This is a genomic window from Corynebacterium sp. HMSC064E08, assembly GCF_001811805.1.
Classification (GTDB): domain Bacteria; phylum Actinomycetota; class Actinomycetes; order Mycobacteriales; family Mycobacteriaceae; genus Corynebacterium; species Corynebacterium jeikeium_D.
The window spans coordinates 462,842-555,435 of the sequence record NZ_KV806698.1 but is presented as its reverse complement, the minus strand read 5'-3'; the positions used below and the strand labels follow the sequence as shown (position 1 = coordinate 555,435).

Here is a 92,594-nt window from a genome sequence, read left to right as displayed (position 1 = left end):
ACACACCCCACCCAAAGACACAAAACCCCAGGTAGATGGATATGAACTAGCGTTTTGCCTGTGGAGTAGAACGATTCATTAGGACCGACAGTCCCCACACCGTGACGAAAGCCGGGAGCTTTCGCTCATCGCTACCACCTTTGCTTCGGCTTCTACGCTCCCTTTAAAACAACTAAGGCTCCAAGCTGACCAGGAGCAGATGATTCTGAAATCATCGAACCCTTCGCCTGCCCGGAGCCTTAGCCCAGCTACCTAAAAAGAATCAAGCTGCATAAACACCAATTGATTGAGAGATCAGCAGCGCGCCTACACAAAGACCAACCAGCACCTACACGAACTTCACACCAGCGAAGTTCTTCTTGCCGCGGCGCAGTACAATCCACTTGCCATGCAGCAGGTCCTCAGCAGAAGGCTCCCACGCTTCGTCCTCGATGCGCTGGTTATTGGCGTACGCGCCGCCTTCCTTAATGGTGCGGCGTGCTTCGCCCTTCGACTTGGCGAGCCCCGCAGCAACGAGAAGGTCGACAACAGTACGCGGCTCGCCCTCAGCGATCTCCGCAACCTCAGTCTCAGAGACGGCACCTGCCAGGGTGGCCTCGTCCAGCTCGGTCAGCTCAGCACGCCCAAACAGGGCCTGCGCTGCCAGCTCAACTGCCTTGGTGGCCTCTTCGCCGTGAACCAGGTTGGTCATCTCCTGCGCCAGACGACGCTGCGCCTCACGCTTGAACGGACGCTCCGCAACAGCAACCTCGTACTCCGCGATTTCCTCCTGAGACAGGAAGGTGAACCAACGCAGGTAGTCAATAACAACCGAGTCACCAGCGTTGAGGAAGTACTGGTACCAGGAGTACGGCGAGGTCTTTTCAGCATCCAGCCACAGCTTGCCGCCACCGGTGGACTTACCGAACTTCTGACCCTGCGCATCGGTCACCAGCGGCACGGTCAGGCCGTGCACCTTGGCGCCGTCGATACGCCTGTTCAAATCGACACCAGAGACGATGTTGCCCCACTGATCACCGCCGCCAATCTGCAGCACGCAATCGTAGTTGCGGCGCAGCTGCACGTAGTCGTTGGACTGCAGCAGCATGTAGGAAAACTCGGTGTAGGAGATGCCGTCGGACTCGAGGCGACGCTTCACAGTTTCGCGGTCAAGCATGGTGTTGAGGGAGAAGTTCTTGCCGACATCGCGAAGGAAGTCAATGACGGACATGTTCATAGTCCAGTCCGCATTATTGACCATCGTCGCTGGGGCCTCGCCCTCAAAGTCAATGAAACGACGCAGCTGGCCCTTGATGGCCTCCAGGTTGTGCTCGATGGCTTCCTGGCTGAGCATCGAACGCTCACCGACATCACGCGGATCGCCAATGAAGCCCGTGGCGCCACCGGCCAGCGCAATTGGGTGGTGACCGGCAAGCTGGAAACGACGCAACATGATCATTGGAACCAGGTGGCCCGCGTGCAGCGAATCGCCCGTTGGGTCAAAACCGCAATACAGAGTAATGGGGTTTTCGCACGCCTCGCGCAGCGCGTCAACATCGGTGGACTGATTAATCAGGCCACGCCACTGTAGTTCGTCGATAATGTTCTGTTCAGTCACGTCCCCTATCGTAACGTCTCGCTTGCCGACGTTCACCGCGAGGGTGACCTAGAACTCCTCAACGGCCTTCTTGTGGCGCCGATAGGCTGAAACGGAATCGTCCGGAAGCCACAGCCACCAAGGCCGATTCGCCGCTCGCCGAACGCCCACACGCGGACCCGCGTGGATGTCTTTATCCGGGTTGATGCTCTCTGGCTGCGCCACGAACACGCGCGACGACGGATCCAGCGCATCTGCTCCATAGTCATTTAAGTCAAGGCCAAGCGCCTGACCAACATTGCCCGGACCACGTCCGAGACCCGCAACTGCTGGCTTTTCACCGCGGCGACTGCGCACCGCATCCAAGCCCTGCTCAATGCGAACGGAACGGACCAATACTCCCCCGCCCGTGCCGTCCGTAGCGCTGGTGATGTTGGCGCAAAAGTGGATGCCATAGGAGCGGTAGATATACCAATGCCCCGCCGGGCCAAACATGGCACGATTGCGAGCGGTTGGCCCCATGAAGCAGTGCGCGGCCGGGTCGGGATAGCGCTGGTCAACTGGGCCACCATAGGCCTCGACCTCGGTGATGGTGGCGATAACATCCTCAGCGGGGATGACAATTACACACCCGAGCAGCGTCTTCGCAGCCTCAATGGGAGCTCCCGACAGCACAGTGCGGTCGAGGGCGCGGTAGCCGTCGGGAAGCGGGAAAGGCAATTACTTGTCCCAGGCGATAGCTTCGTCGGAAAGCATGACCGGAATGCCTTCGTCGATGCGGTAGGCGATCTTCAGGCGAGGATTGACCAGCACCTGCTCATCTTCGAGGTATTCAAGCGGCCCCTTGTCACGCGGGCATGCGAGGATTTCAAGGAGTTTCGGATCAAGGCTCATAGTCCACTACCTTACCGAACTGAATTGCCAGGGTGTCACGCTGACCTTCCAAAGCAATCAGGTTGTCCTGACCGATTGCATCCTGGATCTTCTGAACCGCGGAATGCAGCAGGTCGATGGATTCCCGAGCCGGATTCTCGGCTTTGTGACGCAATCGCTCCGGGACCGCGAGGTAGGAGTTGACTGTCTGCGGCAAGTACTCCTGGATAATGCCGCCGATGACTACCTTCTGCTCGGGATAATCTTTGAGATACTTCCACTCGCTCAGGACGGATTCCAGCGTCGCACCCAGGTCATTTGCGGCGTTGCCAAGAGCTTCGCCAGGCTGGGCATCGAAAAGCCTGCCCAATGTCCGGTGAAGATTCCTACGCAGCTCAGATGGATTGAGCGGGCGACGCTGTGGGACCTCAGGCTTCGGCGCCGAACTAACGGACTTCTGCGCCCCTTTGCTCTGCCTCGGCAACAAAGCAACCGACGCGCCCCAGGCGGCAATCGCAACAACCGGCCACAGGAAACCAAGCCCCACGGTCAGGTGCAGCAGCACGACGGCGATGGCAAGGATGAGCCCGACAATGTTGGCGGGACTGTTGAGAAAGCCACCGCCAGAAGAAGTGCCGGAGGATTTACTGGTAGCCACGAATCTCCTTGAACACATCAGCAAGCTCGGTCTCACGGGATTCAAAGACCTTACCACCAGTCAGGTTCGCAAGTTCCTGCATTTCTCCCGGATCCGCCTCTCCATAGCGGATGACGAATACCGGCGGCAGATTCCCGCCCTTGGACTGGTAGAAATCACGGAATTCCGCAAAGCTCTTGCCCGACGTCACCTGACCATCGGTCAACACCACGATAGACGGGATGGAGTTCTTATCCGAGCTGCCGAGAAGGTCGAAGGCCTGAATCAGTGCGTCGTAAAGCGCCGTCTCGCCCTCTGCGTACAGACCATCGACGGCGGCGGTGAGCTGCGCGCGCGATTCCGGGCCGTCAATTGTCGTGGTCGTGGGCTCGCCGACGGTCGTGCTGAACGGCAGAATCGTCGCGATTTCGCGGTTTCGCAACCCCACGCTTCCCGTTTCGGTGCGTGCACTGCCGTCGACGATTGCGCGCATTGTCGCCTGTAGATCAGCGATGCGCTCACCGAACATTGAACCGGAGGTGTCGAGAACAAAGACCGACTCTCCGGGCACGCGCAGGTCATTGTCGTAGGCCTCAATGAGGCGGTCCGTGACGGCGCGATCACCCGGGAACGGCAGCTCGATGATCACGCTGTTGGTCATGCTTTCCGGCAGGTTGGCGTCATCGGAGATCGGGCGCAGGAAGTGATCGGCGAGAACCTGCGAGTTTGCTTCCAGCCACTGTCCGAGTGCCTCCGTCTGCCGCGCGGCGAGATCATTAGCGGGCTGTGCTAGTGGCGTCAGCGGGTAATCCGCACTGATGACACCGTCGCTCGGAACAACAACTTCCAGGTCAGCGCCCTCTTTATTCATCTGCTGCAACACAGCTTCATAGTTGATGAGCGCGTCGACGGAGTCCGGCTCATCCAGGAACTTGTCACGCAGCCACCCCGACGACCCCGAGGTCATCTTCTGCCCCTCGAAGAACTTCTGCAGTTCAGGCGTGGTGCGGTTGATATCTCCCGTAGTTAGCGCCGATCCGGTGTCGGCGAACGCGGTCGCAACCGACACCACACCGGAAAAGCCCGAGTTCGATTCCGCGGGGTTGGTCATGCCGTAGGTCAATTTGCCTGACGACGCAGCCTCCGCGATCTCAGCCCACGTCGGCTGCTTGGTATCCCAACCGAGCTCCCGAGCCTTCGCCGAATGGATACCGAACGCTACGGGTGAGGTGGCGACTTTCTTGGCTTCGCCCAGCTTGTCAGCCCCACCGAGCAGATCAACGTACCGGTTGGTAGCAAACCAAGTGGCATCAAAGTCGTTGTCGAATTCGCCTGCGACAAGCGCGTGGCTGTTCTTCACGGTGCCGTCGAGAAGCTCAAGGTTAATAGTAAAACCGAGGTCGTCGGAGGCCTTTTGCATCAGTGGCTGGAGCTCTGCAAGCTCCGTGGCCCCGGCGATGCGCATAGTCGAGCCCTTGAGATCAGAATCGACGTTGATCTTGTTCGTCTTGTCATCGTCTGAGCCCAGCGGCAGGTTCAGGCCACCGTCGGAGCAGGCCGCGACAGCGAAGATGCCGAGCACGCCGACGAGGGCAAGAAGCATTTTGCCGAGGGCAGTTGGTGCCTTATCCATGTTCATTCGGCTTTACCCCTCTTCCGTTTCCGGCCTCGGAGGGCTCTGGTATCCACGGGAAACACCCTCAATAAGCTGCTCGAGGATGTCGAAACTCGGCGGATCAATGGAGTCCACAAAATCGGTGGAGACCTCCTGGCCCGTCTTCAACTGCGTCTGGAATTCCTCCATCGCCTCAGGCTGGCTGGATCGGTAACCGTGCTTGGCCGCCAGCGTCTGAAGCTCAGGGTCTTCGGCGAGGAGCCGTGCGACCGCAGCTCCATTGTCGTTAAAACCCAGCGCCACGTGAGTACTCAGAATCGTCGGCGATGGATACGCCAGGCGCATTTCCGGCTTCAACCGGCTGTTCGAGGCACTGTTCTCCCCCAGGAACTGCGACTCGTAAACCATCACCATTGGCTTCGAACCGACACCCTGCGAGAGGTAGTCCGAAAATGGCCCAGCTGATGAGGATTCCGTGTACCCCTGGCCGGTGAACAGCGGGGTGAGCTCTGGCAAGACCGCATTAACCTGCCCATTGTCGGACACAATCCGGCCTTCATTGGTAATCCAAGACATGAGCGACAAGTACATCGCGGCCGAGTTCGACGAACGAATGTCCGTCGTGGACATCTGCACCGTGCGTGGCGACGGATAATCGTTCTCCGCGAAGTCACGCCAGCGGACATTGTCGTGCTGCATCGTGGCCAGCGCCGCCATATCTACCTGCCACGTATTGCCCTGTTGGCGAGCAACATTTTCCCGCTCCAACGCCTGCAAGATGTTGTCGAAAGTAGCGATCGCCATCGGTGTGTAGAAGACGTCGTACCGCTCAGCGCCGCTCATCTTCTCGGCAATTTTCTCCGCTGCCGGTGCCGACGACGGGAATGCCAAGTCGAAGGAATCCAGATCCACATCCGTGGCCATCCGACGCGAACCCGCCGTCTTTACTTCCACCGTATAGCCGTGAGAGGCAAGAGCCTTCTGGACCTCTTCGTCTTCGAAGAAGGGCTTCTTCTCAGAGCCAACAATCGCCTTGACGACAGTCTTTTCACCACCGAAGAAATCACGGTTTCCTCCGGAGCTGCCACCAGAAAAACCTGGAATACTACCGCCGCGACCGACATAGACTGCAACAGTCGCGATGACAATCAAAATGACTGCAAGAATTGCCCCCGGGCCCATGCACCCTTTCTTGCTACCACTCTGATTTTTATTTTTATCTCGTGAGCTGCGATTTCCACCGCTCGACCGCGTACTTTCCACCATGAAATTATGGTAAGAGACCCGGCCAAACCTGGCAACAGATATAGAAATAATCAGTAATCTGCGTCACTTCGGGGGGGGGCACCCTGGTATTACGGGTTTACTGGCGGCGGCGGGTCAATCCGAGTTACTGACTACGTTTATGACAAAAATGGCCCGAAAAATGGCCTGAAAGTGTCATAAACTTACACAGTTTCACATTTGCAGCCCGTATTCGCACGTGGAGCCCGTAATTTTTCGGGTTGCCAGTTATCGGGTTGCTAGTTACCGGGTCATCAGTTGTCGAGTTGCTAGTTTTTCTACTTTCTCCCCGGGCTGTAAAAAATCGGCGTGCGGTCGATTGACCGCACACCGATTAATTAGCCGCTTTAGCTGAGCTAGCAGGTTTGCTAGCTCTAGCAGCTTTAGCCGCGAACCGGCTTTTCAGCCCACTGCTTCAGCTCGGTATTCTTCTCGTCAACGCGAGCGAGCTGCTCTGCAACACGGACACCCGCGGTGCCGCCGCGAGTATCGCGGGAAGCGACAGCGCCGTCAATAGTAAGCACTTCACGGACCTTCGGAGTCAGTGCCGGGTGGACACCGGCGAGGTCCTCGTCGGAAAGCTCGTCCAGACCGATACCGCCCTTGGACTCTGCGATGCGGACACACTGGCCGGATGCCTCGTGAGCGTCGCGGAACGGTACGCCCTCGCGGACCAGCCACTCAGCCAAGTCCGTGGCCAGGGTGTAGCCAGCCGGAGCGAGCTCGCGCAGACGGTCTTCGTGGAAGGTCAGCGTTGCCACTAGACCGGTCAAAGCCGGAAGCAGTAGGGTTAGCTGCTCGACCGAGTCCACCAGAGGCTCCTTGTCCTCCTGGAGGTCGCGGTTGTAGGCCAGCGGCTGAGCCTTCAGCGTGGCCATGAGCCCTGCAAGATTACCGATCAGGCGACCGGTCTTACCGCGGGTCAGCTCTGCCACGTCCGGGTTCTTCTTCTGCGGCATGATGGAGGATCCAGTCGACCAGGCATCAGCCAGAGTGACGTAACCGTACTCCGGGGTGGCCCAGTAGATGATTTCCTCTGCCAGGCGAGACATGTCCACGGCAATCTGGGCGAAGACGAATGCCGCCTCAGAGGCGAAGTCACGCGAAGAAGTGCCGTCAATGGAGTTGTCCGTGGCAGAGTCGAAGCCGAGCTCCTCCGCGATGGCCTCCGGATCCAGGTGCAGCGAAGATCCCGCGAGCGCACCGGAACCGTACGGGGACACAGCCAGTCGACGGTCGAGATCGCGGATGCGGTCCAGATCGCGCAGCAGCGGATGCGCGTGAGCCAGCAACTGGTGGGCCAGCAATACCGGCTGCGCTGCCTGGGAGTGGGTCTTGCCCGGCATGATGGCATCCGGATGTGCCTTGGACTGAGCCACCAGGGCGGCAACCAGGTCAGTGACATCCAGTGCAACGCCGCGCACGGCATCGCGCAGCCACATGCGGAACAGAGTTGCCACCTGGTCATTGCGGGAACGACCAGCGCGCAGGCGACCGCCGACCTCCGGGCCGACGCGATCAATCAGACCGCGCTCCATGGCACCGTGGACGTCCTCATCTGTCGGCTCTGGACCAAATTCGCCGGAGGCAACGTCGCGACCGAGCTGATCAAGGCCTTCGATCATGGTGTCAAAGTCGGCATCGCTGAGCAGCCCACGGGCATGCAGCACTCGGGCGTGGGCCTTGGACGCAAGAACGTCGTAAGGCGCGAGCACCCAGTCAAAATGGGTGGACTTGCTCAATGCGGCCATCGCCTCGGACGGGCCACCGGCAAAGCGGCCGCCCCACAGGGAGCCTTCGTTGGTACCGTGCTTTTCGACCATTGTCTCTTCCAATAGGCCTTTCGCTCTAGTCGCTCTGGAGAATCTTTACAGTTTGAAGTCGCGCTTTGCGGCCATCTTCGAGGACAGGCCGTGCAGCTCGACAAAACCGCGAGCCAGGGTCTGGTCGAAGGTGTCGCCCTCGTCGTAGGTAGCCAGGTTGAAGTCGTACAGCGAGGTGTTCGAACGACGACCGTTGACGTTGCAGTGACCTGCGTGCATGACCATGCGGATGTCACCGGAAACGCCCTTCTGAGACTCCTCGATGAAGGCATCCAGCGCGCGCTTCAGCGGCGAGAACCACAGGCCGTCGTAGACCAGGTTGGCCCACTCGCCTTCGACCTGACGCTTGTAACGGGCCAGCTCACGCTCAACGGTGACGTCCTCGAGCGCTGCGTGTGCGGTCATGATGGCAATTGCGCCCGGAGCCTCGTAAATCTCGCGGGACTTAATGCCGACCAGGCGGTCTTCAACCATGTCCAGACGACCGATGCCCTGAGCACCAGCGCGGCGGTTCATCTCTTCGATGGCCTCAAGCACGGAAACCTTCTTGCCGTCGATGGCAGTCGGCTTACCGTCCTCGAAGGAGATGATGACCTCGTCCGGGGAGCTGAAGTTCAGGGTCGGATCCTCGGTGTACGCGTAGACATCCTTGGTTGGTGCGTTCCACAGGTCCTCCAGGTAGCCGGTCTCAATGGCACGACCGAAGAGGTTCTGGTCAATGGAGAACGGAGAGGACTTGGACTGCTCAATTGGCAGACCCTTTTCCTCAGCGAAGGCAATAGCCTTGTCGCGGGTCCAAGCGAAGTCACGAGCCGGTGCGATGATCTTCAGATCCGGGGCGGTGTTGGCAAAACCAACCTCGAAACGGACCTGGTCATTGCCCTTTCCGGTGCAGCCGTGTGCGACGTGAGTGCCACCGAAATCCTCTGCAGCCTTCGCCATGTGCTTAACAATCAGCGGGCGCGACAGTGCGGAAACCAGCGGGTACTGCTTCATGTAGAGACCATTGGCCTTAATGGTCGGCAGGCAGTACTCCTCGGCGAACTCGTCCTTAGCGTCGACAACGACAGCTTCGACAGCGCCGGCGTCCAGAGCGCGCTGACGCACGGACTCCATGTCCTCGCCGCCCTGTCCGACATCGATGGAAACTGCGACGACCTCGCCGTCAGTCATTTCCTTGAGGTACGGAATAGCAACGGTGGTGTCGAGGCCACCAGAGTAAGCAAGAATAACCCGGTTGGTCATAGGGTAAGCGCTCCTTTAATCGGTGCTTTAAAGCATTTCGTGGAATAGTTTACTGGTTCGTTCCGGCGGCTAGACGCTGGGCTAGGTCAGCGCCGGAAAGTGGTTCTCTAGCCAGGCACATTACGGTGTCATCTCCCGCGATTGTGCCAACGATTTCTTTGAGTCCCGCACGGTCAATCACACTGGCTAGATACTGTGCGGCTCCCGGTGGTGTACGCACAACCGCGATGGTGCCCGAATGATCAATAGAGACCAGCAGCTCGTCTAAAACGCGCCGCATCCTGGCCACTGCCCCGCTGGAGACAGCGAGTGCATCTTCGACGATGGAATAACGCGAACCGTTGGCTCCATCGCGAATTTTTCGGGCGCCCAGCTCATCGAGGTCTCTGGACAACGTCGCCTGCGCGATCTCAATGCCTTCGTCGGCAAGCAGCTCGACGAGCTGAACCTGACTGGACACGTGATGCTGCGCCAGCAGGTCAGCGATACGCGTCTGCCGAGCTGTGCGAGAACCTGGTTGTGCTGCGGTCATGACCTTACTGCCTCTCCACCAGCCAGGTCAGCAACGCCTTCTGAGCGTGCATGCGGTTTTCCGCCTCGTCGAAGACTACCGACTGCGGGCCATCGATGACCTCGGCAGTAACTTCGTTGCCGCGATATGCCGGCAGGCAGTGCAGGAAGATGGCATCCTCATTTGCCTTCGCCATCAGCTCAGAGTTGACCTGGTACGGCAGGAACGGAGTACGACGATCCAGGCCGTCGTTCTCCTGCCCCATGCTGACCCAGGTATCGGTGATGACAACGTCGGCACCAGCGATGGCCTCATCGACGTCCGCGGTCACGGACACGGCCGCACCGGTCTGTTCCGCAACCTTCTTGGCGCGGTCTACGTAGTCCTGTTCCGGCTGGAAGTCCTCCGGTGCGCAGATGGTGACGTCCAGGCCTGCGGTGGCGAAGCCCACGAGGTAGGAGTTGGCCATGTTGTTGGCCCCATCGCCGAAGTAGACAGCCTTCTTGTCACGCAGTCCCGCCTGGCCTTCTTCCGGGCACTTGCGCTCGATGATGGTCTGCAGGTCAGCGAGAATCTGGCACGGGTGGAACTCGTCGGAAAGCGCGTTGACAATCGGCACCGTCGCGGTCTCAGACATGGCCTCCAGCCCTGACTGTGCGTAGGTGCGCCAGACAATTGCCGAGACAAAGCGGCTGAGCACAGCAGCGGTGTCCTGGTAGGTTTCGCCCTTGCCCATCTGGGAGTTTCCGGTTTCGACCACAATCGCGTTGCCGCCCAGAGCCGCAATACCAGCGTCGAAGGAGAAACGGGTACGAGTCGATGTCTTGTCGAACAGCACCGCAACCGACTGTGGCCCTTCAAACGGACGGCGGGAGTACGGCGCTGCCTTCAGCTCTGCAGCCAACTGCAGCACCTCAGCCTGCTCCTGTGGAGTCAGGTCATCATCGGCGAGAAAATGACGGAGCATCAGTTCCTAATTCCTTCCTTTGTTAGCGACAGCCTCGGCGGCGTCGTTCAGGCAGGCATCAATCAACTCGACGGCGCGGTTGACTTCCTCATCACTGAGGTTCAACGGAGGCACAATACGCAGCACATTCGCCTGCGGAGCGTTCAGAATGACACCACGCTCATAACCGGCGTTAACCGCTTCCTTCGCCAGGTTCTCGCACAGCACCAGTCCAAGCATGAAACCGCGACCACGCACGTGATCGACATGGCTTAACGACGCAAGCTTGCGAGCCAGGACCTTGCCCTTCTCAGTGACTCGGTTGAGCAGCTTTTCCTCTTCCAGCGTCTCGATGACGGCCAGGCCGGCAGCGGCACAGACCGGATTGCCACCAAAGGTGGTGCCGTGTGCACCAGGAGTGAACAGTTCCGCTGCGCGGCCGTTGGCGATGACAGCACCGAGCGGCAGGCCGCCGCCGAGGCCCTTGGCCAGCGTCATGACATCCGGCACGATGCCATCGTGCTGGTGGGCAAACCACTGGCCGGTACGGCCAATGCCGGTCTGTACTTCGTCGACAATCATGAGGACGTCGAAGCGCTTGGTCAGTTCGCGGACGGCAGCGAGGTACCCCTCTGGCGGTGCGACCACGCCGGTCTCACCCTGAATTGGTTCCAGAATCACCGCAGCGACACCCAACGGATCGGATTCGATGGTCTTGGTGAGGAAGTCAATGTCACCGTAGGGCACGAACTCGACTCCACCCGGCATCGGTTCGAACGGGGTGCGCTTGTCCGGCTGACCGGTCATGGCAAGTGCGCCCATGGTACGGCCGTGGAACCCGTGGTGGGTAGCGATAATGCGATTGCGCCCCGTCAACCGCGCCAGCTTGAACGCGGCCTCATTGGCCTCGGTGCCGGAATTGCAGAACATAATCCGGGTGTCATCAGTGTCCCAGCCAGTGAGCTCAATGAGCTTCTCGCCCAGTGCCAACGGTGGCTCAGAGGCGAAGATGTTGGACACGTGCCCCATCGTGGAAATCTGCTTGGACACAGCTTCCACGATGGCCGGATGTGCGTGACCCAACGCGTTGACTGCAATACCGGCGAGCAGGTCTAGATATTCCTTGCCCTCGGAATCCGTGACAATAGCGCCTTTACCCTGCACAAGCTCAATGCGCGGCGTGCCGTAATTGTTCATCATCGTGTGTTGCCACTGCTGCTTGAAGTCGCTCATGTCGTCTTTCGACCTGCCTAACGTGTGTAGCTAAATTCTTGTCAGTCTTTTCTGCCTTATCCGGGCTCTACCATTGTGCCGATACCGCCGGAAGTCATCAGCTCCAGCAGCACCGAGTGCGGCTGGCGGCCGTCGATAACGTGGGCCGCAGGCACTCCCTGATCCACTGCGTTCAGGCAGGACTCCATCTTCGGAATCATTCCGGAATCCAGCGTCGGAAGGATTTCTCGCAGATGAGAAGTGGAAATCCTTGACACCAGCGAATCGCGGTTCGGCCAATCCGTGTAGAGACCCTCGACATTAGTCAGAATCACCAAACGGTTCGCGTTAATTGCCGATGCCAGTGCACCTGCTGCTGTGTCGGCGTTGATGTTGTAGACCTCTTTGCCATCAGCGGACGGCGCAATCGTGGAGACCACCGGAATACGTCCAGCATCAATCAGGTCCAATAGCGTTTCCGAGTGCACCTCAGTGATATTGCCGACCAGCCCGATATCTGTTTCCTTGCCGCCGACGTTTACCGTTCGTCGAGTACCAGTGAACAGGCCACCGTCCTCACCAGAGGTACCCACTGCATAGGGGCCGTAGGCGTTGATGAGGTTCACCAGTTCGCGGCCGACCTGCCCGAAGAGCACCATGCGGACAATTTCCATGACCTCCGGAGTCGTGACGCGGAAACCGCCTCGGAACTCTCCTTCCAGCCCCAGGCGCTTGAGCATCGACGAAATCTGGGGGCCTCCACCATGGACAACCACCGGCTTGACACCCACGGTGCGCAGGAAAACCATGTCCTGCGCGAAGGCTTTCTTCAGTTTCAGGTCGGTCATCGCGTTACCGCCGTACTTGACCACCACAATCTTGTCGCGGTGGTGCTGCAGCCACGGCAGTGCTTCCGCCAGCACATGTGCCCGCTGTTCGAAGGACAGCCCTTCGGTCAACTGGTGAACCATTGCAGAGTCTCCTCAAAACCTTTACGACGAATATGCCGAGTTGATGTGAACGTAGTCGTGGGAAAGGTCAGTCGTACGAATCGTGGCCTCTTCCGGATTACCAGTACCGAGGTCAACCTCAACGGCGATGTCCTTGCCGGAGAGATCCACTTCACGGGCATCTGGCGTGCCACCGGTATCGCGACAGACTACATGACCGTTGAAGGAAACAGTGATGTGCTCCGGATCCATATCCACCGGTGCAGTGCCGACAGCCGCCAGCACACGACCCCAGTTCGGGTCCGAACCGAACATCGCACACTTGAAGAGGTTGTCGCGGCCGATAATTCGAGCAGCTACCAGAGCATCTTCCGCGCCACCGGTGCCACGCACGGTCACGGACACACGCTTGGTCACGCCTTCGGCGTCCGACTGCATCTGGCGTGCGATGGAATCACACACACTGAGCACTGCCTGGTCGAGCTCCTCCTGCGAGGGCTTCACACCAGAGGCACCGTTGGCCAAAATGATGACGGTGTCATTGGTGGATGTGGAGCCATCAATATCTAGGCGGTTAAACGTAACCTCGCTCGCCTTGGCAATAGCCTCGTGCGCCATTTTTGCGCTTACCGACGCATCCGTCGTAATCACACCGAGCATCGTGGCCATCGACGGGCTAATCATGCCAACACCCTTGCCCATAGCGCCGACAGTGAATCCGTCACCATGCGCAACAGCCTGCTTTGCCACCAAGTCAGTGGTCAAGATGGCTTCTGCTGCAGCCGTACCTGCGGCGGCATCGCTGCCCAGATTCTCACAAAGCTTCGGCACACCTGCCAGAACAATGTCCATCGGCAACCGGTCACCAATCAAGCCGGTGGAGCAGGTACCAATCTCGGTTACATCGACGCCGAGCTCATCTGCGACCTTCTGGCAGACTTCGAGGGCGTCGGAAATACCCGGCTGACCATTGCAGGCGTTGGCATTGCCCGAGTTCAGCACCACAGCGGACAGCTTGCCGTCAGCGATGTGCTTCTTGGATACCGTCACCGGCGCAGCCTGGACACGGTTGGTAGTAAAGACAGCCGCGGCAGTCTTCTCCGGCCCCTGGTTTACGATGAGCGCCATGTCCGGGTTTCCGCTGACCTTGATGCCTGCAATGACACCACTGGCCACGAACCCCTGAGGTGCACATACGCCGCCTTCGTCACCAGCGACGTTGACGAGACCTTCTTTTTCTTCCTTCATCATGGGGCAACTCCTACCAATGGAAGTCCTGCAGTTTCATTCTGTCCAGTAACCAAATTCATGCACTGAACTGCGGCACCACCGGTGCCCTTTGTCAGATTGTCGATCGCCGAGGTCAGCACCAGACGCTTGGCGCGTTCATCTACCTCAACCTGAATCTGAACCAAGTTAGAGCCAATTACCGACTGCGTCTGCGGCTGCAGCCCTTCGGCCAACACCTGCACAAACGGCTCACCCTTGTAGAACTCGAGGTAGGCCTCCCGTGCGGCTGCCTCCGTCACCCCGTCGACAAGCGGAGCGGTGATGGTGGTGAGAATGCCGCGCGACGTCGGGGCGAGCACCGGCGTGAAGCTGACGGTGAGATCCTCTGCGTACGGCTTGAGGTTTTGTAGGAACTCTGCGGTGTGGCGGTGCTTGCCCGCAGTGTTGTAGGCGCGAAGATTGCCCATAACCTCGGCCCCGAGCAGGGGCACAGCTGCCTTCTTGCCCGCACCGGAGGTACCGGTGACGGAAACAACGGACAGATCCGGCTTGACCAGACCCTTTGCAACTGCCGGCAGTGCCGTAATGGTACCGCCAGTGGGGAAACAACCCGGCACAGCAATACGCTTGGAAGCAGCCACTACTTCCCTGTTGCCCGGCAGCTCCGGAATACCGTAAGTCCAGGTACCGGCGTGCTCCGAGCCGTAGTAGTGCTCCCACTCATCGGCATCCTGCAGGCGGAAATCCGCGCCGCAGTCAATAATCACCGTGTCATCGCCCAACTGCTCTGCAATCGCAGCCGAATGACCGTGGGGCAGGCCGAGGAACACCACGTCATGCCCGGCAAGTGTGTCACCATTAGTCGGCTCAATACGACGGTCAGCCAAAGGTGCCACATGAGGCATAATGTCGCCCACACGGGCACCCGCGTTGGATGCTCCCGTTAGTGCGCCGATGGTCAGTTCGCCGGAAAGATACGCCGGGTGCGACAACAGGAGGCGGAGGATCTCTCCTCCTGCGTAACCGGTCGCACCAGCAATGGCAACGGAAATACTCATGCCAAACATTCAACACTTTTATTCACTGCGTTGCAAGATATTCATAGAATTCGTTGTCAAAGTGCTGGAATTATACCTATGTGACGTGAGTGAATTATGAATATAACTCCGTCGTCGGTACATACATCTCGTTCGCCGAGCCGGTCATTCAATCAGCACGCCGGATTACTCAACGCCGGACTATTCAACTACGACGCTTGGCTCCTGCCTCATCACGCCATCTGCCCACTGCGCCACCGATGACGTCGTGGTGTAGAGATAGTAACCCGACTCCTCCGGTGCCACGCTGCCATCAAAAGCCACCGCGCCCGAGAACACCGCCGCTAGCTGGCCGTCGATAAAGAGCGGTCCGCCCGAATCGCCTACCTGCAACGCCGCGGGTCGCTCCATGCGCGCCAACACCGAGTCTTCCCGCACGCACTGTTGATACTTCACCGGACACATCGAAGCGGTGACGGTCGCCGACGGCAGCGAGCCATCCGCAACATCGCCGAGCAGCGATCGCCCATAGACCGTGCCTGTCGTTTCTTGCTCCGAAAACGCTTGACGACGTTCCATTGCGGGATACCCCGGAAGAGCTGCGTCGCCCGCAAGGTGAACAAGCGCTACGTCACCGGTATGTGCAATTTCCCAGCTATCGATAGGAACACGGTGGGAATCCTGACCGAAACCGACCTCTACTTCCCCAGCCTGCTGCGGGACATCACGCACGCAGTGGGCGGCGGTCATTACCCACTGCGGGGCGATTGCAGTTCCCGTGCAAAAGTTTCCGGTATGGGGACTGGTCTGGACCATGATTGACACCACGGAGTCCGCCGCCACACTAGGCGCAGCAGCCTCCCCGCCAACCAGCGCAGCCGCACTCGGCGCGCCGGTGAGCAACAGACCTGCCGTGACAGCAGCTGCAGCCACAGTCGCCGGAGGCTTCGCGCTGCTCACCGCGCGCGCTCCAACGCGCTGCTCTCGTGCCTCTGCGCTATTCAGCCTGTTGCCGCGGTGCCGCAAGATGCCAATCATGGGTATCTCTCCCTGTGGTCTCCCCTTTTAGCCACGCAGCTGAGCGCCGTGACGGGTAGTGGCCAGCTCAATGGCCGCCTCGCGAGCCGCGGAAGCTTCCTCTTCCTTCAGCGTACGGTCCGGTGCGCGGAAACGCAGGGAGTACGCCAGTGAGCGAACGCCTTCGCCCATCTGCTCGGAACGGTAAACATCGAAGATACGAATGGATTCGAGGAGCTCACCGGCACCTTCCACCAGAGTCTTCTCCACCTCTGCGGCGGAGACCTCATCGCTGACAACAAGCGCGACGTCCTGGTGGACAGCCGGGAACGGGCTGAGTACCGGCGCCGGCAGGTGCTCCGTCACTGGCAGTGCATCGAGATTAATCTCCATCGCGCAGGTGCGCTCCGGCAGACCAGCGTCCTTGCACACCTTCGGGTGCAGCTCACCGGCGTGGCCGACGACCTCGCCGTCGACAAGCAGCTCAGCGCAGCGGCCCGGGTGCCACGGCAGCACCTCAGCGTTACGGATCTCCAGCTCGACGTTGGCAGCGCGGGCAACAATGCGCGCGGCTTCGATGGCGTCGGCGACGGTGTACGCGGCCTCGTCACCCCACGGGCTATCCAGGCGGATACGACCGCAGGCGACAGTGGCGACGTGCAGCGGCTGCTCCGGCAGCGACTTCAGCAGCTCGGCGCGCTCGGCCTCGCTCGGCAGACCCGCGGTAGATGGCATCGGCGAGACACCGTTACCGCGCTCGATGGATACCTGTTCCACACCGTAGAGCGACAGGTCGACCTGGCCGCGAGCAACATTGCGCTTCAGCGATTCAAGCATGGACGGCAGCAGAGTCGTGCCCAGCTGAGCGTGGTCGGACTCCAACGGGTTGATGACCTTGACGGTGTTACGACGCGGGTCATCAGCGTCCAGGCCCCAGACGTCGAAGACATCGTTGGCAATGAACGGTGTCGGCAGAATCTCCAGGTAGCCATTGTGAGCCAGCGCGTGGCCGACGAAGCGACGACGCAGCTGACGCTCGGTCAGACCGCGACCGGCCGGGGCGATTGGGAGGATAACCGGAATGTCTTCCAGGCCCTCCAGTCGCAGGATTTCCTCAACCAGGTCAGCGGACATGGTCAGGTCGGAGCGCCAGGTCGGCGGAGTGACAGCCAGGCGGTCACCGTTGTCGACGACCTCGCAGCCGACCTCGCGCAGGCGTCCAATGACGGTCTCACGCGGGTAATCAACGCCCGCAACTTCGCTGGCGCGGTTGACGGCAAAGTCAATAGTCGGCATGGTGGCAACCTCACCGAGCAGGGTGCGACCAGTGTCGATAGTGCCGCCGGCGATGTCAGCGAGCAGCTGGCAGGCCAGATTCAGAGCCGGCTCGACCAGAGCGGTGTCCACGCCGCGCTCGAAACGTCGTGAAGCCTCGGAGCTCAGCTTGTGGCGGCGACCACTGCGGAAGACATGCAGCGGCGACCAGTTGGCGGCCTCGAAGACCACATCGGTGGTGTCGTCGGCGATCTCGGAGGTGAGACCACCCATGATGCCGGCCAGCGACTGAATACCATTGTCGTCGCAGATGACAACGTCTGCCGGGTCGAGCTTGCGGTCCACGTGGTCGAGGGTGGTCAGAGTCTCGCCGGCCTTAGCGTTGCGGATGTGCAGGCCACCAGCGATCTTGGAACCGTCGAAAGCGTGCATCGGCTGACCGAGCAGTAGCATCACATAGTTGGTGACGTCCGTGGCCACGTTGACCGGACGCTGACCAGCCAGCAGCAGGCGGCGACGCATCCACCACGGGGTCTCGGCGTTCGGGTCGATGCCGGTGACTCGGCGCAGACCAAAGCGGCGGGTGTCGGTGTCCTCGTCGATAGTGACGTTCAGGACCTCACCTTCGACCGGCAGCTCGTTGACCTTGGCTGGATCGGCGAAGTCGAGGTTGAAGGCGGAGCAGATCTCGCGGCCCAGACCGCGGGCCGACAGCGCGTAACCGCGGTCCGGGGTGATGTTGACCTCGAACTTCTCGTCATCGAGACCGATGAATTCCTTGGCGCACGAACCCAGCTCAGCTGGGGCCGACGGCAGCGTCAGAATACCGGCGGAGGAATCGGTCATACCCAGCTCAGCTTCGGAGCAGAGCATGCCGTTGGAAACCTTGCCGTAAGTCTTCCGTGCGGAAATCTCGAACCCACCCGGCAGCACGCAGCCCGGCAGCGCGACGATAACAATGGAGCCCTCTTCGAAGTTGCGGGCACCACAGATAATCTCCTGCAGCTCGCCGGTGCCATTGGCATCACCGACATTGACCTGACAGAAGCGAATTGGCTTCTTGAAGCCCTCGAGCTCCTCAATGTGGTCGACGCGGCCGAAAACCAGCGGCCCCTCGACCTTCTCCAGCGGCTCGTGCCCCTCGGTTTCAAAACCAACGCGGACAAAGCCCTCATCCAGCTCGTCCGGGGTGACGGACCAGTCCGGGTTGATGGTGTTCTCTGGGCCGCGAACGATTTCAGTGACCCACGACTGTGGAATGAACATGTAAGTAAAACTCCTAATCTGTAGGTCAGTGAATTAGCCGCGGATACCGAACGGCTGCGTGAAACGGACGTCGCCTTCGACCATGTCGCGCATGTCGGTCAGGCCATTGCGGAACTGCAGGGTGCGCTCCAGGCCCATGCCGAACGCGAAGCCCGAGTACACCTCCGGGTCAATGCCAGAGGCCCGCAGCACGTTCGGGTTGACCATGCCGCAGCCGCCCCACTCGATCCAGCCGGCACCGCCCTTCTTGTTCGGGAACCAGACGTCAACCTCAGCGGACGGCTCCGTGAACGGGAAGTAATTAGTGCGCATGCGGGTCTTGGTCTCCGGACCGAACAGCGCCTTTGCCATGTGATCCAGCGTGCCGCGCAGGTGTCCCATAGTCAGCCCCTTGTCCACAGCGAGTCCCTCCACCTGGTGGAAGACCGGGGTGTGGGTGGCGTCGAGCTCATCGGTGCGGAAGGTACGGCCCGGGCAGATAACGTAAATCGGCAGGTCACGCGACTGCAGAGTACGAACCTGAACCGGCGAGGTGTGCGTACGCAGCACCTGCTTGGATCCTTCCGGCGCAATGTGAAAAGTATCCTGCAGAGTACGAGCCGGGTGATCCGGCAGGAAGTTCAGTGCGTCAAAGTTGAAGTATTCGGCTTCCACCTCCGGACCCTCGGCAACTTCCCAGCCCATGCCCACGAAGATGTCACCGATCTGCTCGGACAGGATGGTAATTGGGTGCATACCGCCACGCTGGCCCCGCGTGGTGTCCACCGACACGTCGATACGCTCCGCGACCAGACGACGCGCGTTTTCCTCTTCCTCCAGCACCGCAAGGCGCTCTGCATAGTGCTTTTCGACGGCTCCGCGAACAACATTTACGCGACGACCAGCATCCTTGCGCTCAGCCTTCGGAATGGAGCCCAGCGCGCGGCGAGCCTGCGGAATGTAGCCTTCATCCCCCAAGTGCTCACGGCGGGCGGCAGAAAGCTCATCCAGGTTGCCGGCAGCATCAAAGGCATCCGTGGCCTTCTGCGCAGCCGCCTGGAGGGCGTCCTCGGAAAGATCGATAGGATTTGGCGAATCGCTCACGTGTCAACCACTTCTATATAGGACTATCAGTTCTTGTGATGGAACAATCATAGTCGAGGATAACTGCACACGTGCACGCACCTCACCATCGAGGTTTCCTACTTACCCCGGACCGTCTCCCACAGGCACATGGCCGCTGCGGTGGCGAGGTTCAACGACTCTGCCTCGCCCTTAATCGGGATGGACACACTTGCCCCCGCCGAGGCCGTAATCTCCTCCGACAGGCCATGGGCTTCGTTGCCGAAAAGCCAGGCGACGGGACCGTCGGGAAGCGCATCAACGCCGAGCGTGAGAGCGCCATCCATCGCCGTGGCGAGGGTGGTAAAGCCCGCTTCCCTAACTTTCTCCATAACGACGTCAATATCGCGCTCGCGTGCGACAGGGGTATGAAAAACAGAACCTGCCGAGGAACGCACGGCCTTAGAATTCAACGGGTCAACCGAATCGCCAGCAAGGATAACCGCACCAGCTCCGAGAGCATCAGTCATACGCACAATCGTGCCGACATTACCCGGGTCATTGCACTCCACCGGAATCACCAAACAGCCGGACCGCTTTCCAACCTCAATAGCCTCTTCCAACGAAGTGGACACCGCACCTGTGTCGCAGACGGCGAAGAGTCCGGTGGTGGTGACAGTTTCGCTCAAAGAGCGGGCAGCGGAGTCGTCGATAAGCGAAACAGACTTACGCTGCGTCCCAGATTCGAGATACCCCGTGAGCAGCTCTCGGAACTGCTCGGCGGCGGCAGCGGTGACGAAGATTTCCACGACAGCCTCTGCGCGGATAGCTGCATCGACGGAATTGAAGCCCTCAATGAGGAAGTGACCGGCCTTCTTCCGCTTGGCCGCACGGTGGAGCTGAATAGCCGCCGAGACTCGCGGAGTGCGAGGAGTAAACGGCTCGTCGTTGAAGTACAGCGCAGAGTTCATAGTGATTAATCCTAGTGATGCGGCTCGGGATTCATAACCGCCAGCAGGCCAGTGCGAATACGAAAAACCACCGCCGAGGGTATTCGTTAACCCAATCGACGGTGGTTTTTCAAAGATGTTGGCAGGCGCACTGCCAGTAAGCAGACGCTTGCCGACGCTACGTACGAGTTACCTCGTAGCTGCTTTACTTAGCAGCAGGAGCGTTGACGTCCTCCGGCAGAGCGTCCTTAGCGACCTTGACCAGAGCAGCGAATGCCTGCGGGTCGTTGACAGCCAGCTCAGCCAGGTTCTTACGGTCAACCTCAACGCCAGCCAGGTTCAGGCCCTGGACGAAGCGGTTGTAGGTGATGTCGTTAGCGCGGGCAGCAGCGTTGATGCGCTGAATCCACAGACGACGGAACTGACCCTTACGGTGGCGGCGATCGCGGAACTCGTAGGTCTTGGAGTGGAGCATCTGCTCCTTGGCCTTGCGGTACAGGCGGGAGCGCTGACCACGGTAGCCCTTTGCGGAATCGAGAACTTCGCGACGCTTCTTCTTAGCGTTAACAGACCGCTTCACACGTGCCACGGTGATACTTCCTTTTCGTTGTCTTTAAGAACTAGTGAAATTAAGAGGGCGATTGCCCTGGGACGAGGCTTGAAAAACTAAGCCTTGCCCAGCAGACGCTTGACGCGCTTGACGTCCGACTTAGCAACGTCCGTGGTGCCCTTCAGGCGACGGGTACGAGTGGACGGCTTGCCCTCCAGGAGGTGGCGGCGATTAGCCTGCTCGCGGCGCAGCTTGCCGGAACCGGTAACCTTGATGCGCTTTGCGGTGCCCTTGTGGGTCTTCTGCTTCATGTTAAAACTCTCCCCTACCGATCTTTGACGCTCGTGGCGCAAAAATCTCGTTTACAACCATTTCTGGTCAGGTCGGTTACTTCTTACCCTTATTCCGAACCGGCCCCAGGACCATAGTCATGTTGCGACCGTCCTGCTTCGGGCGAGACTCGACGGTGCCGTACTCTTCGACATCGGCGGCCAGACGCTCCAACAGGCGGAATCCCAGTTCTGGACGAGACTGTTCACGGCCACGGAACATAATCGTGACCTTGACCTTCGAACCCTTTTCCAAGAAACGAACAACGTTATTCTTCTTGGTTTCGTAGTCGTGGTCATCAATCTTCGGACGGAACTTCTGCTCCTTGACCACAGTCTGCTGCTGGTTCTTTCGAGCCTCGCGTGCCTTCTGGGCTTGTTCGTACTTGAACTTGCCGTAGTCCATAATCTTGGCGACCGGCGGCTTTGCTCGCGGAGCAACCTCAACCAGGTCAAGGTCTGCTTCGTAAGCGAGCTTGAGTGCGTCACCGGTGCGGACAACGCCCACCTGCTCACCATTCGGTCCTACAAGGCGGACTTCCGGTACTCGAATATCCTCGTTAATACGAGCTTCAGCGCTGATGTGGCCTCCTAGGTTGAACCTGAACAATCTTCGTTTCAAACCGCGATAGCAAGCGGGAAAGGAAGAAAAGCCACGCGTCTACAGCGGATTACTACACACTGTATAAGGACGCCTTCCAATCGTGCGATGTGACATCACCGATTAGGGTGGACCCCGGCGCTACCGTAATTCTTTGGCGCACCTAGGGTGGGACTTAAATCCTCTTCGCTGCCGAATGCAACTAAATGCTCCCCGAAGGCAGCAAACATCGCATTCTGGCGGTCGTAGACGAGATGTTAACACAGCTGTTCTCGCACACCAAAACCGACGCTTATGCCAGGTTATTTACCACCAGCTCCCCGGCGCACTACCGAGCGCTTAAAAGTGCAATCCGAATTGTAATCAGATTGGTAGATTCTCTCCATAGTTTTTAGGCCAAACACGATTAAAGTCGTCACCATGAATACTGGCTCCAACGGCTTTGGCCCTAAAGCCGAGAACACCGATCCTAATCAGCATTCCGCCCGATACGACAAGCCTCCGACCGGCGATTTTGTCCTGACCGGCGACTCCGTCTCAGAGCTTTCCCATGCTCTGGCAGATCTCGAAGCTAGCTCGCTTCGGCTGGCTCAGCTGACTCATACTTGGCAGGTGCGCCTTTCTCAGGAAAGCGGGCAAGCGCCGACTGGACCGCACGCGCCTCAAGGTGCGACTCAAGCGCCGCCCCATGCTGCACCTCAAGGGACACCTCAACACAATCCGCAACCGCCGCCAGCGCCCAGTCCGCCACTAGAGCAGGCACCTCGTCCCCGTTGGGAACCGCAGGCTGAGCAGACGCTGGCCACACCGCAGTATCCCCAGCAGTCTCAGCAGATGCAGGTGCCACCACCGCCAACGCAAGCTGACTGGCGGAACCAACCAGCACCCCTGCCACAGAGCGACGCAACTGCGCAGCCGATGTTCGGCTTCCCCTCTGCCCACCAATGGCGGCGGGATTCGAAGTCGCCACAGTCTTCTCCCTCGCCACAGTCTTCTCCCACAGACTCCACCCCGCCACCGAAGCTGCCAGAGGCACCGCGCGAACCTCGCGAGCCCTGGTGGCGCAACGAGAAGGCAATCATCAGAATCATCGCCATCTTCGGTGGTCTCATCACCGCTGCCGGTATCGCGTTTTTCGTCGCGGTCGCAATCCAATCCGGCCTGATTGGACCGGCCGGTCGTGTGGTCCTGGCTTACTTGTTGGCCGCCGTGCTCGCGGTCGCGGCTGTGCGAGCGCACCGTCGTCAAGCACCGCCTGCTGGTGTGACGGCGTTGATTGCGACATCACTAGCCGCTGCGCACCTGACAACGATGTCGATGTCCTACCTCCTCGACTGGATTCCGGTGGCCGCGACGCTGGTCATCATGCTGCCTTTCGCCGCAGTCGGTCTATACGGCGCGCGGTGGACGAAGTCGAGTGCAACCGCGGCGTGGACAATCACAATCAACACCGGATTAATGCTGTGGGCGACGATCGGCCTCAACTTCCACGCCCGCCCGCTGAGCTCCTCGCTCGCGCAAATCACCCTTCAACTGATGGTCATCGCCGCTATCGTCGGCCTCCTGAACGTCCCCTTCCGGAAGTACGTAGTCGCATTCCTGCTCGGCGCAAACGTTCTCATCGGCGTAATCACGACCAACAATGCACTGGTGATGCCCGCAATCGCCGCACTCACCATTGCCCTTTTCGCGTTTGCCCAGTTCGGCCCGCTGGCGTTGGCTCGCCAACTCACTCCCGAGCTTGACGACGAGCCTTCGGAAACCAGCACCTGGGAAGACGATCTGGTCACCATCACGTCAGTAGTTGCCTTCTCGACTCCGGTTGTAGCTGCAGTCCCCACGGTCAACGCCGCACAGTCCACCTCCAGCCTCTGGTTGCTGCTCTACGGCGGATTCGTGCTGTTCATCGCAATTGCTGCAGTATTCCTTTGGAACCGTGCCATCTTCCGCTATCTCGCCCCAATGGCCTTAGCCACGGCAATTCTGCCCTGGCTAGCGCTCGCGGTGGCAGGCCCGGAAAGGAGCTCAGGAGCCGATACTGGACCCCACTCTTGGGGTCTCATCCCAATCTCTATCGGTGCCGCGCTCTTTGTCTGGGCGCTGGCCACAGCACCGAAGCACGGCGCGATTGGCGCACGACTACAGGCTCCTGAACCAACCCGGGATGCCGTCGCACCATATACAAAGATTGCGGCACTGACCTGGCTGCTCGGCGCAACGGTAGTACACCTCTACATCCTGCCCGCAGCATTGAATGCCGGTGCTGCGGACGACTACTCGGCAACGTGGGCAGAAATGCTTTCGCTGTTGTTCCTGCTGTGCGCCGACGTCGGCCTGGCCGTGACGGCAGCGAGGTCGCAGCTACCGCCAGCTTTTGCACTGATTGGCCTGGCTGCACTGGGTATGCCATTTATCATGCTGCTCACGACTATTGGCGTGAGCTTCAACGCTGCACACATGTTGTTGAGTATTTTCTGGGCCACGATTGCCGGCATGCTGGTGCTATCGAAGAGGTTCCACCACATTCCGGCGCGACTGGCAGCGGGTTTAACGATTGCGGCGCTGTCTATCGTCAAGCTGATCTTCTACGACATGGCAACGCTCGATGGCGTTATCCGCGCCTTGGCGTTCCTCGGCTGTGGTCTGATTCTGCTGGCCATGGCGGTCTCCGGGGCAAAGCAGAAGAGTGCCGAGGAGCCGGCGGCACCGGAGCGTGACGGCACCGCCAGCGATACTGACGCTGCCGCCGCTGCCGATGCCGACCCCGTTGCTGACAGACTGGAAGGCTTCACCCGCACCGACGGTCCTGGAATTTCCGACGGAAACGAGCCGACTACCTAAGCTACTTAAGCAGCGGCTTCAGGTACTGCCCGGTGTGGGAGCCGGAACAGTTCGCGACATCCTCCGGCGTGCCCTCTACAACCACGGTGCCACCGCCGGAGCCGCCTTCCGGCCCCATGTCGATGATCCAATCCGCAGACTTGATGACATCCAAATTGTGCTCAATGACAATGACGGTGTTGCCCTTGTCCACCAGGCCCTGCAACACCAACATGAGCTTGCGGATGTCCTCAAAATGCAGCCCCGTGGTCGGCTCATCCAAGATGTAGACCGTCCGGCCATTGGAGCGCTTCTGCAGCTCACTGGCCAGCTTTACACGCTGAGCCTCACCGCCCGAGAGTGTGGTTGCCGCCTGCCCGAGACGGACATAGCCCAGGCCGACGTCGACAAGCGTATTGAGATAACGCGCAATCGACTGAATCGGCTCGAAGAACTCCGCTGCCTCGGAGATGGGCATGTCCAGAACCTCAGCGATGGTCTTGCCCTTGTAACGAACCTCCAGCGTTTCGCGGTTGTAGCGCGCGCCGTGGCAAACCTCGCAAGGCACATAGACATCCGGCAGGAAGTTCATCTCAATCTTGATGGTGCCGTCGCCCTTACACGCCTCACAGCGGCCGCCCTTGACGTTGAAGCTGAATCGACCGGGCTTATAGCCACGAACCTTGGCCTCTTGTGTCTCGGCGAAGAGATTGCGGATCTTGTCGAACACACCGGTGTACGTCGCTGGGTTGGAACGCGGGGTGCGACCAATCGGCGACTGATCAACTTGCACCAGCTTGTCCAGCTGATCCAACCCCTCCACGCGGCTGTGTCGACCCGGCACCTGACGAGCACCGTTGAGCTCGTTGCTCATCACCTTGGCCAGGATTTCGTTGACCAAGGTGGACTTGCCGGACCCGGAAACACCCGTAACGCAGGTCAACACGCCGAGGGGGAACTTCACGTCAATCTTCTTCAGGTTGTTTTCGCGAGCGCCCTTGACCGTCACCATGCGCGACTTATCAATCGCACGACGGTTCTCCGGCACCGCCAATACCCGACGACCCGAGAGATACGCACCTGTCAGTGATTCCTCGCAGTCAACGATGCCAGACGGTTCACCCTGGTAGACGATCTGCCCACCGTATTCACCGGCCTTTGGCCCAATGTCGACCAGCCAATCGGCCTCGCGAATCGTGTCCTCATCATGCTCGACCACAATCAGGGTATTGCCCAGGTCGCGCAGGTTTTTCAGAGTCTTGATTAGACGGTTGTTATCACGCTGGTGAAGACCAATCGAGGGCTCATCCAAGACGTAGAGCACGCCAGCGAGCCCCGAACCAATCTGTGTGGCCAGACGAATTCGCTGCGCTTCACCACCGGACAGCGTGCCTGCCGAACGAGACAGGGACAGATAATCCAGGCCAACGTCAAGCAGGAACTTCAGACGAGCCTGCACCTCACGCAGAACACGCCCGGCAATCATTTCCTCGCGCTTGCCCAGAGTCAGCGAATTCAGGAATGCCGAGCCATCGTGAACCGATAGCTCTGTCAGCTCGGCAATATTCTTCTGCCCGAACTCCGCCGAATCCAACGTCACCGAAAGAATTTCCGGACGCAAACGAGTACCGCTACATGCCGGGCACGGCACCTCACGCATGTACCCCTGGAAACGCTCCTTCTGAGAGTCGCTCTCCGCCTGTGACAGCTTGCGGTGCAGGTACGGCATCACGCCTTCGAAAGGTGCGGTGTACTGGCGAGTGCGGCCATACCGATTGCGGTAACGCACCGTGACCTTGTGGCTGGAACCATGCAGCAGAGCCTTGCGCTGCGGCGCTGTAAGTTCCTCAAAAGGCGTGGTCGGGTCGAAGCTCATCTCGGTGGCGAGCCCCTCGACCAGTTTTTCAAAGTACTTCTTGTTCAGCGTCTGCCGCCACGGCGCAATCGCCTCAATCGTCGGCAGCGACGGATCTGGAATCACCAGGTCCGTGTCCACCTCCAGCTTGGTACCGATACCGTCACACTCCGGGCACGCACCATACGGCGAGTTAAAGGAAAACGACCGTGGCTCCAACTCATCGATAGCAATACGGTGCCCATTCGGGCAGGCCATCTTCTCCGAGAACCGCTGGGTTCGACGCGGGTCGTCCGCCTCTAGCCCAACGGCGTCGATGACCACGACGCCGTCGGCAAGCAGAAGCGCCGTTTCGACGGAATCGGTGAGCCTGCGCTGCTGCGACTCCTTCACCTGGAGACGGTCAATGACCACGTCAATGTCATGCTTGACCTGCTTCTTCAGCTTCGGCGGATCCGTCAGACGGTGCATTTCACCATCGACGATGACACGCGCGTATCCCTCGGATGCGAGGCGTTCAAACAGGTCGACGAATTCACCCTTGCGCGTGCGCACGACGGGTGCGAGGACCTGGAATTTGGTGCCCTCCGGCATTTCCATGACCTGATCGACGATCTGCTGTGGAGTCTGTGAGGAGATTACTTCCCCACAGGTCGGACAGTGCGGTGTACCGGTGCGCGCGTAGAGAAGACGCAGGTAGTCATACACTTCAGTGATGGTTCCGACGGTCGAGCGCGGGTTGCGGTTCGTCGACTTCTGGTCGATCGACACCGCCGGCGAGAGCCCCTCAATCATCTCTACATCGGGCTTTTCCATCTGCCCCAGGAACATGCGCGCATAGGAGCTCAGCGACTCCACGTAACGGCGCTGGCCCTCGGCGAAAATTGTGTCAAATGCCAGTGACGATTTACCCGACCCCGACAGACCGGTGAAAACCACCATCTTGTCTCTGGGCAAATCGATGTCAACACCCTGCAGGTTATGCTCGCGGGCGCCTCTGACCACTAGACGTTCAGCCACAGTGGGAAACCTCAATTCGTCGACGATTCACTGCCGACTAGTCTACAGCCCATAACCAATTTTTCGCACATGTGTTCAGAGACTCGTGGTTACGTTGCGTTCCTAGCGCGCCGACAGACACCTCATTACCCTGGGGCGCATGAACGACGACATTACAATCAGCCCCTACTCCAACTCGCCAAGCACGCGCGGCGTTGAGCGCATTGACTACGGCAATGTCACTATTTACAAGACCTCCGTCGGACCGATGGAGAACAACGTCTACCTTTTGGTCGACTCCCGCGAGCCCGACAATTCTCTACTTATCGACGCCGCCACCGACGCCGACCACCTAATCCGCCTGGTTGAGCACGTCGGCGCGCAGGTCCGCACGATTGTCACCACGCACTCCCACGGCGATCACGTTCAGGCGCTCGGCGAGCTCCTGCAGTCATTCCCGGCCCGCCACATCACGTCCAGCCTCGACGCTGCCGACATTCCCGAGCCCGCCGACCAGCAGCTCGACGGAGGCGAGACCATCACGTTCGGCGAGGACATCACGATGCCCACGTTCATCCTGCGCGGACACACCAAGGGCGGCCTCTGCCTCGACCTGTCCGCCAAGGAGGCCGGCGCGCTTTCCGAGGGCACCCCGTCACACCACCTCTTCGTCGGTGACAGCATCTTCCCAGGCGGTGTCGGAAAGACGTACTCCCCCGAGGATTTCACGCAGCTTATCGACGATGTCGAGAGCCGCGTCTTCCACGTTTACCCCGCCGACTCGGTGATTCACCCCGGCCACGGCAAAGACACCACAGTTGGTGTCGAGAGCCCCGAGGTCGAGAGCTGGCGCCAGCGTGGTTGGTAGCGCTGGATGCAGTCGCAGCGTCTGAAAAACTGGTCATTCCCGCGACATAAATAGGCCAGGCTGCGTAGGATTAATAGTGAATTACAGCGACCAGATGGCCAAAAACACGGTTTCACCTGGACGACAAAGGAGATGGAATTTAGATGATTCGCAAGTTTGCCCGACCAATGCTGGCCTCGGTTTTCGTTGCCGACGGTGTCGACACGCTGATGAACCAGAAGGATCATGAAGAGGGCGCACGCGACCTGATTGCCCGCGTCCGCTCCGTAACCCCGAACCAGTACAACAAGTACGTGCCAAATAGCGAGAAGCTGGTTGTCCAGGTCGTCGCTGGCACCAAGGTTGCTGCGGGTTCCCTCTACGCTCTGGGTAAGGCCCCACGCCTGTCCGCCACCGCTCTGGTCGCTGCACAAGTTCCGACGATGCTGGCTCGCCACGCATTCTGGGAGACCCAGGATTCGAAGGAGAAGGCAGCTCGCCGCACTGGTTTCCTGACCGACATCGGTCTGCTGGGTGGCCTCTTCCTGGCTACTGCTGACACCGACGGTAAGCCGGGTGTCGCTTGGCGCGCTGAGAAGGCTGGCAAGCAGCTGAACAAGAAGGTTCAGGCTGCCCTGCCGACCAAGTCTGAAACCGAGCAGCGCACTGAGGAAATCAGCGCAGCCTTCGCTTCCGCCGGCGAGAACGTCCGCGAAAAGGCCGGGCTGCTCCGCGACCGCGCATCTGAGGCTACCGATGAGGCTCGTGAATACGTCGAGGACAACAAGGACGGCTGGCGCGAGCAGCTCACCGACGCCTTCGACACCGCTAAGAGCTACGTCGAGGACAACAAGGACGACTGGATTGCCAAGGCCACCGAGCTCGCTGAGGACGCGCGCGACTACGCCGAGGACCTGGGCAAGGACCTCAAGAAGGACACCCGCAAGCAGCGCAAGGAACTGCGCAAGCGCGCAGCCAAGGCTTCCAAGGAGGCCAAGAAGTCCGCAAAGAAGGCGCAGAAGCGCCTGCAGTAAGTTTGCTGCCGCAGTTAAGGCGGTATACTTAAACGCTCCCCACGCCACTACGCGTGCGGGGGCGTTTTCATATTTTTATATTCATTCAGCACATCAGTTAGCACTAATTTTGCGATTCGTTGAGGAGACCAGGTTGGCGTCGCGCGCATCCGAGCCCGGGCAGGACCAGACAGGCCGCATTGGCCACACTGGCCAGGCAGGTCTGCCGGACCAGGCAAGTTCAGCACCACAGCGAGAAGAAGAAAGCATCCTCGCTGCCGAACAGGCCTACGTCGACCGTGCGTTCAGCTTCCTCGACCGGGCACGCGAGCGCGACCAAGAGTACCTGCGCCAGGTCATGCTCATCGACGACCCAGACCCGCAAGCCCGCGTTGAACGCGAGGTGGAATACCACCGACTACAGGCTAATCTGGACCGCTACCGCTCAGCCGAGATTGGCCTGGTCTTTGGTCGAATCGATATCGATGACACAGACCCCGACAATCCTTTGTCAGAGGAAGGGCCGGGGGCGACCGTCGATAAGCGATACATCGGGCGAATCGGCCTGTCCGATGAAGACGACGACTACCGCACGGTCATCATGGATTGGCGTGCCGACGGCGCGCGCCCGTTTTACCTGGCCACGACCGCGCATCCCGAGGGAGTCAGTCTGCGTCGACACCTGCGCACTCACGGCCGGAAGGTCCGCAGCATTGACGACGAATGGCTCTCCGGCGAGGAAGCCGACAGCGCACACGAGACCGAAGTTGAAGCGGGCGTCGGTGGCGAATCGGTGCTGCGGGAGGTCATGAATCAAGCGCGCACCGGCCATATGCGCGGCATTGTGGAGACCATTCAGCGCGAGCAGGACCTCATCATCCGCGACTCCACCCGCGGCACCCTGGTCGTCCAGGGCGGTCCCGGCACAGGCAAGACGGCAGTGGCGCTGCATCGCGTCGCATGGCTTCTCTATACCTACCGCGATCAACTGGCGAAAACCGGTGTCCTCATCATCGGCCCGAACACAACCTTCCTCGACTACATCTCGCGCGTGCTGCCGAGCCTCGGCGAAACGGGCGTGGTACTGACCACCATTGCCGATCTCTACCCCGGCGTGCGCGGTTCCAACGCGCTTATCGACGGACACAACCCCGAACCCCTGGTTGCGCAGGAAGTTAAGGGCTCGATTGAGATGCTCACTATCCTGCGCGAAGCCGTGCGGGCCTACCAGGAGCTCCCCGCGGAACCTCTTGAAGTCCGGAACGACAACATCACCCTGACGATCACACCTGACATGGTGAAAGCTGCACGCACGCGTGCGCGGCGGACTCGGAAACCCCACAATCTGGCCCGGCCGATTTTCCGCGATCACGTGGTGGAGCTCCTGGCCGCGCAGATGGCCGAGGTCATCGGCGCCGACCCGCTGGGCGGCGAGAACCTGCTGTCCGTGACCGACGTTGCCGACCTGCGCGACGAAATCGACGAATCCGGAGCAGTCGCCGACATCCTCGACGAGCTGTGGCCCGCACTCACACCCGAGCGGGTGCTGTCGGAACTCCTGAGTTCCCGCGAGGCCATCGACTACGCCGCCAGCGATTACGACGAGCTGACGCGCGAGGCTCTCTACCGGCCGGAAGGCACCGACTGGATGCCTTCCGACGCCCCGCTTCTCGACGAGCTGGCGGAACTCCTCGGCCCGGTTGGTGAATCGGAGGCCGATGAAGAGGATTGGCAGGCCCGCGTCGAGGAGGCGCAGGGCGCGTTGGATACCCTGTCCAGTTCTGCATCCCAGGATCTTGACGACGGCTTCGAGGCCGAGATTTTGTCAGCGTATGACGTCATCGATGCCGAGGCACTGGCCGAACGCCACCGTGAGCGCGACCTGCGATCCACCGCCGAGCGGGCGGCGGCGGATCGCCTGTGGGCCTACGGCCATGTCATCGTCGACGAGGCTCAGGAACTCTCCGCGATGGCCTGGCGAATGCTGCGCCGCCGCAGCCCCAACGGCTGGATGACTCTCGTCGGTGACGTGGCCCAGACGGGCTCCCCCGCAGGTGCCGCGACCTGGGACGATGTGCTGGAACCCATCATCGGCGCGAGGTGGCATCTCCACGAGCTGACCGTCAACTACCGCACCCCAGCTGAGGTGATGGAGGTTGCCGCCAGCGTCCTGGCTCAGATTGATCCGGAGCTGGAGGCGCCGCAGTCGATCCGCGCGACCGGCCGCAAGCCTGTTCAGGCTCGCACCGTGACGGAGGCTCTGGCGCATGTGGAGCAGGTTGCGCAGCCAGACCGCCTGGTCGCTGTAATCGCGCCCGCCGAGTTGCTCGAAGCCACGCGCGCGGAGGTGCGGGAGTTCCTCGGTGGTGGAGCTGGTGGCAGCAAGCTCACCAACTGCGCGGTCTACGACATTACGACCTCAAAAGGCCTGGAATTCGACGAGGTCATCGTCGTTGCGCCCGACCAGATTGTGGCACAGTCTCCGCAGGGGCTACAGGACCTGTATGTTGCTCTGACTCGTGCGACCCAGGGGCTAATTGTTGTGGCGCCTCAGCAGTCAGGCGTTTTGCCGGAGCTGCAGTGGTTAGAATGACGAGGATAGTGCCGTACAGAATGAGTGAGACATAATGTCCCAAAACTATCTACCTCAGCTAGCTGAACTTCGCGCACGCCGTCTCATTGCCCAGGGGTTAGCTGCAAGTCAAGCACGCAGCGATTGGAATACAAACCTCAAGTCGCCTGCATTATCAGCAACGCATGGCATGGTTGCTCTGCAAGGACAGAATTATTCGAACGGTGTTGATGCCATCGCCTTGCGCAGTGGCAGCACCACCGACGATGTTTTAGCAGCCATTTCTTCTTACGACATCGTTCGCTGTTGGTCGCAACGAGGCACCCTGCACTTTGTTTCAGCGCAAGACGCGGGAGCAATTATGAGGTTGACGAATCCGCGCATCGAAAAGGCAGCAGCAAGACGTCGTACGACACTCGGTCTTTCTCAAGATGATGTGCAGACCGCACGGGCAGCATTTCATTCCGAATTGCACTCACGTGGTCTGTCCGACCCGCTTACTCGGACTGAAGCCTATGAGGTTTTCGCAGATCATGGAATAGACCCCACGGAGCAAAGAGGTCCTCACCTACTGCGCACATTCGGCGGCGAAGGTGCTGTCGTCCAAGGGCCACGAAAAGGATCCGAAGATACCTTCGTCCTGCTTGCCGACGTAACTTTCAAAGGCGGCCTCTCAGGAAATACCACAGACGGCTCCAGCACAGAACACTCAGCTGAATCCACGCTGGCCGACATTGCCTGGCGCTATGTTAATTCCCGCGGACCTATCTGTGTAGCTGACTTCGCGTGGTGGCTGGGGCTGACGAAAACTCAAGCGAAAAAGGCCCTTAAGCTTATCGACCACTTAATAGTTCCTTTCTCCCTCGATTCCTCTGCCTCTCCGCACGCGCCAACTGACACAGAATTCACCGGCGAAGAACTCGCACAAAATGAGTACTTCATCCCGACATGGCAGCAGAACGTAACTGAGGCCGAGCTTGAAGCCGCGCTTTCACTGACGCTTCGACTGCCCGCTTTTGACGAGTACCTCATGGGCTACGGCAGCCGCACCGAAGTTCTTCCTGAATCCCTTCGCAACCAGGTCTTAACCAGAAACGGAATTAGTTGGCCTTTTGTAGTTGAAGAAGGGATTATCACCGGCCGGCAATAGAAAAACCGGCACCTCAACTCAGGGATGCCGGTTTAAACGAAAGCTAGATTATTAGCTCACCGTTTTGTTAGCTCACAGTGTGAACGATCATGACGTCACAGTCCGACTGACGAGCAACATCAGCCGGCACAGAGCCCAGCAGACGACCAGTCAGCGAGTTAATGCCGCGGTTACCAACCACCAGCAGGTCAGCGCGACGGTCAGTGACCAGAGACATCAGAGCCTCAACCGGGGAGCCGGAACGAACCTCGGTCTCAACCTTGGTAGCGCCGACGGCCTCTGCGGCCTCCTTAGCAGCAGCCAGGTTCTTCTGAGCCGGATCATCACCGAGGACCTGAACCGAATCCTGGCGCAGGGTCTTGGACGCATCCTCTGCAGTCTCGTAGTAAGCGCAGCCGATAACCAGGGTGGCATCGAAAGCAGCAGCAATCGAGGCAGCGCGCTCTACTGCGAGCAGCGACGACTTAGAACCATCCGTGCCGACAACAATGGTCTTGTAATCACTCATGAAAACTATCCCTCACTGTGGAAGTTGCATTAAAACAGTTCATCGTGCGTAACGCCGTCGTTGCCCCGAACCCACTGGCCAGAGCCACTTTCGCGAATACACTGTTTTACTTCCCACAACAGTAGCAAAAAACTACTCGACACCGGCCTCAATCATCCCCTTAAGTTCCTTCTTGAGGTCGAAAATCTCATCGCGCAAGCGCCCCGCGAGCTCGAACTTCAACTCTCGCGCAGCCGCGGCCATCTGCTCCGACAGGTCCGCGATAAGCGCCTCGAGCTCAGCCCTCGGCATCTGCTTACCGCTGGCACCATCGGCCGCGCCCGAGCCGTCGGCACGCGAGAGCAGCGCATCAGCGGCCGCACCGGTCTTGCCTTCGTAATCGGTGTCAGCGTTGTCGTAGACCTGATCCAGAATGTCCGCGATCTTCTTGCGCAGCGGCTGCGGATCGATGCCATGCTCGGTGTTGTACGCAATCTGCTTTTCGCGGCGGCGCTCCGTCTCGTCGATGGCGAACCGCATGGAATCGGTGATCTTGTCGGCGTACATGTGCACCTCGCCGGAGACGTTTCGCGCGGCACGACCAATCGTCTGAATCAACGAGCGCTCCGAACGCAGGAACCCCTCCTTATCGGCGTCGAGGATTGCCACCAGCGAAACCTCGGGCAGGTCGAGGCCCTCGCGCAGCAGGTTAATGCCGACCAGCACGTCGTACTCGCCGAGCCGCAACTGTCGCAGCAGCTCAACGCGCTTGAGCGTATCCACATCCGAGTGCATGTACCGCACCTGCACACCATTTTCGAGCAGGTAGTCGGTCAGGTCCTCCGCCATCTTCTTCGTCAGGGTGGTCACGAGAACGCGCTCGTCACGCTCGGTGCGCTTTCGGATCTCGCCGATCAGATCATCAATCTGCCCCTCAGTAGGCTTAACGACGATCTTGGGGTCCACCAGCCCAGTCGGACGAATGACCTGCTCCACATACTCTCCACCGGTCTTTTCGAGCTCATAGTCACCCGGCGTTGCGGACATGAACACGACCTGGCCCACGCGGGCATCGAATTCGTCGAACGTCAGCGGGCGGTTATCCAGCGCCGATGGGAGGCGGAAACCGAAGTCGACGAGGTTGCGCTTACGGGAAGCGTCGCCCTCGAACATGCCGCCAATCTGTGGCACGGTGACGTGCGACTCATCGATGATGGTGAGGAAGTCCTCCGGGAAATAGTCAATGAGCGTCGCGGGGGCCGAGCCCGGCGCGCGACCATCGATGTGGCGCGAGTAGTTCTCAATGCCGGAGCAGAAGCCGACCTGTTCAATCATTTCGAGGTCGTACTCCGTGCGCATGCGCAGACGCTGTGCTTCCAGCAACTTGCCCCGGTTTTCCAGATCCGCCAGGCGTTCGGCGAGTTCGGCCTTGATGTCCGCGACGGCCCGTTCCATGCGCTCCGGGCCGGCGACGTAGTGCGTAGCAGGGAAAATGCGCAGCTCCGGGACTTGGTCGATGACGTCGCCCGTGACTGGATTGAGGTAGTACAGCGAATCAATCTCGTCGCCGAAGAACTCCACCCGCACGGCCTTTTCTTCGTAGGCCGGGATGATGTCGACCACGTCACCTTTTACTCGGAAGGTGCCGCGGGTAAAGGCAATGTCATTGCGGGCATACTGAATGTCCACCAAAAGGCGCAGGAACTGGTCGCGGTCGACTTCCTCTCCCTCCTTCAGCCACACCGAACGGTCGAGGTAGGACTGCGGGGTACCCAGGCCATAGATGCACGAAACAGAGCTGACGACGACTACGTCGCGACGCGACAGCAGCGCTGAAGTAGCCGAGTGGCGCAGTCGCTCCACGTCCTCGTTGATGGAGGAATCCTTTTCAATATAGGTATCGGTCTGCGCGATATAGGCCTCGGGTTGGTAGTAGTCGTAGTACGAAACGAAGTACTCGACCGCGTTGTTTGGCAGCAGGCTGCGGAGCTCATTGGCCAGCTGGGCCGCCAGCGTCTTGTTCGGTGCCATGACGAGGGTTGGCCGCTGCACCTTTTCGATCAACCACGCTGCGGTGGCTGACTTACCGGTACCCGTGGCACCCATCAGAACGACCTCGCGCTCGCCTCTATCTAGGCGCTCCGACAGTTCCGCGATTGCCTGCGGCTGGTCGCCCGACGGTTCGAATTCACTGATGACCTCGAAGTTTCCCTCAGCGCGCTCGACTTCACCGACGGGCCGGAACTCCGAGTGTGCGAGGACGGGTTGCTCTGCTGCAAATGCCATAGTTCCCAGCGTAGCGAAGGCTGTCTTGAAAGCGGCTGGTTACGTTACTTCCTGGGGCTTTGGGCTATCCAGGGCTGGGGCCCAGGGCTGGGGTCCAGAGCCTAGGAGCGGCTGTCGAGTTCCGGACCAACATTAAAATCGGCACAGATTTGGACAAGGCTGGCATAAAGTCGGTGCCAGGCCAGCAAAGGCGGGTTCCGCTTCACCAGCTGGCCCTTAGTGCGCAGCGGCTGGCTCGTGGTGAAGCGCAAGCCGTCTTATCGATGGTCCACGGCTGCGAGGCTGCGAGGCTGCAAGGCTGCGAGGCTGCGGGAGGCCTGGGTTATCCACACCCTGAAAGTTGTCCACAGATTGGACACGGAGCCTCTCTCACAGAAAATCCCCTGGGCCGCAAAAGCTTAGAGTCCCGACCATGGGAAGTTTCACCACGGCCGAGTTGCGTGCACTCGGCATCGGAGAGAAAAAGACCAGAGCCCTCCTACAACAAGGCAGGCTAACTAAATTGGTACGAGGCCTCTACATTGACGACCACTCTCCCGCCTCAGTCGCCCGAGCAATCACGGGGCATTACAAAAGCATTGCGCTAAGCGGTAAAAGCGCAGCTCAAATCCACTTGAGACTTCCCCTGACACTTCCTATCCAGGCAGAGGGCGCGGGATCAGTTCAGGCCGAGACCTTCTCCATTAGGCACAGTCGTCTGCCGGCCTACACCGACATCAATGGCCTCCCAGTTGTCGAAGCACTCTGGGCAGCACGAGCTTCAAAAGACTATGCACGCAGAATCCTGGAAACACACTACGCCGGCCGGGGCGGCGAGAAGCGACTCAACCACGACCTCAGCCGGATGCGGAAAGTCCCCGCATGGCTGCGTGAAACCATCACCACCACGCCGATTGGCTCATGCAGCGAACTCGAGCGCAAGCTGGCCCGTCCACTAATCAAGCGCGGGTACCGCATCCGAATGAACCAGTACATCGGCCCCTACTGCTTCGACATCCTGCTTGACCAGTGGAAAATAGCCATCGAAGTTGACTCAGAGAAGTACCACGCCAACGAGGACTCGTTCATCACAGATCGCTGGAAGACCAACTCCGGCACGCTGCACGGCTGGATAATCCTAAGGTTCACAGACTCATGCATCAATTGGAATCTCGACAGCGTCCTCGACGAAATCGAGCAGGCAATCCGATGGGTACAAAAGCGCCGTCCCCGCGTGGACTATAAACCAGGATGGCCTGCCTGCCAGAAAGTCTGGGAGTGGAATCCAACGGTTGGCTACGCCAACAAGCAATGACACCTGTCATGGGCAATTCGTGACACCACCTATACGTCCATACCTCTAATCCGCGCTGAACTTGGAACTATGAATCCGGACGTAATTCTCGAGTTCTCCAATATCACCAAGCAATTCAGCAAAGGCCAGGTAACCGCACTCGATGATGTCAGCGCCACCGTCCGCCGCGGTGAGGTCGTCGCCATCCTCGGTGAAAACGGCGCAGGCAAAACCACACTTATCGATCTCATCCTCGGCCTGACCACACCCACCGCCGGCCGCATCGAAGTCAACGGCCAATCATCCAGGAACGCGGTCAATGCTCAGCAGGTCGGCGCTATCTTGCAGACGGGCGGTTTGCTTCCCGACGTAACGGTCGAGGACACACTCAAGATGATTGCCAGTGGCTATTCGGAGCATGTGGCGTTGGCGGACGTCGTAAAGCAAGCGCGGCTGGAACCCTTGCTGAAGCGGAAAGTCGGTAAGTGCTCGGGCGGTGAGCAGCAGCGATTGAAGTTTGCGTTGGCCCTGCTCGGTGATCCGGAGTTGATTGTGTTGGATGAGCCGACAGCGGGGATGGATCCGAGTGCGCGGCGCAATTTTTGGGCGGATATTCATGCCCGGGCGGAGCGTGGCACGACGGTGTTGTTCACCACGCATTACATGGATGAGGCGGAGGATTGTTCGAAGCGAATCATCATGCTGCACAAAGGGCGTATCATGGCGGACTTGGATACGCCGAGCATGCTTGCGCTGAGTAAATCAGTGCTGGTTGAGGCTAATTTTCCGGGTGCGGCACCGGAGCTTTCAGAGCGCACTGAGGTCGATGAGGTCACCTGGTTGAGTAGCGCTGCTGGGGAACCGGCCGGGACCAGTAGGCGCGTGCGGCTGCGGACACGGGATTCGGACTCACTGCTTCGTCACTTGGTAACGGAGACGGATGCGACCGACTTCACGGTCCAGCGCGCGAAGCTTGATGACATTTTCATTTCTATGCAGCGTGACGCAGATGTTGCAGCTGATGCCACGCCCGATGTCGCCGTGGCTGCTGGGAACTAAAGGAAATAACTGGAAAGGATTGCCATGACGTACACCGCGACTGAAACTTCGTCCGACATACCCGGCGCGACTGCTGGTACCAGCGCAACAAAGCTAACCGAATCCCACGGCCTGTCGACATACATCGCCATTCAGATCAAACGCTATCTGTCCGACTGGTCGAACCTGTTCTTCTCCATCGGCCTGCCCATCTTGTTCTTTCTGGTGTTCGGTGCCTCGCTCGACCGCGGCGGCGATGCCTTCCCTCACGGCAATGTCACCGCCTACGTGATGATTGGCATGGCTATTTACGGCGGCGTCACAGCAGCGGTGGCCAGCGCCGGACAAACGATTATGGAGCAAACCACGGGATGGGGTCGCCAGCTTGCGCTGACACCAATGTCGACGTCGCGTATTGTACTAAGCCAGGCAATTCTGGTGCTCTTCGCCGCAGTGTTGCCGATTGCGGCAATGTATCTTCTCGGCCTCGTCATCGGCACCGAGATGGAGCCACGGGCCTGGATTGTCAGCTTCATTCTCTGTGTTGTAACCTGTCTGCCGTTTGGTTTCTACGGCTATGCCTGGGCACTGCTGCTGCCGAAGCCGTCAGCGCTCAGTATCGCGTCGGGCTCGATTGTCGTGCTGTCTTACCTCGGCAACCTCTTTATCCCGATGCAGGGCGCGTTGCTGGCAATCAGCCGCTTCACGCCGCTGTTCGGTTCTGTGACTCTGTCGAGGTATCCGCTGACCGCAGGTCTTACTCCCAGCACGGATACTGGTGCAGGACTCTACACCGAGCCACTGTGGGTGCCCATTGTCAATGTTGCAGTTTGGAGCATCCTGCTAATCGGCTTCTGCATATATCTGAACAAGCGCGAGAAGTCGCGGCTGTAAATAACGCGGCGAAACACGGCTAGATAGCAAACCCAAGCGATAGCCATCGCCTCCATCTAACCTGTGACTAACGAGACCAACTTCCCTCTGCCACCGACCGAGACCGCCTAGGCATCTATGACAACCACTTTGCGACGCAGCTTCAGCCATCCTTTCCAGGGATTCCATGTCTACTCCGCACTGTCGGCTGGCATCTGGATTGTGGTTTTACCCTTCGTCTTCTTCGGTTTCGGCGCCGAAAAGGTCGCTCAGATAACTGCGCTGATTGTCAGCTTTGCGCTGGTGTACATCTTCATCTGGGGCTCACTTCACTACTATCCTCGCGGCTGGTTGCAACGAGCTCGCAACATACTTGCCCTGTGCATAGTCGCAGCGTTCGGCCTGCTCTCCATCCCGCTTGTGGGAAACGGCGCCAGCGCATTCCTGCCATTTGTCGCAGCATTGCTCAGTTGGATGCTGCCCATCATCCCCGCCATCCTCAGCATTGGCGTGCTCGGCGCAACAATCGTTACCATTAGTCATTTCTTGGCTCCGGAAAGCGGTCTCATCTTACCCATCGATGCCCTGTTTTGGGCCGTCGTTGTCTGCTGCGTTGTTCAACTCAGCAGGTTCTCCCAGGAACGAGCCCAGCTCAACCAGGAAATTGAGCTCAGCCAGCAGCGCGACTCCATCGCCCGCGATGTCCACGACGTGCTGGGCCATTCGCTGACGGTCATCTCGCTCAAATCTGAAGTCGCGCGGCGTTTGGTCCACACCAACCCCGATGCCGCCGCTGCCGAACTCGAGGCCATCACCGCTCTGTCGCGCACATCGCTTGCCGAAGTCCGCTCAACAGTCACACGCATGCGCCAGCCGGATCTCGCAGGCGAGCTCGCCGCCGCGCGGGCATTCCACACCGCACACATTGAGGCTTCACTTCCCGACGATTCCAGCGGTGTAACCACCAATGCGAAACTCTTCTCCTGGGTGATTCGCGAGGCCACCACCAATATCATTCGGCATTCTGAGGCGAAGAATGTCTCAATCGAACTCACACCATCCAGCGTGGAAATCATCGACGATGGCATCGGCTTCGACATTTCCGACCTAGGCTGCGATTCCTCCGCGGCTACCACGGGCGAAGGCCAAACTGTCGCCGCTGGTGGATTGGCTGGGCTGAAGCAGCGTGTCCAGGATGCTGGCGGTGACCTCATTATCGAGTCCGCACCAGGTCGCGGCACTCGCCTTGTGGCCACGATGACGCAGTCACGCTTGCAGCGCTCGCACCGCTCCCACCACGCGGGCCGTTCATCCACCACAAGCTCCAAAAACCACCTCACTGACACAACCGTCACCGAATATGCGCGGGAGAATAGATGATTCGCGTTCTCATAGCTGATGATCAGCACCTAGTTCGAGGGGCTTTAAAGGCTCTACTGGAAACCGAACCGGACTTGGACATCGTGGCTGAAGCCGCCGACGGCATTGAAACAACGCAAAAAGTCACCGAGCAGGACGTCGATGTCGCGCTTATTGACATCGAAATGCCGCGCCTCAACGGCATTGACACCATCGCGAAAATTTCTGACCACTGCCGCTGCCTCGTCGTCACTACTTTTGCTCGCCCCGGCTACCTCAAACGCGCACTTCAGGCCGGTGCCAGCGGATTCCTGGCAAAGGACACGCCTCCTGAGCAGCTCGCAGAAGCTATTCGACGCGTCCACTCCGACCTCCGAGTCATCGATCCGGCCTTGGCCGAGGCCTCACTTTTCACGGCCGACTCTCCCCTGACCGACCGCGAAGTCGAGATCGCTCGACTGATTCTCCAAGGCGCTGATACGGGCACAATCGCCGGCCAGCTCTTCATTGCCAAGGGCACGGTGCGCAATCAGGTGTCGTCAATTATCACGAAGACGAATACCTCAAACCGCGTCGAGGCCGCGAAAACTGCTCGCGACAATGGTTGGCTCTAGAAAACAGGTCGAAATACCGCCCTGATTTTCATCGAATCGTTATTACTTTCATAGTGCGAAAACTCCCTACTGCCCACTGCGTGACGCCTACGAACACCCACCACACCTTTGCTTCACGACGTGCACTCATCGCCGGTATCCTCGCCACAACCGCATTGACCTTCACCGCCTGCTCTCAAAACGACGGCGCAGTAACTAGCCAATCGGCAGCTGACACCGCCACCATGACTCAGACTGACGGCAACGCATCAAACGCAAACTCAGAGAATAGGCCGAACCCAACCGGCTCAAACTCTGATGCTGGCGGCAGCAATAACGGTGGCGCTGCCGGAAACTCCGACGACACCTCCGACGATGCAAATTCTTCCGAGACGGCCCCATCACAAAATGGTGGACAAACCAATGGGGATACCGAAACCACGTCTTCGTCGTCAAGCGAAAATGCAGACATCGGCCAGGCGATGAGGGACATCATTTACAGCAACTCGTCGCCGGGGACCACGTTTACCGGGGGCGAGGAGATGACTGTTTACGTGTATGGCGATGGTTACCGCACGAATCTGGTCGTTGCCGGGCCGAATACCAGCTGTGAGTTTACCACCGAGGTCTTCCATCAGCAGACCGACGGTCTCAACGCCACCGCTGATAACATTCGCGATAATTTGAAGCCGAATATTCAGGCAACGAGCCCTGCGACCGGCCAGACCTACGATGTCAGCTGCGGCACGCAGGGCGATGGTGTCGTGGCGTGCAGCGGCGGAAACGACGCACGGATTTATATCAATTAGCGTTGATTGCCATTTCGGGAGCAGGCATTTCGTCTTCACTCGTTGACAGCGCAATTGCTGAATACTGCCCTGGCCGATTGATCAGTTTCGACAGACTTGCGGTAATGGCAGGCAACGATTTCACATCGGTGTAGGTCAAGTATCGAGACTTCCATACAGGCTTGAACTTTTCCTTGTAATTACGCAGCCCGCGGAAGTTATAAATCCGGCCTCCGTAGTTGTACACCAGATAGATGGTTTTTTCGCTGAGCCTGGAATGCGGCCGCGCACCGGTATTCGACATTGGTGCCATACCAAAGTTGAACTCGGTATATCCACGGTCTTTTGCCCATTCCATCAGATTCACGAAAATGCCATCCATCACTCCATCTGGAGCATCAGGTCGAATGCGCATCAAATCCACTGACGCAACCCTTTGCCCTTGCGGCATTATCGAAGCAAATCCTTCGACACGGTCTGAATCCGCCGATCGAACAACTGCAATCGGTGCACGTGACAGATAATTCTCATCAAAGAAACCGAGCGAGAAGCTCATTTCCGTGCGTTTTCCGAGCCACTCCTGCGATGCGTCTCGCAATTCCGTAATGAGGTCTGGGCTGTACGGTGCCTCGGCAATTTCAAAAGTACAACCAGAGCTTTCTAACTTGTTGTACATACGTCGGAACGTCTTGCCCTTATTACCGACTCGGGTGAAACCCGAAATATCAACCGTCGCATCTTCACCGAGTTTGACCAGGCTCATGCCCTCATTTACACATCGAGCCAAATGGTCTTCGCCCACTTCATAGAATGCGACCGAGCACTGAAAGGTATCCGCATAGTCAATAAAGTCCGCGAACAGTTGATTGAAGGCATCCGGGTCGCCGAATGGATCACCGAGTGCAATCAAGGTCGTGCCATGGGGGCGGTACAGCAACGCTGCACGGTCCGCACCATTTCGCTTATCGACGGTAAAGAAAACCTGCTTATCGCCTAGGTAATACAGATGCGAAAAAGCATTCCCGCCCCATTTTTCAATCAGGGCCTCGAATCGACGTGTCTGCTCTTCGTTTGGGGCTTCGAACTCCGGAGCGCGACAGCGAGAAAACAATACTGCAATTGCCACAGCACATGCGAGCATTACGTAGAAAAGAACCATTGGCCAGTGAGTATTGGCATGCGGGGATGGTGCGGGTACATTGACCACCTTATTTACCCGAAGCGCATGCCAACTCGAAAGAACGATTGGAATAGCAATCGCCAGAGCTGCCGTTGGTACGAAACTACTCCACTTTAATGGGAGTGGATCTCGATCAAACGCACTGCGAGACGCGAATAGTGCAAGTGCAAAGACCCCAAGATAAATAGCCTCTTCGTAGTCGATTCCGCGCACTAGACACGCAACCGCTGCCACCCCAAGCAGCACTAAAACCAGCTGGTAGCAGCGTCTGACTCGTTGGTTAATTCCGCGAGCCAAGATAAGCAACATGACGGCGATAAACAGCACTGTCAAATGCGATGCACGCCGGACAGTGCTCGGCAAAACTTCTTCGATAATCCGAATACGTGAAGCAATTTCAGGTGTCAGCGCCGAAACAAAGAGCAAAAGACTAGAGAAAACGGTGATAACTGCGAGTATCCGAGCCATGACACGGTGCGGAAAATCGGACTCGAGTTCTTTCACGCTGTCGGAGACCCAAAAGACCGCCGCCAGCAGCCACGGAACGATGTAATAGAAAACGCGGTACAGTACAAGGCCAAGCAGAATATGGTTAGTGTCGAGGCCAACTTTGGCGCACAGCGCAAACACTGTGAGGTCGAAGCTACCAGCTCCTGCAGGCAGGAAAGATAGCAATCCGGCCAGAGTGGCGGTTGCAAAAATAAAGATAGCAATCGGGAGTGAAAACTCCGGTGTGAACACCCGAACGCATACCCAGAAGAACAGCCCAGCTGCTGCCCAATCAACGACTGAGGTGCCGAGAAGATACCACTTTTCCCGCTTTCCTATCTGCGCAAAAGTCGTTTTTCTTAAATCAATTACGCCAAGTTTAAATCTATCCGCTAAGAAAAACAGCGGCAGATAAAAACATGAGATTATGGCGACGACAATTAACCAGCCATCGAAATGCACTGCGTACGGCAACGTTATTGCCAACATTACGAATAACCCGAGTAGGTTGGCAGCCCACACACTTGCCGAAACACCAATGGACTTACCTCGGTCCGCACCCGCCCAGGTATAGTATTTCGCACGGATTGTACCTCCGGTGAGCCCACCGAATCCGGCGAAATTATTAAAGGCCTGCGCAATCCAGCCAATCTTCAATGCTTCGCGTGGCGACACCTCCACACCGGCATATTTGGAGGCGACCAAGTCGTAGAGTCCCGTCGCACTGAACGCAATCAGACCTAACACCATGATGATTGCGTTTACGTGCATCGACGTATCAGCAAAAATTTCTCGAAGTTGGCTTCCTGAAATGGCGGCAAACTGGCCACGAGCCACAAGCACGATAATGGAGATTATCGCGATATAGAAAACAATCTTTAAGATTTTTCCGTGCGCCTTAAGCCACTGGTACAAGGATTGCATCGTCATACCTTTAACTCCGATCTTTAATTTCGCAGATGATCTAAACCAGACAGCCATACTTTTGATGGCCGCATCGAGAAAAATAGTGTTCTTGTGTTCTAGTGGCTTTGCGCCCGGATAAGATTCATTTTCTCCGCAAGCCAGGGGAGCTCGTCGTCAAGCGCGCGATCCCACACTTTCCATTCGTGCGTACCGGAATAGGTGCGCTCTTGGACGTCCATTCCCTGTTCCCGTCCGGCTCGGCAGACTTTCCACAGCCCTTCGATGACATCTTTAGATTCCTCATCGCCTATGGAACAGAATGCGGAATAACCTGTGAAGTCTTCGCCAGAAGCGAAAATCGATAACGGATTATTTGCCTCAAACGTGGCCTTGTCGCCACCAAAGCCCTTCTCGATTGTCGTCTCAAGGTTGTGCAGATTTGGGAACTCCTCGCCTGACATGTCCAGCACGGTACGATACGGGCCTCCCTTACGGCTGAGAACTTGCATCGCGCAGGTACCACCATTGGACAATCCACCTACTGCCCACGACTGCGGTCGAGTATCTACTTGGAAATGTTGCTCCAACCACGCCGGTACGTCATGTTCCAAATAGGTTGCGACCGCCCCATTTTCAGTGTCGGAGCAGAGCGGATTCTTGAAGCTCGAAGATAGCTGATCAACTATCGCCACAATCGGCGCCAAACCATTGTGTTGCTCAGCAAAGCGATCCATAGTATTTTTCAGGTCGCCGTTTACCAGCCAATCCTTCGACGTACCCGGCTGTCCTGGCATCAGTACAAGCACAGGCAGCAGAGGACGAGGTCGAGCGAAATAGGCAGCTGGAACATAGATAATGGAGGAGCGCGGAGAAAAGTCAGTAGCAGGGATATCTGCTTGCACGAGAACGCTGCTATCAGAGCTCAGTTTTTCGACTTGGCGTGGCCGCCACCGTTGTTCCAAGGATGTTTGTTTTGCCGACTCACTGTCACCGGGACGATAAACATCCGCGACCGGCGCGAGCCCATCTACCTCGCCAAAAGCCTGCACTTTGCCTGGTCCGCGTAGCACCTGGGCCAAGTTTGCATACGTGCCATAGTGAATATTGGGAACGGCATAGGCGCCGAGTACTGATAATGAGCAGACGAGAAGACCCGCAATGATGCGCCTAGGCTTCTTGGAAAACGCAATTACAACTAGAGCAACGATGCCGGACAAGCCAGATGCGAATGGTCCGAAAACTTCAATACCGATGTAGTCCGGGATCGGTCGCCACACCTTATTAAGCACATACCAGCCGATGGTGCTCACCACAGAGACAGCCACTACAATCGCGCAAACTTGAATTAGTCCCGATTTTCTAGAGCTGTTCCCCTTTGCAACCAGCCAAAGGAGAAACCCGAGAGTCAGCAGCATTAGTATAACTGCGATAATTTCTGGAACTCTGCCACGCAGCTGTACCAATTTGGCAGCCTCAAGGGCGTACCACGACCAATCTTGCATGCGGTAAAGACTATTTTTTAAAAGGAAGAGAATGCACAGAATATCTGAAGCTCTTATCTAGAATTGTCGCTTCGATTTGTAGCGCTCAGAGATGGCACGCCAAAGCTGGTGTACACAGCTTCGCGGACTGACGACCATCACATCCTGCAGCTTCATGCTTCGAACTCATGAGATTCCACCTACAGTAAATACCATGACTGTTTCCCGCTTGCGCCCCTTCGGCGAGACCATCTTCGCCACCATGTCCCGCCTCGCTACCGAGCACGAGGCAATCAATCTTGGGCAGGGCTTCCCCGATTGGGATGGGCCGGCGGAGGTGCTCGCGGAGGCGCGACATCAGATAGCTGGAGGAAACAACCAGTACGGCCCCGGCCGCGGCATGAAGGTGCTCCGCGAGGCTATCGTCGCCGATCGCGCCCGCCGCACGGGGCAGGTCTACGACGCCGACGCCGAATGCCTCGTCACGGTCGGCGCCACGGAGGCGATTGCCGCCACCGCCTTGGGGCATCTCGAACCCGGCAGCCACGTCATCGTCATCGAGCCGTACTACGACTCGTACAAAGCCGCCATCGCACTGGCTAACTGCACATATACCGCGGTGCCGCTCATCCCCGCAGCTTCCGGCACGGCACGCTCCTGGTCGCTCGACCGCAGCGCGCTTGCCGATGCCGTCACCGCCAAAACGGCCATGATCATCATCAATTCGCCGCACAACCCCACCGGCACCGTCCTCGCGGACGAGGACTTGCAGGCCATCGCCGATGTCGCCATCGCAAACCATCTACTCGTGCTTGCCGACGAAGTCTACGAACGCCTGTACTTCAACGGATTGTCACACTCTTCCATCAGCGCTCTGCCCGGCATGCGCGAGCGGACCATTGTCGTGTCCAGTGCCGCAAAAACCTTCAACGTCACCGGCTGGAAGATTGGCTGGACGCTCACCCCGACCGAGCTACTCGATGGCGTGGTTAAAGCCAAGCAGTTCTTGAGCTATGTCGGTGCCACTCCCCTTCAGCCAGCCGTCGCCCGTGGCCTGCAGGAATGCGCACCGTGGGTGGACGAACTGGCGGGGCAGCTCGAGGGCAACATGCGGCTCCTCGCCGATGGCTTGGAGGGCCTTGGCGCCGATGTCTTCACGCCGCAGGCGGGGTATTTTGTCGTCGCCGATGTCTCGAGCTGGGGGCTTGGCGACGCCCTGGAGACCTGCACCCGGCTGGTCAAAGAATGCCGCGTCGCAGCCATCCCCGTCACCGCTTTTGTGGATGACCCAGAGTCAGAAAAGTACCGCTACCTGGTACGGTTCGCTTTCTGCAAGCGCGCCGAGGTGATTGAGGAGGCTATTGCGCGGCTACGGGATTATCTTGCTGCCCGGCCTGCAGCTGGCGAATCTGATTCAGCGGCTGAATAATCCGCTCCCAAATCCGGTCGACCTGGCGCACGAGGTCCTCCTCGGTGCCTGAGTTTTCCAGAACCACGTCGGCGAACTGCAGGCGCTTATCATCGCTGATTTGCTTAGCGATGCGCTGCTTCGCATCCTCTCGGTCTACACCGCGGCTTTCCACCAGACGGTCGAGACGGACCTCCACCGGGGTATGCACAACCACGACGAGGTCTTGCGCTTCCGACTGCCCCATTTCAATCAACAGCGGAGAGTCAAAAACAATGATGGCGTCACCTGCCGCGTTGAACTGCTCTTCGGTGCGCTGCTCAATACGCGGGTGGGTAATGGAGTTCAGCAGCTCCGTCTTCTCCGCTGATACGAAGGCCCGCTTCGCAAGTTCGCCGCGATTGAGGGAGCCGTCGTCAAGCAAAATGCCCTCGCCGAAAGCTTCGGCGAGTTCGGCCAGCGCCGGTTCCCCGGGTTCGACGACATCGCGAGCGATCTGATCAGCGTCGATGATGACGGCACCGAGCTCGGCAAACCTACGGGCGACCGTAGATTTCCCACTGCCCATGCCACCGGTTAGTCCTACTTTGAGCATGTCTCTAAGGGTACGTGGACACGCCCCCGCACGTTAGTGCTTTACGACGAGATCCTCGATGCGGTGACCCTCTTCAACGGGATCTGGGTTGACTGGGGCCGGGGCGGTGCCGTTACCGAATGGGCTGCCACCAAGGGCCTCACGGCCGTGCGGCTGGAGCAGGTCAGAGAGCTCCGGCCCCTTCGGGACAATCCCTAAAGGATTGAGGTCGCGATGGACTTCGTAGTAGTGGCGCTTGATATCGACGAAGTCAGTGGTGTCGCCGAAGCCCGGAGTCTGAAAGAGATCACGCAGGTAGTTGTATAGAACCGGCATCTCGGAGATCTTGCTCCGGTTGCACTTGAAGTGGCCGTGGTAGACGGCATCGAAGCGGATGAGGGTTGTGTAAAGGCGAATGTCGGCCTCAGTGATGTGGTCGCCCATGAGGTAACGGCGGGTCTCCAAGCGCTCAGAAACCTTGTCTAGGGCATTGAACAGCCGGTCGTAAGCCTTGTCGTAGGAGTCCTGCGAGCCTGCGAAACCACAGCGGTAGACGCCGTTGTTGATCTCGGTGTAGATGAACTGCATAAGCTCATCCATTTCCTCGCGCATCTCCACCGGGTAAAGATCCGGGGCGCCTTCGCGGTGGAACTCGGTCCACTCGGTAATGAAGTCCAAGGTGATCCAGGGAAAGTCATTGGTCACGACCTCGCCCGACTCGATCTCGACGATGGCCGGAACAGTAATGCCGCGCTGGTAGTCCGGGAAACGCTTGAGGAATGCCTCCTGGAGGCGCTCGTAGCCTAGTACTTCGTCACGGCCACCTGGTCCCTTGTCGAATGCCCAGGAGCGGGCATCGTGCACTGGCCCTGGAATTCCGACTGAAATTGCATCTTCCAAGCCGAGCAACCTGCGAACAATAAGCGTGCGGTGTGCCCATGGGCACGCGCGAGCCGCGATGAGGCGGTAGCGACCGGCTTCAACGGGCCACGTCTTAATCCCCTCGCCTACTTCGCGACCATCCTTAACAATCCGGTCATTGATATAGCGGGTGTCGCGGTTAAAGTCTTTGCCCTCCTGGGAGTACACACCACCGGTGGAGTGGGAGGAATCCTCTACGTGATTGGCCTGATTCTTTGTTGTCATGTCACCAATCATATGGGCAGAAAGATAGGCTGTCAACGGCAGTAAAGACCGCCAGAGCCACCAAAATCGACAGGACCACCGGGGCATTAGAGTCATTAGGGCCATTAGGACGGCTTGCGCTTCGCCAGTAGCCGGTTACTGTGCAGCAAACTACTTCTGGTGAAGCGTAAGCCCGCCCTAGGCAACAGCGGTGCCCCCTTCATGGCCCAAAGCTCCATCACCCGGACCAAAGATGCAGCAAGCCCCCAAGCCGCCGCTATAAGAACAAGGCCGAGCAGGTGCCCGTCGTAAAGCAAAGAAGGCACGAAAAAGCCCCAGCGAGGAAAACCTCGCCGGGGCAATTTCTCAAAGGGACGTGTAAGCCCTTAGCGGTCTAGCTTAGTTGCCAGCCAGCTTCTCGCGCAGAGCAGCGAGCTGCTCGTCGGAAGCCAGGGTGCCGCCTGCATTGTCTGCAGCCGGTGCGGCCGGAGCAGCCGGAGCTGCCTCGCCGGACTCGGAGGAGTAGTTCGAAGCGGTCTCTGCAGCCTCGGCAGCTGCAGCGCGGTGACGCTCGATCTGGGCAGCGTGCAGCTGGTGGTGACGCTCTGCCTCTGCGTAGCGAGCCTCCCACTCTGCGCGCTGGGTCTCGAAGCCCTCCATCCACTCGTTGGTCTCCGGGTCGAAGCCCTCCGGGAAGATGTAGTTGCCCTGCTCGTCGTAGGAGTCGCCCATGCCGTACTTGGTCGGGTCGAACTCTTCGGTGAAGTCCTCGTCAGCCTGCTTGAGGGACAGGGAGATACGACGACGCTCGAGGTCGATGTCGATGACCTTGACCATGACCTGCTCGTCGACGGAGACAATCTGGTCCGGAACATCGATGTGGCGGGAAGCCAGCTCGGAGATGTGAACCAGGCCCTCGATGCCCTCCTCGACGCGGACGAACGCACCGAACGGAACCAGCTTGGTGACCTTGCCCGGAACAATCTGGCCGATTGCGTGAGTGCGGGCGAAGACGCGCCACGGATCTTCCTGAGTAGCCTTCAGGGACAGGGAAACGCGCTCGCGGTTCAGGTCGACCTCGAGAACCTCGACGGTGACCTCGTCGCCAACCTGGACAACCTCGGACGGGTGGTCGATGTGCTTCCAGGACAGCTCGGAAACGTGAACCAGGCCGTCAACACCGCCGAGATCGACGAATGCGCCGAAGTTGACGATGGAGGAAACGACACCCTTGCGGACCTGGCCCTTCTGCAGCTGATGCAGGAACTCAGAGCGGACCTCAGACTGGGTCTGCTCGAGCCATGCACGGCGGGACAGAACGACGTTGTTGCGGTTCTTATCGAGCTCGATGATCTTGGCCTCGATCTCCTGGCCGATGTACGGCTGGAGGTCGCGGACACGACGCATCTCGACGAGGGAAGCCGGCAGGAAGCCGCGCAGGCCGATGTCGAGGATCAGGCCGCCCTTGACGACCTCGATGACGGTACCGGTAACCGGCTCGTCGTTCTCCTTGAGCTGCTCGATGGTGCCCCAAGCACGCTCGTACTGAGCGCGCTTCTTGGACAGGATGAGGCGGCCTTCCTTGTCTTCCTTGGTCAGGACCAGCGCGTCGATCTCATCGCCAACTTCGACCACTTCGTCAGGGTCGACATCGTGCTTGATGGACAGTTCGCGGGAAGGAATGACACCTTCAGTCTTGTAGCCGATGTCGAGAAGAACCTCGTCGCGGTCAACCTTAACGACGGTGCCCTCAACGATGTCACCATCGTTGAAGTACTTCATCGTCGAGTCGACAGCGGCCAGGAAATCCTCAGCGGTGCCAATGTCGTTGATGGCAACCTGAGGGACGTTAGAAGTGGACATATAAGATGTGCTCCGAAGCGGATAGAAATCGAAAAACGGACAATTTCGGCCTTGCCCCTCAAAGAAACCCCTGGACAACCGGGCCAAATCCGCTTTCGGCGAATCTCACCATTGGCAATTAGTTAACCCGATGTCCATGAAGCTCGAGGCTGCAAAGTCGGCACGCTAATGCATACCTAGCGAACAATACCGATTTGAGCTGCGACATTCAAGTCCGCAACACATCCGCGGCAAGCCCGCATCAAGTCCGCCGACCAGCACTACGGCCCGACCTTCGCACCACTAATGCGCAGCAGTATCCCAGTTCACACCAGCACCGATGGAAGCATCCAACGGCACCAGCAATTCAGCCGCCGAGTCCATCTCGCGATGCAACAGCTCCTTGATGGCTCCCTCTTCCCCATCTGCAACTTCCACAACCAGTTCGTCATGAACCTGCAGGAGGACACGTGAGCGCAACCCGCCCCGTCGTAAAGCATCGTCGACCCGGAGCATCGCAATCTTAATAATGTCTGCCGCCGACCCCTGAATCGGCGAGTTCAATGCCGCACGTTCCGCGTTATCGCGAGCGATGCGGTTGTCGGCGTTGAGTTCCGGCAGGTAGCGACGACGATCGAACATCGTGGCCGTAAAGCCGTCCTTGCGCGCCCGCTCAACAACCTTGTGCAGGTAATCGCGCACGCCACCGAAGCGCTCGAAGTAGTCCTCCATGAGCTTCTTCGCCTCGCGCTGCGGAATGTCGAGCTGCTGCGCCAGACCAAAAGCACTCAGACCATAAGCCAGTCCGTAGCTCATCGCCTTCACACGACGACGCAGCTCGGGCGTAACCTCATCGATGCCGACACCGAAAACCTTCGAACCGACGTAGTTGTGCAGGTCCTCGCCCTGGCGGTAGGCCTCAATCAGCCCCGGATCCTGCGACAGGTGCGCCATCACGCGCATCTCAATCTGCGAGTAGTCCGCGGTGATCAGCTGCTCATAGCCATCGCCGACCACGAACGCCTCACGAATCCGTCGCCCGAACTCCGTGCGCACCGGGATGTTCTGCAGATTCGGCTCCGTCGACGACAGACGCCCCGTCGCCGCGACCGTCTGATTAAAAGTCGTATGAATACGGCCATCATCAGCGACAGCCTTGATCAGCCCCTCCACGGTCGACTTCATCTTCTGCGACTCGCGAAACTTCAGCAGGTAATCCAGGAACGGATGCGGGTTGACCTTCGCCAGCCCCTCAATTTCCTTCGCCGCCGTGGAATAGCCCGTCTTCGTCTTCTTTGTCTTGGGCATTCCCAGCTGGTCAAACAGAACCTCTTGCAACTGCTTCGGCGATCCGAGATTCAGCTCAGGCTTATCGACGAGGTTGCGGGCCTCACTCTCCGCCTCATCGGTAGCCGCCTGCGCCTGCTTGCGGAGCTCCTCGAGCGCATCAACATCGACAGCGATACCGGCACGTTCCATCCGACCCAGCACTGGGGCGAGCGGGACTTCCAGGTCGGCGTACACGCTGTAGAGCCCGGCCTCGTCGAGTTCGACAGCCAATCGCTCAGCCAGGTCGATGACGGCGGCGACATGGGAAGCGTCTTCGGCCGGGCCATCGAGCAGGGTCATCTGGCCATCGGCTTGCGAAAGAGTCTGGCCCAGGTGACGCTGGACGACATTGTCCAAGCTGTAGCTGCGCTGGCTTGGGCGCAGCAGATACGCGGCCAAGAAGGTGTCGTGGATGACCCCTGCCAGCTCGAAGTCGTAGTTCCAGAGTGCATGCATGGCCGATTTAGAGTCATGCACCAACTTCGGGTGGTCGCCAGCGAGCCACTCGCACAGTGCGTCGGCATCTTCGGCGGAAAGATCACCCAAGTCGAGAGAAACAGCCTGGCCGGAGGTCTTGCCCTTCTCATCTGCGGAGCCAATCATCAGGGTGTGCTCCCCGACCTGCAACGCGGCCGGCTCGTGCAGATTATCGAGCCAGGCAGCCAGGGCACCGTCGTCAAGCGAAACAGCCTCGAGCTTTGTCGCGCTGTCGCTGGTGGAAGCGGTGACGCCCGCGCCTTCGATGGAGAGGGTGCGGAACACGCGCTCGCGAAGGTTGTCGCCGAATTCGAGGCGGTCGAAGAAGTCGATGATGCCCTGGGCGTCGGCGGGACGGAGCTCGAGCTCGTTCGGACCGTACGGCAAGGGCAGATCCTTGACCATTTCGGTGATGTCGCGGTTCAGCTGGACGTTTGCGACGCGCTCGCGGAAGTTATCGCCAACTTTGCCGCGGATTTCGTCAGCGTGGTCGATGAGGTTTGCCAGCGTGCCGAACTGAACGATCCACTTCGTCGCGGTCTTCTCGCCGACCCCCGGAATGCCCGGGAGATTGTCGGAGGGGTCGCCGCGGAGAGCCGCGAAATCCGGGTACTGAGTCGGCGTCAGACCGTACTTCTTCTCGATAGCAGCAGGCGTGAAGCGATGCAGCGTGGTGACGCCGCGCATTGGATAAAGCACCGTCGTGGTGTCGTTGACCAACTGGAACGAGTCACGGTCACCAGTGACGATGAGCGTTTCGAAGCCCTCAGGCTTGGCTTGGGTAGCCAACGTCGCGATAATGTCGTCGGCCTCGTAGTTGTCCTTTTCCAGCGTGACGATGCCCATCTCTTTCAGCACCTGCTGAATAAGCGGCACCTGACCACGGAATTCCTCAGGAGTCTTCTCACGCTGAGCCTTATACTCCGGGAAAATCTCGTTGCGGAACGTCTCGCGGGCGACGTCGAAGGCGACCGCCACGTGCGTGGGCTTTTCCTCGCTGAGGATATTGGACAGCATAGAAAGGAAGCCGTACACCGCGTTCGTTGTCTGACCACCGGTGGTTGAGAAATTATCCACCGGAAGGGCAAAGAACGCGCGGAAGGCCATGGAATGACCGTCGATAAGCATGAGGGTCTTCTTCATGACATCCCAGTGTAGGAAAATATTGAACAGCGTAGGAAAACTGAGATGCGCGCTGAGGAATCGCGAGCTGCGGAGGATGAGCTGTTGGCCAGTCAGCTTCAGTGAACAATAATTACGGTAATCAGGCTGTATTTTGAAACGGGTTCAGTAGCCCCTTAGCCCACCTGAACAGTGATTCGCAAGAGTGAGCCTCTCGAGCGTCGCTTGGCACCTGGTTTCAGTTTCCGAAATGCTGTAATCCAACTTTAATATTCGCCTTATTTTCCTGGAGTTTTTCCATATTTTCCAGCGATTGTTCAACAGCATGCACGGAACCTGCCCCAAATGAGACACCTAGAAATTACCCCCTCTTTGAGGTGGCCGCGAAAACATATCACCACGTCCTGCGCATGCCTCTGAAATCAATTGGCGTAGTTACGCTTTCATGGCTTTAGACTCTTCAGCATGAGTGAGTTCGATTCGACCGATTTCCAACGGAGCGCCCAGTCCACCCGCGAGCGCATCATCGCGGCTGCAGCTCGGCACTTCGCGCGCAAGCCTTTGCGAAGCGTGCCGCTGAAGGAAATTGCCAGCGATGCGGGCGTTAGCGCGCCGCTCATCATCAAGTACTTCGGCTCCAAAGAAGGTCTCATGGCCGAACTGATTGACTTCAGCCAGTTCAAAGGCACACTCAGCCGAGCTCCCTTCAATGAACTTGGCCAGCGGATGGCCAGCGCTATTTTGACTGGTCAAGGAATGGCCGGACAGTCCATGATTCCGCTGATTGTCGGATCCCTCGACTCCGAGGAAACCGCAAAAGTCATTGCCGAGCGGTTCAATGAAGCTGTTGCAGATGACTTGATTCGCCGCGTCGAAGAGGACGGACCGGAAGACGTTAGCCACGATGCTGCTGTGCACCGCAGCCAGATGGCTATTTCCCTCTGCGTCGGGTACCTAGTTCTTTCTGATACTGGTCTGATTGATGAGGCCAACGCGCCGAGGATTTCGGTGGAGGCCCTGGGCAGCTGCCTGCAGCAAATCATCGAACACGGCTAAGAACTGAGCACGGCCAAGGAAGCAGCTCCACTGCCCACCGCCTACTGCCCCCACTGCCACCGACTACTCCTGCGTAACTCACTGAATCAGCAGCGCCATCCCAGGCGCTGCTTTTTTGTTTTGTGTCCTTAATCGCACCCCGAAGCCACTAATACACACACGGAAATACGCTTCTTCTCAGGTGGAAGACATACAATGGCCTGCGATGTCTACTGAAAATACGAGCGCTCCTGGCGCAGAGTCGACCACGCTGCCGACCACGAGCCCCTACTCTGAAATCCCGAAGCCGACCCCGCTGGGTGTCATCGCCAACGCAGTTCGCGGTGGCCTCATTGGTCTCGCCGAGACGATTCCGGGGGTCTCCGGCGGCACCCTTGCGCTGATCACGGGCATCTACGGACGCCTGATTGAATCGGCAAAGCGCATCACCGACCTGCCGCGGGCAATGTCGAAGGGCACCTTCAAGGAGGACCTTCGCAGAATCGACTGGTGGCTGCTCATCCCGGTGGCTATCGGCATGGTTGCCGTGGTCTTCTCCATGGCAGGCGTCATGGAGAACTTCGTCACCAACCAACCAGTCGCTTCCCGAGCACTGTTCATGGGCATGATCGCCGCCTCGATCACCATGCCGCTGAACGAGCTACAGCCGGGTGCTCTGCGTCAGCCGGGCATGCGCGGCAAGGCCATCGCCGTCTTCCTGTTCTTCAGCATCGCCCTGTTCGCGCTTACTTCCCTGCCACAGGCCGCGCCGACGCAGCCGCCTCTCTGGCTTGTACTCATCGCCGCCTCGATTGCCGTGTGCGCACTGGTTCTGCCGGGCGTTTCGGGCTCTTTCTTCCTGCTGGTCATCGGACTCTACGCACCGACCATGGGCGCAATTCACGACCGTGACTTCGCCTACATCGGCACGTTCTTCGTCGGCGCGCTGATCGGCATCGTCCTGTTCATCCGCCTCCTCGAATGGCTGCTGAGTACGCACCAGGCGCTCACGTTGGTCGCCATGTCCGGCCTCATGCTCGGTTCGCTGCGCGCTCTCTGGCCGTGGCAGACCGAAGACAACGAGCTCCAGGGCATCGGCTCCGACTGGGGACTCGCCCTCGGACTGTTCATTCTCGGCGCCGCAATCGTCAGCGTCGTCGCTTATGCGCAGCGCCGTTTTTCTAATTCGGGGTCGATGGACTAAACTAGTCAAAGTCGCTTCGATAGAGCATTTTCGCTTATCGACGGCTTTGCGCCCCTGTAGCCCAATTGGCAGAGGCAACGGATTCAAAACCCGTCCAGTGTGAGTTCGAGTCTCACCGGGGGCACGATTTTAAAACCCGCTTTCACCTGGCTTTTAGCCTGGTGGGTGCGGGTTTTTGGTTTCCTGGTTATTCCTTTCCATGGTATTCGCTGCGCAGGAATACCCGTCCGCTTCCTGTCGCATCAGCTCTTCTTACGCCTGGTATGATGCAAAGCTATGGCCACCAAAATGAAGGACTACTTCAATGCCGACACAGCAAAAAGGCTCGGAGCACAGCTTGGTATTGATGGCGAGGAATACGCCGCGTGGGTTGCGCCGCGAGTCGAGGGTTTAGAAATCCTGGATCGCGTTACCGTGTTTGCACAGGGGCTTCGGGAACGGCTTGCTGGGGATTATGTGGGGATGGTTGGCGGAGTCGTCGATAAGCTTGGGCCCGAGCTTGCAGAGGGAGAAGGTTACTTCAACCATGCATTCCATTTGTGGCCGGTGAGTCGGTTTATTGAGCTTTACGGGTTGGATGAGCCGAACGTTTCTTTAGACGGGATTGAGGCGCTCACGAGGGCGTTTACCGGTGAGTGGGCGGTGCGTCCCTTCCTAGAGCATTACCCTGAGCTGACCATGTCCCGGGTTCATGAGTGGGCTGACTCGGACAGCCACAACGTGCGCCGTCTCGCTTCCGAGGGCATCCGTCCGCGTCTGCCGTGGGCAAAGGTGCACAAGCCGTTTGTGGCGGATCCGTCTCCGATTCTTCCGGTCTTGGATCGGTTGTACGACGATGAAACGCTCTTCGTGCGCAAATCCGTCGCCAACAACCTCAATGACATCAGCCGCACGCACCCTGAGTTAGCTCTCGCCACCGCCGCGCGCTGGGCAAACAGTGGCGCGACGCACGCAGCTTGGGTGGTGGAGCAGGGATTGCGCGGGCTGATTAAGAGCGGCCACAGCGAGGCCTTGGAGCTCGTCGGATTCTCTCCGTATACCGCCGTCACCGCCAGCCGCCCCGAGTTCCCCAATACTGTGGCCATTGGGGAGAAGGCAACCCTTTCAGCGACACTTACCAACACGGGCAATGTCGCCGCTAATGTGCTTGCAGAGTACCGCGTGCACTTCTTAAGAAAGAACGGCATCCGGCAACCGAGTGTGTTCCGCCTCGGTAAATACACGCTGGCGCCGGGCGAAACCCGTGTGGTGACTAAGACGCACCCGTTTCGGGTCATCAGCACACGCACCTACTACCCGGGCACGCAAGCTGTAAGCCTGGTAATCAACGGGCGCGAGGGCGAGCTAGTGGATTTCGAGTTCACACAGCAGTAACCGTGGTGCTAGACGGCAGCACCAACAGCTGCGGGTTTACCGAAACCTTGCACGTTTATCCTTCCTTGGCGGCGCCCATATTCTTGGTCTTATCTGATACCGACACGTTATAATTGATACCTGCAGCAGGACAGGCTAACTTTCACTAGAACGCCACTCCAGCGAACCTTGTAATCGCAATGAAAACTGCTCCCCACTGATCGGTAACTGATTTCTCAGTCCAACTAGTGGGGAGCAGTTCACCGGGATGCAGGGTCCACGGGAAGCAGAGGAACAAACCTCGACGGGTGACTCCACGACCCGATTTTCGAAACCGGTCGCCCACCATGGGTGAAGACTTTCCATGACGAAGTCGGCGTTCCTGTGGGGCGTCGGACTGATTAGAGCGAGATTCTGGTCAGATCCAGTTCGGACCAAGGTCGATTACCGGATCCATCGCGGCGAACTCGACAACGAGATCGTGAGTAATGCCCTCTTCCTCTTCCCCCGGGATTGCATCGAAAATGATTGGTTCATCGGTCCAGGTCATAAGGAACTCACGCTTGAGAGATTCAGGCACATAAGCTCGGGCATCGACGAGATCATTGAGGAAGATCTCGAGGGCCAAGTCACCACCTGCTCCATGCAGCCGGTCGAACTGCACCCGCGGGCTAGACTCCTTCTCGATTCTCTGGCACAACGAAACGATACCCATCATTGAAAGTCACCTCCGGTATGTTTCCATTTTCGTTGATTTCGCGTATGCGTTCTCCTCGTGAGGGAAAGACACTCGTAATCTTGAGGTCATATCCGCTCGTCGACTTGGCCGGAGCTAGCTGGACAACCAGGTCGTGTCCGTTATCCCGAGGAACTATCACTTGCTTCGTGAGTATTACCCCGTACTTGCCCTTGCCGTCGACAACATCAGGGTCATCGATTACTGCATGAACTCCGCCAGCACTATCCAGCCACGAGGCCAACACATGCTCTGGCGGGAAGAATATCTTGCCTACTTGACAAAAGTGTTTCCTGTTCCGGCAAACATACTCCGTCATATCAGCAAGGTCACTTGATTTGGAGCTACCCCGGATCGACTTTCCACGTACTTTCCATTGGTGAATATGGTCGTACGGAATCGACCTATCCACCATTCCCCTGTCAAACTTCCATCTCAGGATTGCCTTAACGTTGGTATCCGATCTTCTTCCTCCGGCCGCCGTACGCCGGCTGTTAATCAACTCGTCGAACTTGGCCTTGTTGCCTGCCTCCTTCCAGAGCTTTTCGAGATTCCTGTTAATCTGCGCCAACTGAGAATCATCCTTGACTTCGATGCCCCAGCATCAGCAGTTGTCGTGGAACCTCGCCAGGCCGATGACCGTTTCGCGCAAGTCTCACCGAGGGCACAATTTTCAAACCCGCTTTCACTAGGCTTTTTGAACTTCTCCCCACTAGTTGGACTGAGAAATCAGCTACCGCCTAGCGGGGAGCAGTTCAAGTGGAACGGGGCTAAGAAACTGGTTTGCTAACTATTATGCGGACTCATCAATTCCGCAGCGCTCAACCGCGTTGTCAAGCGCTTCCTCAACGCGAAACCAGTCACCATTGAACTCATTTAACTTCGGGATGTATGACCGAATGATGTCAACAGCACTTCGGGGTATCGGTACTTGGATAGCACAAAGCGCTGAATTGAGAGCCCCAGCAGGATATCCACCGTCCTCATAGTCTTCCATCGTGTGCCGTCGTGCTGTATTGCCAAGCAACGGAAGGAGCTTGTCAGCTACCGCATCAAATGCCTCATATTCAATTTCATTGTCAACGGGGAGAACTCGGCTAGGGGCAATATACGTCACCTTCGCCGGCATAACATCATCTAGTGCCATACGATTGCCCCTCCCTTTCTTACCTCGGATGTGCCACTACCAGGAGATTCTAACAGGCAGCCAAACTCCGTACGACACATTTTATTAAAGGTATTACCCGGCCCGTACTGCAGTCTTTTCACGGCTATTTTCGTTTGCGACTACTCATTTAGTCACTTTGACTGCACGAGATATGAACTCATCAATCTCTGGTGAATCTTGGTGTGTCTTCTTAATGCATTTTCCTCCAGCAGTTAATAAATAAGCTGGACTACCTTCAGGCTCGCCTTCAGCAGCACCAATCATCCACGAGCCATTAGAGAAATATGCATAATCGGCAATCTGATCCACACTTTTCCCGGCATGAGCTGCAACAACTGCACGCAACTCTCCGATATCTCTAATCACGCTTCCGCCTCAGCAACCATTTTTGGGTGATTTCAGTAGTTAGCAAAGTTCCTATCTCACAATTACGTACCAAAACTCAGCCACACCCAGAAACTACAGGTTATCCACCGCGTACTGAGCTTCCTCCGGAGTAAACTGCTCGCCGTATTCCGACGTCAGCTGCTCGTAAACCGCATCCGGGGACATTGCCATCGAATCCTGATAGATTCTCGCCTTTTCCAGTGCGTTCTTATTCCAGTCCGCATCGAGATTGTCCATTGCATACTGGGCTGCCTCCGGTGAGAACTTCTCGCCATACTCCGAGGTCAGCTGATCATAAATACCGGCCTTCGACATGTGCATGCGATTCGCGTAAATCTCTGCCTTGCGGAGAGCATTCTTGTATTCGGTCGGGACCTTCTCATCCTGCTTTTGCTGCTCCCCCGTCTGACCTTGCTGCTCATCTACACCTGCCTCGGAAGACTCAGCGAAATCGGCATTCTCAACAGTCCCAGAATCAGCCGCAACGGCAGTCTCCGAGCCAAAGAGAGACGCAGCTTCAGAATCGGAACCCGAATCGGCATCGCCGCCACCGGTCAAGCTGGCCGCCACAGCGAGGACCACAACAGCACCGGCGGCGATACCGCCCCACTTGAAGCAGCCGCCCTTCTTCTTTTCTTTCGGAGCCGGAGGCACCTGCCCAGCTGCCGACAGACCCTGCGGGTAGGGCTGCTGACCGAGAGGATCCTGCGGGTTGTGCTGGTAGGACTGCTGCCCCAGCGAATCCTGCGGATTCTGGGAGCCGTACGCCCTCTCGGGGCCATACGGGTTCTGTGGACTCTGCGGGTTCTGGGGGAAAGTGGAATTGGACATCGTAAGACGCCTCCTGCGTAGAAGTTGCAATAAACGAACAGCTCTCTGTCGTCAGTTGGAACTATCCCAGGAACTCCGGATTCAACTTTCCTCACTACACAAATATTTTCGATTCTCGAACCATAAGGCACCACTGAAGGTAAGAAAAAACCAGGCCTCTACCCCATAGAACAGGGCTTGGAACTGGTTAATCTCTTTAAAAACTAACCTTCAACCCTGGCCAGCGCTTGCTCAATATCGGCAAATAATATCGCCAACATTTTCCAAACCAATAGAAGGCCAAAAGCGGCCAAGGGGTGGAGCCCCCCCTCCAACGACAGCCGCCCATATGGAACCCGACAGCACATAGACGCCCCACCGAAGGCACTTCCCAACAAAGATGCTTCCGAGCAAGCCCCGGTGCACACCTTCATCGCAAACAACACAGCAGCGTAGCTCTTGACATAGATGACGCCATGGCAGGACTCGTCGGGCTCGGCAAAAGCCGGGATTCCGGCATCACGCCCGCGGCCGCCAGCTCCACGACACTTCCCAAATCCCCGCTCCCCCCAACCACAAAGATTTTATTTTCCACCCCACCGTCCATATAATGAGATACCAATCCCGCATAGCAAGACTGGTTTAGTTTTTACGCACACCACTACGTATCACCTGCCAAGCTTCGCTCCCGGCTTTACGCACTGCCCACCAGCAGCTCACGCCGCGGTCGAGTTTTCTCAAAGTACAAAGTACTCAGTACTCAACACGTTTTGGACTGTCATCATGCCTGCTGCGAATTCCCCCTCTAGCTCCTCCGACCACACTGCGAACGCGAACTCCGCTAAGACGCCGCTTCACGCAGTACCGGAGGACACCACCCCCACAGATCCGTCGACCATCACCGATGCGGAAATCTTCGAGGCGCACCTAGGCGGCAAGCTCCGCTCCCACTCGACCATGAAGCTCGAGACAATTCGCGACCTCTCCATCGGCTACACCCCAGGTGTCGCTTGCGTCTGTGAGGCCATCCACGAAGATCCGGCTCTGGCCCGCACCTACACTTGGACCGGCCAGAACGTCGCAGTAATCTCCGACGGCACCGCGGTGCTTGGCCTCGGCGACATCGGCCCAAAGGCCGCACTGCCGGTGATGGAAGGAAAGGCCCAGCTCTTCGAGCAGTTCGCCGGCATCTCCGCTGTGCCAATCGTCTTGGATACCCTCGACACGGAGGAAATCATCCAGACGGTCAAGGCGCTGGCGCCGTCGTTTGGCGGAGTGAACCTCGAAGACATCTCCGCGCCTCGCTGCTTCGAGATCGAGCAGCGTCTCGACCAAGAGCTCGACATCCCCATCTTCCACGACGACCAGCACGGCACCGCCATCGTCATCGCCGCCGGATTGATCAACGCCTGCAAGCTGACCGGCCGCAGCTTCCAGGATCTCCGTGTGGTCATCTCCGGCGCCGGTGCCGCGGGCGTCGCTGCGACGAAGATGCTGCTGTCCGCTGGCGTGTCCGACATCGTCGTCGTCGATTCGCGCGGCATCATCCACCCGGACCGCGAGCCACTAAGCGACATCAAGCAGTGGGTCGCCGGCATGACTAACCCGCGCGGTATCACCGGCTCGATCAACGATGCGCTTGTCGACGCTAACGTGTTCATCGGCGTCTCTGCCGGCCGTATCGGCGAGGATGCGATTAGCCAGATGGCCGCTGACCCGATCCTGTTCTCGCTAGCCAACCCGATTCCGGAAATCCCGATGGAAATCGCTCGCAAGTACGGAGCCGTCGTGGCCACTGGCCGCTCGGATCATCCGAACCAGATTAATAATGTGCTGGCCTTCCCGGGTCTGTTCCGTGGCGCACTGGAGGCGGGTGCCAAACGGATCACCGAGGCCATGAAGCTGGCTGCTACTCAGGCCATCGCAAATGTTGGCGTAGAGGACCTGAGTGCCGACCGCATTATCCCGTCGGCGCTGGATTCGCGCGTCATGCCGGCCGTGGCGAAGGCTGTCCGCGATGCTGCGCTGAGCGACCCGGCCTCCGGCGCGGTCGGCCCGCTCGACGTCACTGGCAATGGCTTTGCTGCAGCTGAAGCGAACTAGAAAACCCGCGCTGACTATCCCTCGGGAAGTCTGAAAAGTGTGCGGTTTTCCTGCACCAGCCTAAGACGCAGCTGAATAGGGGTACCGAATTTAAGGTATTCCTGTGCCTAGGTAACATATTCAGATATGAAAAGACCCATCGCATTGGCGGCTGCCACGCTGACTGCGACCTTGTTCTTAGGGCTTACAGGCTGTGTCACCAATGACGAAAGCGGTAACCCGGAGGGCTGGTCAGAGATCAAACCGGCAGCGGTCCCCGAACTGGCGAAACAGGTCCCAGCAGATCTTCGTAAGCGCGAAGTATTGCGCATCGGCACCAACCCAACATTCGCCCCGGCAGAGTTTAAGGATTCCGCCGGTTCCATCATCGGCTTCGACATCGATCTCATCCGAGCCATGGCCAGTGTCTTGGACATGAAGATTGAAATCCAAGAACAGGATTTCGCACTGATTCTGCCGGCCCTGTCGGCCGGCGCAGTTGATGTTGGCGCTTCCGGCTTCACCTCAAATGAGGAGCGCCGCAAGACCTACGACTTCGTCGACTACCTGGATACCGGCCTGCAGTGGGCACGTCGCCCGGGCAGCGACGCCAGCTCCGACAACTACTGTGGCAAAACTGTCGCCGTTCAGCGCAATACCGTCGCTGACATGGAGGACCTGCCGGTAAAGAATCAGGATTGTCTGGATCGCGGTTTGCCACCAATTAACAAATTGGCCTACCAGGATGCTGGTACCGCCGCTACCACTGTGGTGCTGGGGCGTGCTGATGCGCTGGCAGCTGACTCACCAGTCAGTGCCTATGCGGTCAATCGCTCTGAGGGCAAACTCGAACTTGCCGGAGATATCTACGATGGTGCCCCGTTCGGCTTCGCTATTCCGAAGGATTCAGAACTCGGCCCAGTGCTGCAGCAGGCACTGCAGTACCTCATTGATAACGGCCAGTACAAGCAAATCCTGACCACATGGGGTTTGGAAGACGGTGCTTTGGAACGCGCCACTATTAACGGAGAGGAACTTTAAGTGAGCGACTCATCTGCGTCTGGCGCCCGCTACGAGGCCACACAGGCGGAACTCAACGAAGAAATTAAGGCTAAACCGCTGCCGCACCCGGGTCGCTGGATCACCGCAGCAGTGCTGCTGGCGCTCTTCCTATGGTTCATCATCGGTGCCGCCCGCAACGAGGCCTACCACTGGGATGTTTACTTCCAGTACCTGTTCGACACACGAATCGCCGCTGCCGCTGGCTGGACCATTGCACTGACTGTCCTAGCCATGCTCATCGGTATCGTCGGCGGTGCCATCGTCGCCGTACTCCGAATGTCGGACAACCCCGTGCTGTCCACTGTTGCTTGGTTCTACCTGTGGGTTTTCCGAGGAACTCCGGTCTACGTGCAGCTGGTCTTTTGGGGCCTCCTCGGCACTATCTACTCGACGATTGACCTGGGCGTTGCCGAGGTTGATCTCAGCACTGTCCTGTCCAATACCTTTGTGTTGGCGTTCGTCGGTCTCGGCTTGAATGAGTCCGCATACATGGCTGAAATTGTCCGTGCCGGCATTCAAGCTGTCCCAGAGGGCCAGACCGAAGCATCGAAGGCACTGGGTATGAGCTGGTGGCAGACTGTCCGCCGCACCATCCTGCCGCAGGCTATGCGCATCATCATCCCGCCGACGGGCAACGAGTTCATCTCCCTACTGAAGACCACTTCGCTGGTCATCGCAGTGCCGTTCTCGCTGGAACTCTACGGCCGCTCCACGGACATCGCCAATGCGCTGTTCCTGCCGGTGCCGATGCTCCTTGTCGCCGCCACCTGGTACTTGGTCATCACATCAATTCTGATGGTCGGACAGTTCTACCTTGAGCGCTACTTCGCCCGCGGCGCTACCCGTCAGCTCACCGCCCGCCAGCTGGCCGCGCTTGCCGACGCCGAAGGTGTGCCGCTTGCAAATGCTCGCGTTGTCGATAAGGACGAAGAGCACTTCTACCGAGAGGATCCGCAGTAAATGACTACCAAAGATTTGATGGTTGAGGCGCAAAAGGTTCGGAAGAACTTCGGCCGTCTCGAGGTCCTCAAGGGCATCGACCTGGAAGTTCCACGCGGTACGGTTACCTGCCTCATTGGTCCTTCGGGCTCCGGTAAGTCCACGCTGCTGCGCTGTATCAACCACCTGGAGAAGGTCAATGCCGGCCGTCTCTACGTCGACGGTTCCCTGATTGGCTACCGCGAAAAGAACGGCAGCCTCTACGAGATTTCCGCCGCAGAAGCTGCCCGTCAGCGTCGCGATATCGGTATGGTTTTCCAGAACTTCAACCTGTTCCCGCACCGCACGGTGCTGGGAAATATTACTGAGGCACCAGTGCTGGTAAAGGGTGTCTCTCAGGAGCAGGCTGAAAAGCGTGCCATGGAGCTGCTGGAGACTGTTGGTCTGGCGCACAAGGCCGATGCCTACCCTGTTCAGCTCTCGGGCGGTCAGCAACAGCGTGTTGCCATTGCTCGAGCCCTGGCCATGGAGCCGAAGCTAATGCTCTTCGATGAGCCGACTTCCGCTCTTGACCCCGAGCTCGTCGGTGAGGTTCTCAACGTCATGCGTGGTCTGGCCGATAAGGGCATGACCATGGTCGTCGTGACGCACGAGATGGGCTTTGCCCGCGAAGTCGCCGACCAGGTCGTGTTTATGGCTGACGGCGTGGTCGTGGAGAAAGGCACCCCGGATGAGGTGCTGGGTAATCCACAGCACGAGCGCACCCGCAACTTCCTATCTTCGCTGTTGAAGTAATAGCTACTGAAATAACAGCAAGGAGAGGCTGGCAAGCGGAACAGCAAGCCTAAGCGCCAAAAGTTGCGGAGATTCCGCGAAACATAGTGACTGCCGCGCCGGTAGTCGCCAGAATGACCGCGAGCTTTCGGGCTTGCACAATGGGCACTCGTCGGGAAACGCGAGTGCCCAAAAATATACCCACAATCATGGCAACCAAACACAGCGGCCAGAGGATAACCGGTGTGGTGGCGAAGACAGATACGTCACCGCTGATTTCCTTGAACAGCAAGGACAACGCGCCGGAAACAAAGAAGAGCGGTTGCAGGGTGGCTGCAAATGTCTGCGCTGGCCAACGGGAAGCCTGTGCGTAAACGGTAATGGCTGGGCCCGCAATGCCGGCCAGGGTATTCATAAAACCGCCGGCCACGCCTGAGGCAACGGCGTATTGTGGGCCGTCGACACGCATGCGCTGAGGCATAAAGGATGTCACTAGCAGCGCGAGTAGCACGAGCCCGCCGACCAACACCTGGAGCGGCCCGCTGGGCGTGTTGTGAACCACCCAAGCGCCGGGCAGTGCGCCGAGAGCCATCACCGGGCCAATCAGCCAGAATTTCTTCCAATCGACGTTTTCTCGCACCGAGATGGTCTGCATGATCGCATTGACCGATGCGAGCACGTTAATAATCAAAATTCCTGCTACGGGACCTGCAACCAGTGAGAGGACCGGCCCTCCCAACAGTCCGAGTCCCATACCGGCTATTCGCTGCATCAGGGCCCCGATGAAAATCGTTGCCACGATAAAGACAAAAGCCCACACTGATAACTCCATGGGAGGGAGTTTACAGCGTGGGCTTTTTGGCTATTCGACGGGCGGGGTCGCCGAGGATCCGTCGTAAAGCGGAAACGTTAGCAGACTAGATGACGCCCTGAGCCAGCATTGCGTTAGCGACCTTCTTGAAGCCTGCGATGTTGGCACCGAGCACGTAGTTACCCTCGTGATCGTACTCAGCGGCGGTGGTTTCGCAGTTCTTGAAGATGTTGGTCATGATGCGCTTCAGGCGCTCATCGGTGTAGGAGAAGGACCAGGAATCGCGGGTAGCGTTCTGCTGCATCTCCAGAGCGGAGGTTGCAACACCGCCAGCGTTGGCAGCCTTGCCCGGCGCAAAGTGGACACCGTTGGCCTTGAAGACCTCGATAGCCTCCGGAGTGGACGGCATGTTTGCGCCCTCAGCAACGAAGCGGCAGCCGTTGTCGACCAGCAGCTTGGCGGACTCGCCATTGAGCTCATTCTGAGTTGCACACGGCAGTGCGACATCAGCCTTGAGCTCCCAGATGTTGCCACCCTCGTGGAACTCAGCGCCCTCAGCCTCAGCGACGTACTCGGAGACGCGAGCACGACGAACTTCCTTGATTTCCTTCAGCAGCTCGACGTCGACACCGTTCGGAGTGGAGACATAACCGGAGGAGTCAGAGAAACCGACGACGGTAGCGCCGAGCTCCTGAGCCTTCTTAATGGCGTAGATGGCGACGTTACCGGAACCGGAAACGATGACCTTGGCACCGTTGATGTCGGCACCGTTGGCCTTCATCATCTCTTCAGTGAAGTAGACACAGCCGTAACCGGTGGCCTCGGTACGAACCAGGGAACCGCCCCAGGTCAGGCCCTTACCGGTGAGAACGCCGGACTCGTGTTGGTTAGCCATACGGCGGTACTGACCGAACAGGTAGCCAATCTCGCGGCCACCGACGCCGATGTCACCGGCCGGGACGTCACGGTACTCACCGATGTGGCGGTGCAGCTCAGTCATGAACGACTGGCAGAAGCGCATGATTTCCAGCTCGGACTTGCCCTTCGGATCAAAGTCGGAGCCACCCTTGCCGCCACCGATCGGCAGGCCGGTCAGGGAGTTCTTGAAGATCTGCTCGAAGCCCAGGAACTTAATGATGCCGAGGTTCACGCTCGGGTGGAAGCGCAGACCGCCCTTGTACGGGCCCAGCACAGAGTTGAACTGAACACGGAAGCCACGGTTGACCTGGACCTGCCCCTGGTCATCGACCCACGGCACGCGGAAAATAATCTGACGCTCCGGCTCACACAGACGCTGAACCAAGCCGTAGTCACCATAGTGCGGGTCCTTTTCCAGGACGACCTTCAGCGACTCCAGAACTTCTGCCACTGCCTGGTGGAACTCCGGCTCACCGGCGTTTCGGGTGAGAATCTGGTCATAGAGTCCCGAAACCTTCTGCTCGATATTCAAAATAAACCTCTCTGCGAAACCATTATGGCGCCCACGAAGAACAAACCGTCAGCGGTTGTAAACCACTTCCCGGTTGCCGTAACTCGGTGGCACAGGTTGTGTGCACAAGGACTGGGCAACTGTAGATATTGAAGCGGACATAATTATACAACGGCATATTGCTGGGAAAACTCGTAGCGATTCGCGCTACACCCGTTGGCCAAGCCAATCACTGACTCTGTGGAGGCTTACACTTTTCACGAATTAGGTAGGAAATTACCTAAATACGGCAACATTCCAGGGATACGTCGCAACAGATTCGAGCATTTCGTCGAACTCACGCAGCACTGGGTCCGGGGGCAATTCTGCACGCGGAGTCAGTAGCTCAGAGAGGTCCATAGCGAGTTCATTGAGAGAACCACCGTGCTGATCGAAGCTCAAGAGATAACGGAATACCTTCCTATCCCCCAACGGCTCCTTCGGGTTCTCACGCTCCCACTGCTCCACCAACTGCGCGTCCGTGTCCGCCGACGCCACCGAAACATCCACGTCACTAACTCGCCCGGCGCGGTCAAACTCACTCAACTTGGTACGAAATGCCTCGGCCAGCGCCTCCGATTCGGTCGGCTTCACCAGGCAGTGAAAAACAATCTTCGACATAACTTCACAGGCTAAGCCACGCGAGACGGCCAGACAATAGCTAACCGTCGTCAAGCCCTTGTCCCCCTACGTTGGCGCGCCGACCGCCAGCAAAGACGTAGTGTTGGACTTATGCAGGCTTTCAGCAATCCCCTCATCACGCTTGCCGACGGCACGGTGAAGCAAGTTAATCCTTTTTCCGGTACCCAGGTGTGGACAGTCCCAGGTCGTGGAAATCGGCCGTTGGGAATTAAGCACACGGATCCGCAGCCATTGAGCGAGGAGGATTTTGGATCCCGCGACTCCTTTGGCTGGAACAACCTGCTGCAAACCCCGCCGGAGAAGGCCCGTGTTGTCCTCGACGAATCGGTATTCGGCGGCTACAGCACGGTGACCGGAGTACTGCCCGACCAGCTCTTCGACACCACTGCGGAGTTCCGCCGCGTGCCCAACCTGTTCGAGATCGTCTCCTATGACTATTGGTCGGAAAACTACGGCTTCGAGCCCGACCGCGAAACTCAGCAACGCATGGAGGCCTACCTCGATGACCCGAAGGGCCGCGAGCACGTGCTCAACATCATTCGCACGCGCTACCGCGCCGCTGGACGCAGTGAAGAGGAAATCAGCGCGCTTTCCGACGAGGAATTGCTGCGCCGCGCCCCAAGCTATTTCGCCGGCGGCCACGATGTGATTGTTGCCCGTCGCCACTTTGTCGACGGCGCTACTCACGATAATCAGCTGGCTTCTTCTGGCACATTGAGCGTTGCCGAGCACCGCGCACTTATTGCGTTTACCGTCGAGTCGATTGCTGACCTGTACCGACGTAACCGCTACGTACGTTATGTGGCCGCTTTCCAAAACTGGCTAAAACCGGCAGGCGCCAGCTTCGATCACTTGCACAAGCAGCTTGTGGCCATCGATGAGCACGGCGAGCAGCTCAAGCGCGAAGTGCAGGCGGTGCGCAAGAACCCGAATATCTACAACGAATACGCGGTGGACTATGCGGCCCGCCACAACCTGGTTATTGCGGAAAACGAGCACGCGGTGGCTTTCGCAGGATTCGGACACCGCTACCCGACGCTGGAGATCTTCTCGAAGTCAGATGTCTGCGAACCGTGGCTGCAAACCCGGGCTGAGATCGACGCAATGTCGGACCTGATTCACGCATGTCATGCAGCTGCCGGCCCCACCATTCCGTGTAACGAGGAATGGCACCACCGCCCTGTCGATTTGGATGCCCGCATGCCGTGGCGCGTAATGATTAAGTGGCGCACCTCGAACCTGGCCGGCTTTGAAGGTGGCACCAAGATTTATCTGAACACCATCTCCCCATGGGATTTGCGCGACCGCGTTGTCCCGGAGATGTACCGTTTACGGGAGACCGGAAAAATCTCGGACAGCATTCACATTGCGACCGAGTGCCAGTGCCAGCCCAACTCGCTGAAATACAACCCGCTCGTTGAAGACGGGTCGCGGCTGTAGGTCTCTGGCACAGAGTAGAGAGAGAAGTTAGGAGTCTTAAACCAGGTGAGCAACAATGAAGCACGGCTGAGCCGCATTCGCGACCTCATCGCCACCCATCGAGTGCCATTGGACCGGCAGTGGGAAATCTACCGCTACCTGCACCAGCACCCGGAGCTCTCTCAGGCGGAGGAGAAAACTGCCGCGTATCTGGCCGGTGCTCTTCGCGACATGGGCACTTACACAGTGCATGAGGGAATCGGCGGTCACGGCCTCGTTGGTGTCATGGAAAATGGCCCCGGCCCTACCGTGCTGTTCCGCGCTGATATCGATGCGCTTCCCGTTTTCGAGGAAACAGGTGTGGACTTCGCTTCCTCTGCCACCGGTACCGCCCGCGATGGTTCTGCCACCGCCGTCATGCACGCCTGTGGCCATGACATGCACATGACGGCCGGTCTTGGTCTGGCTAGCCTGATGGCAGCAACTAAGTCTGAGTGGTCGGGTACTTTCATTGCCCTGTTCCAGCCCGCCGAGGAACTGGCCTGTGGTGCACAGGCCATGATTGACGACGGCCTGGCAGACCTCATCCCCACCCCAGATGTGTGCTTCGGCCAGCACATTGTTCCCGGCCCCGCAGGTCAGGTAATGACTATGCCCGGCCCGGCACTTGCTGGCTGTGACACCATTAGCATCACGCTGACAGGTCGCTCCGCACATGGATCTATGCCGCACAACGCCATTGACCCGACGTACTTGGCTGCCGCAATCGTTCTGCGCTTGCAAGGAATTGTGGGGCGCGAGATTCCTCCCCACGAGTTTGGTGTTTTGTCCGTCGGCACGCTGCAGTCCGGCAATTCGAATAACACAATCCCCGGTCAGGCCAAGATTGTGCTGAATATTCGCTACTACTCCAACGATGTGCGCGCGAAGCTCATTGCGGGCATTGAGCGCGTTGTTCGTGGCGAGTGCCTGGCTTCCGGCACTGAGGTTGAGCCTGTGATTGAGTACTCCGATCACGGCGAAGTCACTGACAATGATCCGGAGGCGTTTGCCACGATTCGCCCGGTCATGGACGCTGTGCTCGGCGACGATTCCACCGATGCTGTGCCGTGGACCGCATCGGAGGACTTCTCAGACCTGCCGCGTGGACTGAACTGCCCATATGTCTACTGGACCGTTGGCGCCACACCTCGGGATACGTGGGAAGCCGCCGTTGCTGCCGACCGCGTGGTCGAAGACGTATCGTCGAATCACATGCCGACATTCCTGCCGGACTTCGAGCCGACGGCTACCTCCGCGACTTCTGCCGCCGCTGCCGCCGTACTGTCCTACTTGGCAAAGTAAGAGCTGCGTGCCGGCCGCTTGCCACCGCGCACCGCGCCAAAAAAGACAGCTCAGTTTTCGGGTTGTCAGTTTTGCTACTTAACCCCCAGGTCGAAAGGCTCCAAGCAAAAAGCCGGTAAGCCCCAAAAGGGCTTACCGGCTTTTCCTAACGCGCCAGAGAGCTAGCGAGCGTCCTCGCCAATAACGTGGACGTGAATCATGTTGGTATTGCCCTCATTTCCTGGAGGGGTACCAGCAACAACGACCAGCGTGTCGCCAGCGTTGTAGTTTTCCATGGTCAAGAGCTGCTCATCGATGACCTGCATGATCTCATCCGTGCTGTTAACCTCGCGCACCAAGAAGGTCTCCGCACCCCACGTCAGCGCAAGCTGCGAACGAACCTGCTGATTCGGAGTGAATACCAGCAGCGGCAGGCGAGAGTGCAAGCGTGCCACACGGCGAGCGGTATCACCCGAGGTGGTGAAAGCAACCATAGCGCGGGCATTCAAGCGCTCACCGATATCGCGAGCTGCGTAGGAAATCACACCACGCTTCGTGCGAGGCATGTGGGTCAGCGCAGGAACTTCCCCCTCGCGCTCAGCGGCGGTGACGATGCGAGCCATGGTCTTAACCGTGGACTGCGGGTACTTACCAACCGAGGTCTCACCCGAGAGCATCACGGCATCTGCGCCATCGAGCACAGCGTTGGCCACGTCGGAGGCCTCCGCACGAGTCGGGCGCGAGTTCGAAATCATGGAGTCGAGCATCTGGGTGGCGACGATGACCGGCTTGGCGTTCTCGCGGGCAATCTGAATAGCGCGCTTCTGAACCAGCGGAACATCTTCCAACGGCACCTCAACACCAAGGTCACCACGGGCGACCATCACGGCATCGAAAGCCAGGATGATGGCCTCGAGAGACTCGACTGCCTCTGGCTTCTCCAGCTTGGCGATAATCGGGACACGACGGCCAACCTCATCCATGACCGCATGGACCAGTTCGACGTCGGAAGGCGAACGGACGAAGGACAGCGCGATGAAGTCGACTCCCAGCTTCAGAGCGAAGCGCAGGTCGGCGATATCCTTCTCTGACAGAGCCGGCACCGAGATGTTCATCCCCGGCAGGGAAACACCCTTGTTGTTCGAGACCGGACCGCCCTCGATGACACGGCACACCACATCGTTGCCATCTACCTCGATGCACTCCAGGCCCACCTTGCCGTCGTCGACAAGCAGGCGATCGCCCGGACGGGCATCGTCAGCGAGATTCTTGTACGTGGTGGAGACGCGGTCGTGCGTGCCTTCGACATCGTCGACGGTGATGCGGACAATCTCGCCGTCAGCCCAATACGTCGAGCCTTCCTTAAAACGACCGAGGCGAATCTTTGGTCCCTGCAAGTCGGCGAGAATACCGACGGCATGTCCCGTAGCGTCGGATGCTTCACGCACCCAGTGGTAGTTCTGAGCGTGGTCCTCATGCTCACCGTGAGAGAAATTCAGGCGGGCAACATCCATGCCGGCGTTGACCAGCCCGGTAATCCCCTCCAGCGAAGCAACTGCTGGACCGAGGGTACATACAATCTTCGTTCGTCTAAGCACGGCCTCCAGCCTAGTCCCTTAACGGGCTATGCGTCAGTTGGAAGCACTGTGAGCTTCAGCAGCCTCGCGCTCTCCCCTGACTTCAGCTGCGGTTTCGCGGCTCTTGGACCGCAGAATCCACAAAGCAATGACAGCGCAGAAAAAGACCACGAGCGACGTGATGTTATTAATACGCACACCGAATATCAGCGTTGCGTCATCGACGCGCATGAGTTCAATGAAGAAACGCCCCAAAGTGTAGGCCGCGACATAGAGCGCAAAGACGCGCCCGCCGCCCATCTTGAACTTTCGGTCCGCCCACACAATGACCAGACAGGCGAGGACGTTCCACACCATCTCGTAGAGAAACGTTGGATGCACCACGGCCAGCACTTCGCCTGTCGACGTTCCGGTGACAGGGGCAACCCGTCCAAGCTCATCAACTCGTTGGTAAATTTCCAGGCCCCACGGAAGTGACGTTGGGCCACCGTAGAGTTCCTGGTTGAACCAATTGCCCAGACGCCCAATGGCCTGTCCAAGGATGATTGCGGGTGCGGCCGCGTCAAGAACTGGCGCAAACGGCACCTTTCGCCACTTGGCGACCGCCCACGCAGCCAGCACTCCTAGCGCCACCGCTCCCCAGATGCCGAGGCCACCATTGGTGATTTTCAGTGCATCGGCGGGATTGGCGCCGGGGCCGAAGTACTTCTCCCAGTCGGTGGCGACGTGGTAGAGACGGCCGCCGATAATGCCCGCAGGAATAACCGCAATGGCAATGTCGAGGACTAACTCCGGGTCTCCACCCCTGGCCGCGTAGCGGCGCTGCATCCAGTAAATGCCGACGAGTACGCCAATCAAGATGGAAATCGCGTAACCACGCAGTGGTAGCGGCCCTAACTGCCACACCCCCTGCGGCGGAGAGGGAATGTTGGCCAGATACGTCGTTGCAGTTTCAGCGAGAACAAGGGTGGAACTCATAAATGCGCTAGCTCTCTCCTCGTACGCCCGCGGCGAGTTCGCGGGCGAGCGTTACCAGGTCATCGGTGCTCTTCATCGCGGCCTTGATCAGTGCTGAGCCAACGATCACGCCATCTGCAAACTCGGCAATCTCGGCGGCCTGTGCCCCATTGGAGACACCCAAACCGACGCACACCGGTGTATCGGTGACCTCGCGCGTGCGGGCAACCAACTTGCCGGCGGCCGAGTCGACGCTAGCCTGGGCACCTGTGACACCCATGTGGCTGGTGGCGTAGACGAAGCCGGTCGACGCGGTGGCAGTTAGCTGCAGACGCTCGTTGGTCGATGACGGGGCCACCAACATGATGTTGGACAGACCATTGGCCTCAGCTGCACGCTGCCATTGGCCGGCCTCCTCGGGGATAAGATCCGGGATAATGGTGCCACGACCACCAGCGGCGGCCAAGTCCTCGGCGAAACGCTCTGGACCATACTGGAGAATCGGATTCCAGTAGCTCATGACCACACAGGTACCGCCGTGCTCGGTGACTTCGCGGACCACACGCATAATCTCACGGGTGCGGAAACCCGCATCCAAAGCCACGTTGGCGGCATCCTGAATGGTTGGGCCATCCATCATCGGGTCGGAGAAAGGCAGACCAACCTCGATGATGTCGGCGCCAGCGTCGACAATCGCCTTGATGCTCTCAATCGACTTATCGGTGGTCGGGAAACCCGCTGGGTAGTAGCCGATAAATGCTGCGCGGTTTTCCTCACGGACCTTGTCAAAGACGTCACTCAGACTCATTTAGGACTCCTCCATCAGATCAAACCACTTAGCAGCGGTGTCGACATCCTTGTCACCGCGACCGGAAACATTGACGATAATCAGCGGCTTACGGCCCAGCTCTTCATTCAGATCATCGCTGATGAGTCGGGCGGCAGCTACCGCGTGTGCGGACTCGATAGCGGGCAGGATGCCCTCCATCCGAGTCAGATCCTGGAATGCCTGCATCGCCTGGGTATCGGTCACCGGCAGGTAGGACGCGCGATCAATATCAGCCAGGTAAGAGTGCTCCGGGCCCACGCCCGGGTAATCCAGACCCGCGGAAATCGAGTGCGACTCTGTAATCTGACCGTCCTCGTTCTGCATCAGGGCTGCGAAGGAGCCCTGGAACACACCCGGATTACCGGCGGCCGAAATCGGTGCTGCATGGCGACCGGTCTCAACACCGTCACCGCCAGCTTCAGCGCCAATCAGTCGAACCGATTCATCATCGATGAAGTGGTGGAACGCGCCGATCGCATTAGAACCGCCGCCGACACAGGCCACGACAGCGTCGGGAAGCGAGCCGGTCTCCGCGAGAATCTGCTGGCGTGCCTCGGCGCTGATGATGCGCTGGAAGTCGCGCACCATTGTTGGGAACGGGTGCGGGCCGGCTGCAGTGCCGAAGCAGTAGTAGGTGTCATCGGCGTGTGAAACCCAAAAACGCATGGCCTCATTGATCGCGTCCTTGAGAGTCTTCGAACCAATCTCGACCTCGATAACCTCGGCACCAAGCAGGCGCATGCGGGCGATATTGAGGCGCTGGCGGATTGCGTCGACCTTGCCCATGTAGATACGGCAGTTAAGGCCGAGCAGCGCACAGGCAGTCGCGGTTGCGACACCGTGCTGGCCGGCACCGGTCTCGGCAATGATGTTCTTCTTGCCCATGCGCTTAGCAAGCAGAACCTGCCCCAAGACGTTATTAATCTTGTGGCTACCGGTGTGATTCAAATCCTCGCGCTTGAGCCAGACGTCAGCGCCGATATCAGCGGAGAACTTCTCCGCGTAGTACAGCGGCGAGGGACGTCCGACATAAGTACGCTGAAGCCGGTCGAGCTCATCGAGAAAATCCTGATCAACGCGGGCCTTCGCGTAGCCATCGGTGACCTCACCGATAACGGCCATCAGCGCCTCCGGCACAAACTGGCCGCCCCACTTACCCCAGTGCCCAATGGCATCTGATTCGTGGTTCGTTGTCTCCGCGATAACCTCACCCATCGTGGGCAGGCGGTCACCGCGGGCATCATGATTCTTGAAATCTTGGTCACTCACAGTTATCTATTGTGGACTATCCCCACCGGTTGCGGGGACATAAGGCCTAAGAAACTGTGGTGTGCCAGCACAACAGGTGTGACACGCAACTAAACTAGGCGCAGTTCGCAGCGCGGTACAGCTGCTTATCGCAACTGCGGTCTATCACTACTCGCTGCGGAGTGTCGGGTGGACACCGGCGGCAACGAGACGTCGGCAAGCCTCACCCGGCTTGCCCGCGGTAACCAGGCCCTCGCCCACCAGTACCGCGTCGGCGCCGTGGGAGGCGTAGTAGCGCAGTTCCTCCGGCCCCTTGACACCGGACTCTGCCACCTTCACAACATGATCCGGCAACATCGGCGCAAGGCGTTCGTACACGGAGAGATCCACGTCGAGGGTCTTTAGATTGCGGGCGTTGATGCCGAGGATCTTGGCACCAGCGGCCTCGGCGCGCTCGACCTCTTCTTCGGTGTGCGCCTCAACCAGAGCGTTCATGCCAAGCGACTCGGTGCGATCCAGCAGGGATTCCAGCGTCGGCTGATCCAAAGCGGAGCACATCAGCAGCACCAGGTCGGCACCGTGTGCGCGGGCCTCATGGACCTGGTACGGAGTGACGATGAAATCCTTGCGCAGCACTGGAATGTTGACCGCGCGGCGCACGGCATCGAGGTCGGCGAGCGAACCGCGGAAGCGGCGCTCCTCAGTCAGACAGGAAATGACAGCCGCGCCACCCTGCTCGTACTCTGCCGCCAAGACCTCCGGCGAAGGGATGTCAGCCAGCTCTCCCTTCGACGGAGAGGCACGCTTGACCTCTGCAATCACCTGCACCCCGGGCTTAGCCAGTGCCGCCACGGCATCAATCGGCGACGGCACCTTCAGCGAGAGCTCCTTGATTTCACCGTAGGAAATCTTGGCTTCCCGAGCAGCGAGATCTTCCCGCACGCCCTCAATAATCTTGTCCAGAACGTTAGCCACGGCCTTACTCCTTATCCAGATCCGTAGGATCTACACCGGCATCCAAAGCATCCCACAGAACTCGACCCGACTGTGGGTCTTCCTCCAGGTCCTCGGCGATACGCTGACGGCGTACCTCCGGGGTCTCATACGCGCTGGACTTCTGCTTCTTCACAGTACCCGGTCGACGCACCAACAATACCGCCCCGACCAGCGCCAATGCGCAGCACAGCAAGGCCAGGGCTGGCCCCATCGCATGCACTTCAATCGCTGAGATCTGCGCCCAGTCTGCCACAGTCACCGCATCACTGGCGCGTTGTGAGGCGCTTCCCGACGTCAACAAATCCAGTGCCCGCTGGGAGTCCACACCGTCTTCTCCGCTGGCAAGCAGAGTCATCGGAGTCCACGACGCCGCAATTGCGAGCAGCGCCGCGAGGCCACCGACAATACGGCGCCCCAGTGAGCCCAAAATGGTGGTGGCAAACAGTGCAGCCACCATTGCCAGCGCAATCGACGTCAACTCTGGAGCCCAAACTGCGCCCACCAAATCTGTGGTCGCTGGACCGGACTTGTCATCAACAGTATCGACCGTCAGCCACGCGCTTCGGCTGCACAACCACATTCCCGCTGCGGCCACGCCAATGAGGCCACCGGAGAGCATCGTTGTCGACTTCATCGAAAACCTAGCTCCTTTCCGCTGGGACTAGTGTCTCAGCTGCCGCGACAGCTCGCAGCACGGCCGCGGCCTTGTTGCGGGTCTCCTCATCCTCTGCCACCGGGTCAGAGTCACTGACAATTCCGCCGCCAGCCTGAACATAGACCGTATCGCCCTTCTTCACACCTGTGCGGATGGCAATTGCCTGATCGGTATTGCCCCGGAAGTCAAAGTATCCAACAGTGCCGCCGTAAACACCCCGACGCGTGTCTTCGAACTTGTCGATAATGCTCAGCGCGGAAGGCTTCGGCGCACCCGACAGCGTTCCCGCTGGGAAGGTGGCCGCGAACGCGTCGACGGCAGTGGCGTCGCTGGAAAGCTCGCCGGTGACCGTAGAGACCAGATGCATAACGTGACTGTAGCGCTCAATATGACGGAAGTCGTGCACAACAACACTGCCTGGGCGGCAGACACGTCCGAGGTCATTGCGGCCAAGATCAACGAGCATCAGATGCTCACTATTTTCCTTCTCGTCTGCCAGCAAATCAGCTTCCAGCGCATTGTCCTGCTCCACCGTGGCACCGCGCGGACGTGTGCCCGCGATGGGATTGGTGATGACCTCACTGCCCTGAACTGCCACGAGTGATTCCGGGGAGGAACCGACAATTTGAAAAGCGGTAGCGGAGAAGTCCTTGGTTGGAACGTTGACCAGGAACATGTAGGGCGACGGATTGGAAACCCGCAGGATGCGGTAGATATCAAAAGCTGACGCCTGCGTGTCCATCTCGAACCGCTGCGAGAGCACAATCTGGAACGCATCACCAGCTCGGATGTGGTCCTTACAACGCTCAATACGATCCATGTGGTCGTCGGCGGCGCGCTGGCGACGAATCACCGGCTCTGGGAAGCTAATTTCCGCCGGACGCAGATCAGAGGCCCCCGACAGCCGCTCCACCATCGCATTGACCCGATCACAGGCGGTGTCATACGCCTGGTCAATCCGCTCATCCGAGCCGTCCCAGTTGACAGCATTGGAAATCAGCCACAGCACGCCCTCGTGGTGGTCAAAAGCAGCCAGGTCCTCCACCAGCAACTGCATAAGCTCAGGAATCTGCAAATCATTGTCAGTGGTATCCGGCAGCTGTGGCTCAATGTAGCGGACAATGTCATGCCCGAAGTAGCCAACGAGACCAGAGGTGAGCTTGGGCACCGAAGCGTCGTCGGCAAGCGGAAGCTCCGTGTGCAGCAGCTCCAGCGTGCGACGCAGAGCATCCAACGGATTTCCGCCCTCTGGCGCACCCGACGGCGCATTGCCAATCCAGGTTGCCTCCCCCGCATCATCCACCGTCAGCGCGGCGCGACTGCCGCAACCGATAAACGACCAGCGCGACCACGACTGCCCCACATCGGAGGACTCCAGCAAGAAAGTGCCGGGACGATCGGCCGCGAGCTTGCGGTAGGCCGACAGCGCCGTTTCGCCGTCCGCCAAAACCTTGCGAACCACGGGCACGACCCGATGGTGTGCAGCCAGTTCACGAAAGCGCTCACGCGTGGTCATGGTGATACGAGTCATAGCCGCTATTGTGCCACGCACCCCGGATTGCACATCACTTAACCCCGGACTTCACCGGAGGTGGGCGCGCTTGACGACGAAATCCCTACCTCGGCAACCCGGATCGACTGATTAGCCCTCGAACACGGGATGCACGTCAAAGCAGCTATGCGAGCCAGTGTGGCATGCCGCGCCGTCCTGCACTACCTGCATCAGCACGGTATCGCCATCACAGTCCAACGCCAGCGATGTCACGGTCTGGAAATGGCCACTAGTAAGCCCCTTAATCCAGTACTCGGACCGGGAGCGCGACCAGTAGGTGCCGCGCTTGGTAGCGATGGTATATGCCAGTGCGTGGGAATCCATCCACGCCATCATGAGCACGCGGCCAGTGGATTCCTCCTGCACAATAGCGGGAATCAAGCCGTCAGCGTTGAACTTGGCGATGTTCGCGATATCTGCTGGGAGCGTGTACTCACGCGGATCGTCGCCGGCGCCGTGAGCTGCAGCGCCCGGGGCTAGACCAGTCACTGGCGCACCTCGATTCCCTCGCGGGCCATCTCTTCCTTAACCTCAGCAATGCTGACCTCGCCGAAGTGGAAAATGGATGCGGCCAACACCGCGTTGGCGCCGGCGCGCACTGCTGGCGGGAAGTGCTCTGCCTTGCCCGCACCGCCAGAGGCAATCACCGGGACGTCGACGGCAGCGCGGACTTTCTCCAGAAGCTCCAGGTCGAAACCGTCCTTGGTGCCGTCGCCGTCCATGGAGTTCAGCAGAATCTCGCCGACCCCGAGCTCCTCGCCGCGGCGTGCCCACTCGACGGCGTCGATCCCCGCCGAGCGTGAACCACCGTGCGTCGTCACCTCGAAGCCCGACGGCTGCGGCGTGCCTCCCTCGGGAACGCGGCGGGCATCCACCGACAGGACGACACACTGCGCACCGAAGCGGCGCGACAGCTCGCTGAGCAGTTCTGGACGTGCGATCGCAGCGGTATTGACACTGACCTTGTCAGCTCCGGCGCGGAGCAGCTGATCGACATCCTCGACGCTGCGCACGCCACCGCCGACCGTCAGCGGAATGAAGACCTCACTTGCGGTGCGACGCACCACGTCGAGCATGGTGCCACGGCCATCCTTGGAAGCCGTGACATCCAGGAAGGTCAGCTCATCAGCGCCCTCCTCGCCATAGCGGCGAGCCAGCTCCACCGGATCGCCGGCATCACGGAGATTCTCAAAGTTAACCCCCTTGACGACCCGCCCATTGTTGACATCCAGGCAAGGAATCACGCGTACTGCCAGAGACATAGTTTTTAAGTTCTCCTCGTGTTAGCTCAAAGTTGTGGATCGACGGTTTGCGCAACCACCCAGCTCGGGACGTCGCCCACGGTTTAGCTCCGGAAAGTCTCCGGACGACCCAGTTGGTCAATAATCGACCGCAGCGTGGCATGAACATCGCGAGTTCCCGCCAGCACGCCTACGGAATCATGCCGCCAAGGATTGCCCGCCAAGTCTGTGACCACGCCACCGGCTTCGGAAATCTGAAGTACACCAGCTGCGTTATCCCACACATGCGGTGAGAAAGTCACGGTGCCGCCGAATGCCCCCATCGCGGTGGAACCCAAGTCCACTCCGACAGAGCCAGTAATTCGGATCGTCGGATAGCGTTCGCCCACCTTTGACAGCAGCAGTTGACGCCACTTGCGCGGGAGTGTGCCGTCGGTACTCGCGATGACGGACCCGAAGGCAATCGAAACCGGGCGGCCGGCCTCGGCGTCGATGTTGACGCGACGGCCGTTGACGAACGTGCCGCTACCTTTAGCTGCGGTAATACGCCGGCGTAGCAGAGGCATGGAGGTAATACCAACCACCGGCTCCCCCTCATGCATGAGTGTGAGCAGCATGGCACACAGCGGAAAACCGTTGGAATAGTTCGTGGTGCCGTCAATCGGATCGATGACCCAGGCGGTATGTTCCTCGGGGACTTTGCCACCGAATTCCTCGCCGTAGACGGGCAGCCCAGAATACTGCGTGAGGAGCTTGCGCAGACGACGCTCAATTTCCAGGTCAGTCTCCGTCGCGAAATCTCCGCGCGGCTTCATGACAACCGGGTCCGCGCCCACCTGCTGCGTGAACAGGCCTTCAACCTCATCGAGCGCCGCTTCAGCAATAGCGAGCATCGCCCGCGGTTCCAGGGCATCCATACTTTTCTAAGTCCTTCATCCGCCGTCTCAGCCGGGGTGCCGTTTGCTCGTTAACGCTTTCGCTTGACGACGTCTCCCCGGTCCGGCCACGAAAGTGTTCTTTTTAGCCGCGAGCTACTGCCAGGGCCTCTTCCAGGGTGAAACGCCCTGCGTAGAGCGCCTTACCCACAATTGCGGAGTCAACGCCCTCATCGACCAGTGTGGCAATAGCTGCAATGTCGTCCAGGCTGCTGACACCGCCGGAAGCGACGATTGGAGCATCGGTAGCAGCAGCGACCTCGCGCAGCAGTTCCACATTCGGCCCCTGCAGGGTGCCGTCCTTGGAGACGTCAGTCACCACGAAACGGGATGCACCCTGAGCATCCAGGCGCTCCAGCACCTCCCAGAGGTCACCGCCGTCGGAGACCCAGCCGCGGCCACGCAGGCGCCACTGCCCCTCTTCGTTAAGAACATCCAGACCAATGGCTACACGGTCGCCGTAGTTGGCGATAACCTCGCGGCACCACTCCGGATTCTCCAGTGCGGCGGTGCCAATATTGACGCGGGCACAGCCGGTGGCCAGCGCAGCCTCGAGCGAAGCGTTGTCACGGATACCGCCGGAGAGCTCCACCTTCACGTCGAGCTTGCCCACCACGTCGGCAAGCAGGTCGTAGTTCGAACCGCGACCGAACGCGGCATCGAGGTCGACCAGGTGGATCCACTCAGCGCCTGCGTTCTGCCAATTCATGGCAGCTTCCAGCGGTGCACCATAGGAAGTCTCGGTTCCAGCAGCACCCTGAACAAGGCGCACAGCCTGGCCATCGGCTACGTCTACAGCGGGCAGCAGGGTCAAACTCATGGGGGCTCTACTCTCTTCGACTTTTGGGCGTTGTGGCGATTGTCACCACGATGCTTGTTGCTAGTTATCTCAGTATAGGTGGTCTAGGTGGCGAAACTCCGTCACCTACCAGGTAGTGCGGTTAGGGCAGATACTACCGATTGGGCAACTACAGCGTGTCCACCCAGTTCTGCAGCAGCTTTAACCCTGCTTCACCAGACTTCTCAGGGTGGAACTGCGTGGCCCACAGCGGACCGTTTTCCACGGCTGCGATAAACCGATCGGATTCGTGGGCAGACCACGTCACCAGCGGCGGAGCGATGCGAGAATCCGTATCAAGGTCCCACTTGCGCACACCGTAGGAGTGGACGAAGTAAAAACGCTGATCTTCCAGCCCCTTAAACATCTTTGAGCCTTCCGGCACTTCAACCGTGTTCCAGCCCATGTGCGGCAGAATCGACGCCTCGAGACGCTCGACAGTACCGGGCCACTCACCACAACCCGGGGTGCCGGTGACAGCTGCGGATGCGTCGGTCTCCGCTGCGTGGATGCCGTCGGCGTACTCGACGCCGCGGTCAAAGAGCACCTGCATACCGACGCAGATTCCCATCACTGGTCGACCACCTGCGAGTCGAGAGCCGATCAGGCGCGGCCCTTGTACTCGATGCAAACCCTCCATGCATGCGGCATAGGCGCCGACGCCGGGAACGAGCAGACCATCGGCCTCCATCACGGTCTTCGGATCGGCGGTCACAATAACCTCGGCACCCGTGGTGGCCACAGCGCGCTCAGCTGAACGCAAATTACCGGAGCCGTAATCAAGGATGGCAACGGTCGGGGTCTTCGTCGAAGGTGAGACTTGTTCCATAGTTGGACATTTTAAGGCGCTGGGAATCGATGTTTGCCACTTACCCCAAGAAAACTGCCTGGATAGGCAAAAGCACTGGTATACAACTATCGAATACTTTGGTAAACTCAAGGTTAACAACAGGTTAACTAAGTTATTGATTTATCCCTAATACCCCTGATTACTTTTTCACAGAGAGGCTCCGACGCCATGACTACCGCATCCGTTCTTAGTAAATCATTTGCCATTGTCCGCGAGGATCTTCACCGGCTCTACGGTGCAGCCTGCGATGCTGCGACCATCGATTCCATCCTCGACGATGTCATTGCAGAGCTGTCCAACTCTGCGAAGGTGACTAACTTCCTCCCCGTCCTCGCCGAACGCGAGGCCACCGAACGCATCAAGGCCGCGAGCGGATGCAAGGACTTCGCCCCGCGCCAAGAGATTCTCTTTGCCGATAGCCGCGGTTCCGGCCGCAGTCAGATTGCCACTGCCCTGGCCTACCACCTGGTTGGCGACGAAGTCTTTATCCGCACTATCGGCCTCAATCCAGAGGATGGCCTGAACCCTCGCGTCGTCGCGGCTCTTCACGACCGTGGCGTGGACACCTCACGCCTCACCCAAAAGGCGATTACTCCCCGCGTTTCCCACCGCGCCGACGTTGTCGTACTCATGGGCATCGACGAGACACCAGCAGTCCCCGGCGACCGCTACGTGGAATGGGATGTCGCAGATCCGGACAGTCTCACAGACGATGAGCTCCAGTCGCTTATCGACGATATCGAAACCCGCCTGCGGGCTCTCTTCACCGAGATGGACGTCGCCGTCGCGTAAACAGGCACGGCTGACCCCACACCGGGGGTGCATTTATTAACCAAAAAGAGTGGCTGCGCAAGAACTTGCGCAGCCACTCTTTTTCAAACGTCTCTTTGTATGTAGTTACTTCTTCTTGCGGTCCCGAACCGTCAAACGCGTCACTGCATTCTTTGCCGGGCGGGCAACACGCACAGCGGCCTCCGGCGTACGACGCTTGACGGCATCTCCCAGACGACGCAGCGTAGCGCGGGTGTTCTGGTACTCCGCCACGCGGTGCTTTCCGATGATTCGGTCGAGCACCGCACCAATGAGACCAACTGCCAGCAGAGCCGCCGCAAAGGCAAAGACAGCCGGGTACGGACGGAGTGCGGCCGCAGCTACGGCTCCCAGAACGAACGAGCCGATACCTGTGCCCGAGTCAAAGGACATGTTCCAGAAGGCACTGGCCTCAGCAGTACGGTCACGCGGCAGGCGGGCAAACATCAGCAGCAGAGCCTCATTTTGCACAATGCCGAAGCCCGCGCCGTAGAAAACGGCCGCAACCAGCAGCAGCCAGGCAGACAGATCAAAGAGAACCACACCGGACATCATCAGCAGGCCAATAAAACCACTGACCAACGCCGGAATCAGCAGAATTCCAGCCTCAGACTTCCGGTCGGCGTAGATTCCTGCGAAGTAACGGAACACCATCTGCGCGCCACCGAGAACAGACAGCGACAGGCCAGCCACAACCGCACCGGAGACCAGATCGATTTCGCGAGCTGCCGGGGCAAGGAATGCGGAAATACCACCAAAGCCCATCGCAATCGTGCAAATTGCGAGCGCGGGAATGGCCACCAGCTTCCATGTGGCAACGTGCTCAACGGGGCTCGGCTGAGTTGCTGCAGATCCGGGCACAGGATCGCCGACGTCTTCCTTGCCGCCCTTGCCCTCCTTCGGCGCTGGCTTAATCTTCGGGATAAAGAGTGCCATCAACGAACCGACAAGCGAGATGACGGCGCCCAAGACATAAACAGGGGTGTAAGAACCCGTCTTGTCCGCAATGATTAGTCCTAGTGGCAAGAAAATGAGCTCAGATAAACCAACTGCCACACCGAGAACGCCAGAGGCCTTACCCAGAAATTTCATTGGCACTAGCTCGGCAATCAATGCGGACTCGGCGACAGTCAACGCACCGAAGCCCATACCGCGGAGAACCGCAATGATGAGCACCAAAGCAGCATCGGTGCCAAAGATGTGCAGAATCGTCGGCAAGCCCAGAAACAGACCTGAAATCAGCATGGTCATGCCGTAGCCAAGACGGCGACACATACGTGGAGTCTGCGTCTGTGTGAGAACGGTAGCGGCCATAAAAACACCGGTGTAGGCACCGGCGAGCGAGGTTCCACCGCCATCGTCAAGAATTGCCTGCGGAATGACAGGCATGAGGAGTGACCAGCCACCGAAGGCGGCCATCACGGCGACTAGCGTAGGTACTAGCCCGGGCGCTTTCCACATGCTGTCCAGTTCGTCTAACTGCCTGCGGTCCATCACCCGGGATGCCATTTACTCCATCACTCCTATCAACCACAAAATTGCGCCGGCGAGCGCGATCACAGATAAGAGACCAAGGATAATTGTTCCGACCCTCGATCCAGACTTATAGAGTGACCATGTTCCGCCCACCAGCAGGCCAGCGACAATGAACAAAAAATAAGTGCTCAGCGTCGAGGCGGTAGACACCTGCGCTAAAAGCACGTCTACAGACGTTGTTACCATCGATTCCCCTAAAATGCCAGCTAAGGCGGATTTTCCTGTTGCCTACGGCGGCTGTTTATACAGCTGCGCCCTACAGAGTGCCCTTAGTCGACGGCACACCGTGGACTCGGGGGTCATCCTCGACGGCAGCACGCAGGGCACGAGCCACAGCCTTGTACTCAGCCTCGGTGATGTGGTGCGGATCGCGCCCGTAGAGGCAGCGAACATGCAGCGCAATACGGGCATTTAGGGCGAAGGACTCAAAAAAGTGCTCGTTGATAACAGTCGCGTAGTGGCCGCCGATGACGGCCGTCAACATCTGCTCCGGCTCGCCAGTGCCAACGAAGTACGGGCGACCAGACACATCAACCACTGCGTGTGCCAGCGTTTCATCCATCGGGATATAGCAGTCACCAAAGCGACGAATACCAGACTTGTCCCCCAACGCCTGGGCGAAGGCCTGCCCCATCACAATGCCGGTATCCTCCACCGTGTGGTGCGCATCGACCTCGGTGTCGCCGTTGGCGTGCACAGTCAGGTCGAAGCTGCCGTGGGAGCCGAAAGCGGTCAACATGTGGTCGAAGAACGGCAGACCGGTCGAAATATCGGTCTTGCCGGTGCCATCGAGATTCACCGAGCAGACGATGCTCGATTCGCGGGTGGCGCGCTCGACACGGCCAACGCGCTCAGTGCGCTCTGCCTCCAGATGGTCCTTATCACTGAAGTGCATAAGTCAGATCTCTCCTTGTAGTGGGATGTACCGGCAGCATTTCGCTTAAGCCAGCGCGGTCGCTGCCAATTTCTTGGCCGCCGCCAGCAGCGCATCATTTTCGCTGGGCAGACCAATAGTGGCACGGAGACGACCGGGCACGCCAACATCGCGGATGAGTACTCCCTCATCCAAGAAGCTCTGCCATGCCGTCGCGGCATCGGCGAAACGACCGAAGAATACGAAGTTGGAGTACGAGTCAATCACGTCGTAGCCATAGCTGTTCAGGGCGGCTACGACGCGATCACGCTCGTCGGCAAGCTTTGCGACGGTCGACAGCGTCGCATCCGAGTGGCGAAGTGCAACCGTGGCAGCGGCCTGCGTCAACGTCGACAGGTGGTATGGCAGACGTACGAGCATCACAGCATCAATAAATGCCGGGTTAGCAACGAAGTAGCCGAGGCGGCCTCCGGCGAAGTCGAAAGCCTTGCTCATCGTACGGGAGACAACCAGCTTCGACGGGAACTCAGCCAGCAGCGTTGTCGCCGACGGCTCCTCAGTGAACTCGGCGTAGGCCTCATCGACAATGACGATGCCCGGCGCGGCTTCAATAATGCGGCGCAGGTCAGCGAGCGTGGTCAGATTGCCAGTCGGGTTGTTCGGAGTCGTGATGAAGATGACGTCAGGACGGTGCTCGGCAATGGCCGCGAGCGCACTATCCATGTCGATGTCGAAGGTCTCCGGGTCGCGGGCGATGCCGATGAACTCCGTCTGCGTGCCGGACGAGAGGATCGGGTGCATCGAGTAGCTGGGCACAAAGCCCATTGCGCTGCGCCCCGGCCCGCCAAATGCCTGCAGCAGCTGCTGGAGAATCTCATTGGAGCCGTTGGCGGCCCATACCTGGTCGACGGTGATGTCCACGCCGGTCTGGCGGGTGACATAATCGGCGAGTGCGCTGCGCAGTGCTACTGCGTCACGGTCCGGGTAGCGGTTGAGGTCAGAGGCGACCTTCTCCACTTGCGCCACCAGGTCGGCGATGAGGTCATCGGATGGCGGGTACGGGTTTTCGTTGGTGTTCAGGCGAACATCGACGTCGAGCTGCGGGGCACCGTAGGCTTCCTCGCCGCGCAGTTCGTCGCGCAGTGGCAAATCTGCCAGCGCCAACTTGGCTACCGACGGCTGTGGCTGATTCTCAGGCTGGTTGCTCATTAGTTGTTCCCCTTTTCTGCGCCATTGTCCTCAGAGCCGAGAAGCGTCTCAAAGCGGGCACGGATGGCCTCGCCGTGCGCTGGCAGTCGTTCTTCGTTGGCCAGGACTACTACGCTGTCGGCAACTTCCTTCAACGCGGCCTCGTTGTAGTCAATCATGTGGACCGACTTGAGGAAGGTGTGCGTTGACAGGCCCGAGGCGTGGCGGGCGGTGCCGGAGGTCGGCAACACGTGGTTAGAGCCGGCCGAGTAATCGCCCAGTGGCACCGGCGAGAAGCGACCGATGAAGATTGCGCCGGCATTGGTAATGCGTTCGGCATCGGCCTGCGCGTTTTCGGTGTGGATCTCCAGGTGCTCAGCGGCGTAGGCATCTGCAACCTGGATGCCGATATTCATGTCGTCGACAAGCACGATGCCAGACTGATCGCCGGTGAGCGCCTCGCGAACGCGGTCGGCGTTCATGGTGACCTCGTAGCGGTTTTCGACCTCGCGGTCGACGGTGGCGGCGAAATCGGCGTCGTCGGTGATAAGCACGCTGGCGGCCATGACGTCGTGCTCAGCCTGGGAAATCAGGTCGTAGGCGACGGAGACGGGATCAGCGGTGTTATCTGCGAGAATGGCAATTTCGGTCGGGCCAGCTTCGGCGTCGATACCGACGACCGAGCGGCACAGGCGTTTGGCGGCGGTAACGAAGATGTTGCCCGGACCGGTGACCATGTCGACCGGCTCGAGGCTCTCGTTTTCATCGCCGTATGCGAGCAGTGCGACGGCCTGTGCACCACCGACGGCCCACACCTCGGTCACGCCAAGCAGCTTGCAGGCAGCCAGGATGGTCGGGTGCGGCCAGCCGTCGTTGTCGGCCTGCGGCGGAGAGGCGACGACGAGGGACTCCACACCAGCTTCCTGAGCTGGGATGACGTTCATCAATACGGACGACGGGTAGACGGCGTTGCCCCCGGGGACGTAAAGACCGACGCGCGAAACCGGAATCCACTTCTCGCGGACAATGCCGCCGGGCAGAATTTCAACAGTCTTATCATTCGGCTTCTGAGCAGCGTGGAACGCGCGCACGCGCCCGATGGACTCCTGCAGAGCAGAGCGGACATCGTCTTCCAGCGCAGCTTCCGCGGCATCGATAACCTCAGCTGGAACGCGCATGGATACCGGACGAATACGGTCGAACTTCTCGGAGTACTCCATCGCCGCTTCCACACCACGGACTGCCACGTCATCGACGACGGGTTTGACCGTGGGAATCATCGAATCAACGTCTGCCGCACCACGCGGCAACACTCGACGCAGAGTGGCGGTGGTGGGAGTCTGACCGCGAAGATCAATAGTGGACAACATAATCAATTAGTAACCGCCTATTCGCACGATGGATTCATACGTGAGCACTTCAGAGTGACAAAGAAATGACAACAAAGTATTGAAAATCTGGGTCAAAGCCAAAGACTTTATCCACGGTTTTCGCTACTATTCGCCCTTAAAGGCACCCTTGAGTATGAACTAAGCATATCTTTCTCACGTTAGGTTCATACCGATTGCCCCATTTAACCCCTCATACTGTGGCGCAAGTTAGCTCCGCCACAGTGACCCATTACAGTGTTAAGGAAAGTAGTAACCAGTCGTAGAAAGGTCAGCTGTTGAACCAGGAAGGAAACAGCCCGGATTTGCCGGAGCTCGTCGCAGCCTATGCAGACGCGACCGCAGCCGACAATTCCCTGGCCACGCGCCAACTGGAATCAGTTTTCGCGCATCATTTCTACAACCCACAGCTCTTTTCTGACCCGGAAGCCCACGGCGTTACCGAACACGTCGGCGCGTTTTACCGCATAGTCCGCGAGGTCACCGAATCGCTCGGCATGATGACGGCTGCGCACGATGCCGCCCTGAACTGGATGGTATGGGCATCCGATAACGACAACGTCCCGGAGTACTGGCGCGCCCGGGCACGGCTAGCGGCGGATGAAGCCCGCCGCTACACCACCTTTATCGCCGATGGCCCCACCTCTGCTGCCGCAGAGACCGAAATCCCACTCATCGCACGCATGAGCAGGGAGATTACCTCGTACCGGGCACTCGTGCTTGCCGACGATCTGGATGCCCCAACCAGCAGTCACAGCGCGGTGACCACGGATGCGGATGGGCCGCGGCCGCAGGAATCGTCGGCAAGCGAAGAAGCGGAGGAGCCGTTTAGCCCACGCCAGTGGAAGAAGCGGGCGGCACTGACTGACGCGCTGATTCGGATTGCAAGCGCCCTGCGAAAGGTCAACCGCGAGGACTTGGCACGGGAGCTGCACGAGATGATTCGTGCACTGCCGAATGAGGATAAGTTTGAGTCGATTGCGCTGGCGAAGACTCTGACGGAGGCATCACTGCTGCACCGAGCCGGGAAAGTCGTCGACGCAGCGCGACTTTGCGCCTCACAGCTCAATGCAATCGGTAACCGCTCCGTAATCGCGGGCCTTGAGCTGAGGCAGAATTTGGCACGGTACTCGATAGAGACCGGTAATAGCGATACCGCGTTCCGAATGCTGTCAAACAACGTGGCAGTCGCGGACCAGCACAGACTGGACACTGACTATATTCTCGCGGTTCGTGAGATGGCAGACATCAACTTCGAGGTGGCACACAACAAGCCCGATGCCGGGGAGATGCTGAAGCTAACTCAGCGCGCCCAGGATGTGTCGGCAGACTACCCCAACTGTGAAGTCACCATGGAAATCGCGCTGCTGAAGGCAACGGCACTGTACGAACTCGGAGATTTCCGTCATGCCGGCCAGGAAGCGGAGTCGGTTGCAAAGTGGTCTGAGCCTACCCAGGATTCCGCACGTACTGATTTTTCCTGTGCCATTGCGGCGGAATCGGCAGTCCAAGAGGGAAATACTGAGCATGCTGCAGTGCTCTTCGACGCACTGGCCGATATTCGTGCCGGATACTCGTCCCCGATTTCGCCTGCGGAAACTCTGATGGATGCCGCACTATCACTCAGTAACGTGGGCGCCACAAGTGAGCTGACCGACCACCTGATGGAACGCTCACGTGGCTACGTGGTTGGGTCCTGGGAATCGGCCAAGTGGCACGAAGCACAGGCGCTGTTGTGCTGGTCTGTGTGGGACAACGACGGCGTGTACAAGTACGCCGACGAAGCTGCCGAGCTTTTCTTAGAAGCCCACGCCCCTGCCGACGCCGCCCGCACACTGACCATCGCGGTGCGTGCTGCTGCTAGTGATAACAATGAGGAACGCGCCCGTCGGTTCGCGATTCGCATAGGCGACCTAGTCGGCCCGGATCACCCGGTGCGCGATGAAGTTCGTGGACTAATGCGTAGCTTTTCAAACCCGGACTAACAGCGCATCCGACTGGACAGGTCTGAAAAACACAGCAGTTTTGCATCTTCCCGATGCCACGGGCGAAGATAGTCCAATGGTCTGGTGGGAAGAAGAAAACTCTGAGTCTGAAATTCAAGTTGGCGATTGGGATGCCGGCATCGCTGCCGACCACGTGTCAGTCAATTCGGAAAACGCATCAGCAACGCAGAACTCGTCCGCCCCCTTGGACTTTCCTCCCCTGCCCAATCCACTAAAGGCATTGCCGGACTCCCTCCCGGAGCTACTGGTTATTTCCCGCAGGGCCGGTGCCACGCTCGACCACGTCACCAGTTGGCGCGCTGTCACCAAGTTCGCCCACACGCACTGGTTAGCCGACGCGCCTACCAACTCCCCCGATGTCATTGGCGAATACCACGCACTTAGGCATGCAGTTGCCGACCAACTGGAATTAGTAGAAGAGGCCGCTGCTGCACGCGCCGAGTGGCTGCGCTGGGCAACTGAGGCCAACATCCGCCCCGCGATCTTGCACGCACGCTCCTACGGAGCATTCGCCGAGGCAGAGGCCTTCATCGACGCCAACCCAGGTGATGCCATCACCGGCCGGCGCCCCGAGGACTCCGAAATCCCCGAGCTGATCAGTCTTACTAAGGACATCGTCGCCACCACACCACAGCCCGGCGAGGCCTATTACTACCTGGTCAGCGCGGCTGTTGCCGGCGCCGCAGCATCGCTGGCGCGCCGGGCGGAAATCGCCGGCCAGCTCTCTGAATGGTCCGCACGCTGGGCACCAAAGCGAAGCAGTTTCGACGACCGCAAGCTGTTGGAGGCGCAGCTCGCACACAGCCGTGGTGAGCTGCGCAGGGCCGCCCGCATCGCAGCCAGCGTCGCGGCAGCCCCTCAGTCGGAACCCGTCACCACGACGATTGAAGCACGCCAATTCCTGGCTTTCCTCTCTCTGGAAGCCGGTGAGGAAGCGGAGGCAATCCGCCAGCTACGCCCAATCGTGCAGGCTGGTCTCGATGCAGGACTCACGGTCGCGGTGCTTCGCAGCGTGCGTCTGCTCTGTGCGCTTCTCAACGCCCACGGCGATTTCGCGGAATCCGCCGACATTGCCCGCCGCGCGCTCGCCAGCGCCGAAGGCATTCCGGTCAACCCCATCACCATGGATATCCAGCTCGTTCTGGCCCGCAGCCTCCTCGATGCCGATGAGGTTGACGAGGCGCTGCGCTTTGCCGAACCAGTTGCGCACTGGTCAGCATTTACCGCCGATGAAGAACGCACCGACGCGGCATTTTCTATTGCCTCCACAGCCGCGGGTCTCGGCAATAATCCCCGCCAGGCGGCAAAGCTGCTCATCGAACACGGCGAGCACCTTGAACGCAACGGCGATACCAAGGGCGCTGCCAAGGCCTACCGCCAGGCTGCACGTTCCATCATTCATGTCATTGACCTGGTCATTTCCGAAGAGGGCTCCGAATTCACCGCCGAGATCGTCTCCGAGGACGCTTCCGCCGTCATTGACCACACGCTCAACGAGGCTGAGGACCTTCTGCTGCGTTCTCAGAAGCTCATCTCCGACGACTGGTCACTCGCCGACTGGCACGACGATGCCGCCTACGTCTTCTACTCCGCTGGCCGCGACACTTTGGCCATCAACCATGTGGAAGCCGCCGCGAAGGGCTACCTGCAGTCCGGCGATGGCGAGGAAGCCGCCCGCGCGCTGCTGGCGGGGGTTCGATACCGTCTCGACGCGGGTGATTCCGACGGTGCCGCCGCCTACGCCCGGCGCGTCGAAGAGCTTCTGCCCCGCGACGTGTGGGAAGGCCATCCTGTTCTCGATGCCCTTGACGTCATCATCATTCAGTCGCTTGACGACGAATACTAGCGCCCCGCCCACTTCAGTGCTGGCGGTGGCACAAAGTAGAGTGTTAGGTCATGACTACTTCTGGTGATTCCGCGACTTCTAGCCCGCAGCAGCTTTTCGACGCCGCCACGGCATTGGCTGAGGAAAACAACCTCTGGGAAGCAGCCCTAACTCTGATGCAGGGGTTCGAGGAGCTCGGCGACGAGGCGGATGCTCCGCAGA

The 92,594-nt window shown here is 58.9% G+C and carries 79 protein-coding genes and 1 tRNA gene (1 of these 80 cut by a window edge); 26 read left to right on the top strand and 54 right to left on the bottom strand.

Going from position 1 to position 92,594, the window contains the following annotated elements; genetic code table 11:
- Positions 1-328 precede the first annotated feature (328 nt).
- From tyrS to infC, 21 genes are all read right to left on the bottom strand, one after another.
- Positions 329-1,597, bottom strand: a complete 1,269-nt coding sequence (tyrS, locus tag HMPREF2820_RS05600; RefSeq protein WP_210398703.1) for a tyrosine--tRNA ligase — start codon at positions 1,595-1,597, stop codon at positions 329-331.
- 48 nt (positions 1,598-1,645) lie between these two features.
- Positions 1,646-2,296, bottom strand: coding sequence for a DNA-3-methyladenine glycosylase (locus HMPREF2820_RS05595; RefSeq protein WP_070603192.1), 651 nt, complete (start codon positions 2,294-2,296; stop codon positions 1,646-1,648).
- Positions 2,297-2,470, bottom strand: a complete 174-nt coding sequence (locus HMPREF2820_RS05590) for a Trm112 family protein (RefSeq protein WP_016422889.1) — start codon at positions 2,468-2,470, stop codon at positions 2,297-2,299. It abuts the gene before it with no gap.
- A complete protein-coding gene (locus HMPREF2820_RS05585; protein ID WP_049189983.1) occupies positions 2,460-3,107 on the bottom strand; it encodes a hypothetical protein in 648 nt (215 codons plus the stop codon). The genes HMPREF2820_RS05590 and HMPREF2820_RS05585 overlap by 11 nt, the downstream gene beginning before the upstream one ends.
- Positions 3,094-4,725 (bottom strand): VWA domain-containing protein, encoded by a 1,632-nt coding sequence (locus HMPREF2820_RS05580; RefSeq protein ID WP_070603190.1) that lies wholly within the window; start codon positions 4,723-4,725, stop codon positions 3,094-3,096. Before HMPREF2820_RS05580 ends, HMPREF2820_RS05585 begins: the two co-directional genes overlap by 14 nt.
- Positions 4,726-4,731: 6 nt before the next feature.
- Entirely contained in the window at positions 4,732-5,883 is a 1,152-nt protein-coding gene (locus HMPREF2820_RS05575) for a hypothetical protein (RefSeq protein WP_070603188.1), read from the bottom strand.
- Between the two features lie 485 nt (positions 5,884-6,368).
- The gene (argH, locus tag HMPREF2820_RS05570; protein ID WP_016422893.1) at positions 6,369-7,808 is read right to left on the bottom strand and encodes an argininosuccinate lyase; all 1,440 of its coding nucleotides are present in this window, start codon (positions 7,806-7,808) and stop codon (positions 6,369-6,371) included.
- A 45-nt stretch (positions 7,809-7,853) separates the two neighbouring features.
- Positions 7,854-9,053 carry an argininosuccinate synthase gene (locus HMPREF2820_RS05565; protein ID WP_070603185.1) on the bottom strand — a complete coding sequence of 400 codons (1,200 nt, stop codon included), beginning with the start codon at positions 9,051-9,053 and terminating at the stop codon, positions 7,854-7,856.
- A gap of 49 nt (positions 9,054-9,102) precedes the next feature.
- Complete coding sequence (locus tag HMPREF2820_RS05560; protein WP_005511719.1) at positions 9,103-9,585, bottom strand: arginine repressor; 483 nt, start codon at positions 9,583-9,585, stop codon at positions 9,103-9,105.
- A gap of 4 nt (positions 9,586-9,589) precedes the next feature.
- A complete protein-coding gene (gene argF, locus HMPREF2820_RS05555; RefSeq protein ID WP_070603183.1) occupies positions 9,590-10,531 on the bottom strand; it encodes an ornithine carbamoyltransferase in 942 nt (313 codons plus the stop codon).
- Between the two features lie 6 nt (positions 10,532-10,537).
- Entirely contained in the window at positions 10,538-11,743 is a 1,206-nt protein-coding gene (locus HMPREF2820_RS05550; protein WP_070603181.1) for an acetylornithine transaminase, read from the bottom strand.
- A gap of 56 nt (positions 11,744-11,799) precedes the next feature.
- Positions 11,800-12,693: an acetylglutamate kinase gene (gene argB / locus HMPREF2820_RS05545; protein WP_016422897.1), complete on the bottom strand. Its 894-nt coding sequence runs from the start codon at positions 12,691-12,693 to the stop codon at positions 11,800-11,802.
- A gap of 21 nt (positions 12,694-12,714) precedes the next feature.
- Complete coding sequence (gene argJ, locus HMPREF2820_RS05540; protein WP_070603179.1) at positions 12,715-13,923, bottom strand: bifunctional glutamate N-acetyltransferase/amino-acid acetyltransferase ArgJ; 1,209 nt, start codon at positions 13,921-13,923, stop codon at positions 12,715-12,717.
- Complete coding sequence (argC, locus tag HMPREF2820_RS05535) at positions 13,920-14,960, bottom strand: N-acetyl-gamma-glutamyl-phosphate reductase (RefSeq protein ID WP_210398702.1); 1,041 nt, start codon at positions 14,958-14,960, stop codon at positions 13,920-13,922. The genes argJ and argC overlap by 4 nt, the downstream gene beginning before the upstream one ends.
- Before the next feature lie 180 nt (positions 14,961-15,140).
- Positions 15,141-15,977, bottom strand: a complete 837-nt coding sequence (locus HMPREF2820_RS05530) for a trypsin-like serine protease (protein WP_070603176.1) — start codon at positions 15,975-15,977, stop codon at positions 15,141-15,143.
- A gap of 27 nt (positions 15,978-16,004) precedes the next feature.
- Positions 16,005-18,497, bottom strand: coding sequence for a phenylalanine--tRNA ligase subunit beta (pheT, locus tag HMPREF2820_RS05525; RefSeq protein ID WP_070603173.1), 2,493 nt, complete (start codon positions 18,495-18,497; stop codon positions 16,005-16,007).
- A gap of 33 nt (positions 18,498-18,530) precedes the next feature.
- Entirely contained in the window at positions 18,531-19,580 is a 1,050-nt protein-coding gene (gene pheS / locus HMPREF2820_RS05520; RefSeq protein ID WP_070429629.1) for a phenylalanine--tRNA ligase subunit alpha, read from the bottom strand.
- Between the two features lie 98 nt (positions 19,581-19,678).
- Positions 19,679-20,509 (bottom strand): TrmH family RNA methyltransferase, encoded by an 831-nt coding sequence (locus tag HMPREF2820_RS05515; protein WP_070603171.1) that lies wholly within the window; start codon positions 20,507-20,509, stop codon positions 19,679-19,681.
- 184 nt (positions 20,510-20,693) lie between these two features.
- Positions 20,694-21,077: a 50S ribosomal protein L20 gene (rplT, locus tag HMPREF2820_RS05510; RefSeq protein ID WP_005511721.1), complete on the bottom strand. Its 384-nt coding sequence runs from the start codon at positions 21,075-21,077 to the stop codon at positions 20,694-20,696.
- A gap of 77 nt (positions 21,078-21,154) precedes the next feature.
- Positions 21,155-21,349 carry a 50S ribosomal protein L35 gene (gene rpmI / locus HMPREF2820_RS05505; protein ID WP_005511726.1) on the bottom strand — a complete coding sequence of 65 codons (195 nt, stop codon included), beginning with the start codon at positions 21,347-21,349 and terminating at the stop codon, positions 21,155-21,157.
- 76 nt (positions 21,350-21,425) lie between these two features.
- Entirely contained in the window at positions 21,426-21,977 is a 552-nt protein-coding gene (gene infC, locus HMPREF2820_RS05500) for a translation initiation factor IF-3 (protein ID WP_005511730.1), read from the bottom strand.
- A 411-nt stretch (positions 21,978-22,388) separates the two neighbouring features.
- On the opposite strand from infC, the gene HMPREF2820_RS05495 reads away from it, so the two are divergent.
- Positions 22,389-24,809, top strand: coding sequence for a DUF2339 domain-containing protein (locus tag HMPREF2820_RS05495; protein WP_070603170.1), 2,421 nt, complete (start codon positions 22,389-22,391; stop codon positions 24,807-24,809).
- A gap of 1 nt (position 24,810) precedes the next feature.
- Here the strand turns inward: HMPREF2820_RS05495 and uvrA are convergent, their stop codons facing one another.
- On the bottom strand, positions 24,811-27,663 hold the full coding sequence (gene uvrA / locus HMPREF2820_RS05490; protein ID WP_016422907.1) for an excinuclease ABC subunit UvrA: 2,853 nt from the start codon (positions 27,661-27,663) through the stop codon (positions 24,811-24,813).
- A gap of 139 nt (positions 27,664-27,802) precedes the next feature.
- Here uvrA and HMPREF2820_RS05485 point away from each other — a divergent pair, with 139 nt between their 5' ends.
- The 4 genes from HMPREF2820_RS05485 (at position 27,803) to HMPREF2820_RS05470 (ending at position 33,224) form a co-directional block, all read left to right on the top strand.
- Positions 27,803-28,510, top strand: coding sequence for an MBL fold metallo-hydrolase (locus HMPREF2820_RS05485; protein WP_070603168.1), 708 nt, complete (start codon positions 27,803-27,805; stop codon positions 28,508-28,510).
- Between the two features lie 143 nt (positions 28,511-28,653).
- The gene (locus HMPREF2820_RS05480; protein ID WP_070603166.1) at positions 28,654-29,523 is read left to right on the top strand and encodes a DoxX family protein; all 870 of its coding nucleotides are present in this window, start codon (positions 28,654-28,656) and stop codon (positions 29,521-29,523) included.
- A 133-nt stretch (positions 29,524-29,656) separates the two neighbouring features.
- Complete coding sequence (locus tag HMPREF2820_RS05475) at positions 29,657-32,095, top strand: HelD family protein (protein ID WP_070603164.1); 2,439 nt, start codon at positions 29,657-29,659, stop codon at positions 32,093-32,095.
- 34 nt (positions 32,096-32,129) lie between these two features.
- Positions 32,130-33,224 (top strand): DNA glycosylase AlkZ-like family protein, encoded by a 1,095-nt coding sequence (locus HMPREF2820_RS05470; protein WP_070603162.1) that lies wholly within the window; start codon positions 32,130-32,132, stop codon positions 33,222-33,224.
- Positions 33,225-33,291: 67 nt separating this feature from the next.
- On the opposite strand, the gene HMPREF2820_RS05465 is transcribed toward HMPREF2820_RS05470, so the two are convergent.
- A complete protein-coding gene (locus HMPREF2820_RS05465; RefSeq protein ID WP_005511992.1) occupies positions 33,292-33,732 on the bottom strand; it encodes a universal stress protein in 441 nt (146 codons plus the stop codon).
- Between the two features lie 132 nt (positions 33,733-33,864).
- Positions 33,865-35,997 carry an excinuclease ABC subunit UvrB gene (gene uvrB / locus HMPREF2820_RS05460; protein ID WP_016422912.1) on the bottom strand — a complete coding sequence of 711 codons (2,133 nt, stop codon included), beginning with the start codon at positions 35,995-35,997 and terminating at the stop codon, positions 33,865-33,867.
- Positions 35,998-36,409: 412 nt separating this feature from the next.
- Between uvrB and HMPREF2820_RS05455 the strand changes: the two genes are divergently transcribed.
- The 6 genes from HMPREF2820_RS05455 to HMPREF2820_RS05430 all read left to right on the top strand — a co-directional run bounded on the left by HMPREF2820_RS05455 (position 36,410) and on the right by HMPREF2820_RS05430 (position 41,942).
- The gene (locus tag HMPREF2820_RS05455; RefSeq protein ID WP_069359792.1) at positions 36,410-37,291 is read left to right on the top strand and encodes a type IV toxin-antitoxin system AbiEi family antitoxin domain-containing protein; all 882 of its coding nucleotides are present in this window, start codon (positions 36,410-36,412) and stop codon (positions 37,289-37,291) included.
- A 69-nt stretch (positions 37,292-37,360) separates the two neighbouring features.
- Positions 37,361-38,329 carry an ABC transporter ATP-binding protein gene (locus HMPREF2820_RS05450; RefSeq protein WP_070603160.1) on the top strand — a complete coding sequence of 323 codons (969 nt, stop codon included), beginning with the start codon at positions 37,361-37,363 and terminating at the stop codon, positions 38,327-38,329.
- Positions 38,330-38,353: 24 nt separating this feature from the next.
- Positions 38,354-39,202 (top strand): ABC transporter permease, encoded by an 849-nt coding sequence (locus HMPREF2820_RS05445; RefSeq protein WP_048732182.1) that lies wholly within the window; start codon positions 38,354-38,356, stop codon positions 39,200-39,202.
- A gap of 117 nt (positions 39,203-39,319) precedes the next feature.
- Positions 39,320-40,561 (top strand): sensor histidine kinase, encoded by a 1,242-nt coding sequence (locus HMPREF2820_RS05440; protein WP_070603158.1) that lies wholly within the window; start codon positions 39,320-39,322, stop codon positions 40,559-40,561.
- Positions 40,558-41,154 (top strand): response regulator transcription factor, encoded by a 597-nt coding sequence (locus HMPREF2820_RS05435; protein WP_048732178.1) that lies wholly within the window; start codon positions 40,558-40,560, stop codon positions 41,152-41,154. Before HMPREF2820_RS05440 ends, HMPREF2820_RS05435 begins: the two co-directional genes overlap by 4 nt.
- A gap of 80 nt (positions 41,155-41,234) precedes the next feature.
- Positions 41,235-41,942 carry a hypothetical protein gene (locus tag HMPREF2820_RS05430; protein WP_016422918.1) on the top strand — a complete coding sequence of 236 codons (708 nt, stop codon included), beginning with the start codon at positions 41,235-41,237 and terminating at the stop codon, positions 41,940-41,942.
- Here the strand turns inward: HMPREF2820_RS05430 and mprF are convergent.
- On the bottom strand, positions 41,935-44,520 hold the full coding sequence (gene mprF / locus HMPREF2820_RS05425; RefSeq protein WP_070603156.1) for a bifunctional lysylphosphatidylglycerol flippase/synthetase MprF: 2,586 nt from the start codon (positions 44,518-44,520) through the stop codon (positions 41,935-41,937). The two genes, HMPREF2820_RS05430 and mprF, sit on opposite strands and share 8 nt — an antisense overlap.
- Positions 44,521-44,612: 92 nt before the next feature.
- Positions 44,613-45,998 (bottom strand): alpha/beta hydrolase, encoded by a 1,386-nt coding sequence (locus tag HMPREF2820_RS05420; RefSeq protein WP_016422920.1) that lies wholly within the window; start codon positions 45,996-45,998, stop codon positions 44,613-44,615.
- Positions 45,999-46,191: 193 nt separating this feature from the next.
- On the opposite strand from HMPREF2820_RS05420, the gene HMPREF2820_RS05415 reads away from it, so the two are divergent.
- Positions 46,192-47,406, top strand: a complete 1,215-nt coding sequence (locus tag HMPREF2820_RS05415; RefSeq protein WP_070603154.1) for an aminotransferase class I/II-fold pyridoxal phosphate-dependent enzyme — start codon at positions 46,192-46,194, stop codon at positions 47,404-47,406.
- Here HMPREF2820_RS05415 and coaE read toward each other — a convergent pair.
- The 4 genes from coaE to polA form a co-directional block, all read right to left on the bottom strand.
- Entirely contained in the window at positions 47,336-47,980 is a 645-nt protein-coding gene (gene coaE, locus HMPREF2820_RS05410) for a dephospho-CoA kinase (protein WP_070603151.1), read from the bottom strand. The genes HMPREF2820_RS05415 and coaE overlap by 71 nt on opposite strands.
- A 33-nt stretch (positions 47,981-48,013) precedes the next feature.
- Positions 48,014-49,105, bottom strand: a complete 1,092-nt coding sequence (locus HMPREF2820_RS05405; RefSeq protein WP_231367199.1) for a glutathione S-transferase family protein — start codon at positions 49,103-49,105, stop codon at positions 48,014-48,016.
- A gap of 378 nt (positions 49,106-49,483) precedes the next feature.
- The gene (gene rpsA / locus HMPREF2820_RS05400; RefSeq protein ID WP_005510285.1) at positions 49,484-50,947 is read right to left on the bottom strand and encodes a 30S ribosomal protein S1; all 1,464 of its coding nucleotides are present in this window, start codon (positions 50,945-50,947) and stop codon (positions 49,484-49,486) included.
- Between the two features lie 282 nt (positions 50,948-51,229).
- Positions 51,230-53,860, bottom strand: a complete 2,631-nt coding sequence (gene polA / locus HMPREF2820_RS05395) for a DNA polymerase I (RefSeq protein ID WP_070603149.1) — start codon at positions 53,858-53,860, stop codon at positions 51,230-51,232.
- Between the two features lie 459 nt (positions 53,861-54,319).
- On the opposite strand from polA, the gene HMPREF2820_RS05390 reads away from it, so the two are divergent.
- The 4 genes from HMPREF2820_RS05390 (at position 54,320) to HMPREF2820_RS05375 (ending at position 57,467) form a co-directional block, all read left to right on the top strand.
- A complete protein-coding gene (locus HMPREF2820_RS05390) occupies positions 54,320-54,910 on the top strand; it encodes a TetR/AcrR family transcriptional regulator (RefSeq protein ID WP_049193961.1) in 591 nt (196 codons plus the stop codon).
- Positions 54,911-55,115: 205 nt separating this feature from the next.
- Positions 55,116-56,093 (top strand): DUF368 domain-containing protein, encoded by a 978-nt coding sequence (locus tag HMPREF2820_RS05385; RefSeq protein WP_070603147.1) that lies wholly within the window; start codon positions 55,116-55,118, stop codon positions 56,091-56,093.
- Between the two features lie 50 nt (positions 56,094-56,143).
- Positions 56,144-56,217, top strand: a tRNA-Leu gene (locus tag HMPREF2820_RS05380).
- Between the two features lie 152 nt (positions 56,218-56,369).
- Positions 56,370-57,467, top strand: a complete 1,098-nt coding sequence (locus tag HMPREF2820_RS05375; protein ID WP_070603145.1) for a DNA alkylation repair protein — start codon at positions 56,370-56,372, stop codon at positions 57,465-57,467.
- Positions 57,468-57,864: 397 nt separating this feature from the next.
- Here the strand turns inward: HMPREF2820_RS05375 and HMPREF2820_RS05370 are convergent, their stop codons facing one another.
- The 5 genes from HMPREF2820_RS05370 to HMPREF2820_RS05355 form a co-directional block, all read right to left on the bottom strand.
- A complete protein-coding gene (locus HMPREF2820_RS05370) occupies positions 57,865-58,110 on the bottom strand; it encodes a hypothetical protein (RefSeq protein ID WP_070603143.1) in 246 nt (81 codons plus the stop codon).
- 7 nt (positions 58,111-58,117) lie between these two features.
- On the bottom strand, positions 58,118-58,753 hold the full coding sequence (locus HMPREF2820_RS05365; RefSeq protein ID WP_070603141.1) for a hypothetical protein: 636 nt from the start codon (positions 58,751-58,753) through the stop codon (positions 58,118-58,120).
- Positions 58,754-58,975: 222 nt separating this feature from the next.
- Complete coding sequence (locus tag HMPREF2820_RS05360) at positions 58,976-59,329, bottom strand: hypothetical protein (RefSeq protein ID WP_070603139.1); 354 nt, start codon at positions 59,327-59,329, stop codon at positions 58,976-58,978.
- A 144-nt stretch (positions 59,330-59,473) separates the two neighbouring features.
- Complete coding sequence (locus HMPREF2820_RS10820; RefSeq protein ID WP_141751984.1) at positions 59,474-59,716, bottom strand: hypothetical protein; 243 nt, start codon at positions 59,714-59,716, stop codon at positions 59,474-59,476.
- Positions 59,717-59,809: 93 nt separating this feature from the next.
- Complete coding sequence (locus tag HMPREF2820_RS05355; protein ID WP_083308434.1) at positions 59,810-60,568, bottom strand: Ltp family lipoprotein; 759 nt, start codon at positions 60,566-60,568, stop codon at positions 59,810-59,812.
- 762 nt (positions 60,569-61,330) lie between these two features.
- Between HMPREF2820_RS05355 and HMPREF2820_RS05350 the strand changes: the two genes are divergently transcribed.
- The 4 genes from HMPREF2820_RS05350 (at position 61,331) to ehuA (ending at position 65,425) form a co-directional block, all read left to right on the top strand.
- Positions 61,331-62,650 (top strand): NAD(P)-dependent malic enzyme, encoded by a 1,320-nt coding sequence (locus tag HMPREF2820_RS05350; protein WP_070603137.1) that lies wholly within the window; start codon positions 61,331-61,333, stop codon positions 62,648-62,650.
- A 126-nt stretch (positions 62,651-62,776) separates the two neighbouring features.
- Positions 62,777-63,670: an ABC transporter substrate-binding protein gene (locus HMPREF2820_RS05345; protein WP_069359158.1), complete on the top strand. Its 894-nt coding sequence runs from the start codon at positions 62,777-62,779 to the stop codon at positions 63,668-63,670.
- Positions 63,671-64,651: an amino acid ABC transporter permease gene (locus tag HMPREF2820_RS05340; RefSeq protein ID WP_070603136.1), complete on the top strand. Its 981-nt coding sequence runs from the start codon at positions 63,671-63,673 to the stop codon at positions 64,649-64,651.
- A complete protein-coding gene (gene ehuA / locus HMPREF2820_RS05335) occupies positions 64,652-65,425 on the top strand; it encodes an ectoine/hydroxyectoine ABC transporter ATP-binding protein EhuA (protein ID WP_016422932.1) in 774 nt (257 codons plus the stop codon). It abuts the gene before it with no gap.
- A gap of 49 nt (positions 65,426-65,474) precedes the next feature.
- Here the strand turns inward: ehuA and HMPREF2820_RS05330 are convergent, their stop codons facing one another.
- The 3 genes from HMPREF2820_RS05330 to HMPREF2820_RS05320 form a co-directional block, all read right to left on the bottom strand.
- Positions 65,475-66,236: a sulfite exporter TauE/SafE family protein gene (locus HMPREF2820_RS05330; protein ID WP_042388756.1), complete on the bottom strand. Its 762-nt coding sequence runs from the start codon at positions 66,234-66,236 to the stop codon at positions 65,475-65,477.
- Positions 66,237-66,321: 85 nt separating this feature from the next.
- Positions 66,322-67,665, bottom strand: a complete 1,344-nt coding sequence (gene gdhA / locus HMPREF2820_RS05325; protein ID WP_069359159.1) for an NADP-specific glutamate dehydrogenase — start codon at positions 67,663-67,665, stop codon at positions 66,322-66,324.
- Between the two features lie 255 nt (positions 67,666-67,920).
- On the bottom strand, positions 67,921-68,304 hold the full coding sequence (locus HMPREF2820_RS05320) for a hypothetical protein (RefSeq protein WP_049193965.1): 384 nt from the start codon (positions 68,302-68,304) through the stop codon (positions 67,921-67,923).
- A 111-nt stretch (positions 68,305-68,415) separates the two neighbouring features.
- Here HMPREF2820_RS05320 and HMPREF2820_RS05315 point away from each other — a divergent pair, with 111 nt between their 5' ends.
- Positions 68,416-69,765 (top strand): DUF4921 family protein, encoded by a 1,350-nt coding sequence (locus tag HMPREF2820_RS05315; protein WP_016422936.1) that lies wholly within the window; start codon positions 68,416-68,418, stop codon positions 69,763-69,765.
- Between the two features lie 45 nt (positions 69,766-69,810).
- Positions 69,811-71,088, top strand: a complete 1,278-nt coding sequence (locus tag HMPREF2820_RS05310) for an amidohydrolase (protein WP_070438987.1) — start codon at positions 69,811-69,813, stop codon at positions 71,086-71,088.
- 161 nt (positions 71,089-71,249) lie between these two features.
- Here HMPREF2820_RS05310 and pyk read toward each other — a convergent pair whose 3' ends face one another.
- From pyk to hisH, 12 genes are all read right to left on the bottom strand, one after another.
- Positions 71,250-72,665, bottom strand: coding sequence for a pyruvate kinase (gene pyk, locus HMPREF2820_RS05305; RefSeq protein ID WP_016422938.1), 1,416 nt, complete (start codon positions 72,663-72,665; stop codon positions 71,250-71,252).
- 33 nt (positions 72,666-72,698) lie between these two features.
- A complete protein-coding gene (gene lgt / locus HMPREF2820_RS05300; RefSeq protein ID WP_070603134.1) occupies positions 72,699-73,622 on the bottom strand; it encodes a prolipoprotein diacylglyceryl transferase in 924 nt (307 codons plus the stop codon).
- A 7-nt stretch (positions 73,623-73,629) separates the two neighbouring features.
- A complete protein-coding gene (trpA, locus tag HMPREF2820_RS05295; protein WP_070603131.1) occupies positions 73,630-74,409 on the bottom strand; it encodes a tryptophan synthase subunit alpha in 780 nt (259 codons plus the stop codon).
- A complete protein-coding gene (trpB, locus tag HMPREF2820_RS05290; RefSeq protein WP_016422941.1) occupies positions 74,410-75,699 on the bottom strand; it encodes a tryptophan synthase subunit beta in 1,290 nt (429 codons plus the stop codon). It lies immediately after the preceding gene.
- A gap of 147 nt (positions 75,700-75,846) precedes the next feature.
- Complete coding sequence (gene trpC, locus HMPREF2820_RS05285) at positions 75,847-76,653, bottom strand: indole-3-glycerol phosphate synthase TrpC (RefSeq protein WP_070603128.1); 807 nt, start codon at positions 76,651-76,653, stop codon at positions 75,847-75,849.
- 4 nt (positions 76,654-76,657) lie between these two features.
- Entirely contained in the window at positions 76,658-77,308 is a 651-nt protein-coding gene (locus HMPREF2820_RS05280; protein WP_016422943.1) for a TIGR02234 family membrane protein, read from the bottom strand.
- A 7-nt stretch (positions 77,309-77,315) separates the two neighbouring features.
- Positions 77,316-78,860, bottom strand: coding sequence for an anthranilate synthase component I (locus tag HMPREF2820_RS05275; protein ID WP_016422944.1), 1,545 nt, complete (start codon positions 78,858-78,860; stop codon positions 77,316-77,318).
- A gap of 111 nt (positions 78,861-78,971) precedes the next feature.
- Entirely contained in the window at positions 78,972-79,370 is a 399-nt protein-coding gene (hisI, locus tag HMPREF2820_RS05270; protein ID WP_048734633.1) for a phosphoribosyl-AMP cyclohydrolase, read from the bottom strand.
- Positions 79,367-80,143, bottom strand: coding sequence for an imidazole glycerol phosphate synthase subunit HisF (hisF, locus tag HMPREF2820_RS05265; RefSeq protein WP_005510401.1), 777 nt, complete (start codon positions 80,141-80,143; stop codon positions 79,367-79,369). Before hisF ends, hisI begins: the two co-directional genes overlap by 4 nt.
- 83 nt (positions 80,144-80,226) lie before the next feature.
- Complete coding sequence (locus tag HMPREF2820_RS05260) at positions 80,227-81,039, bottom strand: inositol monophosphatase family protein (RefSeq protein ID WP_049170313.1); 813 nt, start codon at positions 81,037-81,039, stop codon at positions 80,227-80,229.
- Positions 81,040-81,142: 103 nt separating this feature from the next.
- Positions 81,143-81,877 (bottom strand): bifunctional 1-(5-phosphoribosyl)-5-((5-phosphoribosylamino)methylideneamino)imidazole-4-carboxamide isomerase/phosphoribosylanthranilate isomerase PriA, encoded by a 735-nt coding sequence (gene priA, locus HMPREF2820_RS05255; protein ID WP_016422946.1) that lies wholly within the window; start codon positions 81,875-81,877, stop codon positions 81,143-81,145.
- Between the two features lie 148 nt (positions 81,878-82,025).
- A complete protein-coding gene (hisH, locus tag HMPREF2820_RS05250; RefSeq protein ID WP_069359167.1) occupies positions 82,026-82,724 on the bottom strand; it encodes an imidazole glycerol phosphate synthase subunit HisH in 699 nt (232 codons plus the stop codon).
- A 189-nt stretch (positions 82,725-82,913) separates the two neighbouring features.
- On the opposite strand from hisH, the gene HMPREF2820_RS05245 reads away from it, so the two are divergent.
- Positions 82,914-83,537 carry an arsenate-mycothiol transferase ArsC gene (locus tag HMPREF2820_RS05245; RefSeq protein WP_016422948.1) on the top strand — a complete coding sequence of 208 codons (624 nt, stop codon included), beginning with the start codon at positions 82,914-82,916 and terminating at the stop codon, positions 83,535-83,537.
- A gap of 105 nt (positions 83,538-83,642) precedes the next feature.
- On the opposite strand, the gene HMPREF2820_RS05240 is transcribed toward HMPREF2820_RS05245, so the two are convergent.
- The 4 genes from HMPREF2820_RS05240 to hisD form a co-directional block, all read right to left on the bottom strand.
- On the bottom strand, positions 83,643-85,064 hold the full coding sequence (locus HMPREF2820_RS05240) for an MFS transporter (protein ID WP_069359168.1): 1,422 nt from the start codon (positions 85,062-85,064) through the stop codon (positions 83,643-83,645).
- 283 nt (positions 85,065-85,347) lie between these two features.
- A complete protein-coding gene (gene hisB, locus HMPREF2820_RS05230) occupies positions 85,348-85,986 on the bottom strand; it encodes an imidazoleglycerol-phosphate dehydratase HisB (RefSeq protein WP_005510321.1) in 639 nt (212 codons plus the stop codon).
- Positions 85,987-86,031: 45 nt separating this feature from the next.
- On the bottom strand, positions 86,032-87,174 hold the full coding sequence (locus HMPREF2820_RS05225) for a histidinol-phosphate transaminase (RefSeq protein ID WP_016422951.1): 1,143 nt from the start codon (positions 87,172-87,174) through the stop codon (positions 86,032-86,034).
- The gene (gene hisD / locus HMPREF2820_RS05220; RefSeq protein WP_070603125.1) at positions 87,174-88,523 is read right to left on the bottom strand and encodes a histidinol dehydrogenase; all 1,350 of its coding nucleotides are present in this window, start codon (positions 88,521-88,523) and stop codon (positions 87,174-87,176) included. Before hisD ends, HMPREF2820_RS05225 begins: the two co-directional genes overlap by 1 nt.
- A 296-nt stretch (positions 88,524-88,819) precedes the next feature.
- Here hisD and HMPREF2820_RS05215 point away from each other — a divergent pair, with 296 nt between their 5' ends.
- From HMPREF2820_RS05215 to HMPREF2820_RS05205, 3 genes are all read left to right on the top strand, one after another.
- Entirely contained in the window at positions 88,820-90,526 is a 1,707-nt protein-coding gene (locus tag HMPREF2820_RS05215; RefSeq protein WP_070603123.1) for a hypothetical protein, read from the top strand.
- Between the two features lie 76 nt (positions 90,527-90,602).
- Positions 90,603-92,393, top strand: coding sequence for a hypothetical protein (locus tag HMPREF2820_RS05210; protein WP_070603120.1), 1,791 nt, complete (start codon positions 90,603-90,605; stop codon positions 92,391-92,393).
- Between the two features lie 50 nt (positions 92,394-92,443).
- Positions 92,444-92,594: the beginning of a hypothetical protein gene (locus HMPREF2820_RS05205; RefSeq protein WP_070429583.1), read on the top strand. The gene runs 425 nt beyond the window's last position; the window shows 151 of its 576 coding nt (coding positions 1-151); it begins with the start codon at positions 92,444-92,446; the stop codon falls past the right edge of the window.

Excerpts from the sequence above, each read along its gene's own strand:
- HMPREF2820_RS05260 (WP_049170313.1), bottom strand. The coding sequence starts at position 81,039 with ATGGATGCCCTGGAACCGCGGGCGATGCTCGCTATTGCTGAAGCGGCG.
- rpsA (WP_005510285.1), bottom strand. The coding sequence starts at position 50,947 with ATGTCCACTTCTAACGTCCCTCAGGTTGCCATCAACGACATTGGCACC.
- HMPREF2820_RS05280 (WP_016422943.1), bottom strand. The coding sequence starts at position 77,308 with ATGAAGTCGACAACGATGCTCTCCGGTGGCCTCATTGGCGTGGCCGCA.
- uvrB (WP_016422912.1), bottom strand. The coding sequence starts at position 35,997 with ATGGCATTTGCAGCAGAGCAACCCGTCCTCGCACACTCGGAGTTCCGG.
- trpA (WP_070603131.1), bottom strand. The coding sequence starts at position 74,409 with ATGAGTCTGAGTGACGTCTTTGACAAGGTCCGTGAGGAAAACCGCGCA.
- HMPREF2820_RS05435 (WP_048732178.1), top strand. The coding sequence starts at position 40,558 with ATGATTCGCGTTCTCATAGCTGATGATCAGCACCTAGTTCGAGGGGCT.
- HMPREF2820_RS05590 (WP_016422889.1), bottom strand. The coding sequence starts at position 2,470 with ATGAGCCTTGATCCGAAACTCCTTGAAATCCTCGCATGCCCGCGTGAC.
- pheT (WP_070603173.1), bottom strand. The coding sequence starts at position 18,497 with ATGTTCATTCCACAGTCGTGGGTCACTGAAATCGTTCGCGGCCCAGAG.
- HMPREF2820_RS05420 (WP_016422920.1), bottom strand. The coding sequence starts at position 45,998 with ATGCAAGATTGGTCGTGGTACGCCCTTGAGGCTGCCAAATTGGTACAG.
- HMPREF2820_RS05360 (WP_070603139.1), bottom strand. The coding sequence starts at position 59,329 with ATGGCACTAGATGATGTTATGCCGGCGAAGGTGACGTATATTGCCCCT.
- priA (WP_016422946.1), bottom strand. The coding sequence starts at position 81,877 with ATGAGTTTGACCCTGCTGCCCGCTGTAGACGTAGCCGATGGCCAGGCT.
- HMPREF2820_RS05320 (WP_049193965.1), bottom strand. The coding sequence starts at position 68,304 with ATGTCGAAGATTGTTTTTCACTGCCTGGTGAAGCCGACCGAATCGGAG.
- rpmI (WP_005511726.1), bottom strand. The coding sequence starts at position 21,349 with ATGAAGCAGAAGACCCACAAGGGCACCGCAAAGCGCATCAAGGTTACC.
- HMPREF2820_RS05355 (WP_083308434.1), bottom strand. The coding sequence starts at position 60,568 with ATGTCCAATTCCACTTTCCCCCAGAACCCGCAGAGTCCACAGAACCCG.
- hisB (WP_005510321.1), bottom strand. The coding sequence starts at position 85,986 with ATGCACTTCAGTGATAAGGACCATCTGGAGGCAGAGCGCACTGAGCGC.
- ehuA (WP_016422932.1), top strand. The coding sequence starts at position 64,652 with ATGACTACCAAAGATTTGATGGTTGAGGCGCAAAAGGTTCGGAAGAAC.
- HMPREF2820_RS05530 (WP_070603176.1), bottom strand. The coding sequence starts at position 15,977 with ATGATTGGCATCTTGCGGCACCGCGGCAACAGGCTGAATAGCGCAGAG.
- HMPREF2820_RS05345 (WP_069359158.1), top strand. The coding sequence starts at position 62,777 with ATGAAAAGACCCATCGCATTGGCGGCTGCCACGCTGACTGCGACCTTG.
- HMPREF2820_RS05350 (WP_070603137.1), top strand. The coding sequence starts at position 61,331 with ATGCCTGCTGCGAATTCCCCCTCTAGCTCCTCCGACCACACTGCGAAC.
- hisD (WP_070603125.1), bottom strand. The coding sequence starts at position 88,523 with ATGTTGTCCACTATTGATCTTCGCGGTCAGACTCCCACCACCGCCACT.
- HMPREF2820_RS05275 (WP_016422944.1), bottom strand. The coding sequence starts at position 78,860 with ATGACTCGTATCACCATGACCACGCGTGAGCGCTTTCGTGAACTGGCT.
- HMPREF2820_RS05440 (WP_070603158.1), top strand. The coding sequence starts at position 39,320 with ATGACAACCACTTTGCGACGCAGCTTCAGCCATCCTTTCCAGGGATTC.
- argC (WP_210398702.1), bottom strand. The coding sequence starts at position 14,960 with ATGAGTATTTCCGTTGCCATTGCTGGTGCGACCGGTTACGCAGGAGGA.
- argJ (WP_070603179.1), bottom strand. The coding sequence starts at position 13,923 with ATGATGAAGGAAGAAAAAGAAGGTCTCGTCAACGTCGCTGGTGACGAA.
- HMPREF2820_RS05390 (WP_049193961.1), top strand. The coding sequence starts at position 54,320 with ATGAGTGAGTTCGATTCGACCGATTTCCAACGGAGCGCCCAGTCCACC.
- HMPREF2820_RS05245 (WP_016422948.1), top strand. The coding sequence starts at position 82,914 with ATGACTACCGCATCCGTTCTTAGTAAATCATTTGCCATTGTCCGCGAG.
- HMPREF2820_RS05470 (WP_070603162.1), top strand. The coding sequence starts at position 32,130 with ATGTCCCAAAACTATCTACCTCAGCTAGCTGAACTTCGCGCACGCCGT.
- HMPREF2820_RS05455 (WP_069359792.1), top strand. The coding sequence starts at position 36,410 with ATGGGAAGTTTCACCACGGCCGAGTTGCGTGCACTCGGCATCGGAGAG.
- HMPREF2820_RS05330 (WP_042388756.1), bottom strand. The coding sequence starts at position 66,236 with ATGGAGTTATCAGTGTGGGCTTTTGTCTTTATCGTGGCAACGATTTTC.
- HMPREF2820_RS05450 (WP_070603160.1), top strand. The coding sequence starts at position 37,361 with ATGAATCCGGACGTAATTCTCGAGTTCTCCAATATCACCAAGCAATTC.
- polA (WP_070603149.1), bottom strand. The coding sequence starts at position 53,860 with ATGCTTATCGACGGTCATTCCATGGCCTTCCGCGCGTTCTTTGCCCTT.
- HMPREF2820_RS05445 (WP_048732182.1), top strand. The coding sequence starts at position 38,354 with ATGACGTACACCGCGACTGAAACTTCGTCCGACATACCCGGCGCGACT.
- HMPREF2820_RS05315 (WP_016422936.1), top strand. The coding sequence starts at position 68,416 with ATGCAGGCTTTCAGCAATCCCCTCATCACGCTTGCCGACGGCACGGTG.
- argF (WP_070603183.1), bottom strand. The coding sequence starts at position 10,531 with ATGCTCCGTCATTTTCTCGCCGATGATGACCTGACTCCACAGGAGCAG.
- HMPREF2820_RS05495 (WP_070603170.1), top strand. The coding sequence starts at position 22,389 with ATGAATACTGGCTCCAACGGCTTTGGCCCTAAAGCCGAGAACACCGAT.
- hisH (WP_069359167.1), bottom strand. The coding sequence starts at position 82,724 with ATGGAACAAGTCTCACCTTCGACGAAGACCCCGACCGTTGCCATCCTT.
- argB (WP_016422897.1), bottom strand. The coding sequence starts at position 12,693 with ATGGTTCACCAGTTGACCGAAGGGCTGTCCTTCGAACAGCGGGCACAT.
- HMPREF2820_RS05580 (WP_070603190.1), bottom strand. The coding sequence starts at position 4,725 with ATGAACATGGATAAGGCACCAACTGCCCTCGGCAAAATGCTTCTTGCC.
- HMPREF2820_RS05485 (WP_070603168.1), top strand. The coding sequence starts at position 27,803 with ATGAACGACGACATTACAATCAGCCCCTACTCCAACTCGCCAAGCACG.
- HMPREF2820_RS05515 (WP_070603171.1), bottom strand. The coding sequence starts at position 20,509 with ATGAACTCTGCGCTGTACTTCAACGACGAGCCGTTTACTCCTCGCACT.
- HMPREF2820_RS05415 (WP_070603154.1), top strand. The coding sequence starts at position 46,192 with ATGACTGTTTCCCGCTTGCGCCCCTTCGGCGAGACCATCTTCGCCACC.
- HMPREF2820_RS05480 (WP_070603166.1), top strand. The coding sequence starts at position 28,654 with ATGATTCGCAAGTTTGCCCGACCAATGCTGGCCTCGGTTTTCGTTGCC.
- HMPREF2820_RS05225 (WP_016422951.1), bottom strand. The coding sequence starts at position 87,174 with ATGAGCAACCAGCCTGAGAATCAGCCACAGCCGTCGGTAGCCAAGTTG.
- HMPREF2820_RS05560 (WP_005511719.1), bottom strand. The coding sequence starts at position 9,585 with ATGACCGCAGCACAACCAGGTTCTCGCACAGCTCGGCAGACGCGTATC.
- argH (WP_016422893.1), bottom strand. The coding sequence starts at position 7,808 with ATGGTCGAAAAGCACGGTACCAACGAAGGCTCCCTGTGGGGCGGCCGC.
- HMPREF2820_RS05575 (WP_070603188.1), bottom strand. The coding sequence starts at position 5,883 with ATGGGCCCGGGGGCAATTCTTGCAGTCATTTTGATTGTCATCGCGACT.
- hisF (WP_005510401.1), bottom strand. The coding sequence starts at position 80,143 with ATGTCTCTGGCAGTACGCGTGATTCCTTGCCTGGATGTCAACAATGGG.
- mprF (WP_070603156.1), bottom strand. The coding sequence starts at position 44,520 with ATGACGATGCAATCCTTGTACCAGTGGCTTAAGGCGCACGGAAAAATC.
- HMPREF2820_RS05375 (WP_070603145.1), top strand. The coding sequence starts at position 56,370 with ATGGCCACCAAAATGAAGGACTACTTCAATGCCGACACAGCAAAAAGG.
- HMPREF2820_RS05465 (WP_005511992.1), bottom strand. The coding sequence starts at position 33,732 with ATGAGTGATTACAAGACCATTGTTGTCGGCACGGATGGTTCTAAGTCG.
- lgt (WP_070603134.1), bottom strand. The coding sequence starts at position 73,622 with ATGAGTTCCACCCTTGTTCTCGCTGAAACTGCAACGACGTATCTGGCC.
- HMPREF2820_RS05550 (WP_070603181.1), bottom strand. The coding sequence starts at position 11,743 with ATGAGCGACTTCAAGCAGCAGTGGCAACACACGATGATGAACAATTAC.
- HMPREF2820_RS05405 (WP_231367199.1), bottom strand. The coding sequence starts at position 49,105 with ATGACAACAAAGAATCAGGCCAATCACGTAGAGGATTCCTCCCACTCC.
- HMPREF2820_RS05565 (WP_070603185.1), bottom strand. The coding sequence starts at position 9,053 with ATGACCAACCGGGTTATTCTTGCTTACTCTGGTGGCCTCGACACCACC.
- HMPREF2820_RS05240 (WP_069359168.1), bottom strand. The coding sequence starts at position 85,064 with ATGGCATCCCGGGTGATGGACCGCAGGCAGTTAGACGAACTGGACAGC.
- coaE (WP_070603151.1), bottom strand. The coding sequence starts at position 47,980 with ATGCTCAAAGTAGGACTAACCGGTGGCATGGGCAGTGGGAAATCTACG.
- HMPREF2820_RS05210 (WP_070603120.1), top strand. The coding sequence starts at position 90,603 with ATGGTCTGGTGGGAAGAAGAAAACTCTGAGTCTGAAATTCAAGTTGGC.
- HMPREF2820_RS05385 (WP_070603147.1), top strand. The coding sequence starts at position 55,116 with ATGTCTACTGAAAATACGAGCGCTCCTGGCGCAGAGTCGACCACGCTG.